This is a genomic window from Vreelandella sulfidaeris Esulfide1 (genome assembly GCF_054072535.1).
Map to the genome: position 1 here is coordinate 2,347,402 of NZ_CM133364.1, position 114,405 is coordinate 2,461,806.

Here is a 114,405-nt window from a genome sequence, read left to right on the forward strand (position 1 = left end):
GTGTTTGCGTTTGTGGCGTTAAGCTCTTGGGCAGTAGGCACTAGTGTGGGTCCGCTTTCGGGGATCAACCTTTCCCTGCAGGGGCGCTACGGGGTAAGCGGTTATCGCATGATGAAAAATAACCTGCTGTATGCGGCGATGATGAGCCTGCTTTCGCTGGGGGCGATCGCAGGCGTCAGTTTACTAATGTCCTAGTGAATCAGGTCTCAATGATTTTACTGGGGAAGCGGTAGAAGTAACGATGGCCGCACTGATGGCAGGGTTCTAAACGCGCCACGGTGGGTAGCATCACCTGGGCATCACAATGGGTACACGCCATTAAGCCCGGCGCGGCCATTTCACCTTCGCAATAGTCGGCGCGGGCGGCTTCCAGGTCGTCCTCAAAACGCTCCCGATCGACGATGCTGCGATCGGCAACTGAAAGCAGCGACTCCGCCACTCGGCGAGAAAGCCCGTCGATATCAATCCCCAGCCAGCTGGCAACCTGCTTGCCGGTATCTGCCATGTAGTAGCGCATATCTTTCAGGTCGCGCTCAACCCAGGCGCGTAGCAGGGCTAGTTCGTCCTTGGTGTACTCTTCAAGCTCCGACTCAAATTCGACCGCGTCGTCCAAATCCTTCTGCAAGTTTTCCCAGGTTAGCTCGTTGGCGCCCCCCTGCATCCGCTCTAGCAAGCGTTCGTAGCCTTCGCGTAGGCGATTATCATTTTGCTGTTCACTCATCGTGCCTCTCCTTTTGTCGACGCGTACAGTTACCTATCATCGGCTTACCGTTCAAGGATACACCCGCATAGGATACAATCGACCTCACTTATCTGACAGATGTCATCTCACATTCACTTTGCGCCCCTTTTGGGCGAATACGCCAAGGCATTAATAAACCGATGGACGCACACTACAGCCCTCGTGATATCGAACGCGACGCCCAGCAGTACTGGGACAAACATCAGTGCTTTAAAGCCGTAGAGGACGCGAACCGCGAGAAGTATTACTGCCTCTCCATGTTCCCCTACCCCAGCGGTAAGCTACATATGGGCCATGTGCGTAATTATACTATCGGGGACGTGGTGTCGCGTTATCAACGTATGCAGGGCAAAAATGTCATGCAGCCCATGGGCTGGGATGCCTTTGGTATGCCCGCTGAAAACGCCGCTATTCAGAACCAGGTGCCGCCCGCCAAGTGGACCTATCAAAACATCGACTACATGCGTAATCAGTTGAAGGCGCTGGGCTTTGCCTACGACTGGAGCCGCGAGTTCGCCACCTGTGATACCAGCTACTACCGCTGGGAGCAGTGGTTCTTCACCAAGCTGGTCGAGAAAGGCTTGGTGTATAAGAAGATGTCGACGGTCAACTGGGACCCGGTGGACCAAACCGTTCTCGCCAATGAGCAGGTTATCGAAGGCCGCGGCTGGCGTTCCGGTGCGTTGGTTGAGCGCAAAGAGATCCCACTGTGGTTCTTGAAGATTACCGATTACGCCGATGAACTGCTGGCTGATTTGGATAAAGTGGAGTGGCCGGAACAGGTCAAAACCATGCAGCGCAACTGGATTGGCAAATCCCGCGGCGTTGAACTCACTTTTGATATCAAGGCAAAAGACGGCAGTGTCTGCGACCCGTTAGCAGTTTATACCACTCGCCCGGATACACTGCTAGGCGTGACCTATGTCGCGGTTGCCGCAGGCCACCCGCTGGCCAAGCAGGCGGCTGAGCAGAACAGCGAGCTGGCGGCCTTTTGCGATGAGTGCGCCAAAGGCGGCACCTCTGAAGCAGAGATGGCCACCAAAGAGAAAAAAGGCATGCTCACCGGCCATAGGGCGGTTCACCCGCTGACGGGCGATGAAGTGCCGGTTTACGTGGCAAATTTCGTGCTCATGGAGTTTGGTACCGGTGCCGTCATGGCGGTACCCGGCCACGACCAGCGCGACTGGGAGTTCGCCACCAAGTACGACATCGCGATCAAACCGGTCATCGCCGATGAAAGCGGCCAACCCGCCGACGTTTCTGAAGCGGCTTATGCCGAATACGGCACGGTAGTGAATTCCGGTGAATTTGATGGCTTAGGTTTTGAACAAGCCTTTGATGCCATCGCCGCCAAACTGGCTGAACTTGGTCGTGGCGAAGTCAAAACCAACTACCGCCTACGTGACTGGGGTGTTGCCCGCCAGCGCTATTGGGGCGCACCGATTCCGGTCAAATACGGCCCGGAAGGTCAAACCGTACCGCTGACCGATGACGAGTTGCCGGTCTCACTACCGATGGAAGTCACCGTCGATGCCTCGGGCTCGCCGCTGAAAAAGATGCCGGCGTTCTCTGATCTGGGCGATGGCTGGACCCGTGAAACGGACACCTTCGACACCTTTATGGAGTCGTCCTGGTATTACGCGCGCTTCTGCTGTGCCGATAATACTGACGCCATGCTGGACGAGCGCGCCAACTACTGGCTGCCGGTGGATCTTTATATTGGCGGTATCGAGCACGCCATTCTGCACCTGCTTTACGCCCGCTTCTTCCACAAGCTGATGCGCGACTTTGGCTTGGTGGATTCCGACGAGCCCTTCCAGCAGTTACTGACCCAAGGCATGGTCATCGCGGAAACCTTCTACCGCCCTACCGATAACGGCGGCAAGCAGTGGTTCAACCCTGCCGATGCGGAAGTGAAGCGCGACGAGAAGGGTCGCCCGCTCAGCGCCATTCTGATGAGTGACGGCGAGCCGGTCGAGATGGGCGGCATCGAGAAGATGTCCAAGTCGAAAAACAACGGCGTTGACCCGCAGTCGATGATCGACAAGTTCGGTGCCGATACCGTGCGCCTGTTTATGATGTTCGCCGCACCGCCCGAACAGTCATTAGAGTGGTCCGACTCCGGCGTTGAAGGTGCCCACCGCTTCTTGAAGCGCCTGTGGCGTCAGGTGAATGAGCACTTGGCAACGGGCACGCCCGGCACGCTGGACGTCAATGCACTCAACGACGATCAAAAGGCACTACGCCGCAAAACCCATGAGACCATTAAGAAAGCCAGCGATGACATCGGTCGTCGTACTACCTTTAATACGGCGATTGCCGCGGTAATGGAGCTCTCTAACGCTATCGGTAAGTTCGACGATAGCTCTGAACGTGGTTTGGCAGTGAGCCGCGAGGCGCTGGAAGCCTGCGTACTGTTGCTCTCACCGATTACACCGCACCTGTGCCATAGCCTCTGGGAAGCGCTTGGTCACTCTGGCCCTGCCATCGAAGCGACCTGGCCGGTGGTGGATGAATCCGCCCTTACCCGCGATAGCATCGAGCTGGTGGTACAAGTTAACGGTAAACTGCGCGCACGCCTTGAGGTATCCGCAAACGCTGATAAGGCAGCAATCGAAAAGCTCGCCATGGAACACGAAAATGTTCAGCGCTATATTGAAGGTAACACCGTACGTAAAGTGATCGTGGTACCCGGCAAATTGGTCAACATCGTGGTGAGCGGATGAATCGACGCACATTTCTAACCGCTAGCATTGCCGCCTCGTCGGCAATGTTGCTCAGCGCCTGTGGGTTTCAACTGCGCGGCAGTAGACCACTGCCGTCGATGCCTGCACTTACCTTAGAAGGCGATACCAATAGCGCGGTTGCTCTGCAGGTTGCTTCACGTCTTCAACAGTTAGGCACCGAGGTAACAGCGGGCGCACCATGGCGCGTAACGTTGGGCACGCCGGTGTTAACCGAACGGCGTTTGGGCGGTGATGGCAGGGCAAGCCGCGAGCACGAACTAACGCTTAGTATAAGGTTCTCGGTACAGGAACGGGCAAACAATGCCTATCACATCAATAACGAAGCGCTTTCAACAAGCACGCGGATTCGCGTTAGCGAAGATGATCTACTCAACCGCGAAACATTGATGAGGGAAGCCGAACAGACACTTACTCAGCAACTGTCTCAGCAAATCATTGATCGCCTTGCGTACGTTGAGGGCATGCAGTGAAGGTATTTGCTGATCAGCTACCCGCTGCGTTAGCAAAAAAGCTTCCACGCGTGGTGATTGTGGCGGGCGACGAACCTTTACAGCATCGCGATGCCTGCGATGCCGTGAGAGCCGCTGCCCGCCAAGCAGGTGTTGAAGAACGCGAGGTGCTGGATGTAGAGCCCAACTTTGCTTGGGGTCGCTTGATGGAAATGTCCAGCAACCTTTCCTTATTTGCGACTAGCAAGCTGCTGGAATTGCGACTAGGCAATCACAAGCTAGGCCAGGAAGGCAGCAAAGCGTTAGCGCAGTACGCTGAAACCCTGGATAACAGCGAAGACGTTTTGCTTATCAGTATGGGCAAGCTAGATGCCAAACAGCAAAAGAGCGCTTGGTTCAAAACATTGGATAAGCACGGGCTGTTCGTTCCGGTGTGGCCAGTGGATATCTCCCGCTTGGGTTATTGGCTGCGAGACCGCGCCACACTACACGGCTTACAAATTGATTTGGATGCGGCCCGCCTGTTGGGTGAGCGCACCGAAGGCAATCTTCTGGCTGCCGATCAGGAGTTGCAAAAGCTGGCGTTAATTCATCCTCAAGGCACACGTTTGAATGTCGACGGCATCGCCCAGGGAGTAGAGGACAGCACACGCTTTGATGTTTTCAATCTGGCCGATGCCTGCTTGAAAGGCGAAACCAGCCGCGCCTCACGCATAGTGAATGGGTTACGCAGCGAAGGCGTCGAGGCGCCCATTGTGCTGTGGGCGCTAAGCCGAGAGCTGCGCACCCTGCTCTCGCTTCATCAACACCTTGATCAGGGGCAAAGCTTTGAACACGCCTGCAAGAGCCAAAAACCGATGATTTTTGACAAGCGACGCCCGGCCTATCAAAAAGCAATTGGCCGCTTGCCAATGAAGCGTCTACATAAATTACTGTTAATGGCACAGCGGCTTGATTTAGCCGTTAAAGGGGCGGCGCCAGTGCCGCTATGGCCCGGCCTGCATGATTTGGCGATGACCATGGCCGGAGGCCGTGGGTTACTTTCGGAGTCCGCGTGGACCTATCGTATTAGTGCTAACAATTAGCGCATTAGTGCAAATAATTAGCACTTTGCACATTAGACTTAAAAAACAACCCATTTGTTTCTATACTCCAGATTCATGCCAGTATTGTGCGTGTAACTATAGATCAAGCCAAAAACGCTTGTCTTACCTCGACTAGTCTATAAGGAAGAAGACGATGAAAACATTGCGTGCCTACCTCTCTACCCTGCTGATTGCGGCGCTCGTGATTACCAGTTTGCCCGTTGCAGCGGCTCCCGCTGCGCCTCAGTCAATGGATTTAGTCTCTACCCAATCTGTTTTGTCAGCTGATCGTGCCGGCGCTGACCGTGAGCGCATTAACGAGATACTGGCCCGCGCCGATGTGCAGGATCAACTGCTAAAACAGGGTGTTGACCTGGACGAAGTCGAGGCCCGCGTTGCGGCGTTGAGCGATGCAGAAGCACAGCAAATGGCCGAGCAACTTGAACAGCTGCCTGCCGGTGCTGGCGTTGTCGGTGCGTTGTTCGCCGTTTTCATTATTTTGCTGGTAACCGATATCCTCGGCCTGACCGACGTTTATCCGTTTACTCGCTAATATAGGCTGCTCATGACCTATCTGTTTGCTAACGCCCGCTTTGCGGGCGTTTTTATTATGCTGCTACTGCTTAGCGGCTGCGCACGCAATCCGGTACTGCTACAAAGTAGCTACCAAACACTACCTCCCCAGGCAGAAATAAACAGCGTGCCTTTCTATGCACAAACGGAGTTTCAGTGCGGTCCTGCTACGCTTGCGATGGTTCTTAATCATCAGGATGTCGAGACAGACATTGAGCAACTGATCCCACAAGTATTCTTGCCTGAGCGCGATGGCAGCGTACAGCCAGAAATGCTTGCGACGGTGCGACGTTATGATCAACTCGCTTACCCCATTCGCGGAACCATGGATACCCTATTAGGCCACTTAGCAGCGGGTGACCCAGTGGTAGTGATGCAGAATTTATCGCTGCCGATTTACCCTATGTGGCACTACGCCGTCGCCATTGGCTACGACCTGCCCAATGAGACATTAATTCTACGCAGTGGCGAAATTGAGCGTCATACGATGCCGTTTAGCCGCTTCGATGCGACCTGGGCCCGCACGGAGCGGTGGGGTTTTGTGGTGGCCGAACCGGGCACTCTACCCCTGGGTATAACCGCCCGTAACGCATTGGAAGCGATTAGCGCCTACGAGGAAACCCATGGGCCGAAAGCAGCGCTTTCAAGCTGGCAAGCGTTTGTAGCGCGCTACCCAGCCAATGCAATGGGGCAATTCGCATTAGGCAACGCGCTTTATGCCAACCAACAGCCCGACGAGGCTCGTAATGCCTTTAAGCGGGCAACAGAACTAGATGAGACGATGGGTGCGGCATGGTTAAATCTAGGGCTTATACTGCTTCAGCAAGATGCACCTGATGCCGCACGAGAGGCTTTGGCACAAGCTGCCTCGCTTGAAGGAGCTTGGCAGGATAAAGCACGCTTAGCCCTAGAAGGGATAGATAAGCATTAGAAATCAGTAATTTAAAATATACATTAATAATAACGAGCAAAAGTATGGTCCTGTAATTAGTAAAGTTGTCGGATGGCATACATTGCAAGTGAGTGCTTAAGTTGCATAAGGATAATATCTTCAAGCTGTTCGTTGGACTACCTGACCATTACCGGGAGAGGTGTCATGCAGAACTGCCTTTTGCTATGGAAGCACTCATATGATGATCATCTTTATTCACCAGATGTATCTACGTGTCCACAGGAATTAGTAGCGAGGGGCACTATCCCCTTCATCTCGCTGATTAAATTGTGATGATACATCGCCCTCTCCGCCAGTCCCGAGGACGTTTAGCGATCATTTTTGCCATCATCCTCTGTTTGATGTCGGCAGTTATGGGCAGCTACGTTTACAGCGCTTGCCAAAAAGCCAGTGCCGACTACACCAAACTGGTGAGTGACATTATATTGGCTCAGCAAGCAACGCCACAGCTGCGAACCGCACTGGAAGAAGCAAGCCACCAACCTAGCAACGAGCCTATTGAATATATTGATTACTTTGTTTCAGTGTCTAAACAGCATCTCAATAACATACAAACAACTATTGAACGCCATCGTTATCTCACCTCAAATGTCCAATACCTTACTCATCATTTCATTGAGCTTGATAGCCGCCTATCGATATTAAATCAGCAGGCCCTAGAGGCGCAGCAACGCCCAGAGCTTATTGAGCCGTTGCTGCGTGATGCTATGGAGATCAGTGGTTCCCAGGCGTGGTTTTATAACCAGCTGCTTGAAGAAATCCACGCTATTTCCCTACAACAACGCTTGGTAATGCAGCGGCTCTCTATCGCCGTTAGTGTGCTCCTGGTATTAATGGTTAGCGCAGCTATTACGCTATGCTTGGCGGTTATTCATCTTCACCGTCAGCGCAACTTAATGTATCAGCTGATGCTAACGGATGAATTAACGGGGTTATATAACCGGCGCCATTTGGTGGAAGTAGCATTCGCAGCGCTGACCCAAGCGCAGCGGGATAAAGCACCGCTGAGCCTGCTATTGCTCGACCTTGATCACTTCAAGCAAATCAACGACAAATATGGGCACCCTAGCGGCGATGAGGTGCTACGCCAAGTCAGTATAAAACTACGTCAGCTAAGTCGCCCATCCGATACATTAGCGAGAATTGGCGGAGAAGAATTTTGTTTACTGATGCCGAATACTTCCACCCATGATGCGCTCCAGGTGGCGGATCGGCTGCGCCGAGAGATAGAGGCAAATAAACTAAGCGACCTAGATCCGCACGACAACCCGACCATCAGCATTGGAGTGACGACGGGTAATGGAGGTACGCTTACGTTTGAACAACTGTATTCCTTTGCCGATAAAGCGCTTTATCAAGCCAAAGCGCTGGGGCGCAACCGGGTAGAAAGCCTGTTACCCCCCCTCACTTCCTCATCAGAGAACACCGATAAAGCATATATACAATCACTCATTAGCTAAGCCGGTGTCTATTTTATTGTTCTCGAATGAAAGCCAATGTCAAAAAACACGGTTTAAACCATTTTGTGCAGCCACTCGGTACGCCTCAGCCATGGTGGGGTAATTGAAGGTGGTGTTTACAAAGTAATTAAGTGTATTAGCTTCGCCTTTCTGCTGCATGATAGCTTGGCCGATATGCAAAATCTCAGACGCTTGGTCGCCAAAACAGTGAATGCCCAGTATTTCTAGGGTGTCCTGGTGGAAAAGGATTTTAAGCATGCCGACGGTATCACCGGTTATCTGCGCCCGGGCGGTATCTTTGAAAAAGGCTTTGCCTACTTCATAAGGTACTTTTGCTTCCGTCAGTTCACGCTCATTTGGGCCGAAGGAGCTGATCTCAGGGATCGTATAAATTCCTGTGGGCACATCGCTGACAAATCGGTACTCTTTTTCGAGTAGCTCATTACACGAGTTCAAGCCTTGATCGTAAGCTGCGCTTGCCAAACTCGGCCAGCCGATAACATCGCCTGCCGCATAGACATGGGGCACTTCGGTACGGTAATGCTCATCAACGCTTAGCTGGCCCCGACCATTTGCCTTCAAGCCAATGTTTTCGAGCCCCAGGCTGTCAGTATTGCCCGTGCGCCCGTTGGCCCACAGAAAGGCGTCAGCGCGAATTTTCTTGCCTGATTTTAGACGCACGACAACGCCTGATTCATCCCCCTCGACACTTTCATACTCTTCGTTATGACGAACCAACACACCGTGCTTGCGCAGGTGGTACGAGAGCGCATCGCTAATCTCGTCGTCCAAGAAGGACAGCAAACTGTCACGGTTATTAATTAGATCGACTTTGACACCTAATCCCGAGAAGATCGAAGCGTACTCACAGCCAATGACGCCAGCCCCGAAAATGACTAGGGTGCGCGGAGTGTGCGAGAGGCTTAATATCGTGTCTGAGCAATAAATGCGCGGATGTCGAAAGTTAATATCAGCCGGACGATAGGGGCGTGAACCAGTGGCAATCACAATTTTCTTAGCCACCAGTTCTTCCATGCCTTCTTGGCGGTCTCGCACCAGCAACGTATGTTCATCTTTAAAGCGAGCAACGCCATGAAATAGGTCGATGCGGTTACGAGCATAAAACGTCGTACGCATCTCTACCTGCTTGTCGATAGTGCCGCGTGAACGCTCCATCACTTTAGGAAAAGAAAACCAGCGTGGCTCACCAATATCGCGAAACATACGGTTGGTATTGAACGCCATGATCTGCTTGACCTGATGGCGTAAAGCTTTGGAAGGAATGGTACCCCAGTGGGTACAGTTGCCACCTACCTGAGCCTGCTTTTCAATAATGGCCACTCGCTTGCCATGCTTTGCAGCGTTAATGGCGGCACTTTCACCCGCAGGGCCCGTACCGATCACCACGACATCGTAATTGTGAACCGCCATACTCTCTGCATCTCCTTCCTAATATAGTTAAACAGTTTATGCTTAAACCATTATGGCTAAACCAATCCCCACCATGTCTTTCCAGCCAAGCACTTGCATGATTTCATAAACGTCAGAAGGCGCAGTTCAACCGAACATGCGCCTTCGTAGTTATGAATGTGGCGTGTTAGCGACGAGTGGCATCGTAGCCTAAATCGGCACCGCGGCTTTCATCACTGCGTCGACGAACGCTGCCGCGCTTACGGTTCTCTTCTTCGCAAACCTCATCTTTACCGCCGCAAATATCACAGCCGTCTTTCATGCCTATTTGGTTCAAACCGCCACACGAACCAGCAATAGGTTTACGGCCCATTATCACACCCACGGCCATTACGCCCATAATGAGTGCCATAAAACCGAATACCAGTAGCCAAATCGCCATATCAACCTCCCAGCAATACACTGTTTAGCGTTACTCTCTTTATCTTACCTTCAGACAACTCTATGCCTACAACATTCAGTCCGATACGTGCCGCACGATTTCCTTACTTAAGCTATTGTAACCCATGACGATACTCTTATCAGCGCTACAGATAGGTCATTAATGAGGCCTATTGCACAACGCTCCTTCAAACATGCTTATAAACAAACAGGGCTGACCCAAAGGCCAGCCCTGCTGATAGACGATCGATACAAAGCCGATTGTTTATCCGCCGAAATCATCCAACAGGATATTTTCCGGCTCAACCCCCATATCAAGCAACAGCTTGATAACTGAGGCGTTCATCATAGGCGGCCCACACATGTAGTACTCACAATCTTCAGGCGCCGGATGGTCCTTAAGATAGTTTTCGTACAGCACGTTATGGATAAAGCCTGTCGGCCCTTCCCAGTTATCTTCAGGCTGAGGATCAGAAAGCGCCAAGTGCCACTCAAAGTTGGGGAACTCTTCGGCTAACTGGTCGTACTCTTCGTTATAGAACGTTTCACGCCAAGAACGTGCACCGTACCAGAAGGTGATTTTGCGATCAGACTTCAAGCGCTTCAACTGATCGAAGATATGGCTACGCATCGGCGCCATACCTGCACCACCACCGATAAAGATCATTTCAGCGTCAGTATCACGGGCAAAGAACTCACCGAACGGGCCCATAACCGTCACCTTATCGCCTTCTTTCAAGCTAAAGACGTAAGTCGACATCAAGCCTGGCGGATGGTCAGTGCCAGGAGGCGGCGTCGCGATACGGATATTGAACTTGAGAATACCCTTTTCATCGGGGTAGTTCGCCATAGAGTAAGCACGAATCACTTCCTCATTGTTCTTGTGGGAAATTTTGAACATATCGAATTTTTCCCAATCACCCCGGTACTCCTCTTCAATATCGAAGTCTGAGAACTTGACATCGTAAGGGGGTGCTACAAGCTGCACATAGCCACCGGCACGGAAGGCAACTTCTTCGCCTTCAGGCAGTTTCAGGTTCAGCTCTTTGATGAAGGTGGCAACATTGGGATTAGCAATCACCTCACATTCCCACTTCTTCACCCCGAACACTTCTTCAGGCACTTCTACTTTCATGTCCTGCTTCACAGGTACCTGACAAGAGAGGCGCCAACCCTCTTTCTTCTCACGCATGGTGAAGTGCGACTCTTCCGTTGGCAGGATTGAGCCACCACCCTCTTCTACCCGGCACTTACACTGGGCACAAGAACCACCGCCACCACATGCGGAGGAGAGGAAAATACCGTTAGCAGCAAGCGTATTTAGCAGCTTACCGCCAGCCTGGGTCTTCAAAGTATGTTCGGGGTCGTTGTTGACCTCAATGGTCACATCCCCGCTACTCACAAGCTTACTGCGCGCTGCCAGAATGATCGCCGTTAAGCTAATAACGATGACCGTGAACATGACAACACCGAGCAAGATGACTGCTGTATCAACCATGTCGGTTTCCTATTGCTGAAGGTTTCCTGTTACCCAGCGCTGCGTTTAGCAGCGCTGGGAAAAACCGGCTCCGATTAAAGCTGAATGCCTGAGAAGGACATAAAGCCCAACGACATTAGCCCCACGGTGATGAAAGTAATGCCCAGTCCTTGAAGGCCAGCTGGCACATCGCTGTACTTCAGCCTTTCACGAATACCTGCCAGCGCGGCAATTGCCAGCGCCCAGCCGGTACCCGCACCAAAGCCATAGACAACGGCCTCACCGAAGTTATAGCTACGCTCTACCATGAACAGTACGCCACCCAGGATGGCGCAGTTAACGGTAATAAGCGGCAGGAATACCCCCAGCGCGTTATAGAGCGACGGCACATACTTATCAAGGAACATCTCCATGATTTGTACCAGCGCCGCAATAACGCCAATGTATGAGAGCAGGCCAAGGAAAGACAGATCTATATTTTCAGCACCACTAATACCGGTCCAGGTCAGTGCACCTTCCTGAAGCAAGTAGGTGAATACCAAGTTATTTACCGGCACGGTAACGGTTAATACAACGATAACCGCAATACCCAAACCTATCGCTGACGATACTTTTTTGGACACTGCCAAGAAAGTACACATCCCCAAAAAGAAGGCCAGTGCCATGTTTTCAACAAATACCGAGGCAACAAAAAGACTCAGATAATGTTCCATGTTACACGGCCTCCTTGGGCTGGGTATTTTCCTTCATTTTGAACTCATTATCTTCAACCTGCTCAGGGTTAACGGAACGTAGCACCCAGATGAGCAGACCAATAATGAAGAACGCAGAAGGTGGCAGTAACAGCAAGCCGTTGGGGACGTACCAACCACCATCTTGAATGGGCTGAAGGATAGTAAAACCAAACACGCTACCTGAGCCAAGCAATTCACGTACGAAACCGACCACCATGAGAACGAAGCCATAGCCTAAGCCATTGCCGACACCATCCAAAAACGACATGCCAGGCGTGTTAGACATCGCAAAGCCTTCTGCACGTCCCATAACGATACAGTTGGTAATGATCAAACCCACAAATACGGAAAGCTGTTTAGACATTTCGTATGCGTACGCTTTCAGAATCTGATCTACCACGATAACCAGTGAGGCAATAATGGTCATCTGTACGATGATACGAATCGAAGAAGGAATGTGATTTCTGATCAACGATACGAATAGATTAGAAAATGCCGTTACGAAGATAACCGCCAGTGCCATAACGAGCGATACGCTCATGCTGGTGGTTACCGCAAGCGCCGAACAGATCCCCAATATTTGCAGCGCAATGGGGTTGTTCTGGAAAATCGGCGCCGTTAAAACGCCTTTTGCATTTACGTCCGCCATGATTAGGCCCCCTCAACGTCTTCGAAGTTGGTATCGGTCTCTTCGGCGTCTTCCGGCTCAGTACCACTACGGAATCTTGCCAAATAGGGACCGAAAGCCTCTTCGCTTAACCAGAACTGCAGCATGTTGGTTACGCCGTTACTGGTTAGCGTCGCGCCAGATAGCGCATCTACTTCGTATTCGTCGCTAGCACCGCCTTTGGTCAGGTGAATCTCCGGTGAGAGGTCACCCTCTTCATCGTAAATTTTCTTCCCTTCCCACTGAGCCTGCCAGCGCGGATTGTTAACTTCAGCACCCAGACCTGGCGTTTCGCTGTGCTCATAGTAGGTGATACTGACAATAGTATTGCCATCACCTTCTACTGCCAGGAAGCCACGCATGAGTCCCCAAAGACCTTGGCCCCGAATAGGTAGCACGATCTGTTCCGGGTCATCTTCATTGCCAATCAAATACACTGTGGCATAGTTTTCAACCCGTGACAGTCCCGCAATGTCCTGATCACCCGATAATGTACGACCCGAGGCTGGGTCACTCGCAGCCTCAAAACTGTCATAAGTATCGGGATCAAACTCTTCGGAGTACTCACCGGTATCCAGATCAACGACCCGAGCGGTAATTTCCTCGTTAAATACCTCTTCAACATCCATGCCCGGCTCATACAGCTTGGCAACGTTCAAGATATTGGTTTTACGGTCGAGCTCCTGATTAAGCTGCTGCATTGGTCGCAAAGCGACTGCTGCAGTCGAGACAATGACGGAGCACACAATACACAATGCAAACGCCACAATCAGGACTTTCTTGATGGAGTTATTACCTTGTGCCATTAGGCGGTCTCCTCGGCCGGAACGCCGGTACGCTTCACGCGACGCTTGATATTGGCCTGGACGAAGAAATGGTCAATCAGCGGTGCAAACAGGTTAGCGAAGAGAATCGCCAGCATGATGCCTTCCGGGAAAGCCGGGTTTACAACGCGAATCAAGACAGTCATTACACCAATCAGCGCACCAAATAGCAGCCGCCCCTGATTGGTCATTGAGGCTGACACCGGGTCGGTCGCCATGAACACCATACCGAAGGCAAAACCACCAATGACCAAGTGCCAATACCATGGCATGGCAAACATCGGGTTGGTGTCAGAACCTACCAGGTTAAACAGTGCACTGGTCGCCACCATCCCCAGGAAGACGCCGAGCACGATTCGCCATGAAGCAATACGTGTCCACAACAGTACCGCTAAACCGATCAAGATCGCCAGGGTTGAGACTTCACCGACAGAGCCGGGAACAAAGCCAAGGAAAGCATCCCACCAACTATAGGTACTCGTCATTTCTGCCATACTTTCTTGGAAAGCAAGCGAGAGAGGAGTAGCCCCGGTATAGCCATCCGCTGCAACCCATACGGCATCGCCCGATATTTGCGCGGGGTAAGCGAAGTACAGAAAAGCACGTCCGGTCAGCGCAGGGTTCAGGAAGTTCTTACCCGTGCCACCGAAGATTTCTTTACCAATGACAACACCGAAGGTAATACCTAAAGCAACTTGCCAAAGCGGAATCGTCGCGGGCAGTATTAACGCGAACAGTACCGATGTGACGAAAAAGCCTTCATTAACTTCGTGGCCGCGCTTGATGGCAAACAGTACTTCCCAGAAACCACCCACTACAAACGTTACCAAATAGATAGGTAAGAAGTAGGTAGCCCCTAAGACAAAGTTCGCCCACAAGCTGCTGGGATCGTGCCCAGACGCCAATGTCATCAAAATTGCTTCGCGCCAACCGCCCATAGACGCGTATCCCGCGTCGATAGCCGTGTTAGCTTGCCAGCCAGCATTCCACATGCCAAAGAACATGGCCGGGAAAGTACACAACCATACCGTGATCATGATGCGTTTAAGATCAATACCATCACGCACATGAGCAGTGGTTTTAGCAACGCTCGGCGGCGTGTAAAAAATGGTATCGACCGCTTCAAATAACGGATAGAACTTTTCGTACTTTCCGCCTTTGTGGAAGTGCGGCTCGATATTTTGGAGTGTCTGTTGAATACCCATCATCAGGCCTCTTTCTCGATCATGGTGAGATTGTCACGCAGGATGGGGCCATATTCGTATTTGCCTGGGCAAACATACGTGCATAGCGCCAGATCCTCTTCGTCCAGCTCCAAACACCCAAGCTGCATGGCAACCTCAATGTCACCCACGATCAGCGAACGCAGTAGCTGAGTTGGCATAATATCCAACGGCATCACCGTTTCATAAGAACCAACGGGCACCATGGCGCGCTCTGAGCCATTGGTTGATGTGGTTGGTGCGTAGTTACGCAAGCCCTTGAATCTGGAAAGGTAAATACCCAGAACCGAATGTCGATCTGCGCCCAACGACAGCCAGCCCATTAAGATGCGCTTATTACCTTCTTCAATCAGACTAACTTGATTGTTAAAACGCCCCAGGTAGGTAAGCTTGCCTTCGGCAGTAAAGCCAGAGAACACAGAACCAGAAATCACGCGAGTGTCATCGGGTTTGATGACTTCTTCTGCCAGGAGTTCCTCTGTGCTAGCACCGACACGCGTTCGCACCAGGCGAGGATTTTCAGCACGCGGCCCCCCAATGGCGACCACACGGCTCATATCCAGCTTACCTTCTACAAAGAACTTACCGAACGCGATAACGTCCTGATAGCCGATGTGCCACACCTTTCTATGCAGTGCGACAGGAGAAAGGAAGTGGATATGAGTGCCCACTAGACCGGCAGGATGCGGCCCAGCAAAGCTTTCTGCCTTGACGCCGTCAACATCGCCACCTGGAATTGAGGCATTTTCACCCGTGCATAAGAAGACGTTGCCCTCGGTCAGGCGCGCTAACACCTTGAGGCCGTCCTCGAATGCCTGCGACTGTTCATTAATGATCAGTTCAGGATCAGGGCTAAGTGGATGGGTATCCATAGCAGTTACAAAAATATCGGCCGGGGTGCTGTCAATGGCCGGAGTACGCGAAAAGGGACGGGTACGTAGCGCCGTCCAGAGTCCCGACTCCACCAGTTGGTCAACAACGACCTGACGTTCAAGCTGCGCTAAGGCATTACGATCATGAGCAGCGAATTCAACCGCTTCCTCAGTTTCGTCGACTTTGATCACGACAGATAGTAAACGACGTTTTTCGCCACGGTTTATTGCAAGCACTTCACCGGCAGCGGGCGCTGTATAGCGCACACCATCAATTTTCTTATCGGTGAAGAGCAATTGGCCTAGTTTGACCTTATCCCCTTCCCGGACCTCCATTGTTGGCTTCATGCCAACATAGTCGGTACCCAGGATTGCCACGTGGCGCACAGGCCGCGCATCTTCAATACGCTGCTCGGGCGCTCCCGCGATGGGGAGATCCAGGCCTTTTTTGACTTCGATCATAGTCTCGCCCAGTTGTTGGATCGGATATACGAAGGTAAGGGGTTCGAATGCTTATTTTCTGCTCAGCGAATGCTTATTTTCTGCTCAGATTGTTACCAGTCCGGCCCAAGTAGCACTTGAACCACCCCGAAAAATCCATCGTATTATAAAGACAAGCGCGTCCAATGACCACATCCCTTAAGATCGCAAAAGGTGCTATATACTTTGGCTAAAAGGCTTTACAAAAATCAAAAAAGCGCCACCCGAAGGTGACGCTGCATCATAATTTAGCCTGACAGCCCGCCTACGAGCTAAGCGAGCACCATTATTTAACGCGGCAGCTTTAAAAACCGCACATTAGACATCTGCTGTAAAATTCTCACGACTTGGCAGCTATAGCCAAATTCGTTGTCGTACCACATGTAAACAACAGCATGATGACCGTTGGCGATGGTGGCTTTGGCATCAACAATACCGGCATGACGGTTACCCACGAAGTCCGACGAAACCACCTCGGCGGAGTCGACAAAGTCAATTTGCTTCTGGTAAGCAGAATCAATCGACATCCGGCGCAGGTAGTCATTTAGCGCAGCGGCATCGGTGGTTTTATCCAGGGTCAGGTTAAGAATGGCCATGGAAACATTCGGGATGGGCACACGAATCGCGTTACCGGTCAGCTTTCCCTCAAGCTCAGGCAGTGCCTTTGAGACGGCTTTAGCGGCACCCGTCTCGGTCAACACCATATTCAGAGCTGCACTACGACCACGACGATCGCCTTTATGGTAGTTATCGATAAGGTTCTGGTCATTAGTGTACGCATGCACGGTTTCCACGTGACCATTTACCACGCCATACTCATCATTCAGCACTTTCAGTACAGGCACGATAGCGTTGGTGGTACACGAAGCAGCCGACACGATAAGGTCGTCATCACCAATGGACTCATGGTTAATGCCATAGACAATATTTTTAATATCGCCTTTACCTGGGGCTGTCAGCAGCGCCTTGGCAGCACCCTTGCACTGCAGATGTTGCCCTAGGCCTGCATCATCGCGCCAAATACCGGTGTTATCGACAATCACCGCGTTATGAATACCGTACTCGGTGTAATCAATCTCGCTGGGTGAATCTGCGTAGATGACCTGAATGACATTGCCATTCACTATTAAAGAACGCGCCTCTGCATCGACCATGATAGTGCCGTCAAACGGACCATGGACGGAATCACGGCGCAGCAGGCTAGCGCGTTTCTCAAGGTCTTTTGCTACATCGCCGCGGCCACGAACGACGATAGCGCGTAAACGCAGCAGATTACCGCCACCGGCTTTCTCAACCATCACCCGCGCCAGCAAACGACCGATACGGCCAAAACCGTAGAGCACGACATCTTGCGGCTCGCCGGTACTGGCGCCAGGCTGGTAGCCGTCAATGATTTCGCCCAGCTCTTTACGCAGGAAGGCGTCAACATCGCCGCCACCCTGGCGCTTAAACATTACCCCTAACTTGCCCACATCCACGTGCGCAGGCCCAAGGTTTAGCGCAACCATACTTTTGAGAATTGGGTAAGTATCCTCAACGGAGAGTTCGGTTCCCTCCAGTTTGCGCACGAAGCGGTGATCTTTAAGAATCCGGATAACTGACCGTTTGATCAGCGAACGTCCAAACATGGTGGCAACGACATTGTTCTGACGATAGAGCTGCCCAACTAACGGGATCATTTGCTCCGCCAAGGCTTCGTTGCCCTGCCATTCTTGAAAAACGTTTTCGAGCGCTTGCTGACTCACGTGCGGCCTCATCAGGTAGTGGAAACAGGAAGTGGGAACGGGGTCGTAGACAAATCAATTGATGCTTATTATCCGGGGCAAGCGCAGTGGTCGCAATGAATGGATAGTCGCACAACATGTAGGGGTATTACAGAATCGTCGATCTCACTACAAAAAAGAACGATTCTAAAAGATTCAGCCGCTACCTTAAGCCGCGGCACTCTAACTGAAACGGGTGATCGTGTATGATCTGTTTTCCGTTTCAGCGCAAAACGATATCTTGCTTATGCCGACATTCTCTTTGCTCGAACCGCCCCAGCCTCAAGGGACACGCGACACACTTTACTGGACAGCGCCGCCGGGCAGTGCGACTGCGCTGGCACTTTCCCGCGTTGCGGCTCATGCTCCCATCTTGGTGATCACCCCCAGTACAGCCAGTGCACAGCGCCTGGAACAAGATCTCTACTTTTATAGCGATGTGCCGGTTTTACCCTTTCCCGACTGGGAAACACTGCCTTACGATAGCTTCTCCCCCCACCAGGATATTGTTTCAGCAAGGCTACGCACGCTGCGTCAACTACAAGATGGCGTTCGCGGTATTGTTCTGGTCCCCATCAATACGCTGATGCAACGATTACCACCGGTTGAATATATTGCTGGCCGGGTAATGACGCTAAAAACCGGCGAGCGTTTAAATCGGGAAGCATTTCGTGAATCACTTTCCAGGGCGGGCTACCGCGCCGTTGAAACAGTATACGAACCCGGCGAATACGCCATGCGTGGCGCGCTGATCGACCTGTTTGCGATGGGTATGGATGAGCCGATTCGCATCGACCTGTTTGATGATGAAATTGACACGCTGCGCCATTTCGATCCAGGCAGTCAGCGCTCGACAGATAAACTGGATGCATTGGAACTACTGCCTGCCCACGAATACTCGCTGAGCCGCAGCGCTATCGCCTGTTTTCGTGAGCAGTTTGAAACCCTGTTTGATGTCGATCCGCGCCAGTGCCCACTTTACAACGATGCGCTAAAAGGCATTCCATCGCCGGGCCTCGAACATTACTTACCGTTGTTTTTTGATCAAACCGCCTCGCTGTTTGATCACCTGACCGATGATACCCGGGTGGCACTCCTGCCGGGCGTTTTTGATGCGGCCGAGCAGCACTGGCGGTCAATTGATGCCCGCTACGTTAATTTAGGCGTTGATCCAACCCGCCCCCTCCTGCCTCCGCATCGGGCATTTTTTCCTGTTAATGATGTATTTTCGGCAATTAAGGCCCGGCCGCGTATAGAGCTGACCGACGATAGCGAACAGCGCCACGCCCAACATCCCGAAGCTTTGCCGCTTCCCACGCTATCTATCAATGCCCGCGCCAAACAACCGTTAGGCGAACTAGCTGCGTTTCTGAAATCTCACGACCAGACCCGCATGCTTTTTGTGGCGGAGTCCAGAGGGCGCCGCGAAGCGCTGGAAGAAATATTAGCGCCTCTTGGGCTTCCCCTGCCCCACGTTAATAGCTTTCACGATTTTCTAGCCAGCAAGCATACTTATGCAATTACTGAAGGCTTGGTTGACAGCGGCCTATGGCTGAACAACCCCAGCGTTGCGGTGATTAGCGAAACGGAGCTGTTTGGCGATGTGGTACGCCAAAGCCGACGGCGCGAAAAAGCTACCGATGATAACGAGCTTGCGGTTCGTCACCTATCAGAACTGCGCGAAGGCGCCCCGGTCGTTCACCAGGCCCATGGTGTGGGGCGCTATTTGGGCTTGGAAACGCTAGAGGCAGGCGGCCAGGCGAGTGAGTTTCTGGCGCTCTCTTACGCCGATGGCGCCAAACTTTATGTGCCCGTTGATAGCCTGCACCTCATTTCTCGCTACAGCGGTGCCGATGACGAACTGGCGCCGCTACACAAGCTTGGTTCGGATCAATGGGAAAAAGCCCGCCGCAAAGCTGCGGAGAAGATCCGCGATACGGCTGCTGAACTACTAGATGTCTACGCCCGCAGGGAAGCCCAGCAAGGCGTTGTCTACGAAGCGCCAGGCGATGAATATGTTCGTTTTGCGAGCAACTTCCCGTTTGAAGAGACCGCCGATCAGCACGCAGCGATTGAGGCTGTTATAAGCGACATGACATCGCCACAGCCAATGGATCGCGTTGTTTGCGGCGACGTGGGCTTCGGCAAAACCGAAGTCGCCATGCGGGCGGCTTTCCTGGCCGTGCAATCCGGTCGCCAAGTGGTAGTACTGGTACCCACAACGCTATTGGCACGCCAGCATTTTGAGAACTTTCGCGACCGTTTTGCCGATACCGCCGTCAACATTGGTTTGATCTCACGCTTTACCAGCGGAAAAGACGCCAACCAAACACTGGAGAGCATCAAAAGCGGCCAAACTGATATCGTTATTGGCACCCATAAACTGCTCTCCAAGAGCGTTGAGCTACCCAAGATGGGCTTACTAATCATTGATGAAGAGCACCGTTTTGGCGTGGCGCAAAAAGAGAAGCTTAAAACACTGCGCGCTGAAGTCGATATTTTGACATTAACGGCAACGCCCATACCGCGCACACTGAATATGGCCATGAGCGGTATCCGCGACCTTTCCATTATCGCAACGCCCCCCGCTCGCCGCCTATCAGTCAAAACCTTCGTCCAGCAGCACGACACCAGCATTATTAAAGAAGCATTACTGCGTGAAATCCTACGCGGTGGCCAGGTCTATGTGCTGCATAACGAGGTTAAAACGATTGAGAACAGTGCGGAAAAGATTCGAGAATTAATTCCCGAAGCCCGGGTGGCGGTAGCCCATGGCCAGCTCCCTGAGCGCAGCCTGGAACGGATCATGTCAGACTTCTACCACCGTCGCTTTAATGTGCTGGTGTGCTCAACCATTATTGAAACCGGTATTGACGTACCTAGCGCCAATACGATCATTATTGAACGCGCCGATAAGTTTGGCCTGGCACAGCTGCACCAATTACGGGGTCGCGTAGGCCGCAGCCACCATCAGGCTTACGCTTACCTATTAACGCCACCTCCCAAAGCCATGACGCGAGATGCTATCAAACGCCTGGAAGCGATCAGCGCCTCAGATGATTTAGGCGCTGGCTTCACCCTGGCCAGCCACGATATGGAAATCCGCGGGGCTGGCGAGCTGTTGGGTGATGAGCAGAGCGGCCAGATGGAAACCATCGGTTACACACTCTACATGGAGATGCTGGATCGTGCTGTGAAAGCCATACGTGCTGGTAAAACACCGAATATCGATGCGCCTTTCAATACCGGCGTGGAAATTAGCCTTAACCTGCCGGCACTGATTCCGAATGATTATATTCACGATGTGCAACAACGGCTCGTCATGTATAAGCGGATTGCCAATACGCAAAGCGATAGTGAGCTTAAAGAGCTACAGGTTGAGCTGATTGACCGGTTTGGATTGCTACCCGCACCGCTAAAAAATCTAATTCGCCAAACCAAGCTTCGCCATCGTGCTGAGCAATTAGGTATCAGCAAGATTGAGGCTGGAGAGACCCGAGGGCGGGTGCTGTTTGATGGCAGCACCCAAGTCGATCCTTTAACGCTAGTCACCCTCATTCAGACCTCGCCTAAGCATTACCGTTTAGACGGTTCTGACACGTTAAGATTTGAATTGCCTATGGAAAGTGTCGACAAGCGCTTCCAGCAGCTCGAAAACTTACTCAGCACGCTTAATCAAAAAGTAGCGGCGGCGTGAACCTTGGGGCAAACTTGCCACTAGCCATGCCTTATTGGTTCACAACGCGCATCAGCAGTGATTAACACATTAGGAACGACCATGAATATACGCGATACTTTTACCCTTTGGGGCCCTACCAGCTTGGCAGTTTTATTAGCCGCAAGCTTGGCGAGCCCCGCTTTTGCGCAACCGACTGAAGAGAAAGCCGATAGCCAGGCACAGGAAATCAGCATCGACGCCGTCGACAGCGCCGCTCAGGTGGCTGATCAGAATGAACTGCCCCGTGGCCATTTCCGCCTTCCTGAAAGCGGTGACGTGATTGGGAAGCGTTATACCGTCGTTGTCGAAGACCCCGAGCAAACACTGATTGATATCGCCCGTCGACATAATATTGGCTATGAAGAGATCCGCATGGCCAACCCCGATGTCAGCCTATGGGTACCCGGCGTAGGTACCGAAGTAGTGATCCCCGCTCAGTACATATTGCCGCCTGCCCCGCGCGAAGGCGTTGTTGTGAACCTTTCGGAACTACGTCTTTACTACTACCCCGCTGACAAGCCGGGCATTGTCGAAACCTATCCGGTAAGCGTAGGCCGGGATGAATTTGCAACGCCTGTTGGCATTACCCGCACCACTGTCAAAGTTAAAGACCCCGCCTGGTCACCGCCCTCTTCTATGCGTCGCGAGGCAGCCGAACGCGGCGAACCGGCACCTTCTGTCGTACCGCCCGGACCAGACAACCCCTTGGGTGAGCACGCGATTTTGCTGGCCATGCCGAGCTACTTGATCCATGGCACCAATCGCCCTGACGGCGTTGGGATGCGAGTAAGCCGCGGCTGCATTCGTATGTACCCGGAAGACATTGAATCACTTTATGAGCGTTTACCGAGTGGCACTCAAGTTAATCTGATAGACGCGCCATTCAAAGCAGGCTGGGCAGCCGATGGCACGCTGTTCGTGCAGTCATTTCCTCAACTGGAAGAAAACGCGGAAGGCTTTGAGCCACTGCTCATCGCTATTGAGCGGGTCAATGAGCTTACTGACGAAGATATTGAAATCGACGCCGAACAGATACAGCGCGCCGTCGAAACGCCGGACGGCCAATTTGTTGCACTTTATGGGCCGCAAGCTGTCGAGCCAGAACCCGAGCCTGTTGAACTGATTGATGAGATTGAACTCAGCAAGTCATCCACTACTAATGAAGACGCATAAAAAACAGCTGCAACAAAAAACCCCGCCAAGGCGGGGTTTTTTGCGTAGCTAGCGGCAAAAACTGCTTGCCCAGCGTTTTAATTTGCTAACGCCATACTAACTACACCTTCATCCAGCAGCTACCAAGATAGTCTAGCGACATTCTCGATAGCCCAAGCAGAATTACTTCTGCATGGAACGCTGGAACTGACGGCTCATTTCTTCACGGTTCTGCTCAGACATCTGCAGAGCAGCCTGCGCATCGCGCTGGGCTTGGTTAGCAGTGTTCAAAGCTTGTGAAGCCATGCTGCGTGCTTCTGCTGCGTCAGCCTGTGCAGATTCTGCAGTCATGCGAACTTCTTCCAGTGCGCCGGTAGAAGCACAGCCTGCTAGGATTGCCAGTGAAGCGGCAGCAGCAGTCATTTTCAGAGTAGTTTTCAAAGTCATAATGTTCTCCTTGAGTCGTCCTTGGGTACTACGTTTAGGGTATGACAAAAGCAAGACTAAAAGCTTAGCTTAAATTTGTCTACCTGCGGTGCAGGTTCTTTACAATGACTTGTGCCATAAAGCACGCAAGCCAAACGCCGTTTTATAATAGACCACAGCGGTTGTCTATAGCCACTTGTTTAAAACCTCGAACTTCCTTCAACGGCAATAGCTTAACGGATCACTACCCGGGTGCCAACACCCACCAAATCCGTTAAGCGATCAATTTGCTCGTTAGTAACGGCAACACACCCTTGGGTCCAATGAAAGCGCCCATGGATATCGGGATCGGCACTACCCAGACCGTGGATACCAATCGCCCCACCTAGGGCCGTGTCTTGCGGCGGATATCCGTTACGACGGTAGTAGTCGAAGTAATTTTCATAATCTGCTTGGGAATAAATTCCCTTTTCTAACGCCATTCGTGCATGGGGCGGTGTTGGAAAATCAATGCCCATGAAGGTGCGCCACTGGCTTTGATAATTAAAACGATTGATACGAAACTCGCCCTTTGGGGTCACGTTATCACCACGAACCCGCTGGGTCTTCGCCCCAGAACGCCCTAGTGAAATAGGCATAAAACGCTCAATCAGCGCACTTCCACGAAATACGCTAAGCGTTGCCTCTTTATCATCAACCAATACCCAAAGCTCGTTACTATGGCGCGGTAAATGGGCGCGAGTAAGCATTGTTTCGATAAGATCAGAAGGGCCAGCTTGGCTAGGTGCATTAACAGCTGCGCTGGCAACTGCAGGCCAGCTCAGCGCCATGGCTAAAAAACGACGGCGATTTACAGGAATCATGGTATTTCTCGAAACAAATTGGCCGTTACAAGTCCGATTAGGCGCATCTGGTGGCTGTTATACCCTATTCCCATACCGGCTGTTAGTGATTTCGTCATCTCTCGCATTAAATGCCTTGCAACTCTTCCATACTGGCCATCATATGGCGTATTTCTGAATTATGTCCTTCGGCTAGCGAATCAAAGAACTCCGCTTCGGGTTTAATTCTCGACCGTAAAGCACGATGCTCATACATCGCTTGTAAGCGCTCATGAGCGATGGTGGCAGTTTTCATCGCATCTTCGAGGGAACCTATAACAGTTTCCTCTGCCATTCGATCCAATTCGGGCGGTTCAGGAAATTCACTTGACTCATCGAACCACGTTTCTAATAGCTTCGAATGGTCTGTACCGTCGTTAAACAGGTCTTCAAGCCCCGTTTTCATTTGCAATTCGCGACTAGCCAAGTAATCCAAACCCATTTTTAAGCGTTCATTATCTGCCTTATCAGCGGCCTCACCGTACTGACGCGCCATCCGCGCGTGAAAACCTGCCGCCCATTCGACTAAATCTTTAATTTGGTTATAGCGCATCATGATCTCCTTTTCGTGGTGCTTACTTGACTATTGAGCAGTAAGTCTCTTACCACTCCAGGCTGGTTTCGCGCAAAGCTTCTATTTCTCGCTTGGCATCCTGAAGCTTACCCAATAATTGTTGACGTAAACTCGCTTGACCACCCACTGTAATCATAGCGGGATTATGCGATGCGCGCCGCGCCGCACCTTCATCACTATGCAGGCGCTCAAGCTGGCCAGCCAGCCAATTCAACCAACTCTCTGGCTCAGCCTTTAAGTCACGCAAGCGCTGTAGCTCTGCCAAGGCCGGGCCATCACTTGCCAACAACACATTCCAGCGGTGTTCTGACAAGCGCGCATGTTCGGTGACTTCGCGCAAAAGCGACTCTAATGCCAGCTCAAAGAGAGCCAGAGCACCTTCCTCCAACGCCATCTGACGTGATGGAGTATGCTCATCTTCTCCCACTGAGGAAGTGGCTAGTAGCTCCGCCTGATAGAGCAATTGGTTGGTTCGAGATCGTGCATTCACTTGCGCTTATCCTCCACGTGCCATTTACCGGCTTCAAACATGGCTTTCCAACCGGTAGCTTTACCCTCTTCATCTGTCATCACGTACTGCTCTTTGCTCTTACGTGAATAACGGATTTGAGCGGGTCGGCCATCTGGATCTTCACTGGGCGCTTTGAGAATAAAATGATATTTCTCAGGCAGCTCATCAGCATGCGCTTTCAGTTCTTTCACTAACGGCGGCCGCGTTTCGCGATTTTTAGGAAATTTGCTCGCTGCCAAAAATAAGCCGCTTGCCCCATCGCGCAGTACGTAATGGTCGTCCACTTTTTGACAGGCCAACTCCGGCATAGGAATGGGGTCCATTTTCGGCGGAGCCACTTCACCGCTCCTCAACAATTTGCGTGTGTTTTTACACTCGCTATTGGTGCACCCAAAATACTTGCCAAAGCGACCTGATTTCAACTGCATTTCAGAGCCGCACTTATCGCATTCAATCACCGGGCCATCGTAGCCCTTAATCTTGAATTTGCCGCTTTCCACTTCGTAGCCGTCACAATCGGGGCTGTTACCACAAATATGCAGCTTGCGAGTTTCATCAATCAGGTAGTTGTCCATCGCTGTACCACACTTTGGGCAACGACGCTTGGCCCGCAGTGCATCGGTTTCAGCTTCTTCACCCGCATCTTCGGCTACCGACTCTTCACCGGGAATCAAGTCAATGGTGGTTTTGCAACGCTCCTTGGGCGGCAAATTATAGCCACTACAGCCCAAGAACACGCCTGTAGAAGCTGTGCGAATTTGCATATGGCGGCCACACTTTGGGCAATCGATATTGGTGGGCACCGGCTGGTTGGGACGCATGCCATCGTCGCTTTCAGCCTTAGCAAGCTCGTCACGGAACTCACCATAGAAAGCATCTAGCAAGGCCTGCCAGTTACGCTCACCTTCTGCGACTTCATCCAGACTATCTTCCATACGAGCGGTGAACGAAAAGTCCATTAAATCAGGGAAGGACTCCTTCAACCGCTCAGTAACGATGTCGCCCAGTTTCTCCGCATAAAAACGACGATTTTCTAACTTCACATAGCCGCGATCCTGGATCGTGGAGATGATTGATGCATAGGTGGAGGGGCGACCAATCCCCTGTTTTTCAAGTTCTTTAACCAGGCTTGCTTCAGTGTAACGCGGTGCGGGCTTAGTAAAGTGCTGTTGAGGATCGAGCGCCTCCAGCGCCATGGAAGTGCCTTGAGGCAAATCAGGCAAGCTCTGATCTTCATTTTTACCGCTGGGTTTCATCACCCGGGTATAACCATCGAATTTCAACACGCGGCCTTTCGCGCGCAGCTCATAACCATCGACCTCAACGGTGAGCGTACTAGACAAATACTCCGCGGGCGTCATCTGACAAGCCACAAACTGACGCCAGATCAGCTCATAAAGGCGTTCTGCATCGCGTTCCATACCGGCCAGATCCGACGCTTTACGCTCAACGCTAGACGGACGAATGGCTTCGTGAGCCTCTTGGGCGCTCTCTTTGCTACTGTAACGATTAGGCGCTTCTGGCAGATAGCGCTTACCGAACTCATCACCAATGTAACTACGCACGCTTTCTACTGCATCTTTCGAGAGATTGGTAGAGTCGGTACGCATATAGGTGATGTAGCCCGCCTCATAAAGGCGCTGGGCCATGGTCATGGTTTTCTTGACAGAAAAGCCTAACCGGCCACTTGCCGCTTGCTGCAGCGTCGAGGTGATAAAGGGTGCCGTGGGCTTTGAACTGGTGGGCTTATCTTCCCGCGAGGTAATCGCCAGCTTGGCTTTTCTAAGCTGTTCAATACGCGCCAGAGTGTCTTTTTCAGAGGTAGGCTTAAAGGCCTTGCCATCCTGACGAACCAGGGCAAAACGCACTAGCTCCCCTTCTGGTGAGGCTAAATCTGCGTGCACATCCCAAAACTCCTCGGGGATAAAGGCACGAATTTCACGCTCACGCTCGACAATCAGCCGAACCGCGACTGACTGCACACGGCCCGCTGACAGCCCACGCGCTACTTTCGCCCACAAAAGAGGCGAGAGCATAAAGCCCACGACACGATCCAGGAAGCGTCGCGCCTGCTGTGCTTCTACACGGGGTATATTCAGCGCGCCAGGCGCCTTGAACGCATCCTGAATAGCGTTTTTGGTGATTTCATTAAACACCACGCGCTTGTAGCGGCTGTCGTCACCACCGATAGTCTCGCGCAGGTGCCAGGCAATGGCTTCCCCTTCGCGGTCCAAATCCGTTGCGAGATAGACAGCGTCGGCTTTCTCAGCCAACTTTTGTAGCTCGGCCACGACCTTTTCTTTTCCGGGCAGCACCTCATAGCGAGCTTCCCAGCCGTTATCGGGGTCAATCCCCATCCGCCGAATTAGCTGATCTTGGCTTTTACGCTTTTTATATTCTGCTTTCTCTTCCGCCGACATCTTGCGTGTCGCTGCGGCCTGGCGCGCGCGCTCCTTAGGGTCGGAGGCTGCCTTACCTGAGCCGCTGGTCGGCAGGTCACGAATGTGACCCACGCTCGACTTGACGATGAAATCGTTGCCGAGATATTTATTAATCGTCTTCGCTTTAGCTGGCGACTCGACGATGACCAGTGACTTGCCCATAGTGCTCCACTTTCCTAATGCACGGACTGTCTGCGCGTGCTCTGAATTCGGTGCCGTATCGCTGGGATGAACCAGCCTATAAAAAGATACGGATGAAAAAATGCGCCTACCCTACCCCAGCCTTTGGCTAAGCGCTAGTAGCAACCAAGTAGCAGAGAGATTCCCTATATTTCAGATAAAGAGTAGCTAGACACTAGACTGCCACCAGCATTACAGCAACCCAAAAAGTACTAAGACAAACAAAACGCCCCCACCAAATAGGCAGGGGCGCTGTGAGCTAAAGCATTGTTTTAGCGGTCACGCGGTGTCTTTCGACGCTCAGCAGCACGCTTGGGCTTAGTAGTTGATTTAGATGATTCAGAGCCCGATTTGCTCGTGTTAGCCGGTGTCGGCTTTGGTTCTTCTGCCGCTGCCGTTGCTTCTTCCTTGGCGTCTTTGGGTTTAGCAATCGCCTCGGCTTTTCTGGGCCTTGCCTTGTTAAATAGTGCTTTAATTTGAGCAAAGCGCTCCGCAGCATGCTCTGAAAGCTCACCACTGGCGGCGAATACATGCTCAAGATGGCTAATATAGCCGTCAATATCGTCGTTGCTTTTTCCAGCCAGCAAATTAGGCAGTGAACTCAGCGCTGCTTCACGATCCAATTTTAAGATAAAGAACTGCTCACGCACTAAGCGCTTAAACTCACTTAGCTCAATGCCTGGCTCAAGCTCAGCACGCGAGGCGCGCAGACGTTTGAAGTTACGCTCATCTGTCGCCGGGGCACCGCCCATTACATAAATGAGCGAACGCATGACCGCTTCATGGGCACTGCCATGAGCGATTTTTTCACGTAACGCTTCTTGACGCTGCTCAACAAAGCGACGATGTTCAGGTTCAGCCCCCGGACGACGACGGTGCACATGTGCATCTCCGTAAAGGCCTACGGCGGCTTGTAATAGCGGCTGGCCGTAGATATCCAAGAACATTTTTTCGGTACTGCTATCGCGCAGATCACGCATCGCATTGAGGCTAGCGACCAATTGGTCTGACCCCATGTTTTCAAACGCTTTAAACAGATTGTCCTGTGACACCGGATGGCGATTTTTGCGCACTGCATCCGCCATGACCGGTAACGGAACGGAAAGGGGGTTGCGATCAGAGAGCAATTTGTAACCCAGGCGGATCGGGTGCATGCGACGAATCAAGCGAGCCGCTTCGGGAGTCATTGTGGCTTTTAGCCAGGGCTGTATAAACAACCGATACATGCCTAGATTAATTTCTGAAATACGGGCCACGGTAGCAAAACGACGATCATCCTCGGGCTTGTGCTTGACGGCGCTATCCAGCTCAGTGAAATCACGTGACATGAATTCAAGCAGGTAGTCACGCTCGTAAAGCTCTGGGTCTTCGCCTTCTTCGGCAGGCGTTATCGCCGTTTCGTATAAGCCTGGCGGTAACACATCAATGTAATCCATGTTCGCGGTGAACTCGGTATGTTCTTTACGCGAAACACTTCCCGATACAAAAATACCTAAATGGCCAGTCGTATCGTGCTGGCAATAGACGATGGTCTGATCATGAGCAATGATATCGTCTACGTCTTCGTATAAATCACGGATCCAACCCAACGCTTGAGGCGGTGGCGTAATGTCATCACCACGCGAGCAGAACACCACTACTGGGGAACGTACATTGCGAAGATCAATTCGACGCCCATCACTGGTCACCAGTTGTGCGGTAGAGAGACGATTGCCAATGAATAAGTTATCGACAATATATTGAATCTCTTCACCACCTAGTACTACGTGACCGCCCCACCAGCGCTCGAACTCAAGGTAGCGGCCCGCTTCTGTGTCGATATTGTCATAAAGGTGATACTGCTTTTTCCAATACGTATTGGCTGGGTTAAGACGCTCAAAGTTCTGAACCAACCAGGCACCATCAAACAGGCCATTACCAATATCCGTAGTGAGCGCGGTAACCCAGCTTCCTCCCGTCATACCGCCGGTATAACGCATCGGCGCTTTGCCGTGCTCTCCGGCCCAGTAAGAGAGCGGTGCACCGGCAATCAGAATAGGACCAAACACTTCAGGCTCTAGGGCTGCGGCCATCATTAGTTGCCAACCCGCCTGGCAATTGCCCACCACCATCGGCTTTTCGGTGGTCTCGGGATGTAGCTCAATGACGTGACGCAGAAACGCTATTTCCGACTCAACCACATCCTCTACCGTTTGGCCCGGCTCAGGAAATGGCAAAAAGCCAATGAAGTAGCAGGGGTGCCCTGCTTTAAGAGCCACACCCAACTCGCTGTCAGGCTTAAATCCACCAATCCCTGGCCCATGCCCCGCACGCGGATCGACTACCACAAAAGGGCGTTTTTGAAGATCAATTTCAGTCCCTTCGTGAGGTAGCACGCGTAGTAACTCGTAGTTGGTTGGCCGCGGTAGCGTTCGTCCATCCACCAGCACTTCGGTATTAAACCCCAACACATTGGGCTTGGTTTGCTCCATATGTTCAAGGTACTGGTTGCCACGCTCGCGCATAACGTCCCAGTACAAAACACTTCTCTCTACACTATCGCGCCAGTAACCAAACGCCGCGCGACCAAACCCGAAGGGATCGAAAAAAGAAGCGAGCGCTTCACTACCTGGTACGCTTGTGGAACCATTTTGTTGCTCCAGCCATTCACCAGCAAAAGCGCTAGCAGGAAACATACTATTGGCGAGTGGGTTGGCAAGAAAATTCATAGGTTCTCCCATTGGGTTGATGCACCGGCCTCAAACCCGAAAAACAATGATTCAGCAAAATGATGCTGCAATGCAATATAGTTTAGGCCACTACGCGCATGGCGTCGATCTTTAACCCTGAAAATTACAAAATATACAATTAATAGAATCCGTTTTAAGCAGTGTTAAAAATTCGGTGATAGCATGCGTTGCCCTGGCGATGACGCCTGATGTTGTTATTTCTCCTATCGCCAGTAAATAGTGCTCACCACGAGGTTGCTATGTCGTCCCCTAACCTGCTTAATCGCCTCACATTTCGGCAACTACAGGTTTTCCAGGCGGTGCACCGTCAACGCTCATACTCACGCGCAGCTGAGCAATTGGGGCTTACCCAACCAGCGGTAAGTGCACAGATACGCCAACTTGAGCTGGCGCTCGGGCAGCCATTGTTTAGATACGCAGGCAAAACGCTCCATACACTCCCTGCTGCCGACACCCTCGCCCACTCGACAAGGGAAATTTTTGGGCAACTGTCACGCCTGCAAATGAACCTATCCGATATTAACGGCAAAATGAGCGGCGAACTTAATATCGCAGCGGTATCCTCGGCCCAATATGTAGTGCCTTACCTGCTCGCCCGTTTCCGTGCGCATTATCCAGATGTACACGTTCGACTGAAGGTATGTAACCGTAGCCAGGCACTTGAAAGATTGTCTGAACAGCAAGACGATCTTGTCATTATGGCAATGGTCCCTGAAGACGACCGCTTAGTGGTAATGCCGATCCTTGATAACGAACTAATCGCTGTTGTCTGGCCGGAGCACCCGCTGCTCTCAATGCCCGAACCCTCGCTGGCAGACTTCGCCCGTCACTATGTCCTTATGCGTGAGCCCGGTTCTGGAGTACGTAACGCCTTTGAGCAAATGGCTGCCAATCAGCAGGTCGCGTTATCCCACTGTATTGAACTAGGGACCAATGAGGCGATTAAAGGCGGTGTAATGGCGCACTTAGGTGTTGCGGTACTACCACGCTTGGCGGTACAGCTTGAACTTGAACAAGGGTTACTTTTTGAGCTGGGTTTGCCTGACTTCCCTATCCACCGTTCATGGTGCACGGTATACACCCGCGAACGGCTTCCTACGCCGGTTGCTGAACTCTTCCTGAGTTTTATCCGTGAGCATTTACCCGACTACCGCCGCCATTTTCAAGCGCCTTCCAGCCCGCTACCCAGCCACGGTGTCGCCTGCCTACCCATGCTTTTACCCTAGGGTGCTGCGATGTCCCACGGTGTGTCCCGTTGACAGCGAGATATGTTATATTAGTCATTATCAGCACGATAAAATATTGGTCGTACCACCTATCAGTCGGCAGGCCTTATAGGGGTTTCCGCCCGCTTACGAACCCGGCCTACCGCACAAAAGAGAGGCTCTGTCCCTATGAGCAATAACCCCTCGCAGCGCGTGTCTAGTGGTGAAAAATACCGTAACGAACATGGCACGGCGGCGATCAAGGATGGCATGAAGCAGCGCAAAGCGCAGGCAGAAGCCCCTTCACTTGAACGCAAGCCCAAATGGCTGCGAGCCCAGATCCCCGGGGGGAAGCGCTTTGAGGCGGTCAAGAAAAACGTCGCTACCCACCGACTAAGCACCGTTTGCGCAGAATCCCATTGCCCCAATATGGGCGAATGCTGGAGCAACGGCACAGCAACGATCATGCTGATGGGCTCGGTATGTACCCGCGCCTGTCGTTTCTGCGCGGTGGACACCGGCAACCCTAAGGGCTGGCTAGATCATGAAGAGCCTGAAAACACCGCTAAATCGGTGGAATTAATGGGGCTTCGCTACATTGTGCTCACCTCGGTAGATCGTGACGATCTCGATGATGGTGGCGCAACGCACTACGCTAACTGCATTCGCGCCATTAAAGCCCGCACGCCGGGAGTCGTCGTTGAGGCTCTAACGCCCGACTTTGATGGTGAACTCACAGCTATTGAGCGTGTTGTCGATTCTGGCCTGGAAGTATTTGCCCAAAATGTGGAAACTGTCGAGCGTCTAACAGGCCGTGTTCGTGACCGGCGGGCAGGTTATCGCAAAACACTTGATGTGCTTGCCCATGCGAAACGTTACCGTCCTGATATCATCACCAAAACCAGCCTGATGCTGGGATTGGGTGAAACGGATGAAGAGATCCTCCAAACGTTTGATGATCTTCGTGAAATTGGTGTGGATATTGTGACACTTGGGCAGTATCTGCGCCCGACCAAAAATCACTTGGCGGTAGAGCGCTGGGTGACACCGGAAGAGTTCGATCGCTATCGGGTCATTGGCTTGGGCAAAGGCTTTATGGAAGTACCTTCTGGCCCACTAGTGCGTTCCAGTTACCGCGCTGACCGTGTATTCGAGAAAAACAACTTGGGCCTAGCCTCACCGGCAGCTATTCCAGGACAGGAACAAGCTGTAGATCCAAACCTTATTCCCGCGTTGAACGTCGGCTAAAAAATTTATCGGCAGATGGCTTGCCGCTATTAAGATAAGAAAAATTTGTGCTCTATGAGAGCTCAATTAAATCTTTATAATGGCGAGCTATCAATACTGACCAAGTCGCGTTTTAGCTGTATGGCTAACGCCTCAGCCAATTGCCGCCCTACCCCATGACCGCTTGATAGAGACACGAAATCGGCCAGCCTTGCTATAGGCATACCGGCATAGCCGCAAGGGTTAATGCGAGAAAAAGGCGCCAAGTCACCATCGACATTTAACGCCACCCCATGAAAGCTCGCACCACGCCGTACGCGTAGTCCAAGGGAGGCAATTTTCGCTTCACCTGACGCTGTTGTAACGTAGACACCAGGTGCATCAGGACGCGCACGAGCGCTAACGCCATAATTGCTTAAAACATCAATCACCGCATTCTCAAGCGCAGTGACCAAATCACGCACACCAATTTTACCTCGCCGCACGTCCAGCAATGGGTACAGCACGACTTGACCAGGTCCGTGATAAGTAACCTGCCCGCCCCGATCGGTGTGTACGACCGGAATATCACCAGGCAGCAGTAAATGTTCTGGCTTGCCAGCCTGCCCTTGGGTAAACACCGGTTCATGCTCTACCAACCAGAATTGATCCGGCGTTTGCGCATCGCGCGTGTCGGTCAGAGCGCGCATCGCCTCCCAAACCGGCAAATACCCTTGGCGCCCCAAATCATGCAGCCTAATTGGCGTGGTGTCGTCCACGATTACACCACCATATGAACACGACCGGTGGCCTTGAGGTCATCAAAGAGCGCTTTAATATGCTGCTCTCCGGTCGCCCTAATCACCACACGAACCGACTGGAAACGTCCTTTTCGGCTATCTACCACTTGCATTGTCGTGGCGTCAAAGTCAGGCGCGTGGCGGACAATCACCTGACACACACAGGCCGGAAAGTCCTCGGCGGCATCACCGACGACTTTTAACGAATAATCACAGGGAAAGGTGATTTTAGGGGGTTCTTGAGCCGCTGGTTGGCGTAAATCGCGCAGTCCCTGAGGAGTACCTTTTTTCATAGCAAACCCATCGTTACGGATACAAAATCGCCGGTCTCGTTTTACGCAAAGCTTAATCGGTAAAGCGACTAATCAGACCACTAAAGAAACGCTGCACCTGATCAAACAGACGCTTGAAGAGACCGCCCTCTTCAATGCTTTCCAATGCCACTAGACGACGCTCACCGACCACTTCTTCACCTAAGTGAACTTCCAGCGTGCCGACTTCATCGCCAATAGCAATCGGCGCCTGTAGGTCTGAGTTAAGGTTAAGACGAGCGCGCAACTCTTCATTGCGGTTGCGTGGCAGTGTCATAAAGACCTCTTCGTCCACACCAACTCGCAGCTCGTTAATATCACCCCCCCAAACCCGCGGCGTTGCCAATACGGCACCCCGTTCATACAGTTTCATCGTCTCGAAAAAACGGAAACCATAGCTGAGTAGCTTTTGAGTTTCCTGAGCGCGTGCCTCGTCAGAATTAGTGCCCATTACGACGGAAATCAAACGCATATCATCGCGCTTAGCCGACGATACCAAGCAGAAACCCGCTTCTGTTGTCCAGCCCGTTTTCAGACCATCTACTGAGGGGTCACGCCACAGCAGGCGGTTACGGTTAGGTTGATCAATGCCGCCGTAGGAAAAAGTACGCTGTGAGTATATCTCGTAGTGATCGGGGTAATCATTAATGATGTGCTGGGAGAGACGCGCCATGTCATGGGCTGTCGAGTAATGATTCTCGCCCGGCAAGCCGGTGGCGTTCTGGAAGTTAGTATTATTCATGCCCAAACGCGTTGCATGTTGATTCATGAGATCTGCAAACGGCGCTTCACCACCCGCCAAATGCTCTGCCATGGCGACACTGGCATCGTTACCAGAAACAATAATGATACCGTGGAGCAGATCATCTACCGAGACTTGATCACCCACCTCAATAAACATTTTTGAGCCGCCTGTACGCCATGCGTTCTCACTAATGTTGATCATATCGGTCAAATTGATCGTCCCGCGATCCAGCTCGCGCTCAACCAAATAGGCGGTCATCAGCTTGGTCAGGCTCGCAGGCGGAAGACGCTCATCTGAATTATGCTCTGCCAAAATTCGCCCGCTGTTAGCATCCATGAGTATCCAAGAACTCGCCGCTAACTGGGGAGGAGAAGGAATAATTGTCTGCGGCTGCGGAATGACCTGAGCAGAGGCAGGTACGGCAACCGTCGCCATTGCAGCAAAAAGGCACAGGCGCGCAGAGCGACCAATGGATGTAAACACGTTCATAACGTCAGTCTCACTTACTTGAAAGCTTACTTGCAAAGCTTATTTTAAAAACAAGGTGGCGCATAAAACGCGCCACAAGGAATAAATAGGGGAGGGATTATCGCACAACAAAGACCTGGGGGAACCCTGCTTGACGCAGTGTTTCGCGAGCCTGGGACTCTTGTCCCGGCGTAATGGGCCCCACTTGAACGCGATACACGTCAGCGTCACTCGTAATGCGCACTGCGTGTGGCTGCTCAGTTTGCAAACGCTGCTGTAACTGCTGGGCACCTTCTGGATTGCCTAATGCCGCAATCTGGAGATAAACCGCGTCGCCTACCTTATCCTGGTTGGGCGACTGCGATGGTTGTGAAGCAGGCGCTTGCGTATCCTGCGCTTGCCCAGCAAGTGCGGGAGAAGCATTTGGCGCATCACTGGAAGCTTCAGGTGCCCTTTCAGGTACGCTTGCCTGCACGGTGTCGTTACCGCCCTTGCCGCGCTCAGCCAACCACTGCTCGGGATTCATCGCTTCGACTTTGACGGAGCCAGTACCATTATCGAGGAACCCAAGCCTTGCCGCAGCTGCGTAGGAGAGGTCGATTTCACGATCACTATGGAAGGGACCACGATCGTTTACCCTGACAATCACCGACCGCCCATTATCAAGACTAGTAATCCGCGCGAAGGTAGGCAACGGTAGCGAACGATGCGCCGCCGACATTTTATACATGTCGTAGATCTCACCGTTAGACGTTGCGTAGCCATGAAATTTTTCGCCATACCAAGAGGCTGTACCGCGCTTCTCATAGCCTGTTGCATCAGGCAGCACGTGATAGGTTTTACCCCACACTTCATAGCTTGAACGATTGCCTGCTCGAGATGGTTGCTCAATGCGCGGTTCCGCGTCAGGCACTTTGGTAACATCCGGCGGCTCAACTGGATAGGCATCACCACTCATGGCATAGCGACCACCGCTGGTGCCCGCCTCAGAAGCGGGAGCCGATTGGCTGGCAGCACTGGGCGCATCCACTCGCTGAGTTTCGTGACTGGCACAGCCGCTGACCAGCGAAAGCAAGGCGAGCAAGCCACCTGCCCGCCGGGACACTGTGACCGGGGAGCTTTTCAACCACAGCTTCGCAAAACGGGGCTTCGCAAAACAGGGCTTTGCAAAACGGGGCTTCGAAAAACGGGACTTGGAAAGTTTGCTATTCATGTCTCGTCCTTGTTCAGCTCGGCAATCGCTTCTACCAACTCAGCTATGGCCATTGCATAAAGGTGGCTGTGGTTGTAGCGGGTGATCACGTAAAAATTGTACTCACCAAACCGGTATTGGGTCTGTCCATCGGCGTATTCAAGCGCTAACGGTACGACCAATAAATTATCATCGAGCTGCTTGCGCGGCTCAAACCCGTGCGCCTCAAGCTCAGCAACACTCACCTCAGGCGGTGACGTTTGGTTAAACGAGAGTTCTTGCATTAGCTCTATCGGCAATACAGCAGGGCCACTGGCTTGATGGTAAATATCAGCGCCCGGCTGCCAGCGGTGTTCGGCAAAATAATTGGCGACACTGCCAATAGCATCGACCGGATTTTCCCAAAGATCGCGGCGCCCATCGTCATCAAAATCCACGGCATAAGCTTGATAACTGGTGGGTATAAATTGCGGATACCCCATGGCGCCCGCATAAGAACCGCGTAACTCAGTGGGATCAACTTGCTGCTCGTAGGCTATCTGTAAAAATGCCGCTAACTCACCACGAAAAAAAGTGCCTCTGGCCGGATGATGAAAAGCCAGCGTGGCTAGCGAATCCAATACACGGTGCTGACCTTTATGCCGACCATAATAAGTTTCTACGCCAATAATGGCGGTAATAACTTCCGCGGGCACACCATAAGTGGCTTCGGCTCGCGCCAGGGCATCAGCATGCTCATCGATAAACTCAACGCCTTCTTCAATGCGCTGCTGGGTTAGGAAAATCGCGCGGTACTCATGCCACTTTAGACGCCGCTCAGCAGCCCCTTCCATAGCATCTAGCACACTCTGGGTATAATTCGCCTGCCCCAAGGCTTCTTCTAACCACGCTTGTGGCAGCCCTTCTTCCATCAGCTCTTTCATCAACGCTTGGCTTTCAGCATTCTGCTGGGGCGCAAAGTGCTGGGAAGCGGCGTGTTGATTACCCTGAGAAGTCTCACCGGCCAATACCATTGGCGCTACCCAGCACATCAACGTTGCTAGCATAAAGCTGCTCGTCTTTCCTTGAACCTTGCTCATTGGCTCTCCACTGGCGAACTATAAATTCCAGAACTATTAATTCCAGAACTCTAAATTCCAGAACTATCCACACTCAAACCATCCATTCCGGAATTATTCATTCCGGATGCTTACATTTATGAGCAGCTCACGCGTCGAACTGGCCAAATTTCAACTAGCGGGATAGCAACCGACGATGGGCATGTATGGACATGAGAATACCGAAACCCGCTAATAAGGTCACGCTGGAGGTGCCACCAAAACTAACCAACGGCAACGGCACTCCCACCACAGGCAGAATGCCACTCACCATCCCCATGTTGACAAACACGTAGATAAAAAATGTTAAAATAATACTACCCGCGACTAAACGCCCAAACGTATCTTGAGCAGTACTTGCCATCCATAAGCCACGGCTCACTATTAACAGGTACAGAAAGAGCAGCGCCAGCATTCCCACCAAACCAAACTCTTCGCCCAAGACAGCAATAATGAAATCCGTATGCCGCTCCGGCAGGAACTCTAATTGGGACTGGGTACCTTGCAGCCAACCTTTCCCCCATAGCCCACCACTGCCAATGGCCGTGGTGGATTGAATAATGTTCCAACCCGATCCAAGCGGGTCGCTTTCAGGGTTTAAAAACGTCAACACCCGCTGACGCTGGTAATTGTGCATATTCATCCAGAGCACGGGCACACCCGCAGCTCCCAGTGCCGCAATGAAGCCGATCAAACGCCACGATAAACCCGCTAGCAGAACCACAATTAGGGCAGCACTGGCTACCAGCAATGAGGTTCCCAAATCAGGCTGGATAGCCGTAAGGACGACAGGTAAGCCGATAATGACGCCGCATACCAGTATATCGCGCAGCCGTGGCGGCAGCTCACAGCGGTTAAGATAGGCTGCAACCATTAACGGGGCTGCCAGCTTCATCATTTCCGAGGGTTGAAAGCGTATCACGCCGGGAATCACTAACCAGCGTTTGGCCCCCATGCCCACATCACCCACCACATCAACGGCAATCAGCATGGCAACGCCGACGCCATAGGCCAGCGGAGCGAAACGTAAAAAAGTAGAGGGTGAAAATTGGGCGATAATCACCATCCCTACCAATGCGATGCAAAAACGCACGCTTTGAGCAATGACGGCGTCCATGGATTGCCCTGAAGCGCTGTAAAGAACGATCAAACCGCTACTCATCAATAGTAGAAGCAAGCCAAGCAGCCAGGGGTCGAGATGGATTCTTTCCCAGATACTTTTACGCCGGGCGATTCCGCTTTCGGGCGGGCGTACAGGATAACCACGCATCGAACGAGTTATATACTGCCAAGGCATGGTTTAGTTACCCTCCACATTGGCATTATCTTCCTCAAGCACTTCACGCACTTCCTCTGCATCGGGGGCGTCATCTTTCAGCAGCCAAGCATCGGTCATGGCACGCGCCAAGTGGGCAGCATGGGTACTGCCGCCCCCCGCGTTCTCGACAATGACGGATACGGCAATTTGAGGGTCATCTAACGGCGCAAAGGCCATAAATAAAGCATGATCGCGTAGGCGCTCCGCCAACTCGTCAGCGTTGTAACGCTGATCCTGGCCCAATGAAAATACTTGTGCGGTGCCTGATTTGCCACCCATCCGATATTCAAGGCCCACGCCAGTTCTACGGGCAGTGCCTTCACTACCGCTGATTACTTTCTCCATACCGCTGAACACCCTATCCCACCAGTTATCGTTGGCTAGCTGAATATCATCCAGCGTATCCGGCAGGTCTTGTGGCACGGGGGTATCGCCAATCTGACGGGCCAACCTGGGTTTCACCCAATGGCCGCGATTCGCCAACGTTGCGGTGGCACTAGCAAGCTGAAGAGGTGTCACTTGCCAATACCCCTGTCCAATACCCACTGAAAGCGTTTCGCCAGGGTACCACGGCTGGTTAAAGCGCCCGCGTTTCCAATCGCGAGAAGGCATCAAAGCGTTGCTCTCGCCTTGCACGTCATGGGCCACGCGCTGGCCAAAACCAAAATTGCTCATCCGGTCGTGTAAATTATCAATGCCTAAATCATGCGCCAAGGTGTAATAGTAAGTGTTATTGGAAACGGCGAGAGAGCGTTCCATATCGACACGACCATGCCCCCAACGCAACCAGTTGCGGTATCGGCGGGAGTCGTTAGGAAGTTGATAATAACCAGGGTCATTAATCGTGCTGTCAGGCGTGATCACCCCTTCGACCAAACCGGCCAGGGCCAGAAAAGGCTTAATCGTAGAACCAGGGGGATAGTGGCCGCGAATAGCACGATTAAAGAGTGGAAGGTCAAGGTCTTCCTGCAACCCACGATAAGAAGCAACGTCAATCCCGGTGACAAACTGGTTACTATCGAACCCAGGTGTCGACACCATGGCAAGGATCTCACCTGTTTCAGGCACAATCGCGACAATAGAGCCCCTACGGTCATCAAGTAACTCGTAGGCCAACATCTGGAGCGACTTATCCAACGTTAGCGTCAAGTTCTCCCCTGGCACAGGATCGGTACGATCAAGCTCACGCAGTACCCGGCCACGGGCATTAGTTTCTACTTTACGCAAGCCTGCCTGACCGTGCAGCTCCTCTTCATAAAACCGCTCAATCCCCGTTTTACCGATAAAGTGGGTACCTGCATAGCGTCCCGCATCCAGCTCTTCCAACTCTTCGGCATTGATACGACCAACATAGCCCAAAGCGTGTGCCATTATTTCTGCATCGGGATAAAAACGCAGTGGCTGAGCTTCTATCTCAACACCAGGCAAGCGATGGCGATTAACCGCCAGACGGGCAATCTGGTCTTCGCTTAAGTCACTGGTCAGCAGAGCAGGCTGAAAGGGGCGCTGGCGTTGGCGTGATCGAACATTGAACGCCTCAATCTCTTCTTCAGGCAGTTCAAGCAGCTCTACCAGTAGTGCCAACGTTTCATCCAGGTTATCGACACGTTCACGGACGAGTGTCAGATTGTAAGTTGGGCGGTTTTCAGCCAACAGCACGCCGTTACGGTCATAGATTAACCCACGGTTAGGGGGTAGCGGCTCAACACGAACCCGGTTATTTTCGGAGCGCGTGCTATACATATCATGTTGGACGATTTGTAAATAAACGAGGCGCCCCATCAACAGACTGGCGAGCGTTAACACGACTAAAACGGCGAGCAGCGCTCTAACACGAAAAATACGCAATTCTTGTTCAGAGTTTTTTAGCGTATTGGGGCGCTTGAGCATGGCAACGATGACTCTCAAATCAAACAATCAAATCAAATAAAGGGCGCGACAGGCCACAAACAGTGATTGCTCACCATTTAGCCATTAGCGGTGATAAGGATGACCTACCAGTAGTGTCCAGGCGCGGTAGAGCTGCTCAGCCAGCATAATTCGTACTAGCGGATGAGGCAGCGTCAGCGGTGAAATCGACCATGTTATATTGGCCATCGCCGAAAGCGAAGGTTCAAGCCCATCGGGCCCGCCTACAAGCAACACGACCTCTCGCCCAGCCATTCGCCAAGCGTCAGCTTCCTCAGCCAGCTGCTCCGTTGTCCATGGCTTGCCTTTGACTTCCAACGCCACCACATATTCGTCGCCACGCAGCTTATCGCGAATACGCTGCGCCTCTTGGGCGCGCGCTTTTGCGATATCTGCATTTTTACCCCGCTGGCCGAGCGCAATTTCTTCTATCTCAAGGTTGAAATCTCTCGGCAGCCGCTTGCGGTAAGTTTCGATGCCCTCCTCAACCCAAGATGGCATTTTGCTTCCCACCGCTAACAGCCGGATCCTCATGACATGCTGGCTCGCTCTTGAAAGCGCTCAAGCGACTCGCCGATAGCACCCGAATCACTCGGCAGATCGACCCATAGTCGCTCTAAGTCGTAGAGAGTCCGGGCCTCAGGCATCATGATGTGCACCACCACATCACCTAGGTCAACCAGCACCCAATCAGCGTTATCGCCACCCTCAACGCCTAAAGGCCCAAGCCCTGCGGCTTTAGCTTTTTCTACTACGTTTTGTGCCAGCGCGGCCACATGACGTGTCGAAGTGCCGCTGGCAATCAGCATGAGGTCGGTAACCTCAGTTAATTTGGCAACATCCAATTGGGTAATGTCACGTGCTTTCAGTTCTTCTAGCGCGTCAACCGCTAAATTTTTCAATGTATCGATGTGCATGACTCCTAAAGACAACCTCATTGGGTAATCGGTCAATAAAGCCGGCCATTGTAACGGCTTCTTTGATGACTGCCAGCGCTAATCGCGCTGTTGATAGAGTCTACCTTGCTCAATGGCCTCTTCGACGGGGGCTGGCACCAAATAGCGCACACTTTTCTTCTCTACCAAACACTGACGAATGTAGGTTGCAGAAATCGTCATTAGCGATGGCAGTTGCAGCGGCAAATAGCCCCCACAGGGCCGCTGCATCAATGTTTCTACACTATCGACTCTACGATGCTCCACCAGTTCCATTAACGATTCAGGTAGCGGATCGTTGTAGCCAGGCCTGGCAATCACTACCAGATGAGCGAGTTCAAACAGGCGCTCAGGCTGGTGCCATTGCGTTAGGCGTAGGAAGGCATCAAAGCCAATAACCATCACTAGGCGGGACTGGCAACCGTATTCAGCCCGCAATTCGGCAAGCGTATCGGCGCTATACGAGGGGCCGTCACGCTTCAGTTCACGATCATCTGCGAACAGCCCAGGCGTGTCGCCAATACCCGCTTTTAAAAGCGCTAATCGTTGTTGTGCTGAGACCTGAGGTTGGCCGCGTAATGGGGGCTGTTGAGCGGGAATCATATGCAGTCGATCTAACGACAGCGCTTCATGTACTTCTAGCGCACTGCGCAAATGGCCTAGATGTACCGGGTCAAAAGTGCCGCCTAACATACCGATACGTTGCCCTGAATGACTCATACCACCACCTTATTCGCGCACCTGGCCATCACCAAACACGACATACTTTTGAGTGGTTAGTCCCTCAAGCCCTACAGGCCCACGGGCGTGAAGCTTGTCGGTTGAAATCCCAATTTCTGCGCCTAGCCCGTACTCAAAACCATCTGCAAAACGGGTAGATGCATTAACGATCACGGAGCTGGAGTCGACTTCCGCCATGAAGCGCCGCGCCAATGAGTAATCCTGGGTAACAATCGCATCCGTATGATGAGAGCCATATTGTTCGATATGGGCAATGGCTTCATCGACACCCTCGACCACTTTGATCGCCAGCACAGGCGCTAAATACTCAGCATACCAATCCGCCTCTACCGCTGCCGTCACCTGGGGCAGGAGTGCTTGAGTGCGCTGACAGCCACGCAATTCCACATTATGTACGGCATACGCGCGAGCCAGTTCAGGTAACAGTAGATCCGCAATCGGTGCGTCGATCAGCAGTGTTTCCATTGTATTACAGGTACCGTAACGATGCGTTTTTGCATTGACGGCGATGGCTAACGCTTTGGCAGGGTCGGCGGTAGTATCGATATAAACATGGCAAACACCATCAAGGTGTTTAATGACCGGCACCCGTGCGTCACGCGATATACGCTCTATCAGGGACTTACCACCCCGCGGAATAATGACATCAACATATTCAGGCATACTGATCAATTCCCCCACCGCCGCTCGGTCGGTGGTGGCCACCACTTGGACACTACCGGCAGGCAGCCCCACATCGGCAAGCCCCGCTTGAATACAGCTGCTAATGGCTGCGTTTGATGCACTGGCTTCCGACCCGCCGCGTAAAATACAGGCGTTGCCCGATTTCAAACACAGACTGGCAGCTTCCAATGTCACATTCGGACGCGACTCATAAATAATGCCGATCACGCCCAGTGGCACACGCATTTTACCTACTTGAATACCGCTAGGCCGGTAGCGCATATCGCCAATCTCGCCCACGGGGTCCGGCAAGCCGGCTACCTGCTGCAAGCCTTCAATCATTGCGTCCACACGTGCATCGCTGAGAGCTAAACGGTCGAGCAATGCACTGTCCAACCCATTCTCGCGACCACGTTGTAAGTCTTCGTCGTTGGCGTCCAGTATGCGCGCCCGCGCTTCTGCCAAACGCTGCGCAATGGCCAACAGTGTACGGTTTTTCAATCCTGTATCTGCTCGGCGCAGTTCGCTGGCGGCGCGACGTGCCGCCTGTCCCAATGCCTGCATATAGGCGGGCACATTACCGGCTGATAAGTGCTGATGGGCTTCGTCTTGGAACGGTGTCGAAACACTCATGCTGTCTCCGTGCGTCGTCGCGCATACTAAGGTTAGGGTGTTCAATGTTTAAGGTGTTCAATCATTACGTTTTAAAGGCATTCCAACTATACGATGCCCTGCCAATTAAGCTTTGGCGGCGGCCCTCTGCGATTGGCAAGCACTCAAGTACAGCCGTTTACATGTTTATACTTAAGTTATGTCATTTCAACGTTATACTATGGGCGATTAAGGCGCTAACGTGTGCTGTGTACGTTTGTCATCCTACACGCACCCACTTGCTCGGATACATCTGGTTATTCAGGACGAATAGTAAGTCACCATGCAAAGCAAGTACAAAATCCGCCTACTACGTGCCAACCTGTTAGCCGCTGCCGTTGCCTTGGCATTATGGACCCCCGCCACGCCCCCTGCGGCGGCTTTCGTGTTATGGCTTTCAGTCGGGTGGCTATTCATTACTGCGTTAATGCTCGATTTTAGCCACCGCCGTTCTCGGGGGTTGCCATGGCAGATGGTGCCCGGCGTGCTACTGCTAAGCTTAATTGCTGCCGCGCCAGAACGACACGGTATTTTAATTTGGGCGTGGGCCGCGTTGATGATGTTGCCACAAAGTAGCTGGGTGGCCGCCTTTAATCTCAGCGCAGCGCTGATTAGCTCGGTAATGATAGCGCCGCTATTGGACGGTTCTGAATTTATTCTACTGATTTGTGCACTGCTGATACTTGGCTTACTCGCTTTATCCAGCGCACAGCAGCTGATCGATATGAACGGTTCCATTCGTCATCGCTTACGATTAATTCCTGGTCTTAATCTATGGGCCGCTGAGCAACTGGTTCGCGATATCTCTCGTGAACAAACGCGCTGTGAGCGTGAAGGTGTTCATGCGGAAGTATTTATTCTGCATGTAAAACGCCATCAGCTTTGGCCAACGGCTCAGAAGTTGTGCGAACTAACCTATGACTTCGAAAACGTTTACCGCTTAGATAGCACAACGCTGGCCACACTAATGCTTTCACGCTCACCCAAAGAAGCCGCACAACGACGCAACCAACTGCTCGCCGATTTACCTGACAATATTCACAGTGAGCATCTTGAATTAATCAATATCGATCCAGCAACGCTCTCGGTTTTTGAGATGAGTAAACTACCGACTGAGCAGGTGCAGGAGACTATATGACCGAGCACCATATTTCCAAGCGATTGATGACGCTCGCCTATAGCGGCAGTATTTTACTGATGGCGGGCTATTCGTTGTGGCTTTATGCCATGGGAGACTATAGCGACCTGCTAATCCCCGCCTTTATGACGTTACTGCTAATGTCGGCTCTGCTAATGCACATCGGGCCTGGGCTTAAAAGCTGCCTGCCACGTATTGTTCTGCTGTGTTGCACCTACTTAGTGGTGCTTAGCACCTTCCATTACCAGGAACAGGTTTCGCCGATTTGGCTAGGCCTGCCGATTACTGCCGCTTTTCTACTATTGCCGCTGTGGGCTGCACTGTTGATTAATATCACTGCAGGGCCATTGTGGTGGTTGTTCTCTTCAGTCGCCTCTGCCCCACCGGCTTTTATTGTTGGCTATGTTGCCTTTACGCTGCTGCTCGCTCTTCCACGCTGGGAACATGCTCGACGTCGTGCGCTATTGCGCGCTACCGATCCCAATGACAGTGACTGTAACGCCTATCATATTGATACGCTAAAAGAGCGCTTACAGAGCGAGTTTCAACGCGCGGCCATGCTTAATCAGCAACTCGCGTTACTGGTATTACACTTACCACAGCTGGACATGGCGGGAGAACAGTTTGGACATCGTGCACAAACCGCGCTGCTAGGGGCGTTGTGCAGCGAAGTGAACAGCCGGTGTCGTGATCATGACGTACTTGGTCGTGCGGATAACGCCACTTTTTGGCTTGTTCTGCCGGATACGAGTGAAAGTGGAGCGCTACTGGTACGCGAGCGACTACAGCGAGCACTCTCACGGTGTGTACTGGTAGAAACCGGTCAACTAGAAGCGCGTATTGCAGCCTGCTTGCCCAACCGAACGGAGTGCTTTGACCACTACGTTAAGCGTCTTGAAGCACGTGGCGCTACGCTCGCCAACGTTTAGCCTACCAGTACGAACACTTTCACCTTTTGCCGGAGAAGGCAGTGCCGCTAGCCGATACGCTCCTCTCGTTAACCCCCTCACCCCCGCTCTTACTTTGCTTGGTGCTGGTAATTTCATTAGTGGAATCACTTGCCTTGGTGGGATTACTAGTGCCCGGTGTGGTGTTAATCACCACGGCGGCCTCTTTGGCAGGACATCAAGACATCGCTTTGGCGTGGTTGCTCGGTGCAGCGTTTATAGGCGCCATTTTAGGCGATGGCATCAGCTTTTCACTGGGCTTTAAACATCGCGAGCAGGTCACTCAGCGGTGGCCACTGTCACAGCATCCAGAATGGCTGGGGCGAGGAGCGCGTTTCTTCGAGCGCTATGGCATATGGTCGGTTTTTGTCGGCCGTTTTGTGGGTCCCGTGCGGCCGATCATCCCATTAGTAGCAGGTATGATGCGGATGCCACCGCGCACTTTCATTTGGGCCAACATCACCTCAGCGGCGCTTTGGGCGCCTGCATACACACTGCCTGGCTACTTATTAGGCCGCACCTGGCAGCACCATTTGAATTTACCGCCCGGCCTAGAGACAGCTTTACTCTTGCTCGCCGCCATTATTATCCTGCTCGCCGTTATTTTTTCCTGGGGCCGACATCAAGCGACACGGCATGGCCGACTTTACCGAATGATAGCTGGCAGTATTCGCCGTTTGCCGCTGCTACGCAGGTCCTGGCTAGCCATGAGTCAAACTGGCGATGTTCCATTAGCCTCCCTGCTGCTTCTGGTGTTAGCCCTGGGCAGCTTGTCTGGCTGGACACTGCTGGTCATCGCTCACGATACGCCACTGGAACTTGACCTGTTTGTTCAACGCCTGGTTATAAGTCTACAGAGTGATTTTTCTTACATAGTCGGTAATGTTTTTGCACAAATCGGAGACACCCTCGGCATTATCGCTATAACGCTGCCTTGGGCAGCATGGATGCTAATAGGTAAGCGATGGGATGCACTCTTGCACTGGTGTGGTGCCTTTGCTGGCGTAGCAGTGCTAAACATTTTAGGCAAAGCACTATTTGGGCGTGCCCGCCCCGACACCCCCGACTACCTTACGGGATCGTTCTCCTACCCTAGCGCCCATACTTCAACCGCTGTCGTACTATTTGGCCTAGCAGCAGCCTTTATTGCGGCCGAAATGCCCCGCCAAAAGCGTTTTTGGGCCTATTGGATGGCGCTAGCGCTTGCACTCCCTATGGCTTTATCACGGCTAGTAGTTGGCGTGCACTGGTTTAGCGACTTAGTGGGTGGCGCGTTATTAGGCTTGATCGTTTGCGCGCTCACTTTTTTGCACTGGCAACAACAACCACGGCCACCATTACGCCCCTGTCCATGGCTTCTGCTAAGCATTACGTCATTAGTGTTAATTAGCGCTCGCGTGGGTTTTCTGCCACCCGTTTAGAGCTAGATTTCCGCTTTATTAGCCGAAGGCAAGCCAAAGGCCGACGCCTATCATTAGCGTTCCTGCGATGCGGTTAAGCAAGCGCACATTGCCACTCTTGCCAAGTGCATTGCGTAACGTTTTACCGCCGGTGGCATACACCAACATACTGGCGAACTCGATAGTTAAAATCACCGCGATTAGCAGGCTGAGCTGCCCTGGTAAGGGACGGTTGCCGTCCAAAAAAGGCGGCAGTAGTACCATGAAGAACGCCCACCCTTTGGGGTTGGCGACAGCGGTCACAAAACCCTGCATGGCAAGTTGCAGTCGGCTAGCCGGTGGGCCAGCATCCAGTTCGCTAGGAATTGCCATGCGCCCACGGGAGCGCCACATCATAATGCCTAAATAGCCCAAGTAAGCGCCACCCACCCATTTAAACAACACAAACAGCTCTGGCTGTCGCAGCATCAATGCAGCCACCCCCGCGCCAGCGGCTGCCGCCACTAAGCCAACGCCCAGCAGCTCACCCATCATCATCCACAGCGTACGTTTAACGCCTTGGGTCATACCCAGCACCATGGCAAGCGTCATACACATACCGGGTGTCAGCGAAACAAATAGAAACGTTGGCACAAAAACCGATAGCGTGGCCCACGACATCATAGATCACTCATCCTTATCTCCGACCTCTCCCCAGCGAGGCATCAGCGAGTGCTCGATTCCTAACTGGTTGAGGATGCGCGCCACAATAAAATCAATCAGGTCTTCAATACTTTGCGGGCAGTGATAAAACCCTGGGGCTGCCGGCAAGATGACTACGCCCAAGCGGCTCAATGTCAGCATGTGCTCCAAGTGAATCGGCGAAAACGGGCTTTCTCGCGGCACCAGTACCAACGTTCGCCGCTCTTTAATCGCCACGTCCGCCGCTCGCTCAATCAAATTATTGCTGGCCCCTGTGGCCACGGCTGAGAGTGTTCCTGTTGAGCAGGGGCACACCACCATAGCCGATGGCGCACCAGAGCCTGACGCTACCGGCGCCATCCAGTCCTCACGCCCGAAGCAACGTATTTGCCCCGGTTGCGCACCGCTACGCTCGCTTAACGCCTGCGCTAAACGCTGGGGCTGTGCGGGCAATTCGCACTCTGTTTCAGTGGCAATTACCATGTGCGCGGCTTTTGAAACCATTACCCATACTTCGTGACCTGTCGCTACCAACACATCAATCAAGCGCAGCCCGTACTGCGCGCCAGATGCACCGGTAAGGGCGACGGTAATAGGCTTTTTAAACACCCGTTCAGTTTGATTGGTCACACTCGCCCCTCGTCAGCGTCGGTTTTTTGGGCAGCCGTTAAAGCGGCAAGCAAGCGCTCATGAACACCCTCAAAACTGCCGTTAGACATCACCACGATACGGTCTAATGGTGACGCTTGAGTGACCACTGCCGATACCAACGTATCAATATCGCTATACAGCTGAGCATGCGCCCCTTGTGTGGCGACGAGTTCTTCCATTGACCAATCTAACCCTACCGGCTGAAACCAAAAGACACCGTCAGCGTCAGCTACACTTTCGATCAGGCGTTCTCGTAATGCGCCTAAGCGCATGGTATTGGAGCGCGGCTCGATGACGGCTAACAGGCGCCCTTTGGTGGTGGCCGCACGTAGCCCTTTAAGCGTGGCCGCTATGGCCGTGGGGTGATGGGCGAAGTCGTCAATTACCTGGATGCCGTTAACCTCACCACGCACTTCCTGGCGCCTCCTAGGGGTTTCAAAACGCGCCAGCGCCGCACAGCCACGCGCTAGATCAACCCCACACAAATGCGCCGCCGCCAGCGCTGCCAAGGCATTGCGTGCGTTATATTCACCCGTCAGCGTCCACTCAACGACGCCATCTTCTTCCTGAGCGCTACCCTGGCCATCGCCACCGCCATAAATCACCTGAAAGCGGCTCGCGTCGGCACGCTCTAGTATAAACCGCCATTCGCTCGCGGCTTGGTCACCAAAATGCGCCACCGGTGTCCAGGCGCCTTGACCGAGCACTCGCTCAAGGGCGGGCTGCTCATCGGCCACTAACAGATGGCCTTGGCTTGGCACGGTACGCACCAAATGGTGGAACTGGCGCTCAATAGCATCGAGATCGGGGAAAATGTCGGCATGATCAAACTCAAGGTTATTGAGTATGGCGATATGTGGGCGATAGTGTACAAACTTGGAACGCTTATCGAAAAAGGCCGTGTCGTATTCGTCGGCTTCCACCACAAACGGCGCATCATGCGCACCCAAACGTGCCGACACACCAAAATTACGGGGTACACCGCCGATTAAAAAGCCAGGCGCTAAACCAGCACTTTCCAATAGCCAAGCCAATATGCTCGCCGTTGTCGTCTTCCCATGGGTACCCGCCACGGCAATGACACGCCGCCCAGGCAGCACGTGTTCCGCCAGCCACTGTGCACCCGAGGTATAAGGCAGACCGCTATTGAGCAGCGCCTCAACCTCTTGATTGCCTCGTGACATAGCGTTACCAACTATCACAAGGTCTGGCACCCGGTCCGGCGCTGGCAAAAGATGCTGTGCGCGGTAACCTTCCATCAAGGTAATGCCTGCCTCAGCAAGTTGAGTGCTCATGGGCGGATAAACATGCTGATCAGAGCCACTTACCTGATGCCCCAACTCACGCGCCAGCAGCGCCAGGCTCCCCATGAAGGTGCCGCAGATACCGATAATGTGCAGATGCATGGCTCTCGCCCCGTTAATCGCCAGTAAACTAAATCATGAAAAAGCCAAAAAAATGGCGTAAAAATAGTCAAATAGCCTAGCATGCTGACTCGATTTGCTCATCTACTCATCGCTACTAACCGCAATTAGTATCGGCGGAGCGCCCATCAAGTGACAAATCCGCTCAGTTGTTGCAGGATGCGACCACCGTTTATCAAGGTTAGCCATTATTCTCTTCTCACTCGTCACGCTGTTGTAAGCCTAAACCTCAGCGAAAGGAGCCTTCCGATGCGCATTTTAATTCGCTACTTTTTTCGTGGCCTTCGCGTGGTGCTTGCCCCGTTTATGCTGATTTCAGAAAAGCTCTCCACGCCTAAGTCGGTTGAGCGCTCACCTGAAGAGCAAGCGAAGATTGATGAAACATGCCAGCGATTGGCTCTGTATCAATTTCGTACCTGCCCCTTTTGTATCAAGGTACGTAAAGAAATTGCACGACTGGGTTTGAGCATTGAGTTGCGCGATGTCCAGCTCGACCCCGAGCATAAGCAAGCCCTATTGGAAGGCGGTGGAAAAGTCAAAGTACCCTGTCTGAAAATTATCCACGACGACGGGCGGGAAGAGTGGATGTATGAATCTGATACGATTAATGCTTGGCTACACAAGCAATTTGACTAAGCAATGCCAGTAGGGCGCAACACGCGCATACCTTAACCGAGGTCGGCAGAAGCCGGCCGCGGGGATTAGAACTCTATTTTTTGTGCCTTTACATCAAACGTCACATCTATTTCGATACCCTCCTCCCGGCTCGGCGGCTCCCCTAATTCGATTTGCAGCGCCATCACTCCTTGTATCCTGCCAACTACGTGCACCCATTGGTTGGTACGTTCATAGTCCGTCAACGTTACGACTACGTCCCCTCCTTCAGACGTATAAAGCGGCGGAGCCATCGATGTACCCAGGGGATGAATAACAACCGTATTGATCAACTGCTCTTCGCGCATGGTCAGGCTAACCGAGAGGGCTTCCTGGGCTTCCCAAACCTCTTCATCAACAAACCCAGTGATATCAATATCGATGTCGTCGCCCCGCTCAATGAACGACGCATTTGAATCATTGCCATAGCTTAAAATAAACCACTCGCGTGGCTCACCATCCAGCGACCCAGATAATCCAGGAAGCACTTTTTCAGGCGCTGTTTGCTCAATGGCGAAACCGCTGATAGGCCACCATAGAGTTATCGCCAATATTCCAATTTTCTTCCACATAGAGTTATTCCATTAAGTTTTAAGGCATTTTTAACTACTACTTTCGTCTAAAACCAAGTCAACAGCATGCCGTTATTAGCGTGATCATTTATCAGACGAATGATGCCTGTCATTATTTCGATTGTATGACGCGATAGCTACTCTCTATGTTATTAGCTTATGTTGTACTAACAGCTTGGTTGTAGAAACAGACTAGTGGTGAAAACAAACTAGTTATAAGAATAGCTTACGAGCTGACCGTGTCTGTTTTACTGACGTTTTCTTGGTTTTACGAATGTTTTGAACCAAGAAAACAGTGGTAAAACGAACAATAAACAACTATCCAAGGGAACGAATATGACGTTCAAGAAGACCCTACTGGCTTCCGTTATCGGCGCAGTGGTTGCGGGTACGACCTTATTACCAATGACCGCAAGTGCTGAAACACTCCGCATTGGTTACTCTGCTGACCCTGAAACCCTCGACCTACATGAGCAGCTTTCTGGTGGCGTGCTGCGCTTCTCCCACCTGGCGTTTGATCCGCTGGTGCGCTGGACAAAAGACTTTCAGTTCGAGCCGCGCTTAGCCACCGAATGGGAACAAGTCGACGAAACCACCATGCGCATGACACTGCGTGAAGGCGTGACTTTCCACTCCGGTAACGAATTCACCGCCAAAGATGTGGTTTGGACCATTGAACGCCTGAAAGAGAGCCCTGACTACCGCGCCATCTTTGAGCCGGTGGCCAGCGCCGAAGCCGTTGACGACTACACCGTTGAGATCGTCACGACTGAGCCCTATCCACTGCTGCTCAACCTCGCTACCTATATCTTCCCCCTGGATAGCGAGTTCTATACCGGTGAAACCGAAGACGGCAAAGATAAAGCTGAAATCGTCAAAGCGGGTAACTCCTTCGCTTCACGCAATGTTTCCGGCACAGGCCCGTTCGTTGTCACCGACCGTCGCCAGGGCGTGCGTGTCGATTTCGAGCGCTTTGAAGATTACTGGGATACCGAAACCGAAGGCAATGTTTCCGAGATCGTATTAACGCCGATTGCCGAAAACGCTTCTCGCGTTGCAGCGCTGCTTTCTGGTGGCGTTGACTTCATTGATGCCGTGCCGCCTAACGATTTAGACCGTGTCCGTGAAGCAGACGGTGTCAATCTGATTGAGATTGACGGTACGCGTATTATTGGCTTCCAGATGAACGAAGAGCGCGTCGAAGCCTTCCAGGACCCCCGCGTTCGTCAAGCCGTCGACTTAGCCATTAACCAGGAAGGCATTGCCGACCGTTTAATGCGTGGCTTCGCTAACCCAGCGGGTCAGTTCTCACCCGAAGGCTACTCTGGTCATAACCCAGACTTAACGCCACGCTATGATGTTGAACGCGCGAAAGAACTAATGGCAGAAGCCGGTTACGAAGATGGCTTCACCGTTGAAATGATCGCGCCCAACAACCGCTATGTGAACGATGCGCAAATCGCTCAAGCGGTGGCGAACATGCTGGCGCAAATTAATATCGACGTTGAATTGCGTACCATGCCGCTGGCCCAGTACTGGCCTGAATACGATACGCGCGAGTCCGATATGGCGATGATCGGTTGGCACGCCGATACCGAAGACAGCGCCAACTTCTTCCAGTACCTCTCCTTCTGCATCGATGAAGAAACCGGCGCTGGTCAGTACAACTACGGCAGCTACTGCAACGAAGAAATTGATGCCCTGGTCACTGAAGCAGACAGCGAAACGGATCTGGAAAAACGCAACGAAATGCTGCGTGAAGCCGAAGCCATGCTGTACGAAGATGTCGGTTTCATCATGCTGCACTGGCAGAACCTTGCCTATGCCGCAGCGGATGGCGTTGACGTTGAGCCGGTGGTCAATGCGATCGACTTCCCCTACCTGGGCGACTTGGTCATTGACACCAGCGACGAGTAATCCTCTCCATCGTATGTTGATGGCATACCGTTAAACGAATCACTGCAGTACTTACTGCATGGATGCTTCGCTCCCTAAGCACTTAGGGGGCGAAGTCTTTTGTTTGGCGGTAAACGGCTAAATGAGTGCTATAGAACAAGCTCTACTCCCTTTGATGAACCCTTCATACAGGTGGCGTACGCCATGATTGCCTTTTTAATCAAGCGGCTGATGCACGCGATTTTGGTGATGTTTGTCATCAGCGTGCTGGCCTTCGCCATCCAGGATAACCTGGGTGACCCCGTGCAGCAGATGGTCGGCCAGTCAGTGCCGGAAAGCGAGCGTGAAGAAATACGTGAGCGCCTAGGTCTGAATGATCCCTTCCTGGTGCAATACGCGCGCTTTGCTAAAAATGCCGTTCAAGGCGATTTTGGCTACTCTTATTTTTATCGTGAACCGGCCTTAGAAGTCATTGCTCGCCACTTACCCGCCACGCTGGAACTGGTGTTTGCCGCCACGCTGATTATTGTGATTTTTTCAGTGCCAATCGGTGTATACAGCGCGATTAAACCACGCTCACCGATTTCACGATTGTTTATGGGCGTCTCCATTATTGGTATTTCGATTCCGGTATTCTTGACCGCCATCGTGCTTATTCAAATTTTTGCGATAGGCGTTACGGTTACGCTATTCCCCGAAAGTACCGGCTGGGGCGCGTGGCTTAATGATTTCTTCTCGACGGAAGGCAATATGCCCTCCTTTGGCCGCGGTAATGACTTAGTCAATGTAGCCGGTGAGTGGGATACCAATCTTGCGACCTGGAGTGGCTTACAGCATCTCGTGCTACCGGCTATCTCGTTGGCCTCGATTATGCTTCCGCTGTTTATTCGCTTGATTCGTGCCGAAATGATGGAAGTCCTGCAGTCAGAATATGTGAAATACGCACGTGCCAAAGGTATCTCAATGCGCCGTGTCTATTTCGTTCATGCGCTTAAAAACACCATGCTACCGGTGATTACCGTGGGTGGTGTGCAGATCGGCACCATGGTGGCCTATACCATTTTAACCGAGACCGTTTTCCAATGGCCGGGCATGGGCTTGATGTTTTTGGATGCCATCAATCGTGCTGACATTCCGCTAATCGTGACTTACTTAATGATCGTCGGCGTGATCTTTGTCGTCACCAACACCATCGTAGATCTCATCTACGGCATGGTGAACCCCACCGTTAAACTGACTGGGAAGCCCGCATGAGCACCTCAACTAACTCCTCCCCAGCGAGCGCCACACCCAGCCGCTGGGAGCGCCTGCGCGATTCCTACATGTGGTACAGCTTCAAGCGTGACCGCACCGCCCAGCTCTGCTTGGCCGTGTTTATCTGTATGGTCATCGCCGCGTTTGCCTCCCCGCTGCTGGCGCCAACCAACCCCTACGACCTGGCCCAAATCGATATCATGGCGTCAGAGCTGCCACCTTTCTGGATTGATGGTGCCGATGAGCGTTACGCATTAGGCACCGACGCCCAAGGGCGGGATCTGTGGTCAATCGTGTTATATGGCACGCGCGTTTCATTGCTGATCGGCTTTGGCGCGGTTATTTTGCAGGCACTGCTAGGGGTCACTTTTGGCCTGATGGCGGGCTATCTCGGCGGTCGTATCGATACTATTTTGATGCGCTTGGCGGATATACAACTCTCCTTTTCGACCCTCATGGTCGCTATCGTGGTAGGCGCCTTGGTTAAGGCCACCATGGGCAGCGCCTTTTATAGCCAATACGCGGTTATGATGCTGATCCTGATTATCGGCTTGGCCGAATGGCCGCAGTACGCGCGTACGGTGCGCGCTTCTGTACTGGCTGAGAAGAATAAAGAGTACGTAGACGCCGCCCGCGTGATGGGGCTGCGCAGCAAACGGATTATGTTCCGCCATGTGCTGCCTAACACCATGTCGCCGATCTTCGTTATCTCGACCGTACAGATTGCCAACGCCATTATTTCTGAAGCGGCACTGTCATTTCTGGGGCTTGGGATGCCCGAAACGCATCCCTCATTGGGCTCACTGATTAAGTCTGGCTTTGACTATATCCAGTCTGGCTCCTGGTGGATCACCTTGATTCCGGGTGCAGTGCTGGTCGTGCTGGTGCTGTCGATCAATCTACTTGGCGATTGGCTGCGTGATGTCATGAACCCACGACTCTACAAAGGCTGAGGACACCATGGCACTACTTGAAGTCAACAATCTCGATGTCCGCTTCGCGCTGCGCCAAGGCGAAGTCCACGCCCTGCGGGACATTACTTTTACCCTTGAGCGTGGTGAACGCCTGGGGATTGTCGGAGAATCTGGCGCGGGTAAGTCGGTCGCGGCGTTCTCGCTCCTCAACTTGATATCCAAGCCGGGCTTTATTGCGGGCGGTACGGTTAACTTTGATGGCCAAGTGCTTAACCGCATGTCTGAGCGCGGCCTGCGCAAAGTGCGTGGCAATCGCATTTCGATGATCTTCCAAGATCCGATGATGACACTCAACCCAGTGCTTTCTATTGGCGAGCAAATGGTTGAGTGCTTAAAAGCGCACCGGCGTATCTCTTCTAAAGAGGCCCGCGCGATTGCGTTAGACAAGCTGCGTCAGGTGCAGATTCCCTCACCGGATACGCGCTTGGATCAGTATCCCCATGAGCTTTCAGGCGGTATGCGCCAGCGCATTATCATCGCAATAGCCCTGCTTCTCGACCCGGACATTATCATTGCTGACGAGCCTACCACAGCGCTCGACGTGACTATCCAGGCCGAGATCATGGCGCTGCTGCTTGAACTCTGCGAGCAGCACAATGTGGGGCTTATTCTGATCACCCATGACCTAGGCGTGGTAAGCCAGGTCACTCAGCGTATGCTGGTTATGTATGCGGGCCGGGTGATTGAGCAAGGCCCCACCCGGGAAATTATTAATGACCCGCAACATCCTTATACTCAAGGGCTAATCAACGCCCTACCGCAGATGGCCACGCCCGGCGAAAAGCTCAATCAGATTCGCGGCAGCATGCCTTCGCTCTCAAACCTGCCTAGCGGCTGCGCGTTTCATCCGCGCTGCGATTTTATCAATCGTGCCGATGGTCAGCCCCGCCCTGCCTGCACGCAGCAAGTGCCTGGCTTTGTCGAATCCGGTAACTGCCGTGTGGCATGTCATATGGTGGCTGAAATGCTTGAAGATCGCCGTTTGAAGGAGGAAACCTCATGAACGCCCCCGCTGAGGCCATGACGGACAACCGTATTCCGACCCATACTCCCCGTCAGAACGAAGAGAGCGCTGATTCACTGCTGCAGATTCGCGATCTGAAAAAACGCTTTTCTCTCTCGGGCGATTTTCTCGACCAGCTGCGCTTTAAAGGTGGCAAGCTGGTTCGTCACCAAGAGCACGTCCACGCCATTAACGGCGTTAACCTGGACATCAAACGCGGCGAAGCACTGTGTGTGGTAGGCGAGTCGGGTTGCGGCAAGTCCACTGTAGCGCGAACGGTAATGGGGCTCTTGACGCCGTCAGAAGGTGAAATTCGCTACGACGGCAATCGTATTGATAACTTAAGTTCGCGACAGTTGCTGCCTTATCGTAAGCGAATGCAGATGATCTTTCAGAACCCTTATGCGTCGCTCAACCCGCGCATGACCATACAGCAGACCCTGGAAGAGCCGCTTCGCCTGCACCATCCCAACTGGAAACGGCCGCAGATTCTCGACAAAGTTGAAGAGGTAATGCGTTCGGTAGGCATCGACCCCGACTGGGGTAAGCGCTTTGGCCACGAGTTTTCCGGTGGTCAGCGCCAGCGTATCGCTATTGCCCGGGCATTGGCTGTTGACCCTGAGTTTATCGTTGCCGATGAACCTATCTCCGCGCTCGACGTCTCGATTCAAGCCCAGGTGCTCAACCTGCTGATGGAAGCTCAGCAAGAGCGCAACCTGACCTATCTGTTCATTACCCACGACCTCGCCGTAGTGGAGCACTTTGGCACCCGAGTGGCGGTCATGTACTTAGGCACGGTATGCGAAATTGCTACCACGGCCACATTGTTTGAAAAGCCGCGCCACCCTTACACCCAAGCATTGCTTTCGGCGATTCCACGCTTAAAGGATGATCGCCCACAGCATATTCGTCTTACTGGCGAGGTGCCGACGCCGGTTAACCTGCCAAGCGGTTGCGTATTTCATGGCCGCTGCCCATACGCTAATGCACGCTGTAAGCAAGAAATCCCCCTATTACAGACACAAGATGACGGCACGCGTGTAGCGTGTCACGCTGTTGAGGAGGGGCGTTTATGAGGCGGGCGCTTTTCACAACACAGCGGAAAACGACGCTGAGGGGTAAAGCATGGAAATACGCTGGCTAGAAGACTTTATCGCCCTGGCCAGGACACGCCATTTCTCGCGTGCAGCAGATGACCAAAACGTCACTCAGCCTACCTTCTCCCGGCGGATCAAGCTATTGGAGGAGGAAATGGGGGTGACGTTAATTAATCGTCAAACGCTGCCACTCTCGCTAACCCCCGCCGGGGAGGAGTTTTTAACCCTGTGTGAACAGGTGACCGAGCGAGTGCGGCTGACCCGTGACCGTGTTCGAGAAATTAATGCCGGCCAGCTGCGGCGTATTATGGTGGCTGCGCCGCAAAGTCTTTTGCCTCACTTTTTGCCCGAGTGGCTCGCATCTACCGGTTGGCAAGAGCGTGTACATCCCTACCTGCGGGCCACTGGCTGGGTGGCCAACGACTATTTTCAAGCCCTGGCACGGGCCGAGTGTGACCTTGCTATTTGCTACTGGCCTATAGGGCGCTGCGATCTGGATATCGATACCAGTGCCTGCACCTACCGTGTAATCGGACACGAAAGACTGATTCCCGTGACCGGGTTAACTGCCGCTGGGGAACCCTGTGCTTTGCTGCCAGGGTCACGCCATCAACCGGCGCCTTGGCTTGCCTACCCCAAGCGCGGGCTACTTGGGTCTGCGGTTAAGGCTCACTTAGCCAGATTACCCGAGAGCACGTATCTAACGGCTCAAAGCGAAAACCTCTACGCGGCGGGTATTAAAGAGCTGGTGCTTCTTGGTTACGGTATGAGTTGGCTGCCTGAGCGCAACGTCGCTGCTGAACTTGCCCAGGGGACATTAGTAAGAGCGGGTGATAGCCGCTGGGATGTACCCATGGAACTCCGTCTATATCGTCACCAAAGCCATCATCACGCGGAACTTGACGGATTCTGGAGTGAGCTCGCTCCGCCACGTGCCTGACCGGATACTTAAGCCTCAGTTATTAATCAAAATTAGCCCGTACTTAAGAAAGGACACCTGTGCATGCCAACCACCCTTTTTAGCCTGCAGCGCGATCATGTAGCACACCTACAGCGCGCTTATGCAGAGATTTTGAATGACCACGGGTTTGATAGTCTGGCTATTTACAGTGGTAATGCCAGCGAATACTTCGCTGACGACCATGCGCCTCCTTTTCAGACCTATGGGCATTTTATGCACTGGGTAGGCTTAGCCGATGTGCAGCATAGCTGGCTGATAATTCAGCCGGAAAAACGCCCCCAACTGTTCTTATATGCGCCCGCCGATTTTTGGCATTTACCCACACATCTGCCGGAAGAACCTTGGGTATCAGAGTTCGATGTGCATTTTTGCAATGAAAAGACCATACCCGCCATGGTCGGCAATGCCGCCGTTATTGGCGATATCGGGCAACTCGCTGCCAGTACACAGCAAGCATTGAAGGCACAATGTCAGCCTGAGCATATTGTTAGGGTCCTTGATGAGTTACGGCTGTTTAAAACACCTTATGAGATTGCCTGTATCCGTGAAGCCAACCGTTTATCAATAGCGGGACACCAAGCAGCGCAAGCCGCTTTTATTGGCGCCTCCGGTGAGTTAGATATTCAACTGGCGTACTTAGCGGCTAGTCGTCAGCGCGAGTCAAACGTACCTTATCAAAATATTATTGGCTTAAACGACCATGCAGGCGTACTGCATTACCAACATTACGACCTCAACGCCCCTAAACAGCGTTACAGCCTGCTAGTGGATGCGGGTCGTCGCTTCCGCGGATACTGCGCCGATATTACCCGTACTTACGCTGGCCCCGATGCCCCCGCTGTGTTTGGCGAACTGGTCTCGGCAATGCACGATTTAAAAGAGGAACTGGTCAGAGGCATAGCTCCAGGGGGTAGCTTTATCGCCCTGCACGAGCAAATGCATCGCCACCTTGGTGAGATATTAGTGGCCCACGATATGTATAAAGGCACCGCCGAGCAAGCCGTTGCTGAAGGCGTTACACGGGCTTTTTGCCCTCATGGATTAGGTCATTCGTTGGGTCTTCAAGTGCACGATGTCGCCGGCCTGCGTCACCCCGATGGTTCACCAGCGCCTGCACCCGAACACCATCCAGCGCTACGCCTTACACGTACGCTGCGCCCTGGCATGGTAGTAACCATTGAACCGGGACTTTACTTTATAGACATGCTACTCGCCCCGCTGCGTAACTCCTCATCGCCTATTAACTGGGCGCTAGTTGATCTGCTCTCGCCTTGCGGTGGCATTCGTATCGAAGATAACGTGGTGGTGACAGAAAGCGGTTTCAGTAACTTAACGCCTTAAGCGCTCGCTAACCGTCTTATAAAGCCATTACCAAGCTTTAAAATGAACAACGCCCGGCACACAAGGCCGGGCGTTGGATAACCGCTAAACGTATCAGCAACAAATTAGAAGCGGTAAGTAACACCGCCGCCAATGGTGACGGGTTCCATATCAACTTCACCACCACCGCTAATATCAGCGCTTACGTCAGCGTAGCTTGCGTAACCATTGAGCATGACGTTGTCAGTCACGGCCAGATCAACACCTACTTGACCAATTGCACCGTAGCTTTCATCAACGCTCAAACCGCTCGGCTCGCTGGAGAAATGTGTGTAATTAAGACCAGCACCGACGTAAGGCTGCACGCGTGAATCCAAGCCGCCCAACGGGTAGTAGTTAACCAGTAGATTAACCGGTAAACGATCAATGCTACCTTCACCTGAACCGTCTACGCTCAAGTCGTGCTCGAATTCTTCGGAGCTGTTGAGTTCGGCACCGACCTTATCTGTAAATAGATAGCCCACGCCATAGGTTAATCCGCGCGCTTCATCAACACTTAATGAATCACCGTCTACATTGCCGTTACCTGAACCCGTGTCCGTTTGGGCAACGCCACCACGAACAAATACGTCGCCAGCGTTATAAGCGAGAGCCGCTTGACTTGCCAGTGCAAAACCAGCAGTGATTACAGTGGCAGAAATCAGTTTCATATTACTCATCAGGGTCATCCTCTCCTAGGCAGCGCTAGTTCCTTGCGCTTGGGATTACGGTACTACTCTACAACTTTCCTATACAGTATATAGTATAAGAACAGTGTTTCCAAATATCCTGTGAAATATTAATATAAGTAATTTGGCGCTGTTAGCTTTTTATTTATTTTTAATGAACATAAAAAAAGGTCCCCCGAAGGGGACCTAGGTGGAGCACGCCAGCTCACTCGGTTTATCGCTAATAGAGGTTAGCGATTTAGATGAAGAAGGGAGAGAAGCGTTACGTCTTTCTGTCAACACTAGCCTTAACTTCTCTATTCACTCATCCTTTGCCATATATATTGCGATTCATGTGCCAATACTTATAATTACAATATGAAACAACAAATTAAGTATATACAGATCGAAAAATCTCGCCCTGAGATGAACGGCAGCAAGCTAAGCGCACCAAAGCTGCGCATTTTCAGGCCGCTTTGCCTCATAACGAGTCAGCACGAATAGAATGTGGTCTCCTCATAGAGGCCGATGTATTGCGTTTGAAACTTAATAGCGTCATCTTCTAGTCATATTAAGACTATTGCTTCGCCAATGGATCTAGATTCAACTGCTAAGGAAGGTAGCCAATGCAAGAAGCCAAGACTATTTACGTTACCGGTGGCGCGCAGGGAATTGGCCTAGGTATTGCCCACCACCTGCTGATCGCCGGACACCGTGTGGTAATCACGGACATTGATGAAGAAGCGCTTAGCGCAGCAAAAGCTCGGCTGCCTTACAGCGAATACTTATTAGCGCTGGTCGCGGACGCAGGTAATGAACAACAGGTATCGAAAAGCATTACCCAGGCGGTGAGTCATTTTGGTCAACTGGATGGCTTAGTGCATAACGCAGGTATTGCCGACCCGTTTCACGGGCCGATGGAGAACCTGGAGCTCGCGGCCTGGCAAGCGTATTTAAATACCAACCTCACCGGCGCATTTCTATGTGCTAAATACGCAGCGAAGCACCTACGCAAACAGCAAGGCAGCATGGTACTTATGGCGTCTTCACGCGCCTTTCAGTCTGAACCTGATACCGAGGCCTACGCCGCCAGTAAAGGCGGCATTATCGCCCTGACACACGCGTTAGCGATTAGCCTTGGACCCGACATTCGCGTGAATGCGATTAGCCCGGGCTGGATAGAAGTGGGCGACTGGCAAAAGCCAGCACGCCAGCAGCCCGTTGAACACCGCTCCATTGATCGCGAGCAGCACCCAGCCGGGCGCGTGGGCACACCTAACGATATTGCATCCCTCACCCACTATCTTCTCTCTAAGGAAGCTAGTTTCATTACCGGCCAGAACTTTGTGGTTGATGGTGGCATGACCCGCAAAATGATCTATGCCGAGTGATAGCTGCATTAGATAGCGCCTCCATTGCCCATGTTGGGCACCCTCACGTACACTTGTTTGAATCCGTTTATCCATTTATAAACCCGCTTCCGACAAGCCGAGGCTCTCCCATGGCGTTTGAATCCACTTCTTCTTATATCGCAACCGATGCGCTTAAACAGGCAGTGAACGCGGCTGTGGTGCTCGAACGGCCGCTATTGATCAAAGGCGAGCCGGGCACCGGCAAAACCCTGCTGGCCGAAGAGCTGGCTGAATCTCTCAATACTCAGTTGATTACCTGGCATATCAAATCCAGCACCAAGGCGGCCCAGGGTTTATACGAGTACGATGCCGTCAGCCGCCTGCGTGACTCCCAGCTAGGCGTTGAAGGTGTAGAAAATGTCGCCAACTACATCAAGCCCGGCAAGCTGTGGGAAGCCTTTACCGCCAATCAACGGGTGGTGCTACTGATCGACGAGATCGACAAGGCCGATATCGAATTCCCCAACGATTTGCTACAAGAGCTGGATCGTATGGAGTTTCACGTTTACGAAACCGGCGAAACCATCCGCGCCGAGCAGCGCCCGATTATCATCATCACCTCAAACAACGAAAAAGAGCTGCCGGATGCGTTCCTACGCCGCTGCTTTTTCCACTACATTGAGTTCCCCGACCGCGAGACCATGCAGGCGATTGTCGATGTTCACTTTCCGGATATCGCCCCCCGGCTTGTCAGCGAAGCCTTAGAGGTATTTTTCGATCTGCGTAAAGCACCCGGACTTAAGAAAAAGCCGTCCACGTCTGAACTCGTCGACTGGCTCAAGCTAATGATGGCTGACGATATTGCCCAAGAAGCACTCTACAACCGCGACCCGGCCAAAGCGCTGCCGCCCATGGCGGGCGCACTGGTTAAAAACGAGCAGGACACCCAACTGCTTGAGCGTCTGGCGTTTATGATCCGTCGTCAGAAAGGCACAGGCCGCTAAGCCATGTTTATTGGCCTATTTGAAACATTAAAGCGTGCGGGAGTTCCGGTATCACTACGCGAACTGCTGGACCTTCACGCCGTGGTGGAGCGCGGTGTGGTGTTCGCCGACATGGAAGCCTTCTATCAAGTGGCCCGCACGGTGATGGTCAAAGACGAGCGCCATTTTGACCGCTTTGATCGTGCCTTCGCCGCCTGGTTCAAAGGCCTGGAGGACATGGATGCCGCTATTGAGGCGCTGATTCCCGATGACTGGCTACGCCGGGAGTTTGAGAAGCAGCTAACGGATGAAGAGAAAGCCAAAATCGAATCCCTGGGCGGCCTCGAAGAACTCATTGAGACGTTCAAAAAACGCCTGGAGGAGCAAAAAGAGCGCCACGCGGGTGGCAATAAATGGATCGGCACCGGCGGAACCAGCCCTTTTGGCGCCTACGGCTACAATCCAGAAGGTATCCGTATTGGCCAGGATGGCTCGCGCCACCGCCGCGCCACCAAGGTCTGGGACGAGCGACGCTTCCGCGATTACGATGATTCTCTGGAATTAGGCACGCGCAATATCAAAATGGCGCTGCGCCGCCTGCGCAAGTTTGCCCGCCAAGGGGCGTTAGAGGAGTTTGACGTTGATAGCACTATCCGCGAAACCGCCAAGGACGCCGGGCTACTCAACGTGCAGATGCGCCCAGAGCGCCATAACGCGGTGAAGGTGCTGCTGTTTTTGGATGTGGGCGGCTCGATGGATGACCATATCCGCGTCTGCGAAGAGCTGTTCTCTGCCGCCCGCTCAGAGTTTAAGCACCTGGAGCACTACTACTTCCATAATTGCCTTTACGAAGGGGTTTGGCGCAATAACCTACGCCGGGGTAATGAGCGCATCCCCACCATGGACGTGCTGCACACCTACGGTGCGGATTACCAGGTGGTGATTGTTGGCGATGCCGCTATGTCGCCTTACGAAGTCACCCACCCCGGCGGCAGCGTAGAGCACTTTAACGACGAAGCGGGCGGCGTGTGGCTTAAGCGTCTATGCGAGACGTTTCCCCGTCTGGCGTGGCTTAACCCGATGCCGCCCCGGGCCTGGGAGTACACCTACTCGACCCAACTGATCCGCGAGATCATCGATGACCGCATGTACCCCATGACCATGGAGGGACTGGAAACCGCCATGCGCGAACTGGCAAAGAAGTAAGCTGAACTTAACGGATCATGCGCGATAGCACATCGTGGTGGGTCAGTTGGCGATGTAGGATGGCCATCACGATGTGCCCGGCGATCAATGCCAATAGTGTCCAACCCAGTTCACCATGCAATAAACCACCCAGATCCGTCATCCAGGTAATTTCCTCTCCTTCAAAACCTGTCATTAAATTAATGCCAAAGACGTCAAGCGAACGACCTGAACCATACTGGCGAATAAGCGCAATGGTGGGTACAGCGATCATTAAGCCGTAGAGCGCAAAGTGTCCCAGCTTCGCCATCACGCTCAATGAAGGCGGGCGGCGCGACACATTGGCTAATGCCCACATAGCACGCAGCACGGCTAACGTAAGCAGCAACACGCCTATAGGGTAGTGAGTACCCCAAAAAAAATCTTCAAAAGGGGTATCTGGGAACAGCCAGTGCGCCGTCGCGCTGGTAAATTGCCACGCAAACAGCAGCGCCATCCCCCAGTGCAGCAAACGGCTTATCGCTCCGTAGCGAATAGGGGTATCCATAACAGTTAACGACATACATTTTCCCTTAACATAATTAACAAATGTTAGGTCTAGTTTACCCAGTCAAACGAGCAACATCATGACAACAACGTGCAAAATGGTTGTCAGAAATGGAACGCAACGTTTTACAGAAGTATTAGAGGACCTGCGGGAAATCGTTTAAGCCTTTTATAAATGCCTGTTTGGCCGACTCAAAACTCTTAGGGTCGTGTTTGAAACGGCGTAGGATGAGATCTTTATCCAGCGCCAGAGTAGGTGCCAGTTCATTAATATTTTTAGCGGGATGTCGTGCTCCTAAGCCAATTCGCTTTCCGTCCGCCCCACCAAACCAACGCTTAATGCCGCTTTTTTGGTAAAATGCTTCTTGCTCAGCGTTATTGACTTCGACACGCAACGGCGCCTTTAAGGTAAGTTCACTAATCAAGCGCTGCTGGGCATCGGCCTGGTTAAGTGCGCAGGCATGCGTAACGGTCATGCCCTCGCCCTCTTCGTCCAGCACTAGCAGCGCCAATGCTTGAGGCTTACCGTTGCCATCAACGGCAGCAAATAGACGCGCGGCTTCTTGCGGGAAAAATACACTGCAGGTGCCGGTGAACACGACCAGCGGCGTTAGACCCGCTTCTTGTCCGTATACTTCAGCGCATAATCGCGCCAGACAAGCATTGCGCTGGGCCTCTGCGTTAACGTGTACGACCTTCATTTGAATTATCTCGCCGACTGAAAAGCCGCAAGCCTAGAGCAATCACAGCGGTTTTGACAGAGCATTGTACAACACGATAAGCCTCTTCATTTACACTGTTACTGAACACAGCTCTGAAGTACCTGTCGGAAGTAACTGTAAATGTGACCATTGACTTAGAAGGAGCTAGCATGCCCACCTTTACCAATGACCCTACCATGCCGACACCCAGTTTTCCCGGCAGCCATATAGTCGTCGATGATCACTATGTGTTTATTTCTGGGCTAACTGTCGCCGATCTCTCTAACGGCCATGCTGCACGTGGAAACGTTAAAGAAGAGACCCGCCTTGTAATGCGCGCCCTATCCCGCATGCTTGAGCTGGAAGGTGGCAGCGTCGCGGATATAGTGCGAGTGGATATCCATCTGACTGATTTACACGCTATCCAAGACATGGATAGCGTATATGCCGAATACTTTGAACCCGGCCGATACCCCGCCCGTACCTGCACAGAATCACCCAATCTCAGCGGCGGTAGCAGTATTGAAATTACCGTGATGGCGAAACGCCAACACCTATCAGAGCAATAACAGCCTCAATATCTACATGGGCTTCCAGCATATCCGCCAGGCGATCAAGTTCACGCTCTCGGTGAGCTTGGTAATCGCTTTGCTCGCCGTCAGCGAGGCCCAGTTGCTTTAACAGCGCGTGGCAGGCATCGGGGTGATCAAATAAGCCATGGAGATAGGTACCAAAGATTTGTCCATCCTCACTGATCGCCCCCTCTGGTCGGCCTTCTATATTAAATAGCGGTGAACTAAGCGCTGCCCCTTCGCTTACGCCGTTATGGATTTCATAGCCGGTAACGGTAGCGCCCTCCGCCACCGTTGAACCAATCACATTGCGCAGCTGCTTACCTGCCACCATGCGGGTGGTAAGGGGTAAAAGCCCTAAACCCGCTACTTTTTCATGTTTTCCCTCCAGGCCGTCAGGGTCATCTACCCATTCGCCCAGCATTTGAAAACCACCGCAAATACCCAGCACTTTGCCGCCATAACGCAAGTGACGCTGGATTGCCTTATCCCAGCCCTGGCGTTTCAGCCATTCAAGATCGCTAGCGGTACTTTTACTGCCGGGCAGCATAATCACATCGGCGGCAGGAATTGGCTGGTCGGCCCGGATAAACGTCATCGCGACCTGGGGATGTAACCTCAAGGGGTCAAAGTCGGTATGGTTACTGATGCGCGGTAGCGCGGGAACGATCACGTTAAGCGTCTGGCTGGCTTTTTCGCCTTGGATTAAACCAATGCTGTCTTCTGCATCGAGTACCAGCCCCTGCAGATAAGGCAATGTTCCAAACACTGGTTTTCCAGTGCGTTCCTCCAACCACTCGAGCCCAGGTTTTAGCAGTGCTATATCACCCCGAAAGCGATTGATAATAAAGCCCTTGGTGCGCGCCTGTTCGCTCTCGCTCAATAGCGCCAGCGTACCCACCAATTGGGCGAATACTCCGCCACGGTCAATATCACCCACCAGTAATACCGGGCAATCTACCGCTTCGGCAAAGCCCATATTGGCGATATCGCCTTTACGCAAATTGATTTCGGCCGGGCTGCCCGCCCCTTCGGCGATAACCACATCAAAGCGGCTTTCTAACGCTTGCCACGCGGCCATTACGCTCTCTTTAGCGGTGCGTTTAAAAGCGTGGTAATCCAGAGCATCCATATGGCCATGAACTTTGCCGCGTAAAATCACCTGGGCGCCACGATCGGTTTCCGGCTTTAGCAATACCGGATTCATATCGCTGTGGGGTGCTAAATAGCAGGCTTGTGCTTGTAAGGCCGTAGAGCGGCCAATCTCGCCGCCGTCCTGAGTCACTGCGCTATTAAGCGCCATGTTCTGGGGTTTAAACGGCGCCACTGATATCCCACGCCTTGCCAACGCGCGGCAAAGGGCTGCCACCACGGTGCTTTTACCCGCATCCGAGGTGGTGCCTTGAATCATCAGTGTGGCCATAGAGAGGTCTCGCCCAGTTGAACAAGAGCAAGACTTTAGCGGGAGGCGCTAAGGGGCGCAATGTGTTCAGTCTCCGCTCAAGCACCCTAATTCCTTTAATAATCAAAAATACTTTTTATCGCCATCAATTCGTCATATGCCATCTCTAGGCTGATACCTAACAAATGAGATCGATCTCATTGCATTAATAACAGGTATCCCCATGGCAGATTTACTCAGTGTGGCCAAACTCGCCGGGGTGTCTAGGGCAACTGCGGCGCGAGCTTTTTCAAGTCCCGATTTGGTACGCCCCGCTACCCGGCAAAAGGTGTTTAACGCTGCCCAGCAGCTTGCGTTTAGGCCAAATAAAATCGCCCAACAGCTTCGCTCTCAAGCGACGCAGATGATCGGCGTGATGGTGCCCAGTCTCGATAACCCAGTGTTTGCCGAACAGCTACAAGCCATGGAAGTAGCAGCACGTGCGTCTGGTTACTCACTAATCGTTACCACCAGCGAATACTCGCCCAGCCGCGAGGGTGACATTGTTGAGGAGATGCTGCGCCAGCGCGTGGACGGCTTGGTGCTTACCGTGGCAGAAGCCGATAACAGCGCCGTGCTGGACAAGCTGCGTTTAGAAAATACACCGTGCTTACTGGTCTACAACCCACCCGGCAACAGCAGCTTTCCCTCCATCGGCGTCGATAACCGTGCCGCCAGTGCTGATGCCACCCGCCATTTAATCACCCTGGGCCATGAACGGATTGGTATGGTCGCTGGCCCGCTATTGCAATCAGACCGTGCCCAACAGCGTTTTGACGGTTACTGCCACGCTATGCGCGAGGCAGGCCTGATCGCCCGTCCGCTCGTTGAGATGGCCCGCCATACCCAAGCTGACCTCGCAAGCCTAATACCTGCACTGCAAGGCCCAGACGCTCTCAGCGCAGTTATCTGTACCAATGACCTGCTCGCTATCAGCCTGATTGGCGAACTGCAACGCGCAGGATTTAGCGTGCCTGGCGATCTTTCTGTAATGGGTTTTGACGGCATTGCATTAGGCAAACACCTCTACCCGTCGCTATGCACCATTGAGCAACCACGCGCCGACATTGGGCGCACCGCGGTGCACACCTTGCTAGCCATGATTCGGGGAGAAGAATGCACACCTACTCCCCTGCCCCACGCATTGCGTCAGGGCGAAAGTGTCGGAATCCCGACATCCCGTAAGTCCACGTTAAGCACTTCCTAGAGGAACACGGTATGAGTCTTAATCGCATGAACCTTAAGCATCTTTATCAAGCGTTACTGGCCACGGCGGTTATCAGTGCGTCAGGGGTCGCTACTGCCCAATCAAGCGACAACGCGATCTGCTACAACTGCCCGCCAGAGTGGGCGGATTGGGGTACTCAGCTGCGTTTGATCGAACAGGAGACCGGCATTCGCGTGCCCCAAGACAACAAAAATTCCGGACAATCCCTAGCACAATTAGTTGCTGAAGAAAGTAGTCCGGTGGCTGATGTCGTTTACTACGGAGTGACCTTCGGCATTCAAGCCATGGAAGAGGACGTAGTGACGCCCTACCAGCCTGCCCATTGGGACGAGATACCCGAAGGCCTGAAAGACCCCGAAGGTAACTGGTTTGCCATCCACTCCGGCACCCTCGGTTTTATGGTCAACGTCGACGCCTTGGATGGCGCGCCGGTGCCCACTTCCTGGGAAGACCTGCTCAAGCCTGAGTATCGCGGCATGGTGGGTTACCTTGACCCGGCCAGTGCCTTTGTCGGCTATGTCGGTGCCGTGGCGGTCAACCTAGCCATGGGTGGCGATCTTAACGACTTCACCCCAGCGATCGACTACTTCAATCAGCTCGCCGAAAACGACCCGATTGTGCCCAAGCAAACCAGCTACGCGCGAGTTCTTTCCGGCGAGATACCCATCCTGCTCGATTACGACTTCAACGCTTACCGCGCCCGCCACAGCGATGGTGCCAACGTTGAGTTTGTGATTCCCGAAGAGGGTAGCGTGGTGGTGCCTTATGTTATGAGCTTGGTGAAAGATGGCCCTAACCCCGAAAACGGCCAGCAAGTGCTTGATTTTGTGCTCTCTGACCAAGGCCAAGCGGTATGGGCTGATGCTTACCTACGCCCTGTGCGCGCCAGCGCCATCTCCCCTGAAGCGCGCGAAGTCTTTCTGCCCGATAGCGAGTATGCCCGCGCCGAAGCTCTCGACTACACCGCTATGGCGGCTGCTCAACGTAGCTTCTCTGAGCGTTATCTGTCGGAGGTTCGTTAATCATGACAGCGGCATCCAAGCAGCCCTCCGGGGCTGCTTCTTTCGTCAATAGTCGTCAGATCATGGTGGGGCCCGCGCGTCGAAAAAGCCTTATCGCAATGTTTACTTTACTGCCTGCCCTGGTGATTTTCTGCGCCTTTTGGCTACTGCCTTTTTCGCGTCTGATCATGATGGGCGCCGAGGCTGACCCAAGCAGCGGTATTAGCGCGTATTTAACTATTCTCACCCATCGTCAGTACTTAATTAGTCTAGCGACCACCGTTGGTCTCTCGCTGGTAGTGTCACTGGTAGCCGTTGCCATTGCGGGCATTGCTGGATTTTTTCTCGCCCGTCAGCGATTTTTTGGCAAATCCATACTAGTGGCTATCCTCACTTTTCCGCTGGCTTTTCCAGGCGTGGTGGTGGGCTTTCTGGTCATCATGCTGGGAGGGCGTCAAGGCGCCTTGGCGCAGACTAGCCTGTGGCTGTTTGGCGAGCGCTGGATGTTCGCCTACTCACTGGCCGGGCTATTTATTGGTTACCTCTACTTCTCCATCCCTCGTGTCATTACCACGGTGATGGCTGCCTGCGACAACCTGGATCAAAGTCTTGAAGAAGCCGCCCGCTCGTTAGGCGCTAACACCTGGCAGGTCACCAAAGACGTTATCGTGCCTGGCATTGCGCCCGCGCTGCTCTCAACCGGTGCTATCTGCTTTGCGACCAGCATGGGCGCCTTTGGTACGGCGTTTACCCTGGGCACGCGGTTAAGCATTCTGCCGCTCAATATCTACGGTGAATTCACCAACTACGCCAATTTTGCCATGGCCGCCGCGCTTTCGGTGGTGCTGGGCGTGATTACGTGGATGGCATTGAGCCTTGCCCGCAGGCTGGCAGGCGGCAACCTGGGAGCCTCCGTATGAAATCGCGTCTACGCTTTACGTTGCAATTGGGCTTCACCCTGCTGGTGTGCCTGTTCATGATCGTGCCTGTCGCAATGTCAGTCATGGCGGGGCTAACCGAGAACTACTTTGTTGGCCTGCAGAGTGGCTTAACGCTGCGCTGGGTGAATGAGGTGTGGCAGCTCTACGCCGATACCATCTGGCTCTCCATTAAACTGGCGCTGGCCTGCTTACTAATCACGACCCTGATTGGCGTACCCGCCGCCTATGGCCTGCTGCGCAGCCGCCGCCGCTGGGCCAACGCGATCGAAGAACTCCTGCTGCTACCGGTTGCCGTGCCTGGGCTGGCCACCGCGCTTGCCCTACTGCTCGTCTATGGCAGCTACCGTGAATTTCGCGGCAGCTGGCTATTTATTTTGATTGGCCATGTGCTGTTTACCTTGCCCTTTATGGTGCGCGCGGTGCTCTCCGTGATGCAGACCGCCAAGCTTCCCCAACTGGAAGAAGCCGCCGCCAGCTTAGGCGCCAGTTTCAGGCAACGCTTTTTCGGGGTGGTCATCCCCAACTGTATGAGCGGTATTTTGGCGGGGGCGCTGATGGTGGTCACCCTATCGATCGGTGAATTCAACATTACCTGGATGCTGCACACCCCCTTGACCAAGACGCTCCCGGTCGGCTTGGCCGACAGCTACGCCTCCATGCGCCTGGAAGTTGGGTCGGCTTACACGCTGATATTTCTGGTCATGGTCGTGCCCTTGCTGGTGGCGATTCAGTGGGCGGGCCGACTCACCGAGCAGCGCCACTAAGTTTTATTATTTGAGAATCCGTTATGAGTTCATCTGTCAGTATTACGCTAAACCAATGCAGCCGCACCTTTGCTGGTGGCAACACGGCGCTCCAGCCGCTTGACTTGCAGGTTAATGCCGGTGAAACCCTGGTACTGCTGGGCCCTTCCGGCTGCGGCAAAACCACCACTCTGCGCATTATTAGCGGTCTGGAAAGCCCCGACCAAGGCGGACAAGTGCTGTTTGGGGAGCGTGATATCACTGCGCTGCCGATTGAGAAGCGCGACGTGGGAATGGTGTTTCAAAACTACGCGCTCTTCCCCAACATGAGCGTTGCCGACAATATTGCCTATGGCCTGAAAATACAGCGTTTGCCACGTGCCGAGATTGCCCAAAGGCTTGACGAAGTCATGCATATGGTTGACTTACAAGGCTTTGGCGAGCGGAGAATCGACGCCCTCTCCGGTGGCCAAAAGCAGCGCGTGGCGCTTGCCCGTGCGATTGCTGTTCGCCCCAAGGTGCTGCTGTTTGATGAGCCATTGGCAGCTCTCGACGCCAAACTTCGTGATCGCCTGAGAATTGAAATTGGCCAGCTACTGCGAAAGCTTGGCACCACGGCGGTTTACGTCACCCACGATCAAGATGAGGCGATGGCCTTGGGTGACCGCATCGCGGTAATGCAAGCCGGGCGCATTGCGCAGCTAGGCACACCGCAGGAGATTTACCACCAACCGGCCAACGCCTTTGTGGCGGACTTTATTGGTGCGGTTAATTGCCTGGAAGTGATCGGTACACGAGCTGATGGTGGGCTAATAATGCATGGGGGCGAACTCATCGCTAATCATTTGCAGGGAGTCACTACGGTTTACTGCCGACCAGAAGATATCCAGGTAGTACCGCTAAGCCAAGCCGATATAAAAGGCAAAGTGGTACAGAGCATTTTCCTAGGGCAGACCCAACGCCTGATGGTAGACACTGGCGGCGCTTCGCCACTCAAGATTGAAGCACCCTCCCGCCAGCGTTGGCCAAATGGTACCGCGATTGGTTTGGCACTCCCTTCTAGCGTGCTTTTTCATCCAGATAAGCCCACTGCCCCTGTTAATGCCAAGGAGATGGCCAATGGCTGATCAAGGTTTAAACATTAAGAAAGCCCCTCATGCCCAGCAATGCCTTATCGCCCAGATTAGCGATCCGCATATCAAGGCGGGCGGTAAACTCTCTTACCGGCAGGTAGATACCGCCAGTGCCCTGCGCCAAGCAATCAGCACGCTCAATCAGCTAGCGCCGCGCCCCGACCTGGTACTGATTAGCGGTGACTTGGTTGATTTTGGCCACCCTAGCGAGTACGCCACCTTTAAGCAGATCCTGGCTGAGTTAACGCTGCCCGTGTACTTGATCCCTGGCAATCATGATAACCGCGAACATCTGCGCGCTGCCTTTACCGAGCACCGTTATCTATTTCAGCACCGCGACTATTTACAATGGGTCGTGGATGACTATCCGGTACGCATTGTAGGGCTCGACTCATCGGTGCCGGGTAAACCCTACGGGGAGCTAAGCGATGAAAGCCTGCAGTGGCTAGACACTAAGCTGGCAGAGCAACCCGAAAAACCGACGCTGGTCATGGTGCATCACCACCCGTTTGTTAGTGGCATCGACCATATGGATCGCCAGCCGCTCAAGCGACCAGACGCGCTAGCCGACGCCATTGGCAAACATGCCCAGGTCGAGCGTGTGCTCTGCGGGCATCTACACCGGAGCATTCAGGCCCGCTTTGCCAACACCTTGGCGATTAGCTGCCCCGGGGTTTCCCATCAGGTGAGTTTGGATCTCACGCCAAACGGCCCCTCCAGCTTTCAGTTAGAGCCTCCTGGTTACTTGCTGCATCAGTGGTCGGCGGCTAACGGCATGGTGACTCACCAGGGATTTATCAAGCGCTATCCTGGCCCTTTTCCGTTTTTTGACGCCAACGGGTTAATTGACTAAGGCACGCTTGATAAACCACCAACTCATCAGCGGAAAACAGCACAAGGTTACGTTGGAAAGCAATCGGTCACGCTACAAAGAGAGCTCAGCCTCAGATGTTGTAGTATCCAATTGCGCCAACTCCCAAGCTTGCACCATTTGCTTTTTAGCTATTCCCCAACGGTAGCCGCCTAGCGCACCACTTTGTTGAATCACCCGATGGCAGGGAATCCAAAGAGCAATCGGGTTGGCGCCGACGGCGTTGCCTACCGCTCGGGAGGAGTTAGGCGCTCCCAGTGCCTGAGCAATATGTGTATAGCTAACCCATTGCCCCTCGGGAATCGTCAGTAATGCCCGCCAAACCGCCACTTGAAAGTTAGTGCCTGTCACGTGCAATGACAAAGACGCTGGCGACTCTTCTGACTTGGCAAAAATCGCCTCCACCGCGTAGCGCGTAGCAACGGGGTTATGGTGGAACGTACTGCGCGGCCACTCCTTGGCAAGTCGTGCCAGCAAATCGTCGGCACTGGTAGCATCGACAAAGCCCATGCGGCAGATCCCGCGAGGCGTTATGGCCACAAAAATATGACCAAGGGGCGTTTCATGCACGCCATAAGTAATCTCAACGCCCTCGCCCTGGCGCTTATATTCACCCGGGGTGACAGCCTCTAGCTGAACAAAGTGATCATAAAGCCGCGAGCCACCGCTAAGCCCCAGGGAATGAGCAATATCCAACAGCGAAGTGGAAGATTGCATCAGCCGCTTGCCCCGCTCTAACGTGAGCGCCTGTAAAAAGCGCTTGGGACTAATCCCTACATAACGGCAAAACAGTCGTTGGAAGTGAAAAGCGCTCAGATGAACGTGAGCAGACACCGTTTCCAAGTTAGGCTGCGTCGCTGCATGAGCTACCATATAAGCCATGGCTTTTTCGATACGCGCATAATCGTTCATTTTTGCCTCACTGAGCGCCCTGTTATAGGTTTTCTAAGTGCTTATGCTGATAGCCTAAGGGATCGAGGCGCGCTTGCCGACCCGAATCTTGCTCAATCACTAGCGAATAATCACTCACTGTTTTAGCGTTAGGATGACGGTGATGTACAAAAGACACATTGCCTATTTCCCGCTAGAGTGAAGTTCCGCCTCAATAGAGGGTATCCGATAAGCCCATGCAAGATTTGATCAACGACATTGCGACAGCCATGGCAAAAGCAGAGGAGCGCGGCAAGGTCGCAAACTATATTCCCGAGCTTGGCCATGTTGACCCACAGCAGTTTGCTATTTCGCTCGCCACCGTGGATGGCAACGTTTACTCGGCAGGTTGTGCTACCACGCCCTTCTCGATTCAGAGTATCTCTAAAGTATTTACGCTGACCATTGCATTGGGGCAAGTGGGTGATTCGCTGTGGTCAAAAGTAGGCCGCGAGCCCTCAGGTGATCCCTTCAACTCCATCGTGCAGCTTGAACACGAAAGCGGTAAACCGCGTAACCCGTTTATCAATGCCGGGGCCATTGCGGTGGTCGATGCGATCATGATGGGCCACGAGCCCAAAGAGACCCTGGGCGAGATTCTTAGCTTTGTACGCTATATCGCCGATGACGACAGCATTTACTTTGATCATGCGGTGGCCGCTTCCGAAATGGCCCACCGCGACCGCAATGCGTCACTCGCGCATTTCATGAAAGCGTTTGGCCATCTTCGCCACGATGTCGATAAGGTTCTGGGTACCTACTTCCATCAATGCGCCATCGCCATGAGCTGCGAACAACTCGCCCATGCAGGTTTGTTCCTGGCCTCAGATGGCGTGAACGAACCCAGCGGCATTCGCGTAGTGGCGCCCCAGCGGGCACGGCGCATTAACTCATTAATGATGATGTGTGGACACTACGATGCGTCCGGTGAGTTTGCCTTTCGCGTTGGCTTGCCCGGCAAAAGTGGCGTAGGCGGCGGCATACTCGCCATCGCGCCAGGCCATGGTTCCGTTGCTGTTTGGTCCCCGGGATTGGACGCCTACGGCAACAGCCTGCTAGGCACCCAGGCGCTCGAAATGTTTGTGCAACGTACGGGCTGGTCAGTGTTTGGGCATTAAAGTACGCATCTCCGTCGACTTAACCTAAGCTGGACAATAGTAGGTTGGTCCCACAGTATAGCTAGCCAGATACGGACATTTTACAATGCCATTATTAGTCAGGAGGACACCATGGCCAATGATATGAGTAACCCCGATCACCGTGATGCGATTAAAATCTTCGCGCGCCTGGGGTACGCCTCTCGAGGCATCGTCTATCTCTTAGTTGGCGGTCTCGCCGCACTGGCGGCGTTTGGTCAAGGTGGCCAAACAGAAGGCAGTCGCGGTGCTTTAGAGAGGGTGCTCGCTGCCCCCTTCGGGAAAATATTATTAGGCCTCATTGCATTGGGCTTGGTTTGCTATGCCCTGTGGCGCACGATACAAGCGATCAAAGACGCCGACCACCACGGCACTGACGCTAAGGGCATTGCCATTCGTACTGGCTTAATGGTGAGCGCTGTTACGCATACCCTATTAGCTTTTTTTGCGGCAACCCTCATCTTCCAATTTGGCGGCTCTTCTGGGGGCTCGGGTGGGGGCTCACAGGGAATGGCTAGCTGGCTGATGCAACAGCCTTTCGGCCGCTGGCTGGTAGGCGCAGTCGGAATAATCTTGATCGGCGTTGGCATCTCTCATGTGTTCAAAGGCTTCAAGGCCAAATTTCATAAACACTTCGCTATGCCAACGCAAACGCAGAAATGGGCTTACCCAATCTGCCGTTTTGGTTTGGTGACTCGCGGGATTGTATTTGCCATCGTAGGTTGCTTCTTTATTATTGCCGCTTACCAATTCAATCCTAGTGAGGCAGGTGGTACGGCTGAAGTATTTACCGCGCTGCGTAGCCAAGTATACGGTCAATGGCTACTAGCCATTGTCGCTATAGGTCTGTTTGCGTTTGGCCTCTACAGCCTATTAGCAGCTGTCTACCGCCGCATTAATGCCAGCATGTAGTCACTTGACATGGCTAATGCGACTAACCGCACAAAGCAGTGGTTTGAGCGCCTCAACGGCTCAAAGAATATGCTGTGGCTACTCGGTACGCTCTCTTTTCTTGAAACAATAATTCTGCCCATACCGCTTGAGCTAGTACTCATCCCGCTAATGGCCGCCAATAAACACCGTATCTGGCTATTAGCGACGGTCACTACCGTAGGCTGCCTTATTGCTTCGCTGGTCGGCTATAGCGTCGGCCTGCTGCTTTTTCAGACGATAGGCGTATGGTTTATCGACTTTATGGGGATGCAGGAGAGTTATCAGGCGTTCCAAACGTTTTTTGACCAGTATGGTTTTATCGCCATTCTTTCCATTGGCATTTTACCTATCCCCTTTCAGGTCGCGATGATTACCGCTGGGCTCTCTGGTTATCCGGTTCTGCTCTTTGCGCTCGCAGCGTTAATTGCCCGCGGACTGCGTTATTTCGGCCTGGCTTGGCTCGTTCATCGCTTTGGTAGCCAGGTACTTCTGTTATGGAAGCAACAAGCCCTGGTGACCAGTTTAGTGGCGGGGATAGTAGTACTGGTACTGGCGCTGGGAATGCAGGCCTTGGCAGGGCTGGTTATGTAGCGAAAGCTAAACCAGCCCACTGCCAGCGAGCAAACCAACTGGCTTATGCATCGTCTTGCTTCGTACCCGGCGCTGACGCCATATGTTTAGCCTTCATATCCTTGAATGCCTCCATGATGTCCATCGGTAACGGGAAGACAATCGTGGAGGCGTTCTTATTGCTCATGTCACTCATGGTTTGCAGGTAACGCAGCTGCAATGCCGCCGAATTTTCCTGCATTACATTGGCCGCCTCAACCAGTTTTTTTGACGCCTGAAGCTCGCCTTCGGCATGAATGACCTTGGCGCGACGCTCACGCTCCGCTTCGGCTTGGCGCGCAATGGCGCGGATCATGCTTTCATCCAAATCCACATGCTTGATTTCAACATTGGCCACCTTGATACCCCATGCTTCGGTTTGGGTATCGATGATTTCCTGGATATCGTCGTTGAGTTTATCGCGTTCCGATAGCATCTCATCGAGATCATGTTTCCCCAGCACGGAGCGCAGCGTGGTCTGCGCCAGTTGGCTGGTCGCCTGAGTGAAATTCTCGACTTGAATAATCGCCTTTTCAGGGTCGACAACGCGGAAATAGAGCACGGCGTTAACCTTAACAGTGACGTTATCTTGAGAGATGACATCCTGCTCAGGAACATCCATGGTGATCACGCGCAGATCCACCACTTCCATCTTCTGAATGGCGGGGATCACAATGACCAACCCAGGCCCCTTTACCTTCTGATAGCGGCCCAGAAAGAACACTACGCCGCGCTTGTATTCTGGCAGGATGCGAATAGAGGCAGCGATCAACATCACCACCAGCACGACAGGAACTAAATACGAAATAATCATAAGGCACCTCGTTTTGCAGATGGTTAGTTATGTAAAAAATTCATAACAGCATTAAGCGCTAACGGGGCGTCACATAGACCGTCAAGCCTTCGAGACGCACCACCTCAAGCTCATCACCCCGTTTAACGGGCGTATCGCTCACCGCATTCCACCGCTCACCGTGCAACCGCACATGGCCAGTCATATCAAAATCATCCAGCGCAATAGCGCTTGCGCCAATTAACTGCTCCACACCGGTGTGTGCAGGGCGACGGCGCAGAGTTGTAAAGCGCATTAATGTCCAAAGCATTAACCCTCCGGATACCAGCGCCACCCCGCCAATGAGTGGTAACGAAATGGCCAGGTATTCGGCATCCATTAGCATCACCGACCCCAATACAAAGGCGATGATGCCTCCCGCCCCCAACACGCCAAAGCTGGGCATTAGCGCTTCTCCTACCATCAACGCCAATCCCACTACGATTAACGCTAGCCCAGCGTAGTTAATCGGCAATACCTGAAATGCAAATAGCGCCAGCAGCAGACAAATCACTCCGATAGTGCCAGGAAACAAGCTGCCGGGGCTGGCAAGTTCGAAAATCAGCCCGTAAAAGCCAATGATCATCAAGAAGTAAGCGATGTTGGGATTCGTAATTAACGATAATAGCTGGGTACGCCAATCCGGGTCGTAGCGTTCAATGGCAAGATCCGCCGTTGACAGCGTGTAATCACCTTGCTCCATGACCACCGTCATGCCGTCAATCTGGGCGAGCAAATCGTCAATATCTCTTGCCACCACATCAATGACGTTTCGTTCCAGCGCCTCGTTAGCCGTGAGGTTTACCGCATCACGAACGGCTTCTTCAGCCCAATCGGCGTTGCGGCCATGGCGTTCAGCTAAGCTCCGAATAAAGCTCACTGCGTCTTCCAGCACCTTGCGCTCCATGGCGCTGCCGCCGTCTTCATCCCCGTCTTCAACGCCTTCACCTTCTTCATCAGCGCCGCCAGTCAGCCCGCCACCGCCCATTTGCACCGGCGTAGCAGAGCCTAAATGAGTAGAGGGCGCCATGGCTGCTACATGGCTGCCATAAAGCAAGTAGGTGCCTGCGCTAGCTGCGCGCGCCCCGCTGGGGGAAACGTACATCACCACCGGGAGGTCAGAATTAAGCATTTCTCGGATCATGTCGCGTGTGGTATCGACCAGCCCGCCAGGGGTATCGATTTCAACAATCACTACCTCGCTATCCTGCTCACGTGCATTATTTAACCCACGCTCAAAATAATCCTTGGTGGCGGGACCAATAGCACCTTCAATGTTGAGCACCAAAGCGTTAGGCGAGGGGGTTTGCGCCATGGCCTGCCACGTAAGCGACACTACCGCCATTAGCAAGCCGACAAGTAAAAGCCACAGCCAGTGTGATTTATGAGAAAGGGGCTGCATAGTCACATCTCCCGCTTAGCGCCTTGAAACGATTACATAGCGCTAGGTAGAGTGTCGCCTTGCTTTGGTTACTCGTGCTGCTTCAGAGTTTAAGCAGGCAATAGGCACATAAGGTACCTATTCAACGTAGCACCCACAGTGAGCTTCGTCATGAACGAGTTGGTGAGAGGATTTTGAGTGAAAAAGAGCCTATTTCAATGAGGCTACTTTAAAGGATAGAGGAACGTGCGATGACATTGGAGGGTTGCTTAGTTCACATAATAGCCACTTACCTTCCAAATGCCCTCTTCTAAGTGAGGCGTAATGGTTTCAGTGATCAGCGGCTTATTTTCAAAACGCGTCTGGAACGTAAACACCGCATAATCGCCGGCAGGCGCACCCGGCATAGAGGTTTGACGAATCGCGCGCACACGCCGCCTGGACTCAACAGCCCCGAAATCACGGCGAGCAGCGCTGATGGTGCGGGCCAACATATGTGACGACAGCGGCACCTGCAGCAGTGTAGAAGAGTTTTCCCACGCCTGATCGAACTCCCCACTGTCGATGGCTTTTAACCACTCCAACGCCGCCGCCTCTGCCGCATCAGTATGCGGATAAGCATAGGTCGACATAAAGAGGAGCAAGGTAGCAATGATAAACGTCAGTGTTTTTGGCATAGCGAGCTCTTTGGCAACCAGGATTATTCGTGCGTCTTAAGTAATTATCGGAAGCCCGCGTAATTTCTTTAACAATAATCCTACTCGAATGGCGATAGACGGTAGAAAGGCCGCCCAGTGTCGGTCTTCGCTTCTCAAAACACACCCACTCGTTTACCATGCGCCACCCAACCGATTCAGCTTTCACCATTAGGCGACTATGTCCGTCAACGCCCTCTATACCGACCTTTCTGGCTACTACGATTTGATGTGTTTGGATATCGACTATCAAGCACAAAGTAACGCCATTCGTCGGTTGCATCAGATTTTTGGTAACGGCGGCACCGCTCACCTGGATCTCGCCTGTGGCACTGGCCCCCACGTGCGTCATTTTATTGATTCTGGCTATGCCAGCAGCGGGCTGGACATCAACCAGCCGATGCTGGATATCGCCGCCAAGCGCTGCCCAGAAGCCCTGTTCACCCTGCAAGATATGAGTACGTTCGACGTTAGTGAACCGCTGGATTTAATTACCTGCTTTTTATACTCAATCCACTACAACGATGGCATCGAAAAGCTAACAACATGCATTGCTAGAGCCCATCGCGCACTAGCAACCGATGGTGTTTTCTGTTTTAACGCGGTCGATAAAGATAAAATCGATAATGGCTTATCTGTTAAACACACCGCCCGACAAGAAAGCGATTTATTCACCTTCCGCTCGGGGTGGCACTATAGCGGCCAGGGAGAGAGACAGTCGTTGAGGTTGAGTATTGAAAAAGCCAACGCGGACGCCACCCAGGTATGGAACGACGAACACCCCATGGTAGCGGTGAGCTTTGCAGAACTAACCGCCCTACTGACGCCTTACTTCGAGGTGCATGTGTTTGAACATAACTACGAGACAATCATTCCCTGGGATAACGTCTCAGGCAACGCTATTTTCGTTTGCGTTAAACGTTAAAGCCTACCAAAGCATCAGCGCTGACTTTCTATTCTCTCCAACTCAAGCCTCTGAGCTTGAATCATTAGGGCTGGGCCGTAATTGCAGCTGGATGCCAAGTAAGAAATTTCGCAGCACCTGATCTTTGCACTCTCGATAATTCTTATGGCTGGGCTTGCGGAAAAACGCACTTAATTCATGGTTACTTAGATTGAAGCCAGCCAGCTCAAAAGCAGCCAAAATATCGTCAGCTTTTAAATTCAGCGCAATGCGCAGCTTCTGGAACACCATATTGTTGTTCAACTGCGACTCTGGCACGGGCTGCGGCCCTTCGCGCTTACCACGCTTAAAGCTAATAAAACCGTTCAAAAATGCCGCCAGCTCTCTGTTCTTCATGGTGACAAAAGCGTCGTCTTCATCCTTTTTCAGCCAAGCAGTGACCTGCTGCTGAGTCACGCTGACCTCCGCCAAGGCGAAGATATCCACGATGGTGCTGTCTTTTAAATCAAAGGTGTAACGAATGCGGCGAAAAATATCATTATTGGTCAAAATAGTGTTCCTAGTCTTAGGCAAACCCAGCACAATCAAGCGTAATGTGCATCTACGTCTTTCGAGAAAATAATTAAGGTCAGCAGCTAAACTATCCTGCTGTCAGCTTCTCAAGCAGCTCGTCAATTTCTTCTTTAAGCTCACTATCTTCAATCTTATTAGCGGTGATTTGGGCGTTTTTAAGATTGCTGATCGCCGCGTCAGTCTGGCCCAGCTCAACTTGCAGTTTTGCCATGGAAAACGCGATCGATGACATGTGATCTTTCGAATTAATCGCGACGGCTTTCTCAAAAGCTTTTTCGTAGACAGCCAATGCCTCATCTAGCTCTTCAGTAAAATCAGCCAACGTTTCCCACTGCTCGGGGTGATCTTTATCGGTGTTTTCGTTCTCGGTACAGACCGCTTCCAACTGCGCATAGAGCGCATCGAAAGCCTCTCTATCCTCTTTATCAGCAGCCTTCATGAGTTTTTCAGCGAGTTCGTAAACCGCCTTGTATATTTTGGTATTAATCATGAACGACTACCTTTTCTCTATTTAAAAACAGTAACAAGTAAACAAGCTTGCTGAAAATTAATGCATTTAACAAAGCCACACTACCAGGGACGGTGACATTATACCCCTTGGGGATGGCTCCACGGGCGAACATTTTTCGGTTTTTGGATAGGAGGTTAATGAGATTTAATTGGAGCGGTTTTTCGCTGCAATGCTTGGTTAAACGACTCCAAACTATCAGGGCCTCCAACCAACCGAACACAGCAATCTGACTCTTGCGCCCATGAGGCCGATGAAGACACATGGAGATGAACAGCCACTTGAGATGCAGTCGCTTCATCAAGTAAACCTGCAGGAACCCATATCAAATCAGTATCTCTCAGTTTATTAGGCACCGGGCTACCGCATACCGAGCAAAAGTCACTTCGATAGCCTGTTGGCTTTTGAAAAGAGCGGATGTGGGACTGGCCAAACAACCAACGAAAGTTTTGTTCTTCTACAAACGTGGCAGCGTTAGCAGTAGACCCGGTCGCTTTGCGACACAAGGAACAATGGCATTGATAGATGTTTGGTAGCTCACCCTCAATTTCAAACGCCACCTCTCCGCAAAGACATTCACCTTTCATCGAACGTTCCTTTGGTACGTAATGTAAGCGTCCAACAAACAAACGCTGTACCGCTATGCATGGTTAACAGTAATGCTCCATGATGAATTCGGAGTGACCAGTTTGTTCATCAATTTGCTCAGTTAATGAAATGAATCCATGTTTCTTATAAAAATTGATACTGGGCGCATTCTGGCTGTAAACACTGAGCTGCAAACACGACCGTCTGCTCTTGGCATCATCAATCAACGCTGACCCTATTCCTTGCCCCTGCAGGCTTGGCGACACAAAAACGGCTGCCAGCGTATTTCCATAGAGGCAATAAAACCCTGCTATCTGCTCATCAACTTCACATACAAACGTCTCCGAGGCAGGAATGTACATATCACGCATTTCGCTAACTTTTGACTGCCAAAATTCTGATCCAACAAAAGAGTGAGCTTTAATCGATGCTGAAAGCCAGATATCCAAAATTTGTTCAATATCTGCCTCCCGGTAGTTACGAATCATCTAGATGTTCCTAATGATGTTCAACGGAGCCAAAGGCGTTAATGAAAAGCTGCCTAGCCAAGGGATAGGCTTGCACCTGTACCAGGGCTAGACAGCTTCATAAAATAAGGCAGCAAGGCTTTACCTTCCTTAGGATAAATCTGTTTTTTCCCTAGGAATAATTAGCCTCCTTCACTTCCAATAGATTTTTGCTTTCTAATCCTACGGTAGGTTCCAGGAATTTTAACAGATTATTAGAAGAATATTTCAAGGTGCATAAAATCGAAATCGATCACGGCTCAGCCCCCCGGAGGGAGCTGAACTGCTTATACGTGGTTTGCCATATCACTCCCCATGGCCTTCATCGCGTACCCGCCAGTGCGGGAATACGGCGCGGTAAAAATCCAGCATGGCATCCATATCATCAACGACCAAATTAACGTGTTCCAAGTACATAAGTGTCTCCTTGCGTTAAGTGAGATCGCAGGCTAAACCCTCATCATTAATTGACGCTATACTGCACCACTTTTTATTTTCGACGCCCCTTACGACAATCTGTCAGAGCCCCTTATGCCCTTTGCAAAACTAGGATTATCCAGTCCTCTCGTTCAAGCGATTACCGAACTAGGTTACCAAACGCCAACGCCCATTCAGGAACAAGCGATTCCTGCCATTCTTTCGGGTAACGACTTAATCGCCACCGCACAAACAGGCACAGGCAAAACCGCTGCCTTTGTTCTGCCTCTGCTAGAGCGATTCAGCAACGCGGGAACGTTACGCGGCAAACGCATACGTGCGCTGATTCTCGTGCCGACCCGTGAGTTAGCGGTTCAAGTCGAAGCCAATGTGGCCCAATACGCTAAACACACGCACCTAACCTCTATGGCGATGTATGGCGGTGTGGATACCGAAGCGCAAAAAGAGCGCCTCATCAAAGGGGTAGATATTTTGGTCGCCACGCCGGGCAGATTGCTTGATTTGGCGCATCAGCGTGCGCTGCATTTTGATGAACTAAAAGTCATGGTGCTGGACGAAGCGGATAGAATGGTCGACATGGGGTTTGCCGACGATATCCATAAGATCATTGAGCGCCTACCTGCAAACCGTCAGAACCTACTGTTTTCGGCCACCATCACAGACGACGTACGGGCGCTGGCCTACGATTTTTCGGATCGTCAGATGACCGATCTGGCGGCTGAGATATCCATTTCTCCCAACGTCCGCGCCGCCGCTAATGTCAAACAATGGCTCATCACCGTCGACAAAGACACTAAGTCCGCCTTGTTGAGCCACTTAATCAACGAGCAACAGTGGGATCAGGCGCTCATTTTTACCGAGAAAAAACACAATGCAGCCAAGCTGGTTGCTCAACTGGAAAAACGCGGCATCACAGCGGACTCTATCCATGGCGATAGAAGCCAAGCCATGCGCGAAAAGATTCTGGCTCAGTTCAAATCTGGCGAGCTAAAGTACTTGGTCGCCACGGGAGTTGCCGCGCGTGGTTTGGATATTGATGAATTGAGTCGTGTGGTGAATTACGATTTACCTTTTCAGCCAGAAGAGTACATCCACCGCATTGGCCGAACCGGCCGCGCGGGCGCCTCAGGTGAAGCCATCTCTTTAGTCGACATGAGTGACTTTAAAAATCTTTGCGCTATTGAAAGACGCTTAAAAAGCATTATTGAGCGCAAAGAGATTGCTGGCTTTCCAGTTCGAAAAGCAGTACCTGAATCAAACTTGAATTTCAGTAAAAAGTAATCGTTAAAACTTACCCAAGAAGCTCACCTTTTAAAAGGGTGGGCTTCTTTATTATCGATATTTCACGAATCCGGTAAAAACGCATCTAATAGCTCGGCATTAGTGGGATATTTATCCAATAACGCAAGCAACTTCTGCGCGCCTTCTACTGGCTTAAGACTTGTCAACGCTCTGCGCAATGTCCTAACTTTTTCAATATCTTTTTCATCAATTAACAGTTCTTCTCGACGGGTACTGCTTTTGGCTATATCTATCGCGGGGAAAATCCGCTGATTGGCCACATCCCGCGATAGCACGAGTTCCATATTACCGGTGCCCTTGAACTCCTCGAAAATCACCTGATCCATACGGCTTCCCGTATCCACCAGCACGGTGGCCAGAATGGTGAGCGATCCGCCGTTTTCGATCTTTCTCGCGGCGCCAAAAAGTTTTCGGGGTATTTCCATCGCTCGGGAATCCAGCCCACCCGACATAGTGCGACCATTACCTCGCTGCTCGGCATTATGAACGCGCGAGAGTCTCGTCAAAGAATCGATCACAATCATCACATTATGACCTTCGCCTGCTTGCTTACGCGCCGTCTCAAGAAGCTTATCGGCCATATTCACATGGTGCGTGTAGCTTTCGTCTGAAGACGATGCATGTACTTCGGCCGACACACTGCGCTTAAAATCGGTCACTTCTTCAGGGCGCTCATCAATCAGCAAGGCATACAGCTTTATTTCCGGATGAGCCTCAGCCACGGCCTGACAGATATGTTTTAACATCGTCGTTTTACCAGAGCCTGGCGGCGCCACAATCAACCCACGTTGCCCCATCCCAATGGGCGTAATCAAATCCATCGCTCGCACAGTACGCTCTTGAGAGCCAGGCTCTAAATAAATGCGGGGGGAAGGATGAACAGCGACCCCATTTAAAAAACGTTTTTCGGGATCATTAGGGAATTGATCTTCCATTTTGTAGGCTGGCTGGGCGTCTACCTGCCTTTTTGTTTTCAAACCTAGTGTTTTTCTGGTCATAATATTGATGAATAGCCTGGGTTGGTAAAACACTGAATTTGTAGAATAGCTGTATCATAGACAGCCGACTGATCGCGCCGTTGCGATACTTGAGATGGAAGACAAACAAGTCTTGCTTGAGCTTAACCAGGTAATGTACGGCTTGCTCAAAGGTGCCTGGCTGGAGCTGATCTTGGTAGTTGATCACCACTATGGCGTGTTTGATCGTAATTATAAGCCTTGAAGTGCGGCATGCTGATCATTGTTCGTCTGTTCTCTCGATCCTACCAAAACTTAGGGGTCAGCGGTTTTTTCTACAGGCTCAACGCCCTGGCTTTGCGGCGTGCCGGAGCGCCAGCGTAGGTGCGTCCGCCAACAGCCACTGGTTAGCTTTGGTTGATAGATGGTTTTGCAACGAGGTTCCACGAGTGAACATCGGGTTCACATTGCATCATCTTGACATCTTTCCTCCCCCAGGACTGAAGCACACCTTTCAACTCTTCACCGGTAACAGAGCCGCCTTTGGTAACATTTCTATATAAATGTCGCCCCAAGTAAATTTCTCTAAGCGAGTTCTCCGGCAAATCAAAGCAGTATAGAGGTCGACCAAAGACAGTCACCTTATTCCATTCACGATAGCGACCACCACCCGTGTGATAACCAAAGGGGATATTTTCTATACTTTTTACAACACGGACCTCTTCTTCGTATGCCCACTCGAGAGACTTATACAGAAAAGCTCTCTTCATTAGATTGAAGGCATTCGAGTCAAAACGAAGGCTACCACCAATATTCATTAGCTCATGCTCGCCAATCACGGGTAGATCGTTGTGCGGCTTCGTAGCTGAGTAAATCATCTCTCCATACTGGCTTGGAATCACATTGCTTTGCGGGTCTGAAAAGCCGGCCGAATCACTATCAAACCCAAGAACTACCCCTTGGTGAGAGTCTCCATAATGCGACCACATAAGCGCGTTCAACGGCTGACGAGTCAACGATAAGACACCGTATTTTCTCGAGAAACGGTTTCTACAAGCACCCGTGGCGGTTTTCGCGCTTATAGACTCATCGCTATCCTTAAAGCCAAAGGCTGTACACTCAAAAGGGTCGTTCAAATCTTCAAGGCAAGAAAATCCTAGTGATAGGGTATCGATTACCTTTCGCGCGGCACCGAAGGACATGTACTTGTATAGAATCATGAACCTCCCTCAAAAGAAGCTAACACTTGGCTTTGCGGCGTGCCGGAGCGCAGCGTAGGCGCGTCCGACAATAGCCACTGGTTATGTATCCAAAAGGTAGTTGTATTGAGCTGGCAACAATGCAAATTCACCCCAACTCAACCCCTCAATGCAAAGACCGATTCCGCTTGTCCCAACTTCTCCCCACATAAGCACATATCGTTCCCGGGTCTTGTCATTAATACCTTTACTACTGGAAATCCCATGCTCTTCCTTGAGATAGAAGTCGCGCACACTGGGTGCTCCAGCTAACTCTGTCATTCGAGTATTGTGATCAGCGGGGTCTTTGACGGGAGTGAAGGATCTAATAATTTTCCCGAAGTATAGCCGAGGGGTGCTATCTTCCTCGATGACCTGCCGAACATCTTTCAACAAATCGATTAACCTGACTGCATTTTGTCGACCTGGCAGGAAATAATATTTGTATAAATTCTCATCAAAGTTCCTGCATATTCCAGCAACCGTAGTGATCTTACTAGGCAAGGAAAATGACTCACCAGCGTGGCGCGCTATTGGCACCTCGGATACAGGACCATCTATGTCCTCCACAGGGGTTTCGTCATAAACTCCAGTGGGATCTTGTTGACTTTGAGGTTTTTCTTGCAAGAAACCAGAGACAATGACCAAATTTTCGTCATCAATAGCCTTTTGAGCCTCTTCATAAGTGTCAAATTTTTTCCCTTCAGAGCGCTTTACTCGGAGATCGCACTTGACATGTTTATACGTCCGCAAATGGCCAAAGTAGGCATCGCGCCCATTTGAAAAGTAGTCAGCTTCCTTCGGCACCCGAATCAAATTTGTGAAGCAACCAGGGCAAAATATCTGGCCCTCCATGTCCTGCGTATATTCAGAAGGTAGAATCTTTTCGCCAGTTCGCTTCAAATCAGACTGACTACCATTCTCATACGACCAACCCTCTAATTTATATGCAAATTTAATCCTTTGTTTTGGCTCGTGCTTTGCCATTCACTCCCCCTTTAGAAGGACACAAGGTCTATATAACGCCGATCAGCACGCGCGGCTTTGGAATGGAGGCGAAGCCGCAATGTAAAAGCCGTCGCCGTGACTGGCATGGTTATGTTCCTCTGTCACGATGCTCCGCCGCCTCCACCATCTGTGCAAATTCAGACTGAAAAAATTCTTCGGTTACGCCGTATTTCTCCCAGAGTGGCAGATACAGGCCAGTCAGAATCTCATCTGCTTTTTTAAATTCTGAGAGGATAGTCTGGAGCTCCTTTTGCATCTCTTGGCGCCCCACTTCAGAGATAAAATCCTCAGCCCGTTCTCGAAAATAGCGATGAATGAGCATGTTTCTGAGATCCAGCGTCGTTCCCAGAAATTCTGCATCTTCATCCGACAAATTCAGGTTTGATTTAGCGACCTTGAGAAGTTGCCCAAAAGTCCTCCGACCGAGAGAGTCATACAAATCCAAACACAGTTCTTGTGAGATGAGATTTACTTCAGGTAGTCGGAGCACCACCGCCAAGTTCAAAGCCGCTTCCTCAAGAACTTGAGCGTAGTATGCCGCCAGCCCAAAAAATGCGAATGGCTCTTTTTCACAACAATTGTCGATTTCAGGAATCTCAGGCACTGATCGACCACCCTAGAACATAACAGTGAATCTACACCCGGCTGCATATCCTCAATGAATGTGCAGACGCGTTTATTGACATTAACAAGCCAACAGCATTCTCATAACTTATTGTTTTACAATGCATTAACTTGATCACTTTGCAGCATATACAAAATTCGCGTACCAGCTCGTTTTGCTCAGTTCAATCATACTCTATTCATAAAATCGGCTTAGGTCACGTGCCGGGAAGTTAAAATTTTGACGGTGTGGTGTTGATGGAGTGCAAATTGGAGGAAAGGAACTCTGCACAAGTGATTGTTTTTGTTTGCTTATTTAATTCTGACCGCCCAATGAATTGGGCTCCTACGCGCCCCCTCACCGCGGGCTTGGAGGCACGGTGGTTGCTGTTTGCGCAATGAATTGCGCTCAGATCACCGTGCACTTCGCTGGGTGGACGTATTAGGCTTTGAGGACGTAACGCAGGGTTTCAACCACTTGGTCGGTGGTGGTGCACCAGGCGTTCGCACCGGCATCCACTTCTTTCAGCGGGTGAACGATGTCTTCGCTGTGCAGTGTGATGTAGGGCTTGGCGAGTGCTGCGCAGTAGCCTGCGTCAAAGGCGGCGTTCCACTGTTTGTACTGGTCGCCAAAGCGTACAACGACCAGATCCGCTTGCTCGATCATCGTGCGGGTGCGGATGGCGTTGACCTTGGAGGACTGATGGTCGCGCCAGAAGCCATTTTCCGGTTTGCCCAGGTGGTCGCCGGCAGCGTCAGAGGCGGCGTGATCGGTGACCGGTGCGGTAAACACGATATCCAGGCCCGCGGCCTCGGCGCCGCGTTGGATTTCTTCGCGCCAATCGGTGTGGATCTCGCCGGATAGGTAAACGTAAAAGCTCATGGCTAAACCTCAAAGATAAGATTGTCAGTAGCGACATTTTATGGAAAAACATTCCATATTCATACCGGCGTTATAGTAGAGGCTGCTTTGCCAGCAGATAAATGTCCATTATCCAGCCGTGGGTGTCGCGTAACTCCGCCCGGCGTTGGATGATCTGGTCGCCGACGTCGCTTAGCCAGCCGTTGATCAGGCACTGTTTATCCATGCCCAGGTAGGCGCCCCACCAGATGTAGATGTCATCTTGCGGCAGCGTGGTAAAGGCCCCGCCGCTATCCAGCATTACGGCGACGGTGGCGGCATCGCTTGGCCAGCCGCGTTCGCGTAGGCGGCGACCAGTGGTGATGTGCACCGGCTCGGCGAGGGCGTTGAGGGGGATTTTATGCTCAGCGGTGAGCACTTGCAGGCTGGTGATGCCTGGCACTACCTCTACATCAACCTGCTTACCCGCCGCGCTTAGGCGCTGGGTAATGCGCAGGCTGCTGTCGTAAAGCGAAGGGTCGCCCCACACCAGCATGCCTACCCGCCCACCGTTGGGAAGATGTTTATCGATTAGCTGCGCCCAGACGCTGGCGATGGCTGCGTGCCAGTCGTCCACCGCGCCCAGGTAGTCATGACGGCCATCACGGCTAGGCAGATCGAACTCGACGATCTTGGTGGTCACCGGCGCTTCCAGCAGCCGTTCGCAAAGCAAGCGGCGCAGGTCGATTAAATCCGACTTGGCCTCGCCTTTGCGGGGTAGCAGGATCAGGTCGGCGTTATTGAGGGCGCGCACGGCGGCCAAGGTGACGTGATCAAGGTTGCCGGTGCCGATGCCTATTAGCGAGAGCGTGATCATGATTCGCTCTCTTGGTCTTGGCTTGCCGTGGCAAAAGGCGAATCCGCCGACTGGGGGCGAAAGCGGCGATCGTAGCCCACGGCGTAGAGGCTGCTCTCCTGGAAGTCGTCGCTTTCGAGCACCGGCCCCACCAGAATTAGCGCAGTGCGCTGCATGGTGTTATCGATCAACGCTTCTATAGTGGCGAGCCGCCCGCGCACTACCCGCTCATCGGGCCAGCTTGCCCGCCACACAATCGCGACCGGGCACTGCTCGCCGTAGTAAGGCGTCAGGCTTTCGACCACTTGGGAAAGATTATGGATGGAAAGATGAATGGCCAGCGTGGCGCCGGTGTGGGCAAAGTTTGCCAGCGTTTCATCGCTGGGCATGGCGCTGGCCCGACCGGGTGTGCGGGTGAGCACTACCGACTGGGCGACACCGGGTAGCGTCAGCTCCTGACCCAAGGTGGCCGAGGCTGCCGCGAAGGCTGGCACGCCGGGGGTAATGCTATAGGGGATAGCCAGCTCGCGCAGGCGGCGCAGCTGCTCGCCCATGGCCGACCACACCGATAGATCCCCCGAATGCAGCCGGGCGACATCCTGGCCTTCGGCGTGGGCGCGGCTGATCTCCTGCATGATGTCATCCAGCGATAGCGGCGCGGTGTTAATCACCCGCGCTCCCGCCGGGCAGTGTTCGAGGATTTGTTCCGGCACTAATGAGCCCGCATACAGGCACACCGGGCAGGCGGCGATCAGGTCGCGCCCGCGCAGGGTAAGCAGATCCGGTGCGCCGGGGCCTGCGCCAATGAAGTGTACGGTCATTCTGTGGTTCCTTCTGGTACTTCTGACAACGCCAGGGCGGCGGTGGCCTTGCGATCTGCTGAAATTATCCTTGGCCCTAGCAGCGTTGCCCCTGTGCCTGCCGCCAGTAGCGCCACGGCCTCGGACACGCTGCCCGTGCCGCGCGCCTGCAAACTTTGTGCGGAGTGAGTAAGCGTTGTCACCGTCGGTAGCTCGGCGTCGGCTACTGTGATGACTTCGATGTTGCGCAGTCGTCCTAGCTCTTCGACTAGTGGCAGCATCGAGTGAGCCGCCGCCAGCTTATCGATAGCCCCGTACTGGTCGATCAGTTGATCCAGTGCCTGGGCGAGGGATTCGAGCGTGGCTTCACTGCGAAAACCAAATCCAGCTATCCTCAATCCCCGTGCTGTCATCGAACGCCCCGCCACTGAACAATCGGATAGCTGGCCTTCCAACCCCGCCGAGTGCCGATGGGGGCTGCATTGGCAAGCTCAAGCCGCATCAGTTCGCCACCTGCCTTGTGCTGCCAGTGCGCCAGCAGCGCTTCGGATTCAAGTGTCACCGCATTGGCGACGACGCGCCCCCCTTCGGGCAGGCGCTGCCATAAATCTTCCAAAAGCGCTTGGGATAGCCCGCCGCCAATAAATACCGCATCCGGGAGCGACGTATCGTTCAGTGCGTCCGGCGCGCTGCCCTCTTTTACCTCAAGCCAATCAACGCCCAGGTTCTCTGCGTTGCTGCGCGCTCGTGCTGCCCGTTCTGCGTTTTGCTCAAAGCCTACCGCCTGATTATCCGGGTGAGCGAGCAGCCACTCAATGGCAACAGAACCTGAACCGGTGCCGATATCCCATAGCCGCTCGCCGGGCATGGGGGCCAGTGCCGCCAGGGTGATGGCGCGAATGGTCTGTTTGGTGATCTGGCCGTCGTGGTCAAAGAAGCGATCCGGTAGGCCGGGCGTCAGCGGCAAGGCGGGCCCGCTACCGGCGACTTCCAGCCCTACCGCCACCGGATGGGCGATATTCTGGGGTAAGCTGGCATCGACACGACAATGGCGAATGCGCTCGTTATCGCCGCCCAGGGCTTCCAGCACCGTTAGCTGGGAATCCGCAAAGCCGAATCGGTTGACCAGAGCGGCGAGTTCAGCCACTGCCGCGCCGTCTCTGACCAGCACCAGCAACCGCCTACCGGCATGCAGGTAAGGCCGAATGCGGGTCAGCGGTTTGGCGTGAAGGCCCAGGCAGGTGCAGCGCTCTAGCGGCCAGCCCAACCGGGAGACCGCCAAGCTAAAGGTGGAAGGCGCTGGCAGCGCTAGCCATTCGCTTGCGCTGAGATGCTGCGCCAGGGTGCTGCCCGCCCCAAACCAGAACGGGTCGTTTGAGACCAGCATGACCACCCGGCGGCCGCGCTGATTGAGCAGTTCAGGAATGCCATCGACAAAGGGTACCGGCCACTCAATCACCTCGGCGTTTAGGGGCGGCAAAAGGCGCAGGTGGCGCCGTGCGCCGAATACTACCTCGGCAGTTTCCAATGCGGCGCGGCTTGCCGCCGTTAGCGCCTGTGTGCCACCCTCCCCCCAGCCTAAAAGGGTCAGCCAGGGAGCCTGACCCACTGGAGCGTGAGAAATTTCAACCATGATGAAGATCCTAATTCTCGGGGGAACCTCGGAGGCCAGCGCCCTGGCCAGTGCGGTTGCCAAACGCGGGCTTCCCGCCATTTTCAGCTATGCGGGTCGTGTTGCCACGCCTAAACCCCAGCCGCTGCCGACCCGCATTGGCGGTTTCGGCGGCGTTAGCGGCCTTGCTGCCTTTGTGGCCCAGGAGCGCATCACCCATATCGTCGATGCCACCCATCCCTTTGCCGCTCAGATGAGCACGAACGTATTAGCCGCCGCAGCGCAGTGCGGCGTAAAGGCCATTGCCCTTACCCGGCCTGCCTGGCGACCCGTTGACGGCGACCAGTGGCAAAGCGTGGCAAATATCGATGAGGCGGTTAGCGCCCTGGCGGGCCCACCCCAGCGTGTGCTGCTCGCCATTGGCCGCATGCACCTTGCTGCCTTTGCCACCCAACCTCAGCACCATTACGTGCTGCGTCTGGTTGACCGGCCTACCAGCCCGTTACCACTGCCAGATGTCAGCAGCGTGATTGATAGAGGCCCCTTTACGCTGGAAGGCGATCTCGCCCTGCTGGAAAATCAGCGCATCCAGCGCATCGTGTGTAAAAACTCTGGCGGCGATGGTGCAGCGTCCAAACTCACCGCTGCTCGCATGCTCGGCTTACCCATTGTGATGATCGAGCGGCCAGCGCTGCCACCTCGCCACGAAGTTCATTGCATCGATGACGTCTTTAACTGGCTCGATAGCCCCTCTTAATCTTCAGTACGCTTAATCAGCCGAGCGCGGCGTATAAACCAGCGGTACCCCTGCTCGCTCTATCATGCGCGTCTGCTGGGAACCGACGATCACCAGGGTGCGCATATCGGCCATGTCCGGCGTCGCCTCGCCGAGGGTGGTGACGCGAATCGACTCTTCCGGCGTGGACACCGCCCGGGCAAAGATGATCAGCCTATCCGGCCCGCAGGCTTCCCGCAGTACCTCTAGCGTACGCTCAAAGCCTACCGGGCGCGCCTTGGAGCGCGGGTTGTAAAACGCCATGGCAAAGTCGGCTTCAGCAGCCATGCGCAGGCGCTTTTCAATCAGCGCCCAGGGCTTGAGGTTGTCGGAAAGATTAATGCAGCAGAAGTCGTGCCCCAGTGGCGCGCCGACGCTTGCGCTGGCGGCTAGCATGGCGGAAATACCCGGCAGCACCTGAATATCAAGCATGCGCCACTGAGCATCGCCTGCTTCCAGGGCCTCAAACACCGCAGCAGCCATGGCGAATACGCCGGGGTCGCCGGAAGACACTATCACTACCCGGTGGCCCTCAAGCGCCAGCTGTAGCGCCTGCTCCGCCCGGCGGATCTCTTCGCGGTTGTCCGAGCCGTGACGCACCAAGCCAGCCCGTGGCGCGACCCGGTTAACGTAGGGTACATAGCCCACTACGTCGGTGGCTTCCTGCAGTGCGGCCGTTACCTCGGGGGTGATCATGGCCTCGGAGCCCGGCCCTAGACCGACGATTTTCAGCCAGCCGCTCATGGCCGCCTCCCGTGGCCATGGATCAGCACAATCGAGAAGTACGGCACGCTCTCGCCAACGTCCGCCAGCGGCAATACGCGTTGTTGCGACATGGCGGCGTACTCGATCAGCCACGCTTCGCCTTCGCGGCCAGCGTGAACCAGCGCCCGACGCAGCTTGGCCAGGTTGCGGCCAATCTTCATCACTACCAGCGCGTCGGTCTGGGCGATGCGCTCGGCCAACGCGTCTTCGGGTAGCGTGGCCATCAGCACGGTCAGGATGTCATCGCCCCAGGTAATCGGCTGGTCGGTGGCCGTCCACGCCGCCGACATGCCGGTAATCCCCGGCACCACCGAGACGGGCACGCGATTTAGCAGCCGCGTATAGAGGTGCATGAAGGAGCCGTAGAAGAACGGGTCGCCTTCACACAGCACCACCACATCGCACCCGGCCTCTGCCATCTCGATCAGCTGGGCCACGCTGCGTTCATAGAAAGCCGCCAGCAGCTCATTGTAGCGCGGGTCGTCGAAGGGAATTTCCGTAGTGACCGGGTATTCCATAGGCAGCTCGATTGCGCCGGGGGGGATCATGCCCTCCACGATGGTGCGCGCATGGCCACAGCGGCCCTTTTTACGGAAATAGGCCACGTGGGTCGCCCCGCGTATCAGGCGGTCGGCGCGCACGCTCATTAAGTCTTGGCTGCCGGGGCCCAGCCCAACGCCGTATACCGTTCCCTGGGTCATTCGATGCGATCCGCCATGGCGTTGATGGCCGCTACCGTCACGGCGCTGCCGCCCAAACGCCCGCGGACGATACAGCTGGGCAGTGTCGGGTTAGCCAACAGCGCTTCCTTGGATTCCGCCGCGCCGACAAAGCCTACCGGGCAGCCGATAATCGCCGCCGGGCGCGGGCACGCTGGGTCTTCAAGCATATTGAGCAGATGAAACAGCGCGGTGGGCGCGTTACCAATGGCGACCACGGCGCCTTCCAGGTGCGGCCGCCACAGTTCCAGCGCCGCCGCCGAGCGGGTGTTGGCCATTTCCTGGGCGAGGCCGGGCGTTCGCTCATCGTTGAGGGTGCAGATGACTTGGTTATCCGCGGGCAGCCGCTTGCGGGTGATGCCTTCCGAGACCATGCGGGCATCGCAGAGAATCGGTGCGCCCTGCTCCAATGCGGCACGGGCCTTATTGACCACGTCATTTTGAAAATGAATATGCGCGGCCAATTCCACCAGCCCGGCGGCGTGAATCATGCGCACCGCCACGGTCTCTTCTTCCACTGAAAAGCGACCAAGCTCGGCTTCACTGCGAATAATCGCAAACGACTCCCGGTAAATCGCCGGGCCACTGGTTTCGTACTTATAGGGCACCCAAACTCTCCAAATAACGTATCACTTCAGATTCACTCAGCCCGGTGGCCTGCGGCGTGCTATCGGCGCGGCCATTGATTATCACGTCAAAGCGACCATCGCGGCCGGTAAGACACAGCGCTGCCGGTCGTTGGTTTGCGCAGCCTTTAGCGCAGCCGGATATATGCACGGTTCCTTCCACCCAGCCGCTTAGCTTCTCGGCAAGCGGGTGGGTGGCGACACTCGCCTGTTCGCAATAGGGCGCGCCGGGGCAGGCGTCCATCGCTAGCCGCGGGTCGCTATTATGGTGGATCAAGCCATCAACCCCGGGTAGTGTATCGCAATCCTTCAACAACAGCCGCCGCCAGGGGGTGACCTGCACGACGCGGGCACTTGTTTGGGAGACAGCCTCGCGAAGCGTTTCAGCCGCCAACCGGCCAAAGGGAAGACCCACCACCATGCCCTCGCGATGTTCGCCCAGCGCCAGCTTCTCGCCGGGGGACGCTGGGGCGGTATCGGCAGGTGCCCAATCGGGCAGCGGTGCTGTGTGCCGCCGCATACGGCCTGACGCCCGGCCGCCACTGTCTACAAACCAGTGGGTCAGGCGTATCAGCTGCTCGACGGCGGCATCGGTACCGCTAACCGCCGTGCCTAGCGCGTAGCCATCGGCGCGTACCAGTAGGCCGCCTTCCGTTGAGCGCTCGATACGAAAATCGGCGGCGCTGTCGCCAAGCACCGGTACTTTTCCCGCGTCAATAGCAATGCCGACCTTGCCAGGCATGGCGGCTAATTCGCTACCCCGCGCTTGCAACAAGCGGGCAATGGTAGGGGTGTCATCGCCGTTTTGCCAGGCGGGCGCCAGCATCAGCTGTGGCTGGCGTTCTACTTCTGGGTCGTCGCTCACCAGTTGATTTTCGACCAGAAACGCCATCAGCGGCGGCCAGCTTTCGTCGGTTACTCCACGCAGCTGCAGATTGGCCCGGCTAGTCAGCTCGATCAAACCGCTGCCGTAGGTCTCGGCGGCGTCGCAAAGTGCCATTATCTGTTGGCGCGATAGTTGGCCCAGCGGCGGGCGCACGCGCACAAGCCAACCGTCGCCGGTGGCCATGGGCCGCCACGCGCCGGGGCACCAGCCTTTAATGCGCGGGCTGGGCGACATGACCACTGGTCTCTTTGGCTTCGTCCATTTCCAGCAGCAGATCCTGAAGCGCCTGGCCGTTCTCACCGGGGGCTTGCCACATGCCTCGCTGGGCGGCTTCGAGTAAGCGCTCGGCCATCTCTTCCAGGGCGGCCGGGTTGTGCTCACGCAGGAACTGCTGATTGGCGGCGTCGAGTACCAGAGCATCGCTCACCTGGGCGTACTGGTAGTCGGCAATCAGGTCGGTGGTGGCGTCGTAGGCAAACAGGTAGTCCACCGTGGCGGCCATCTCAAAGGCGCCTTTGTAGCCGTGCTCTCGCATGGCGTTAATCCACTTGGGGTTCAGCACCCGCGAGCGAATCACCTTGGCCAGCTCTTCCTTAAGCGTGCGGATCTTGGGCATCGCGGGGTTGGCGTGGTCGGCGTGGTAAATCTCCGGCGCCTTGCCGCTCAGCGATCGGGTGGCGTTGGCCATGCCGCCCTGAAAGGCGTAATAGCTGTTGGAATCGAGGATATCGTGCTCGCGGTTATCCTGGTTTTGCATCACTGCATCCAGCCCCTGGAGCTGCTGCTCGAACGCGGCGCGCGCGGCAGTGCCGGAGGCCTTGAACTGACCGTAGGCGTAGGCGCCTGTCTTCATATAGGCCTCGGCCAAATCGTCGGCGCTGTCCCAGGTGCGGTTTTCAATCAGCCGGTTGAGGCCCGCGCCGTATTCGCCGGGCTTGCTGCCAAATATTCTATAGCTCGCCTCCTGGGCGGCCATCTCCGGGCTTAACCCTTGGTCTTCCAGTTCCTGCTGGCGGGAAAGCACCGCCTCGCGGATGGTGTTGCTGTTGCCCGGCTCTTCATAGCGCGCCACCGCCTGCACGGCGGCGTCAAACAGGCGAATCACGTTGGGGAAGGCGTCGCGGAAGAACCCGGAGACCCGCAGCGTGACATCGACCCGTGGCCGATTGAGCAGCATCGAGGGAATGACTTCAAAGTCGCTCACCCGTTGAGAACCCAGCGACCAGATGGGCCGCACGCCCATTAGCGCAAAGGCTTGGGCAATATCATCGCCGCCGGTGCGCATAGTGGCGGTACCCCAGATGGATAGCCCCAGCCGCCGCGGGTAGTCGCCGTGATCCTGCAGGTAGCGTTCGACAAACGCCTGGGCGGATTTTTCGCCCAGCGTCCAGGCGGCGGGCGATGGAATCGAGCGGTTATCCACGCTGAAAAAGTTGCGCCCGGTGGGTAGCGTATCCAACCGCCCACGGCTGGGGGCGCCGCTGGGCCCGGCGGGCACGAAGATGCCTTCAAGGCCGTCGAGCAGCGACTGAATCTCCATCTTCACGCCGCGCTGCATGGTGACCCATAGCTGGTCGCGGGCGTAGCGCAGCTGCGCTGCCGTATCGGGGTAATCCTGGGCCAGATCATCCAGGCAGCCGTCTGCCAAGACGTAGTCGGCCACCCAGCGCTCGGCCAGCAGTTCCAGGCGCTCGCGGGCATCCGCCCCGGTGCGCCAGGGGGTATCGAGCTGCTGGCTTAGAATGGCCGGTTCAGTCCCCTGCCAGGGCTCGTTGCCCGCGGCTAACGGGTCAAAATCCAAGCCTAAATCGCTGGCCAAGTTGTGCAGCAGGCCGCGGCTGGCCACCGATTCGCCCCGGGGTAGCCGCAACAGCGCCACCAAGGTGCCCGCCCGCTTTTCTTCCGGCGGCAGCGTGCCGAGTATGTGCAGGCCGTGACGGATCTGTGATTCCTTGATGTCGCACAGAAAGGTATCCAGCGCGTTGAGAATCTCGGCCTCACACTCACCGCTCGCCACGTGGGCCAGTTCCTGTTCAATGCCTGTATCACGCAGGTGGGCGAGGATCTGACTGCGAATCAGCGCTTCCCGGCGGGGATCCATATCCAGCGCTTGATAATATTCGTCGGTGAGCGCTTCAAGCTCGGCCATAGCGCCGTAGAGTTCAGCCCGGGCCAGCGGCGGCATCAGGTGGTCGATGATCACCGCATGACTGCGGCGCTTGGCCTGGGCGCCCTCGCCGGGGTCGTTGACGATAAACGGATAAAAGTGCGGCAGCGGCCCCAGGGCAATATCCGGCCAGCAGTCGGCGCTCAAGGCGATGCTTTTGCCCGGCAGCCACTCCAGGTTGCCGTGTTTACCGACGTGGATGACCGCATCGACCTGGTAGTGCGCGCGCAGCCAAAAATAAAACGCCAAGTAGCTGTGCGGCGGCGCCAGCTCCATATCATGGTAGGACTGAGTGAGATCGTCGATAAAATCGCGTTCCGGCTGGATACCCACAAAGGTCTCACCCAGTCGAATACCGGCGATCATCAACCGACCCTGGCGGCATTTGGGGTCTTCGTGAGGCGCGCCCCAGCGCGTCCATACGGTTTCCTGAAGCGCGGTGGGCAGGGTTTGAAACCAGGCCAGGTAATCGTCCACGCTGATGCTCTGCCAGCAGGCGCGCTGGTCGAGACTGCCGTGATCGTTGGTCACCGCGTCCTGAAGCTGGCGGATCAAGTCATCGCCGTTTTCCGGCAGTTCGCTGAGCGGGTAACCCGCCTCTTTCAGGGCGCTGAGAATCTGCAGCGTCGATGCAGGCGTATCCAGCCCGACCCCGTTACCAATGCGGCCATCGCGATTGGGGTAGTTGGCCATGATCAGCGCAACACGCTTCTGTCCGTTGGGGGTCAGCCGCAACGAACAAATGCGCCGCGCCAGCTCGGCCACAAAGGCGGCCCGCTCCGGGTGGATCACGTGGTGGGTCACCGCCAGTTGGCAGCGCGGATTGTAGTGGGCTTCGGCTTTAAAACCCACCGCCCGGGTGATGATGCGGCCATCCATCTCGGGAAGTACCACTTGCATCGCCACATCGCGACTATGCAGCCCGGCGGCCATGCCCTGCCAGTCTTCGCTAGTGCTGCTGGCAAGAATCGCCTGGAGCACCACGGGTCGGCCTACAAAAAGATTGTCAGGTAGCTCTTCCCCCTGGGCATTCAGCCCGTCGGCGTTGCGATTGACCGCAAAGCTGGTGGTATTGATCACCAGCATCGCGCCGGTCTGCTCAATCAGGTGATTAATAAAATCAATACACGGCCCTTCTTTCAGGGACGCCACGGCCACCGCCAAGGGCTCAAGCCCCTGGTCTTTAAGCGCCGCCAGCAAGCCGTCGGGTACGGCGGTATTCGCCCCCTGCAAATGGCTGCGATAAAACAGTAGCAGGCACACTGGCCGCCCTGGCACCTGGCGATTACGCCACTCGCTTAGGCTGGATGCCTGCTGCTCCTGGGATGCATAAATCACCGCTGGCGGAATGACCTTGGGCTCCTGCCAGTCGCCCAACGGCCTATCCATATACTCATTAGCGACAAAGCGTAGCAGCTGCTCGGCGTTATCGGTGCCGCCCTCTCGCAGGTAGCGCCATACGCGGTAAGCGTCATCAAAGGGGATGGTGGAGTCTTCCAGCAGCGCATCATCCGGGGCGTCGCAGCCCGGCACCAGAATCAGCTGGCGGCCGGGTTTCGCCGCCGCCCAGGCGAGCAGGCGTTCATGACCATAGGGCCAATAGGCTTTGCCGCCCAACAGCGAGACAATCACCAGCTGAGCTTTTTCCAGCACCCGATCTTCGTAGAGATCGTAGGCGGCCGGTTTTACCAAGTTCATCCAGTTGGCCAGCCGCACCGAGGGGTACGCCTCGCCCAGACGATCAACCGCCTGGGCCAGCGCCGACAGATTGCTATCGGCGGCGGAGAGTATCACGACCTCGGCGGGGCTCTGTTGCAGGTCGATGATGCCTTCATCATCGACAAAGCCTCCGGGCTTGGCGGCAAATAAGTGCATTAGGTAACCGTTTGAACCTCTGCTTCAGCCAGCGCGTCACGCAGCGCTGCGCTATCCAGGTGTTTGCCAATAATCACTAATTGGGTTTGGCGGAGTTCGTCCTGAGCCCATAGCCGGTCGAAGTAGCCTTCCAGTCGCTCGCCCACCGCCTGGATGACCCGACGCATGGGTTTGCCCGGAATCGCTGCAAAGCCTTTGGCGCGGTAGATCTCGTGGCTTTTCAGCAGCTGCTGGAGCTTGTCGGCCAGAACATCGCCATCGACTTCGCCCAGGGTGATCACGCAGGAATCAAAATTATCGTGGGCGTGGTCGTGGTGAGCGCCTTCGGCGTGGTGCTTGTCGTGGTGATTGGTAATGCTATCGATGTTTTTTTCGCTTGCTGCGCCGATGCCCATCAGCGCTTCCAGCTGGGTGGTGTCGGTGGTCAGGGTCTGATCGATAAACAGCGTTTTCACCGAGGCACTCACCCGCGCCTGAATCACCGCTTCCACCTTAGCGCGCTCTTCCGGGCTGAGCAGGTCGGCCTTGCTGACCAGCACCAGATCCGCCGCGCTGAGCTGGTCATCGAGCAGCTCGCGCAGGCTGGGGTCGTGATCCAGGCTCTCGTCGGCGAGGCGCTGGGCGGCCACCTTATCTACGTCGCTGGCATAGCGCCCGGCGGCTACCGCAGGGCCGTCGATCACGGTAATAATCGCATCCACGGTGCAGTGCTGGCGGACGTCGGGCCAGTTGAACGCCTGCACCAGCGGCTTGGGCAGCGCTAGGCCGCTGGTTTCGATCAGGATATGGTCGATATCGTCACGGCGGGCGACCAGCTTTTTCATGACCGGCAGAAACTCCTCTTCCACCGTGCAGCAGATACAGCCGTTGGCCAGCTCATAGATGCTGCCGTCTTCCCCGTCTAGCTGCCCGCCTTCGCTACCCTCTTCACACCCCAGCGCACAGCTGCGCAGCAGGCTGGAGTCGATATCCTGCTCGCCGAACTCATTGACGATCACGGCGATCCGCTTGCCGGTCACCTGACGCAGAATATTGGCCAGCAGCGTGGTTTTGCCGCTGCCCAGAAAACCGGTCACGACCGTGGCAGGAATCTTATTCAGTTGTACGTTATTGGGCTGCATGGGTAAATGCCTCGCTGTGTTGCGGTTCGCAGTACGCCGGGCTGGCAGAAAAGAGCCTTGCCACAGCGTCAGGATTATTTGGGAAAAACAGATGTAAATAGGTCGCCGTCAGACGCTTTTGACGGTAAATCGCCTCCCCCGGTGCGGGGTGCCGCTGGCGGCGGCCGTGGCCAATCGGCTCGGGGGTGCCGTCCGCCATGGAGCGGTGGTGCGCGTGACCGCGAACCGGGCCTTCCGGCAGCTCGGCAGTTTGCATCCCCTGGCAGCCACGGCGCCCGCGCATAGCTCCCTGCCCGGGCAGCAGGCCCAGCATGGTGTGGGTAATATCGTCGTAGTCGGTCAGGCTTTCCAGGCAGTACAGCAGCCCACCACACTCGGCCAGAATGGGCTTGTCGGCGCTATAGAACGCCTCAATGGCGGAACGCATGGCGCCGTTATCCGCCAGCGTTTGAGCGTGAAGCTCCGGGTAGCCACCGGGCAGCCAGAGGGCGTTGCATTCTGGCAGGCGACTATCCCTTAGCGGCGAAAAGAAGCGCAGCGTGGCGCCCATCTGCTCCAGCAGATCGAGGTTGGCCTGATAGACGAAGCTAAAGGCGGCGTCCCGGGCCACGCCAATGGTGTGGCCTTTGAGCAACGGATTAACGGCCGCAAGCTGTTCCTGGGGGGCGGTAAAGGTCACCGGTGAAAGCGCCGCGAGCGCGTCCAGCAGCCCGGCGGCTTCCAGCGCTTTGGCGCCAGCCTCGAAGCGAGCTTCCAGATCCTCACGAATTTCCGCCGCCTGCACGAGGCCCAGGTGGCGCTCGGGGAGCGACAGCGCGGGGTCGCGCGGCATGGCGGCCAGCAGAGGAATCGTCGGCGGTAGCGCGCCTTCGATCAGCTCGCGGTGGCGCTGCGAGCCGCAGGCATTGGCGATTAATCCAGCGATATGGATATCGTCGCGAAAGCTGGCAAGCCCCGAAACCAGCGCCGCGGCGGTTTGCGCCATGCCTTTTACATCCATGACGATCGCCATGGGAATATCGAACAGGGCCGCCAGATCGGCGCTTGAGGGTTCGCCGTCGAACAGCCCCATGGCGCCTTCCACCAGGATCAAGTCCGCTTCACAGGCGGCGTCATAAAAGCGCTGGCGGCAGTAGGCTTCGCCGGCCATCCATAGATCCAACTGATCCACCGGCTGGCCGGAGGCCTGGGCGAGTATCTGCGGATCCAGGTAGTCCGGGCCGGTCTTGAACACCCGCACCACCTTGCCTTGGTTGCGCAGCAGGCGCGCCAGGCCCGCCGTGACGGTGGTTTTGCCCTGGCCTGAAGCTGGGGCGGCGATAAACAGCGCGGGGCAGCGAGCGGTTGGCGTCGTCATTAGTATTCGATCCCCGCCTGGGCTTTGACGCCGCCGCGAAAGGCGTGGCGCTCGTCCTGAACAACGCTGATGGTATCGGCGATTTCCTGCAGCGGCGTGGCCATGGTGCGCCCGGTAATGATGATGTTCTGGTGTGCCGGGCGGCGCTTAAGCGCTTCCACCACCGGCTCGGGGTCGAGATAGCCGTACTTGAACATGTAGCTCATCTCGTCCAGCACGATCATATGATAAGTGGGGTTCTCCAGCAGCCCTTTGGCGACTTCCCAGGCGGCCTCGGCGGCTTCGATGTCCCGCTCGCGGTTCTGGGTTTCCCAGGAAAAGCCGTGGCCCATGATGTGCCAGTCGAGCTTGGGATGATCGCGAAAGAACAGGTACTCGCCGGTTTCACGGCGACCTTTGATGAACTGGATCACCGCGCACTGCTGGCCGTGCCCCAGTGAGCGCGCCATAGTGCCAAAAGCCGAACTGCTTTTACCCTTGCCGTTGCCTTTGAGCAGAATCAGCACGCCGCGCTCTTCCGTCGCCTTGCTGATGCGCTCGTCGACCACGCCTTTTTTACGCTGCATCCGATCTAAATGGCTTGCGTCGCTCATGAGAGGTTCCCAGGTTGATGTGCAGAGACTGTAGGCGCCATAGAGGGTTTACCAAACGAGGCTGGCCAGTAACGCGCGCCCAGCTGCTGGGCGATGCGTGCGCCCTGCCCGCGTTTGACTTTCGACTGTTCGGTATCGATCAGCAGGCAGTCCTCCAGCGGGGCGAGATCGTCAACGGTTTCCCGGGTGCGGCCATCGGTGATCAGATAAGTCCGCACCTTCAGGCCGGGCTCGCGGCGCTGCCACTGGCGGATCAGCCTTTTGGCTTCAATAATCGCCTCCCGCAGCGGAGTGCCGCCACCGCCGTTGGCCGCCTCAAGCGTGTCCCGCGCGTCTTTGGGGGCCCGGCGGCGTGAGAGTATCGGCACGACACCGCCATTGCCAAACCCCAGCACCGCCACCTGCTCCCGCGCGGCGTAAGCTTGGCTGACCAGTGATTCGACCAGCCCCTTTGCCTGGCCTAACAGCCGTTGCCCCAGGGTGGAACCGGAGGTGTCCAGCAGCACCAGGTGTGCCGTTGCCTGCCCGGCGCGGGACTTGCGCATCTTTAACTGCCGCCAGGGCCACTGGCCGCGATTGGCGATCAGCGTTGCGAACCCGTCGAGTCGCGAGGTCTCTACCTGGGAGCGGCCACGGCCTTTTGTTTGGCCGCTGCCCGACGTCGCTGGCGAGTCGGCGCTGCTGGCCGCCCGGTTTGAAGTCTTGCTCGAAGGCGCATCCGGCCAGGGCGACGCGGTGGAACTGATCACCTGCTGAGCTTGGGGCGGCATGGCGCCCCACTGGCCTGACCCGCCGCGCTGAGGGTCTGACGGGCCAGCGCTGTTTTGATGCTCCTCGCCGCCACCCGACGACCGATGAGGCGGCGTGGAAGGTGGCGGGCTTGAGGAACCCCCGCTTTGCTCAGGGGGCTGGGCGTCTGAACCAATGTCCGCTGAACGCGTCCGCCGGTGAGCCAGCACCCAGGGCTCAACCATATCGATATCTGCCTGGCTAACGCTCGCCGCGCCTCGCCAGGCCGCATGGGCCTGGGCCGCCCGGTGCCAGGTAACGTCCGCCCGAAGCCCTTCAACGCCCGCGGCTTCGCAGCGCTGGGCAATCGTCGCGTAAACCCAGCTTTCGGTCGTCACCGTTGCCAGCGCCTGCTGGGCGTCTTCCAACTGCTGCATCAGCGCGGCCTGCTCATTCGCAAACTGCGCTTTATAGGCCTCGGGGTCGCGGTCAAAGGCATCGCGCTGCTGGACGATGGCAATGCGCTCTTCGATGCTCATGGGACCCGCCTGCTCGAGGCAGAGACCGAAACGGTCGAGCAGTTGAGGGCGCAGTTCGCCTTCGTCCGGGTTCATGGTGCCGATCAGGCTGAACTGCGCCGGGTGGGAGTGGCTGATGCCATCGCGCTCGACCACATTAACGCCGCTGGCGGCAACGTCCAGCAGCAGATCCACCAGCATATCCGGCAGCAGATTGACCTCATCCACGTACAGCACCCCGCCGTGAGCCTTGGCGAGCAAGCCGACATGAAAGGTGGCTTCGCGATCGGCCAGCACCTTGTTCAGATCCAGGCTGCCCACCAGGCGGTCTTCGCTGGCGCCGAGGGGCAAGGTGACAAACGGGGGTTTTCTGCCGTTGCTATCCTTGGGCAAAACGGCGGCCAGCGCCCGCGCCAAGGTGGATTTCGCGCTCCCCCTGGGGCCGCTGATCAACACACCGCCAATGCGCGGATTAATGGCGTTCAGCAGCAAGGCGGTTTTCAGCGGTTCTTGACCGACCACCGCTGCAAACGGAAACTCAGTCACCTGCATCTCCCGTGCTGGGCAAGCCTGCCCACCGGCCAATCTTGGTTGGCCGGTGCGAAGACCACCGGTCTTGAGTCTGATTCATGATAGTTGGCTGGTAGATGATAAAACCATTCATGGAGACGTGGGCAAATATGAGGGAGCAGTATAGAGGAAGGCAGGGCGGCGAAGCCAGCTTGCCACCCAGCCCGCAGCCAAGAGACAGCCCGGATGAGCATAAGGTAAGATACGGCTAGATTTTGACAAGCAGCAAATATAATATGTTATAACATTACATATTGAGAGCGCTCACGGGCGTCACCCGATTCGTTGACGGAAGCCAGACATGAAGACCGCACCTTACCTGCTGATCGCGGCATCGCTACTGCCCGCCGCTCAGGCGACTGCCGATGCCACCGATTACCCTTTGAGCTTGACCAACTGCGGCATGGAAATAGACATAGCGGTGGCACCCGAGCGGACGGTGACGGTGGGTCAATCAGCCACGGAGATCCTCTATTCGCTGGGACTCACTGACCGAGTGAACGGTACCTCGGTCTGGTTCAACCCGGTCTTGACGCCGTTTGCTGAGGCCAACGAAGAGATCGAACGAATCGCTGACGACGACCCGAGCTTCGAGGCCGTGGTCAATAAGCGCCCCGACCTGGTGGCGGTACAATACGAGTGGCACGTGGGCCCTACCGGTAGCGTGGCCAGCCGGGATCAGTTTCACGAACTGGGTATCAACACTTACATCATGCCCGCCGATTGCGACACCAAGGATAACTCGACCGGCGGCGATGGCACCCGCACCGCCGCCTTCTCGACGGATTCCATCTATAAAGGGATCACCGAGTTAGCCGAGATCTATGACGTCCAAGACGCTGGCGAGGCGCTGGTAGCGGAGCTGAACGACCGCGAACAGCGCGCTATCGAACTGGCGAACAGCCTTGAGTTGACTGAGGATCTATCCGCGGCCTTCTGGTTTTCGTCGACGGATCTGGGCGTCAGTCCCTTCGTGGCCGGCCGGCTGGGCGCACCGGGCTATATGATGGAGAAACTCGGTATTCGCAATGTCATTGAGTCAGATGAAGAGTGGCCAACCATCGGTTGGGAGAGTATCGCCCGTGCCGACCCGGATGTGCTGGTGATCGCCCGTATGGATCGTCGCCGTTTTCCCGCTGACGACATTGAAGCAAAGCGTGAGTATTTACGCAGCGACCCGGTCACCCGGGAAATGAGCGCGGTCAAGAACAACCGCATCGTGGAGATGGACGCCCATGCAATGAGCGCCACCATGCGCACTATTTACGGCCTTGAGTCACTGGCCGAGGCGCTATCAACCATGTCGTTTAACGAATGAGCATCGCCCTGACACGCCCCACCGCCAGTCGACTGGGATTGCGCTGGCTATGGGTAACGCCACTAGTGCTGGTAACAGCGCTGATCGCGGGTACCGCCATCGGGGAGACGCCGATTCCGGTGGACACCATTCTGAAAGTGCTCGCCAATCAACTGTTGGGCGCCGATTACGCAGTTGACCGCATCGACGCGGGCATTATCTGGAATTATCGTCTCAGCCGCGCCGTGGTCGCCGCCTGTTGCGGCACCAGTCTGGCCCTGGCGGGGGTCGTACTGCAGGCGCTGTTGCGCAACCCCCTGGCCGATCCCTACTTGATGGGCATTTCCGCCGGGGCCTCTACGGGTGCCGTTGCGGTGGCAGTGGCAGGCTTAGGTGCCGGTGCGCTTTCGCTCTCCCTGGGTGCCTTTGTGGGCGCCCTGCTCGCCTTCGGTATTGTGGTGATGCTCGCCCATGCGGCCAACAGCGGTGTAGGTGGCGGCCGCGGCGTTCAGGCCGCGGGGGCGATTATTCTGGCGGGCATTGCAGGCTCGCAGCTGTTCAATGCGCTGACTGCTTTTATCATCACCAAGTCAGCGAGCGCCGAGCAGGCGCGGGGCATCATGTTCTGGCTGATGGGCAATCTTTCCGGAGTGCGCTGGGCCGACGTGTCCCTGGCGGTGCCTGCGGCGCTGTTCGGGCTGCTGGTTTGCCTGTGGCACCGGCGCTCCCTGGATGCATTTACCTTCGGCGTCGACAGCGCCGCGTCCATGGGTATCGCGGTACGTCCGGTGCGCGGCATGCTGATTATCGCCATGGCGCTGGTTACAGCCGTGATGGTGTCTATCGTGGGGGCCATCGGCTTTGTCGGCCTGGTGATCCCCCACGCAATGCGTTTTATCGTGGGGAGCCGTCACACTAGGCTGGTGCCGGCTACGGCGCTGGCTGGCGCGGTGTTCCTGATCGGCTCGGATATTCTTTCCCGGGTGCTGGTATCCGGGCAAGTACTCCCCATCGGGGTGATTACCTCGCTGATCGGCGCGCCCGCGTTTGCGCTGATCCTGGTTCGCGGCAAGAGGTCCTGATGCGCTTATCGGCTGAACAGCTTGCCTGGTCGGTTCACGGCACGTCACTGCTGACTGACGTCAATCTCACCGTCGAACCCGGCCAGACCTTTGGCCTGGTGGGGCCGAACGGCTCGGGGAAAACCTCCCTGCTGCGCCTGCTGGCAGGTTTGAACAAACCCAAGGCAGGCCGGGTGCTGATTGATCACCAGCCGATGCACACGCTCAAGCAACGGGCGATTGCCCAGTCTATCGCCCTGGTGGAACAGCAGGCCGACACCACCGACCGTATTACCGTGCGCCAGGTGGTCTCGTTGGGCCGCACGCCCTTCCTTTCCGCGCTACGCCCCTGGTCGAAGGAGGACGACGCCATCGTGATCCAGGCGCTGCGCGACGTCGATATGGTGCACATGACGGACCGCCTTTGGCATACCCTGTCGGGCGGCGAGCGCCAGCGCGTGCATATTGCCAGGGCGCTGGCACAACAGCCTAAAATTCTGCTGCTGGATGAACCCACCAACCATCTGGATATTCGCCACCAGCTGTCGATCCTTGAACTGGTCCGGCAACTGCCCATCACGGTGATGATCTCGCTGCACGATCTTAATCACGCCATGGAGTGTGACCGCATCGGCGTGATGGACGGCGGCCGCCTGATCGACAGCGGCCTCCCCCAGGAGGTGCTCACCGCCGCCAGGCTCCGGCAGACCTTTGGGGTGCACGCCCATGTGGTCGACGACCCGGTGGATGGCAAGCAGATCATGCGTTTTCGCAATTCAGTTTAAGCTACTTCTATTGAGCTAAAACCTGTTCTTAGACCAAGTACTGTTTTAATAACTAGACCGCACGCGGTGGACAAGACTTTTCTTTGCTAAGGTGGAATGGTTTGTTCCATTAAGTGAGGAGTCTGCATGCGTATATTGTTCACCGGCGGTAGCGGCAAGGCTGGCCGTCATGCCACTGCTTATCTTCGCGATCAGGGGCACCGCGTCACCAATCTGGATTGGGTAACATCTGACGTGCCCGGCATCACCACCCTGAAAACCGACCTGACCGATGCAGGCCAGGTGTTCAATGCGTGCCATGCTTACGCCGGGTTTGACGAACTGGAGCCAGGCACTGGCGTGCCGCGTTACGATGCGATTGTCCACTTCGCGGCCATTCCAGCTATTTTGCATAGGCCAGACAACGAGACCTACCGCATCAATACGCTAAGCACCTACAACGTGCTGGATGCCGCCACCAAGCTGGGCATTCCTAAGGTGATCTTCGCTTCCAGCGAGACCACCTACGGCGTCTGTTTCGCCGATGGCGAGAGGAAACCGGACTACCTTCCCATCGATGAAGAGCACCCCACCGTGCCAGAAGATAGCTACGCCATGAGCAAAGTGGTCAATGAGGTGACCGCACGCTCCTTCCAGGCGCGTTCGGGTATCGACATCTACGGCCTGCGCATCAACAACGTTATCGAGCCTCACGAGTACCGCCAGGATTTCCCGGCCTACCTGGATGACCCCGCCCTGCGTCGCCGCAACATTTTCGCCTACATCGACGCCCGCGACCTGGGCCAGATGGTCGATTGTTGCCTGAAAACGGATGGCCTCGGTTACCAGGTATTCAACGTCGCCAATCACGACCTCTCAGTAGGCTTGACCAACGCCCAAGTGATCGAGCGCTTCTACGCAGGCGTACCGATCAAGCGCGATATGGGCGAATTCGAAACCTTCTACAGTATCGAAAAGGCCCGCCGGTTGGTCGGTTTCGAACCTCGCCATACGTGGCGGGACGAACTGGCGTTATAAGCTAGGCCTTAATCGGCACAAACACCGGCGCGCCATTCACCTCCACCACCGCTAGTTTTTGGCGGTATAGGCTTTCCAGCGCGCTGGGCACCAGCATGGTTTCCCTTGGGCCCCAGCAAGCCTCACCGTTGGGGTACATCAACAGCACGTGATCGCACCAGCGGGCAGCCAGGTTCAGGTCGTGCAAGCACATCATGACGGCATGTCCTTCGGCGGCCTGCTCCGCCATTAGCGCCATCACGGCACTCTGATGATGAAGATCCAGGTGGTTGGTTGGCTCGTCGGCCAGCCATACGTCGGGCGCCTGGGTCAGCAGAGTGGCAATCGCCACCCGCTGGCGCTCGCCGCCTGAAAGCGTGCTGACCAGCCGCTCACTTAGATGCGCCACATCCAGGCGTTCAAGGGCAGCCTCTGCGCGGGCATAGTCATCAGCACCCTCCATTTGCCAGGGCGAAAGATAAGGGTGACGACCAATCAGCGCGGTTTCCAACACCGCGGCGGGAAAGCCGTCCTGACGGTCTTGAAACACCAACCCCAGGCGCTGGGCCACATGGCGGCGACGCAGCTTGCCAAGCGGCTTACCCATCAGCCTTACCTCGCCTGAGCGTGGGGTTTGCAGCCCTGCCAGGGTGTGTATCAGTGTGGTTTTACCCGCCCCGTTGGGGCCCAACACGCCCCAACTCTGCCCAGGCTCAAGGGTCAGATTGAGCGGCGTTCCGCCTTCGCGGCCAGGCACATCGATAATAAGGTCGTGCGTCGAAAGAGTGCCCATCAGCGGCTCCGGTAAAGCAGGAACAGGAAGGTGGGCACGCCCAGCAGCGCGGTGATGACCCCAACGGGCAACTGTTCTGGGGCGATCATGGTGCGCGCCAGGGTATCGGCCAGCACTAACAGCGTGCCGCCCGCCAGTGCGCAGGCGGGCAGTATCAGCCGCAGATCATTGCCTAACAGTAAACGCAGCATATGCGGCACCACTAAACCGACAAAACCAATGCTGCCAGCGGTAGTGACCGCCGCCGCTGTCAGCAAGCTGGCGGTAACATAAATGCACCACTCCAACGGCCGAACCGCCACGCCCAGGGCGGCGGCCTGCTGTGGGCCACGGGCCAATACATTGAGGCTACGCCCCAGCGGAATCAGCACTGCGCAGGTCATGACTAACAGCAGCAGCGGCGGCCACGGTGTACGCGCGTAGGAGAGATCGCCCATTAGCCAGTAGAGCATGCCCGGCAAGCGCTCGGCGGGACTCAACGCCAGCATTAAAGTAATCACTGCGCCCCACCCCGATGCGACTACCACACCGGTGAGCAGCAGCCGCGAAGGCGTCCACCCGCCGCTGCCGTGAGCCAAGCCAAAAACCAGAAAGGTTGAGAGTAGCGCGCCACCAAAGGCCGAGCCCGAAATCGCCAGCCCACCTAAGCCACCGAGCATAGCGGCCAGTGCGCCAATTGAGGCACCGCCAGAAAGCCCCAGCACATAGGGGTCTGCCAAGGGGTTGCGTAGCAGCACCTGCATTAGCGCGCCCGCTATCGCCAACAAACCACCCACGGCAAACGCCGAGAGCGCCCGAGGCAAGCGCAGCTCCATCACCATGGTGCGCGCCAGGGCATCGCCTTTGCCTTGGGTCACTTCCCAAATCTGCGCAGGGGAAATCTGCGCGCTACCAACGCCCAGGGCGATGACCAAGGCACCCAGTGCGGCCAGTAGCAGTAAGCCAAGCGGCAACCCCAGGCGCGCCAGCATCAAGCGCCCCGGCGTTTTTGGCGGGCGGCATCCAACTTCTCACAAAGGACACGCGTGCCCTCCATCAGTCGCGGTGTTGGCCGCTGTATCAACGAGGGTGGCACAAAGAATAGATTGTCTTTCGCCACCGCCGTCAAGTTGGGGTATTGCTCCCAGTGGGTCAGCCAGTGGCGGTTCTCTTCGCCCATACCACCGGCCACAATGGCCTCAGGGTTGGCGACCAGCACGGCTTCATCATCAATGCGCGGCACCAGGCGCGGCTGTTCGCCAAATACGTTGTCACCGCCACAAATCTCAATCACCTGACCGATTAGGTGTTCGTTATTCACGCTCATAAGCGGCGCATCCCACACCTGATAGAAGGTGGTTACCGGCTCGCGGTCTCGATAGCGCTCTTCGAGCGCGTCCATGGTCGTGTGAAAATTATCGGCTACCGCTTGCCCGTCCGTTTCCGTGCCCGCCAGTCGCGCTAAACGCTCGATGGCACTGGCCACACCTTCTATGTCGCGGGGTTCGATATAGAATACTGGCATGCCCAAGGATTCCAGGGTTTCAAGTTGCTCTGCCGGATTCCCCGTCACCCAACCAATCACCAAATCGGGCGCCAGCCCCACTAGCTTTTCCAAATCAATGCGGGTGTGGCTGCCCACCGAGGCAACTTGCCTGGCTTCCGGTGGATAGTCGCTATAAGAGACAACGGCAACCACTTGAGCCCCTGCACCCGCCGCGTAGGTCAGCTCCGTTGCACCCGGCGAGAGCGTGGCAATCCGCTGAGCAGCATTGTGAAGGCATACTTCACGGTCACGATCATCCACTGCGCAGCGAGCAGGGTCATCGGCATTTGCCGAAGTCAACATAAGCAGTAGCGTGAGGCCCAAGGCCCCACGTGCTAACACACTTTTTTTATTGGCCAAAGTGAACACTCAAGAATCCTGCTCGGCCTGCGTTGATATAGTCACTCGACGTTTCATACTCTTTATCAAAGGCATTTTCTAGCGTAACACGAGCGTTCCAAAGTGGCGCGAACTGCCAGCCTGCGCGCAAATTAACCAGCCCATAACCATTCAAACGTTGAGTATTGGCGGCATTATCGTAGCGATGATTTTGAGCAATTAATGAGCCACCCAGCGACCAATCGCCAAGCGCACGGTCAGCATCCAAGCGTACACTTTGTGTGGCGCGGCGGGCTAACCGATCGCCGGTATCCTGGTCTTCTGGGTCTAGGTAGGTAAACGCGGCTTGCAGAGTCCAGCCGCTGATTTCGACACCACTGGAAAGCTCGGCACCGCGAATGCGCGCGTTATTAACGTTTTGCGGCGCCCATAACCCGCTTGGCGTCGGTGCCCACGCAATCAGATCATCGTAGTCGTTTTGGAAGGCGGCCCAGTCCCAGAACCACTGGTTATATTGGCCGCGAACGCCTACCTCAACAGTTTCAGACTTTTCTGGATTGAGTTCAGGATTGCCCGAATTCGGCCAATAAAGGTCATTAAAACTTGGCGCTTTAAAGGCGGTGCCTATACTAGCGCGCAGCGTATGATAATTATCCAGGTCGTAACCCAACGCCAAACTACCGGTGACTTCATCGCCATAGGCTTCGTTGTCGTCGTAACGCAGGCTTGCTTGAATGGCGAACGGAGAGAAGTCGAGCAGACCTTGCGTAAACACAGCGGTGTTATCGCGACTGGTGACAGCAAAATCATTGGTACTTGAAACGCGGTCTTCGCTGATTTCAGCGCCAGCGATCAATTCATGAGCGCCAAACTGAAAGTTGTTCTGCCAACGCGCGGTTTGGGTGCGGGTGTCAATCACTGAACTGCCGAAATTATCAACCGTATCCAGCTCATCACGGGCCTCGCTAAGCGTTAGACGACTGCGCCAAGTATCGGTAACCGGTAACTCACCGTAAATACCCGCCACCTGCTGGACGAAGTCATTCTCTCCGCCATCATATTCATTGTTACCACGAGCGCGCAGCGCCAGCACACCCACCTCAGCGCCACTTTCAAAGGTATGCGCAACACGGGCCAGCGCAGAAGTGTTGTCGTAGCCTTTGTCTTCACCACCCCGACGAATGGGCTGGCCGTCGGTATTGAAATGACTACCGGCAAAGCTGTAGCGCGTGCCTCCTTCACGTCCCGAAATGCCTGCGCTTAACCGCTGGGTATTAAATGAGCCACCGCCGACTGAGATTCTGGGTTGCGGGCCCTCTTCATCACCATCAGGCGTAAACAGTTGAATAACACCGCCGACCGCATCTGCACCGTAAAGGCTACCCCTTGGGCCGCGAACGATTTCCGCGCGATCAAACATACGTGGGTCTAAATACTGAAAAGCGGCACCGCCCGCCGTGGCGGATCGTAGCCGAATACCATCGATCATGAGCACGGAGGCATCGCTGGGCGCACCACGCAGATAAACACTGCTGCTTTTGCCAAAGCTGCCGTTGCTAGTGATATCAACGCCCGGCTGGCCGCGCAGAAGATCCGTCAGGCTGGTGGGGTCTTGACGACGAAAAGTAGCCTCATCCAATACGCTAACGGAAGAGAGACTTTCATTGGCGGTACGAGGGGCCAACGCAGCAGTAACGACGACAGGGTCTAGCGCGGCTAATTCGGTCGTCGCTTCAGCATATTGGGCCTGGGCAGAAAAGGAGATGGCTAGCGGTAACGCAGCCATGACAAACGCCACCCGTTTGGCGGTAGTGTGGAAACGGTGGTTCATGTGAGATCCCTTGCTCGTCGTGCTCACCCGCACAACGCAGTTTTTTTGACCGAGCGCAGGGCACAACAAGGGCGTCACCGTAGCATTGCGCTATGGTTCACTGCCCTGAGAGCGCCCACCGCGTCTCGGCATGTATCGGTTCGCTTGAACCGTTACTCTCGGGCCGGTCTCCGGGCTGACGAGCGAAAGGCGTCTCTACAAGTAGAGCCATCCTTATCCGAACGACCACCTTCCCGTGCATGAGCACAGTGGCGTTTTAGCCGTTCTTATCTCGATCACCGTTGCGGGGGCAGCGTTGGAATCACGCGAGGCGTTCACCAACTTCCCGTTTCACTAGCGGCTTTTCAACCGCCAGCACCTGAGAGTGGGCGTAAGCTAGCAACTTGCCTGAGGGAGGTCAATTGAAGTGCGGCGCTAAGCCGCTCAGTATAAAATTTTAGCGGCTACTTAACCGCCATCACCAACCCATGGCGGACATACCACACATGGCTGGCCTGGGTAGTGGCGTCTTGGGCGAACCAGCCGTTGAGATCGCGCAAGCGACGCTGTTCTGGCTGCATGGGCACAATCCCGCGACCGACTTCAGTGGCAATAATGATTAACGCCGCGTTTAGCTTATCGGCACGCTGGCAGAGCGTTGCCATATCGCGCTGCCACTGCTGGCGCAGGGCATCGTTGTCGTCACGCTCAAGGGCAGCGCC

The 114,405-nt window shown here is 54.3% G+C and carries 110 protein-coding genes and 1 riboswitch (2 of these 111 cut by a window edge); of the genes, 43 read left to right on the forward strand and 67 right to left on the reverse strand.

Annotated elements, in window-relative coordinates:
- On the forward strand, positions 1-195 hold the end of the coding sequence (locus ACW44H_RS10990) for a hypothetical protein (protein WP_457504494.1). The gene continues 1,119 nt to the left of window position 1, outside the view; 195 of the gene's 1,314 nt are visible here — the last part of the coding sequence; its start codon lies beyond the left edge, outside the window; it ends in the stop codon at positions 193-195.
- A 4-nt stretch (positions 196-199) separates the two neighbouring features.
- On the opposite strand, the gene ACW44H_RS10995 is transcribed toward ACW44H_RS10990, so the two are convergent.
- The gene (locus ACW44H_RS10995) at positions 200-721 is read right to left on the reverse strand and encodes a zinc ribbon-containing protein (RefSeq protein ID WP_113269622.1); all 522 of its coding nucleotides are present in this window, start codon (positions 719-721) and stop codon (positions 200-202) included.
- A 161-nt stretch (positions 722-882) separates the two neighbouring features.
- Here ACW44H_RS10995 and leuS point away from each other — a divergent pair, with 161 nt between their 5' ends.
- The 6 genes from leuS to ACW44H_RS11025 all read left to right on the forward strand — a co-directional run bounded on the left by leuS (position 883) and on the right by ACW44H_RS11025 (position 8,008).
- Positions 883-3,468, forward strand: coding sequence for a leucine--tRNA ligase (leuS, locus tag ACW44H_RS11000; RefSeq protein WP_457504496.1), 2,586 nt, complete (start codon positions 883-885; stop codon positions 3,466-3,468).
- On the forward strand, positions 3,465-3,959 hold the full coding sequence (locus ACW44H_RS11005) for an LPS-assembly lipoprotein LptE (RefSeq protein WP_457504497.1): 495 nt from the start codon (positions 3,465-3,467) through the stop codon (positions 3,957-3,959). Before leuS ends, ACW44H_RS11005 begins: the two co-directional genes overlap by 4 nt.
- On the forward strand, positions 3,956-5,023 hold the full coding sequence (gene holA, locus ACW44H_RS11010; protein WP_113269619.1) for a DNA polymerase III subunit delta: 1,068 nt from the start codon (positions 3,956-3,958) through the stop codon (positions 5,021-5,023). Before ACW44H_RS11005 ends, holA begins: the two co-directional genes overlap by 4 nt.
- A gap of 154 nt (positions 5,024-5,177) precedes the next feature.
- Positions 5,178-5,576, forward strand: coding sequence for a PA2779 family protein (locus ACW44H_RS11015; protein WP_113269618.1), 399 nt, complete (start codon positions 5,178-5,180; stop codon positions 5,574-5,576).
- A gap of 12 nt (positions 5,577-5,588) precedes the next feature.
- Entirely contained in the window at positions 5,589-6,527 is a 939-nt protein-coding gene (locus tag ACW44H_RS11020) for a PA2778 family cysteine peptidase (RefSeq protein WP_457504498.1), read from the forward strand.
- A gap of 293 nt (positions 6,528-6,820) precedes the next feature.
- Positions 6,821-8,008 (forward strand): GGDEF domain-containing protein, encoded by a 1,188-nt coding sequence (locus ACW44H_RS11025; RefSeq protein WP_457509007.1) that lies wholly within the window; start codon positions 6,821-6,823, stop codon positions 8,006-8,008.
- 39 nt (positions 8,009-8,047) lie between these two features.
- Here ACW44H_RS11025 and sthA read toward each other — a convergent pair whose 3' ends face one another.
- The 9 genes from sthA to ACW44H_RS11070 form a co-directional block, all read right to left on the reverse strand.
- Positions 8,048-9,439 carry a Si-specific NAD(P)(+) transhydrogenase gene (gene sthA, locus ACW44H_RS11030; RefSeq protein ID WP_113269615.1) on the reverse strand — a complete coding sequence of 464 codons (1,392 nt, stop codon included), beginning with the start codon at positions 9,437-9,439 and terminating at the stop codon, positions 8,048-8,050.
- A gap of 166 nt (positions 9,440-9,605) precedes the next feature.
- The gene (nqrM, locus tag ACW44H_RS11035; protein ID WP_113269614.1) at positions 9,606-9,860 is read right to left on the reverse strand and encodes a (Na+)-NQR maturation NqrM; all 255 of its coding nucleotides are present in this window, start codon (positions 9,858-9,860) and stop codon (positions 9,606-9,608) included.
- A gap of 264 nt (positions 9,861-10,124) precedes the next feature.
- Positions 10,125-11,357: an NADH:ubiquinone reductase (Na(+)-transporting) subunit F gene (gene nqrF, locus ACW44H_RS11040; protein WP_113269613.1), complete on the reverse strand. Its 1,233-nt coding sequence runs from the start codon at positions 11,355-11,357 to the stop codon at positions 10,125-10,127.
- A 74-nt stretch (positions 11,358-11,431) separates the two neighbouring features.
- Positions 11,432-12,049: an NADH:ubiquinone reductase (Na(+)-transporting) subunit E gene (gene nqrE, locus ACW44H_RS11045; protein WP_113269612.1), complete on the reverse strand. Its 618-nt coding sequence runs from the start codon at positions 12,047-12,049 to the stop codon at positions 11,432-11,434.
- 1 nt (position 12,050) lies between these two features.
- Positions 12,051-12,719, reverse strand: coding sequence for an NADH:ubiquinone reductase (Na(+)-transporting) subunit D (locus ACW44H_RS11050; RefSeq protein WP_113269611.1), 669 nt, complete (start codon positions 12,717-12,719; stop codon positions 12,051-12,053).
- A gap of 2 nt (positions 12,720-12,721) precedes the next feature.
- The gene (locus ACW44H_RS11055) at positions 12,722-13,543 is read right to left on the reverse strand and encodes a Na(+)-translocating NADH-quinone reductase subunit C (protein ID WP_457504499.1); all 822 of its coding nucleotides are present in this window, start codon (positions 13,541-13,543) and stop codon (positions 12,722-12,724) included.
- Positions 13,543-14,769: an NADH:ubiquinone reductase (Na(+)-transporting) subunit B gene (locus ACW44H_RS11060; protein WP_113269609.1), complete on the reverse strand. Its 1,227-nt coding sequence runs from the start codon at positions 14,767-14,769 to the stop codon at positions 13,543-13,545. The genes ACW44H_RS11055 and ACW44H_RS11060 overlap by 1 nt, the downstream gene beginning before the upstream one ends.
- A complete protein-coding gene (locus tag ACW44H_RS11065; protein ID WP_457504501.1) occupies positions 14,769-16,118 on the reverse strand; it encodes a Na(+)-translocating NADH-quinone reductase subunit A in 1,350 nt (449 codons plus the stop codon). The genes ACW44H_RS11060 and ACW44H_RS11065 overlap by 1 nt, the downstream gene beginning before the upstream one ends.
- A 308-nt stretch (positions 16,119-16,426) precedes the next feature.
- On the reverse strand, positions 16,427-17,881 hold the full coding sequence (locus ACW44H_RS11070) for a glyceraldehyde-3-phosphate dehydrogenase (protein ID WP_457504503.1): 1,455 nt from the start codon (positions 17,879-17,881) through the stop codon (positions 16,427-16,429).
- A 265-nt stretch (positions 17,882-18,146) separates the two neighbouring features.
- On the opposite strand from ACW44H_RS11070, the gene mfd reads away from it, so the two are divergent.
- Both mfd and ACW44H_RS11080 read left to right on the forward strand, forming a co-directional pair.
- The gene (gene mfd / locus ACW44H_RS11075) at positions 18,147-21,596 is read left to right on the forward strand and encodes a transcription-repair coupling factor (RefSeq protein WP_457504505.1); all 3,450 of its coding nucleotides are present in this window, start codon (positions 18,147-18,149) and stop codon (positions 21,594-21,596) included.
- Between the two features lie 81 nt (positions 21,597-21,677).
- Positions 21,678-22,790 carry a L,D-transpeptidase family protein gene (locus ACW44H_RS11080; protein WP_113269605.1) on the forward strand — a complete coding sequence of 371 codons (1,113 nt, stop codon included), beginning with the start codon at positions 21,678-21,680 and terminating at the stop codon, positions 22,788-22,790.
- Between the two features lie 162 nt (positions 22,791-22,952).
- Here ACW44H_RS11080 and ACW44H_RS11085 read toward each other — a convergent pair whose 3' ends face one another.
- The 6 genes from ACW44H_RS11085 to ACW44H_RS11110 form a co-directional block, all read right to left on the reverse strand.
- Positions 22,953-23,216: an Lpp/OprI family alanine-zipper lipoprotein gene (locus ACW44H_RS11085; protein WP_113269604.1), complete on the reverse strand. Its 264-nt coding sequence runs from the start codon at positions 23,214-23,216 to the stop codon at positions 22,953-22,955.
- A gap of 212 nt (positions 23,217-23,428) precedes the next feature.
- The gene (locus ACW44H_RS11090) at positions 23,429-24,058 is read right to left on the reverse strand and encodes a L,D-transpeptidase family protein (protein WP_113269603.1); all 630 of its coding nucleotides are present in this window, start codon (positions 24,056-24,058) and stop codon (positions 23,429-23,431) included.
- 106 nt (positions 24,059-24,164) lie between these two features.
- Complete coding sequence (locus ACW44H_RS11095; RefSeq protein WP_457504508.1) at positions 24,165-24,632, reverse strand: 2-hydroxyacyl-CoA dehydratase; 468 nt, start codon at positions 24,630-24,632, stop codon at positions 24,165-24,167.
- 46 nt (positions 24,633-24,678) lie between these two features.
- Entirely contained in the window at positions 24,679-25,140 is a 462-nt protein-coding gene (locus tag ACW44H_RS11100) for a DUF6586 family protein (RefSeq protein ID WP_457504509.1), read from the reverse strand.
- Positions 25,137-27,764 (reverse strand): type I DNA topoisomerase, encoded by a 2,628-nt coding sequence (gene topA, locus ACW44H_RS11105; RefSeq protein WP_113269600.1) that lies wholly within the window; start codon positions 27,762-27,764, stop codon positions 25,137-25,139. Before topA ends, ACW44H_RS11100 begins: the two co-directional genes overlap by 4 nt.
- 290 nt (positions 27,765-28,054) lie before the next feature.
- On the reverse strand, positions 28,055-30,490 hold the full coding sequence (locus ACW44H_RS11110) for a DUF3141 domain-containing protein (protein WP_457504510.1): 2,436 nt from the start codon (positions 30,488-30,490) through the stop codon (positions 28,055-28,057).
- Between the two features lie 260 nt (positions 30,491-30,750).
- Here ACW44H_RS11110 and ACW44H_RS11115 point away from each other — a divergent pair, with 260 nt between their 5' ends.
- Both ACW44H_RS11115 and lipA read left to right on the forward strand, forming a co-directional pair.
- Positions 30,751-31,737 carry a LysR family transcriptional regulator gene (locus ACW44H_RS11115; protein WP_457504512.1) on the forward strand — a complete coding sequence of 329 codons (987 nt, stop codon included), beginning with the start codon at positions 30,751-30,753 and terminating at the stop codon, positions 31,735-31,737.
- A gap of 168 nt (positions 31,738-31,905) precedes the next feature.
- Positions 31,906-32,964 (forward strand): lipoyl synthase, encoded by a 1,059-nt coding sequence (gene lipA, locus ACW44H_RS11120; protein WP_457504513.1) that lies wholly within the window; start codon positions 31,906-31,908, stop codon positions 32,962-32,964.
- A gap of 74 nt (positions 32,965-33,038) precedes the next feature.
- Here lipA and lipB read toward each other — a convergent pair whose 3' ends face one another.
- The 11 genes from lipB to ACW44H_RS11175 form a co-directional block, all read right to left on the reverse strand.
- A complete protein-coding gene (lipB, locus tag ACW44H_RS11125; RefSeq protein ID WP_457504515.1) occupies positions 33,039-33,701 on the reverse strand; it encodes a lipoyl(octanoyl) transferase LipB in 663 nt (220 codons plus the stop codon).
- A 2-nt stretch (positions 33,702-33,703) separates the two neighbouring features.
- Positions 33,704-34,015 (reverse strand): HP0495 family protein, encoded by a 312-nt coding sequence (locus ACW44H_RS11130; protein WP_113269596.1) that lies wholly within the window; start codon positions 34,013-34,015, stop codon positions 33,704-33,706.
- Positions 34,016-34,067: 52 nt separating this feature from the next.
- Positions 34,068-35,267, reverse strand: a complete 1,200-nt coding sequence (locus ACW44H_RS11135) for a D-alanyl-D-alanine carboxypeptidase family protein (RefSeq protein WP_457504517.1) — start codon at positions 35,265-35,267, stop codon at positions 34,068-34,070.
- 97 nt (positions 35,268-35,364) lie between these two features.
- Entirely contained in the window at positions 35,365-36,459 is a 1,095-nt protein-coding gene (locus ACW44H_RS11140; protein ID WP_457504519.1) for a septal ring lytic transglycosylase RlpA family protein, read from the reverse strand.
- Positions 36,456-37,517: a lytic murein transglycosylase B gene (mltB, locus tag ACW44H_RS11145; protein WP_457504521.1), complete on the reverse strand. Its 1,062-nt coding sequence runs from the start codon at positions 37,515-37,517 to the stop codon at positions 36,456-36,458. Before mltB ends, ACW44H_RS11140 begins: the two co-directional genes overlap by 4 nt.
- 154 nt (positions 37,518-37,671) lie before the next feature.
- A complete protein-coding gene (gene rodA / locus ACW44H_RS11150) occupies positions 37,672-38,832 on the reverse strand; it encodes a rod shape-determining protein RodA (protein WP_457504522.1) in 1,161 nt (386 codons plus the stop codon).
- Between the two features lie 3 nt (positions 38,833-38,835).
- On the reverse strand, positions 38,836-40,743 hold the full coding sequence (gene mrdA / locus ACW44H_RS11155; RefSeq protein ID WP_113269591.1) for a penicillin-binding protein 2: 1,908 nt from the start codon (positions 40,741-40,743) through the stop codon (positions 38,836-38,838).
- 84 nt (positions 40,744-40,827) lie between these two features.
- Positions 40,828-41,295, reverse strand: coding sequence for a 23S rRNA (pseudouridine(1915)-N(3))-methyltransferase RlmH (rlmH, locus tag ACW44H_RS11160; RefSeq protein WP_457504524.1), 468 nt, complete (start codon positions 41,293-41,295; stop codon positions 40,828-40,830).
- Positions 41,292-41,678, reverse strand: a complete 387-nt coding sequence (gene rsfS / locus ACW44H_RS11165; protein ID WP_457504525.1) for a ribosome silencing factor — start codon at positions 41,676-41,678, stop codon at positions 41,292-41,294. Before rsfS ends, rlmH begins: the two co-directional genes overlap by 4 nt.
- Positions 41,679-41,756: 78 nt before the next feature.
- Positions 41,757-42,416, reverse strand: a complete 660-nt coding sequence (nadD, locus tag ACW44H_RS11170; protein ID WP_457504526.1) for a nicotinate-nucleotide adenylyltransferase — start codon at positions 42,414-42,416, stop codon at positions 41,757-41,759.
- A gap of 9 nt (positions 42,417-42,425) precedes the next feature.
- A complete protein-coding gene (locus tag ACW44H_RS11175) occupies positions 42,426-43,733 on the reverse strand; it encodes a glutamate-5-semialdehyde dehydrogenase (RefSeq protein WP_457504527.1) in 1,308 nt (435 codons plus the stop codon).
- Between the two features lie 301 nt (positions 43,734-44,034).
- Here ACW44H_RS11175 and ACW44H_RS11180 point away from each other — a divergent pair, with 301 nt between their 5' ends.
- From ACW44H_RS11180 to ACW44H_RS11190, 3 genes are read left to right on the forward strand one after another with little or no spacing between them, the layout of a single operon-like run.
- The gene (locus tag ACW44H_RS11180) at positions 44,035-44,889 is read left to right on the forward strand and encodes a hypothetical protein (RefSeq protein ID WP_457504529.1); all 855 of its coding nucleotides are present in this window, start codon (positions 44,035-44,037) and stop codon (positions 44,887-44,889) included.
- Positions 44,886-45,818 carry a GGDEF domain-containing protein gene (locus tag ACW44H_RS11185; RefSeq protein ID WP_447045551.1) on the forward strand — a complete coding sequence of 311 codons (933 nt, stop codon included), beginning with the start codon at positions 44,886-44,888 and terminating at the stop codon, positions 45,816-45,818. The genes ACW44H_RS11180 and ACW44H_RS11185 overlap by 4 nt, the downstream gene beginning before the upstream one ends.
- Before the next feature lie 41 nt (positions 45,819-45,859).
- The gene (locus ACW44H_RS11190) at positions 45,860-47,257 is read left to right on the forward strand and encodes a bifunctional DedA family/phosphatase PAP2 family protein (RefSeq protein WP_457504531.1); all 1,398 of its coding nucleotides are present in this window, start codon (positions 45,860-45,862) and stop codon (positions 47,255-47,257) included.
- An 18-nt stretch (positions 47,258-47,275) separates the two neighbouring features.
- On the opposite strand, the gene ACW44H_RS11195 is transcribed toward ACW44H_RS11190, so the two are convergent.
- The 3 genes from ACW44H_RS11195 to mpl are packed head-to-tail and all read right to left on the reverse strand — an operon-like array spanning position 47,276 to position 49,974.
- Entirely contained in the window at positions 47,276-47,899 is a 624-nt protein-coding gene (locus tag ACW44H_RS11195) for a LysE family translocator (RefSeq protein WP_457504532.1), read from the reverse strand.
- Between the two features lie 3 nt (positions 47,900-47,902).
- Positions 47,903-48,547 carry a flavin prenyltransferase UbiX gene (locus tag ACW44H_RS11200; protein ID WP_457504534.1) on the reverse strand — a complete coding sequence of 215 codons (645 nt, stop codon included), beginning with the start codon at positions 48,545-48,547 and terminating at the stop codon, positions 47,903-47,905.
- Positions 48,544-49,974, reverse strand: coding sequence for a UDP-N-acetylmuramate:L-alanyl-gamma-D-glutamyl-meso-diaminopimelate ligase (mpl, locus tag ACW44H_RS11205; RefSeq protein WP_457504535.1), 1,431 nt, complete (start codon positions 49,972-49,974; stop codon positions 48,544-48,546). Before mpl ends, ACW44H_RS11200 begins: the two co-directional genes overlap by 4 nt.
- Before the next feature lie 267 nt (positions 49,975-50,241).
- Here mpl and ACW44H_RS11210 point away from each other — a divergent pair, with 267 nt between their 5' ends.
- Positions 50,242-50,628, forward strand: coding sequence for a glutaredoxin family protein (locus tag ACW44H_RS11210; RefSeq protein WP_457504537.1), 387 nt, complete (start codon positions 50,242-50,244; stop codon positions 50,626-50,628).
- Between the two features lie 65 nt (positions 50,629-50,693).
- On the opposite strand, the gene ACW44H_RS11215 is transcribed toward ACW44H_RS11210, so the two are convergent.
- Positions 50,694-51,218: a hypothetical protein gene (locus tag ACW44H_RS11215; RefSeq protein ID WP_457504539.1), complete on the reverse strand. Its 525-nt coding sequence runs from the start codon at positions 51,216-51,218 to the stop codon at positions 50,694-50,696.
- Positions 51,219-51,554: 336 nt separating this feature from the next.
- Here ACW44H_RS11215 and ACW44H_RS11220 point away from each other — a divergent pair, with 336 nt between their 5' ends.
- The 7 genes from ACW44H_RS11220 (at position 51,555) to pepQ (ending at position 59,744) form a co-directional block, all read left to right on the forward strand.
- The gene (locus tag ACW44H_RS11220) at positions 51,555-53,135 is read left to right on the forward strand and encodes an ABC transporter substrate-binding protein (RefSeq protein WP_457504540.1); all 1,581 of its coding nucleotides are present in this window, start codon (positions 51,555-51,557) and stop codon (positions 53,133-53,135) included.
- Positions 53,136-53,318: 183 nt separating this feature from the next.
- Positions 53,319-54,368, forward strand: a complete 1,050-nt coding sequence (locus tag ACW44H_RS11225) for an ABC transporter permease (protein ID WP_457504541.1) — start codon at positions 53,319-53,321, stop codon at positions 54,366-54,368.
- Positions 54,365-55,321 carry an ABC transporter permease gene (locus ACW44H_RS11230; protein WP_457504543.1) on the forward strand — a complete coding sequence of 319 codons (957 nt, stop codon included), beginning with the start codon at positions 54,365-54,367 and terminating at the stop codon, positions 55,319-55,321. The genes ACW44H_RS11225 and ACW44H_RS11230 overlap by 4 nt, the downstream gene beginning before the upstream one ends.
- A 7-nt stretch (positions 55,322-55,328) precedes the next feature.
- Entirely contained in the window at positions 55,329-56,345 is a 1,017-nt protein-coding gene (locus ACW44H_RS11235) for an ABC transporter ATP-binding protein (RefSeq protein WP_113269576.1), read from the forward strand.
- Between the two features lie 17 nt (positions 56,346-56,362).
- Positions 56,363-57,421, forward strand: a complete 1,059-nt coding sequence (locus ACW44H_RS11240) for an ABC transporter ATP-binding protein (protein ID WP_457509009.1) — start codon at positions 56,363-56,365, stop codon at positions 57,419-57,421.
- A gap of 49 nt (positions 57,422-57,470) precedes the next feature.
- Positions 57,471-58,382 carry a LysR family transcriptional regulator gene (locus ACW44H_RS11245; protein WP_457504545.1) on the forward strand — a complete coding sequence of 304 codons (912 nt, stop codon included), beginning with the start codon at positions 57,471-57,473 and terminating at the stop codon, positions 58,380-58,382.
- A gap of 63 nt (positions 58,383-58,445) precedes the next feature.
- The gene (pepQ, locus tag ACW44H_RS11250; protein ID WP_457504546.1) at positions 58,446-59,744 is read left to right on the forward strand and encodes a Xaa-Pro dipeptidase; all 1,299 of its coding nucleotides are present in this window, start codon (positions 58,446-58,448) and stop codon (positions 59,742-59,744) included.
- A 104-nt stretch (positions 59,745-59,848) separates the two neighbouring features.
- Here the strand turns inward: pepQ and ACW44H_RS11255 are convergent, their stop codons facing one another.
- On the reverse strand, positions 59,849-60,442 hold the full coding sequence (locus ACW44H_RS11255; protein ID WP_457504548.1) for an OmpW/AlkL family protein: 594 nt from the start codon (positions 60,440-60,442) through the stop codon (positions 59,849-59,851).
- A 614-nt stretch (positions 60,443-61,056) separates the two neighbouring features.
- Here ACW44H_RS11255 and ACW44H_RS11260 point away from each other — a divergent pair.
- The 3 genes from ACW44H_RS11260 (at position 61,057) to ACW44H_RS11270 (ending at position 63,971) form a co-directional block, all read left to right on the forward strand.
- Entirely contained in the window at positions 61,057-61,821 is a 765-nt protein-coding gene (locus ACW44H_RS11260) for an SDR family oxidoreductase (protein ID WP_457504550.1), read from the forward strand.
- 110 nt (positions 61,822-61,931) lie between these two features.
- Entirely contained in the window at positions 61,932-62,786 is an 855-nt protein-coding gene (locus ACW44H_RS11265) for an AAA family ATPase (RefSeq protein ID WP_457504551.1), read from the forward strand.
- A gap of 3 nt (positions 62,787-62,789) precedes the next feature.
- A complete protein-coding gene (locus tag ACW44H_RS11270; RefSeq protein ID WP_113269570.1) occupies positions 62,790-63,971 on the forward strand; it encodes a vWA domain-containing protein in 1,182 nt (393 codons plus the stop codon).
- Between the two features lie 7 nt (positions 63,972-63,978).
- Here the strand turns inward: ACW44H_RS11270 and ACW44H_RS11275 are convergent, their stop codons facing one another.
- A complete protein-coding gene (locus ACW44H_RS11275) occupies positions 63,979-64,512 on the reverse strand; it encodes a cytochrome b (RefSeq protein WP_457504553.1) in 534 nt (177 codons plus the stop codon).
- Between the two features lie 121 nt (positions 64,513-64,633).
- Positions 64,634-65,197, reverse strand: coding sequence for a hypothetical protein (locus ACW44H_RS11280; RefSeq protein WP_457504555.1), 564 nt, complete (start codon positions 65,195-65,197; stop codon positions 64,634-64,636).
- Between the two features lie 170 nt (positions 65,198-65,367).
- On the opposite strand from ACW44H_RS11280, the gene ACW44H_RS11285 reads away from it, so the two are divergent.
- Positions 65,368-65,766 carry a RidA family protein gene (locus tag ACW44H_RS11285; protein WP_447045570.1) on the forward strand — a complete coding sequence of 133 codons (399 nt, stop codon included), beginning with the start codon at positions 65,368-65,370 and terminating at the stop codon, positions 65,764-65,766.
- Here ACW44H_RS11285 and ACW44H_RS11290 read toward each other — a convergent pair.
- Positions 65,726-67,192: a cobyric acid synthase gene (locus ACW44H_RS11290; protein WP_457504556.1), complete on the reverse strand. Its 1,467-nt coding sequence runs from the start codon at positions 67,190-67,192 to the stop codon at positions 65,726-65,728. The two genes, ACW44H_RS11285 and ACW44H_RS11290, sit on opposite strands and share 41 nt — an antisense overlap.
- 202 nt (positions 67,193-67,394) lie before the next feature.
- On the opposite strand from ACW44H_RS11290, the gene ACW44H_RS11295 reads away from it, so the two are divergent.
- From ACW44H_RS11295 to ACW44H_RS11320, 6 genes are read left to right on the forward strand one after another with little or no spacing between them, the layout of a single operon-like run.
- Complete coding sequence (locus ACW44H_RS11295; RefSeq protein ID WP_457504557.1) at positions 67,395-68,417, forward strand: substrate-binding domain-containing protein; 1,023 nt, start codon at positions 67,395-67,397, stop codon at positions 68,415-68,417.
- An 11-nt stretch (positions 68,418-68,428) separates the two neighbouring features.
- Positions 68,429-69,460, forward strand: a complete 1,032-nt coding sequence (locus tag ACW44H_RS11300) for an ABC transporter substrate-binding protein (RefSeq protein WP_457504559.1) — start codon at positions 68,429-68,431, stop codon at positions 69,458-69,460.
- Between the two features lie 2 nt (positions 69,461-69,462).
- The gene (locus ACW44H_RS11305) at positions 69,463-70,359 is read left to right on the forward strand and encodes an ABC transporter permease (RefSeq protein ID WP_457504561.1); all 897 of its coding nucleotides are present in this window, start codon (positions 69,463-69,465) and stop codon (positions 70,357-70,359) included.
- A complete protein-coding gene (locus ACW44H_RS11310) occupies positions 70,356-71,144 on the forward strand; it encodes an ABC transporter permease (RefSeq protein ID WP_457504562.1) in 789 nt (262 codons plus the stop codon). Before ACW44H_RS11305 ends, ACW44H_RS11310 begins: the two co-directional genes overlap by 4 nt.
- A 23-nt stretch (positions 71,145-71,167) precedes the next feature.
- The gene (locus ACW44H_RS11315) at positions 71,168-72,250 is read left to right on the forward strand and encodes an ABC transporter ATP-binding protein (RefSeq protein WP_457504564.1); all 1,083 of its coding nucleotides are present in this window, start codon (positions 71,168-71,170) and stop codon (positions 72,248-72,250) included.
- The gene (locus tag ACW44H_RS11320) at positions 72,243-73,109 is read left to right on the forward strand and encodes a phosphodiesterase (RefSeq protein ID WP_457504565.1); all 867 of its coding nucleotides are present in this window, start codon (positions 72,243-72,245) and stop codon (positions 73,107-73,109) included. The genes ACW44H_RS11315 and ACW44H_RS11320 overlap by 8 nt, the downstream gene beginning before the upstream one ends.
- A gap of 72 nt (positions 73,110-73,181) precedes the next feature.
- On the opposite strand, the gene ACW44H_RS11325 is transcribed toward ACW44H_RS11320, so the two are convergent.
- Positions 73,182-74,039 (reverse strand): bifunctional transcriptional activator/DNA repair enzyme AdaA, encoded by an 858-nt coding sequence (locus ACW44H_RS11325; RefSeq protein ID WP_457504566.1) that lies wholly within the window; start codon positions 74,037-74,039, stop codon positions 73,182-73,184.
- Between the two features lie 215 nt (positions 74,040-74,254).
- Here ACW44H_RS11325 and ACW44H_RS11330 point away from each other — a divergent pair, with 215 nt between their 5' ends.
- The 3 genes from ACW44H_RS11330 (at position 74,255) to ACW44H_RS11340 (ending at position 76,717) form a co-directional block, all read left to right on the forward strand.
- On the forward strand, positions 74,255-75,175 hold the full coding sequence (locus tag ACW44H_RS11330; RefSeq protein WP_457504567.1) for a glutaminase: 921 nt from the start codon (positions 74,255-74,257) through the stop codon (positions 75,173-75,175).
- Positions 75,176-75,286: 111 nt separating this feature from the next.
- Complete coding sequence (locus tag ACW44H_RS11335; RefSeq protein ID WP_457504569.1) at positions 75,287-76,105, forward strand: DUF1206 domain-containing protein; 819 nt, start codon at positions 75,287-75,289, stop codon at positions 76,103-76,105.
- Between the two features lie 9 nt (positions 76,106-76,114).
- Entirely contained in the window at positions 76,115-76,717 is a 603-nt protein-coding gene (locus ACW44H_RS11340; RefSeq protein WP_457504570.1) for a YqaA family protein, read from the forward strand.
- 43 nt (positions 76,718-76,760) lie between these two features.
- Here ACW44H_RS11340 and ACW44H_RS11345 read toward each other — a convergent pair whose 3' ends face one another.
- The 3 genes from ACW44H_RS11345 to ACW44H_RS11355 all read right to left on the reverse strand — a co-directional run bounded on the left by ACW44H_RS11345 (position 76,761) and on the right by ACW44H_RS11355 (position 79,625).
- The gene (locus ACW44H_RS11345) at positions 76,761-77,549 is read right to left on the reverse strand and encodes a slipin family protein (RefSeq protein WP_447045578.1); all 789 of its coding nucleotides are present in this window, start codon (positions 77,547-77,549) and stop codon (positions 76,761-76,763) included.
- A gap of 58 nt (positions 77,550-77,607) precedes the next feature.
- Complete coding sequence (locus tag ACW44H_RS11350; RefSeq protein ID WP_457504571.1) at positions 77,608-78,969, reverse strand: NfeD family protein; 1,362 nt, start codon at positions 78,967-78,969, stop codon at positions 77,608-77,610.
- Positions 78,970-79,217: 248 nt separating this feature from the next.
- Positions 79,218-79,625, reverse strand: a complete 408-nt coding sequence (locus tag ACW44H_RS11355; RefSeq protein WP_457504572.1) for a DUF4019 domain-containing protein — start codon at positions 79,623-79,625, stop codon at positions 79,218-79,220.
- 199 nt (positions 79,626-79,824) lie between these two features.
- Between ACW44H_RS11355 and ACW44H_RS11360 the strand changes: the two genes are divergently transcribed.
- A complete protein-coding gene (locus tag ACW44H_RS11360) occupies positions 79,825-80,568 on the forward strand; it encodes a class I SAM-dependent DNA methyltransferase (RefSeq protein ID WP_457504573.1) in 744 nt (247 codons plus the stop codon).
- Positions 80,569-80,610: 42 nt separating this feature from the next.
- Here ACW44H_RS11360 and ACW44H_RS11365 read toward each other — a convergent pair whose 3' ends face one another.
- The 5 genes from ACW44H_RS11365 to ACW44H_RS11385 all read right to left on the reverse strand — a co-directional run bounded on the left by ACW44H_RS11365 (position 80,611) and on the right by ACW44H_RS11385 (position 83,139).
- The gene (locus ACW44H_RS11365; protein ID WP_457509011.1) at positions 80,611-81,096 is read right to left on the reverse strand and encodes a DUF1456 family protein; all 486 of its coding nucleotides are present in this window, start codon (positions 81,094-81,096) and stop codon (positions 80,611-80,613) included.
- A gap of 91 nt (positions 81,097-81,187) precedes the next feature.
- Positions 81,188-81,610, reverse strand: coding sequence for a tetratricopeptide repeat protein (locus tag ACW44H_RS11370; protein WP_457504574.1), 423 nt, complete (start codon positions 81,608-81,610; stop codon positions 81,188-81,190).
- A gap of 155 nt (positions 81,611-81,765) precedes the next feature.
- Positions 81,766-82,215 (reverse strand): GFA family protein, encoded by a 450-nt coding sequence (locus ACW44H_RS11375; protein ID WP_457504575.1) that lies wholly within the window; start codon positions 82,213-82,215, stop codon positions 81,766-81,768.
- Between the two features lie 63 nt (positions 82,216-82,278).
- A complete protein-coding gene (locus tag ACW44H_RS11380; RefSeq protein ID WP_113269549.1) occupies positions 82,279-82,704 on the reverse strand; it encodes an N-acetyltransferase in 426 nt (141 codons plus the stop codon).
- Positions 82,705-83,028: 324 nt separating this feature from the next.
- The gene (locus ACW44H_RS11385; RefSeq protein WP_457504576.1) at positions 83,029-83,139 is read right to left on the reverse strand and encodes a VOC family protein; all 111 of its coding nucleotides are present in this window, start codon (positions 83,137-83,139) and stop codon (positions 83,029-83,031) included.
- 114 nt (positions 83,140-83,253) lie between these two features.
- Here ACW44H_RS11385 and ACW44H_RS11390 point away from each other — a divergent pair, with 114 nt between their 5' ends.
- Positions 83,254-84,441: a DEAD/DEAH box helicase gene (locus tag ACW44H_RS11390; RefSeq protein WP_457504578.1), complete on the forward strand. Its 1,188-nt coding sequence runs from the start codon at positions 83,254-83,256 to the stop codon at positions 84,439-84,441.
- A gap of 62 nt (positions 84,442-84,503) precedes the next feature.
- Here the strand turns inward: ACW44H_RS11390 and rho are convergent, their stop codons facing one another.
- Positions 84,504-85,460, reverse strand: a complete 957-nt coding sequence (gene rho / locus ACW44H_RS11395) for a transcription termination factor Rho (protein ID WP_457509013.1) — start codon at positions 85,458-85,460, stop codon at positions 84,504-84,506.
- Positions 85,461-85,554: 94 nt separating this feature from the next.
- Between rho and ACW44H_RS11400 the strand changes: the two genes are divergently transcribed.
- On the forward strand, positions 85,555-85,683 hold the full coding sequence (locus ACW44H_RS11400) for a hypothetical protein (protein ID WP_457504580.1): 129 nt from the start codon (positions 85,555-85,557) through the stop codon (positions 85,681-85,683).
- Positions 85,684-85,825: 142 nt separating this feature from the next.
- Here the strand turns inward: ACW44H_RS11400 and ACW44H_RS11405 are convergent, their stop codons facing one another.
- The 8 genes from ACW44H_RS11405 to cbiE all read right to left on the reverse strand — a co-directional run bounded on the left by ACW44H_RS11405 (position 85,826) and on the right by cbiE (position 92,397).
- A complete protein-coding gene (locus ACW44H_RS11405; protein ID WP_457504581.1) occupies positions 85,826-86,638 on the reverse strand; it encodes a DUF2971 domain-containing protein in 813 nt (270 codons plus the stop codon).
- Between the two features lie 81 nt (positions 86,639-86,719).
- Positions 86,720-87,643 carry a hypothetical protein gene (locus ACW44H_RS11410; RefSeq protein WP_457504583.1) on the reverse strand — a complete coding sequence of 308 codons (924 nt, stop codon included), beginning with the start codon at positions 87,641-87,643 and terminating at the stop codon, positions 86,720-86,722.
- Between the two features lie 109 nt (positions 87,644-87,752).
- Complete coding sequence (locus tag ACW44H_RS11415) at positions 87,753-88,268, reverse strand: hypothetical protein (RefSeq protein ID WP_457504585.1); 516 nt, start codon at positions 88,266-88,268, stop codon at positions 87,753-87,755.
- Positions 88,269-88,709: 441 nt separating this feature from the next.
- Complete coding sequence (locus ACW44H_RS11420) at positions 88,710-89,150, reverse strand: YtoQ family protein (protein ID WP_039859147.1); 441 nt, start codon at positions 89,148-89,150, stop codon at positions 88,710-88,712.
- A 70-nt stretch (positions 89,151-89,220) separates the two neighbouring features.
- Positions 89,221-89,985: a precorrin-6A synthase (deacetylating) gene (gene cobF, locus ACW44H_RS11425; protein WP_457504587.1), complete on the reverse strand. Its 765-nt coding sequence runs from the start codon at positions 89,983-89,985 to the stop codon at positions 89,221-89,223.
- Complete coding sequence (gene cobM, locus ACW44H_RS11430) at positions 89,982-90,785, reverse strand: precorrin-4 C(11)-methyltransferase (protein WP_457504589.1); 804 nt, start codon at positions 90,783-90,785, stop codon at positions 89,982-89,984. Before cobM ends, cobF begins: the two co-directional genes overlap by 4 nt.
- Positions 90,782-91,177: a cobalamin biosynthesis protein gene (locus ACW44H_RS11435; protein WP_457504591.1), complete on the reverse strand. Its 396-nt coding sequence runs from the start codon at positions 91,175-91,177 to the stop codon at positions 90,782-90,784. Before ACW44H_RS11435 ends, cobM begins: the two co-directional genes overlap by 4 nt.
- Positions 91,174-92,397, reverse strand: a complete 1,224-nt coding sequence (cbiE, locus tag ACW44H_RS11440; RefSeq protein ID WP_457504593.1) for a precorrin-6y C5,15-methyltransferase (decarboxylating) subunit CbiE — start codon at positions 92,395-92,397, stop codon at positions 91,174-91,176. Before cbiE ends, ACW44H_RS11435 begins: the two co-directional genes overlap by 4 nt.
- Here cbiE and ACW44H_RS11445 point away from each other — a divergent pair.
- On the forward strand, positions 92,396-93,133 hold the full coding sequence (locus tag ACW44H_RS11445) for a cobalt-precorrin-6A reductase (protein WP_457504594.1): 738 nt from the start codon (positions 92,396-92,398) through the stop codon (positions 93,131-93,133). The two genes, cbiE and ACW44H_RS11445, sit on opposite strands and share 2 nt — an antisense overlap.
- Before the next feature lie 12 nt (positions 93,134-93,145).
- Here the strand turns inward: ACW44H_RS11445 and cobJ are convergent, their stop codons facing one another.
- From cobJ to ACW44H_RS11490, 9 genes are read right to left on the reverse strand one after another with little or no spacing between them, the layout of a single operon-like run.
- Positions 93,146-93,895: a precorrin-3B C(17)-methyltransferase gene (gene cobJ / locus ACW44H_RS11450; RefSeq protein WP_457509015.1), complete on the reverse strand. Its 750-nt coding sequence runs from the start codon at positions 93,893-93,895 to the stop codon at positions 93,146-93,148.
- Positions 93,892-94,617 (reverse strand): precorrin-2 C(20)-methyltransferase, encoded by a 726-nt coding sequence (gene cobI, locus ACW44H_RS11455; RefSeq protein ID WP_113269536.1) that lies wholly within the window; start codon positions 94,615-94,617, stop codon positions 93,892-93,894. The genes cobJ and cobI overlap by 4 nt, the downstream gene beginning before the upstream one ends.
- On the reverse strand, positions 94,614-95,243 hold the full coding sequence (locus tag ACW44H_RS11460) for a precorrin-8X methylmutase (RefSeq protein WP_457504596.1): 630 nt from the start codon (positions 95,241-95,243) through the stop codon (positions 94,614-94,616). The genes cobI and ACW44H_RS11460 overlap by 4 nt, the downstream gene beginning before the upstream one ends.
- Entirely contained in the window at positions 95,233-96,381 is a 1,149-nt protein-coding gene (locus ACW44H_RS11465) for a cobalamin biosynthesis protein CobG (RefSeq protein WP_457504598.1), read from the reverse strand. The genes ACW44H_RS11460 and ACW44H_RS11465 overlap by 11 nt, the downstream gene beginning before the upstream one ends.
- Positions 96,359-100,189, reverse strand: coding sequence for a cobaltochelatase subunit CobN (gene cobN / locus ACW44H_RS11470; RefSeq protein ID WP_457504600.1), 3,831 nt, complete (start codon positions 100,187-100,189; stop codon positions 96,359-96,361). The genes ACW44H_RS11465 and cobN overlap by 23 nt, the downstream gene beginning before the upstream one ends.
- A complete protein-coding gene (cobW, locus tag ACW44H_RS11475; RefSeq protein ID WP_457504602.1) occupies positions 100,189-101,310 on the reverse strand; it encodes a cobalamin biosynthesis protein CobW in 1,122 nt (373 codons plus the stop codon). The genes cobN and cobW overlap by 1 nt, the downstream gene beginning before the upstream one ends.
- Positions 101,297-102,667 (reverse strand): cobyrinate a,c-diamide synthase, encoded by a 1,371-nt coding sequence (locus ACW44H_RS11480; RefSeq protein ID WP_457504604.1) that lies wholly within the window; start codon positions 102,665-102,667, stop codon positions 101,297-101,299. Before ACW44H_RS11480 ends, cobW begins: the two co-directional genes overlap by 14 nt.
- Positions 102,667-103,260, reverse strand: coding sequence for a cob(I)yrinic acid a,c-diamide adenosyltransferase (cobO, locus tag ACW44H_RS11485; RefSeq protein ID WP_457504606.1), 594 nt, complete (start codon positions 103,258-103,260; stop codon positions 102,667-102,669). Before cobO ends, ACW44H_RS11480 begins: the two co-directional genes overlap by 1 nt.
- The gene (locus ACW44H_RS11490) at positions 103,257-105,059 is read right to left on the reverse strand and encodes an AAA family ATPase (RefSeq protein WP_457504608.1); all 1,803 of its coding nucleotides are present in this window, start codon (positions 105,057-105,059) and stop codon (positions 103,257-103,259) included. The genes cobO and ACW44H_RS11490 overlap by 4 nt, the downstream gene beginning before the upstream one ends.
- Positions 105,060-105,378: 319 nt before the next feature.
- On the opposite strand from ACW44H_RS11490, the gene ACW44H_RS11495 reads away from it, so the two are divergent.
- The 4 genes from ACW44H_RS11495 to ACW44H_RS11510 all read left to right on the forward strand — a co-directional run bounded on the left by ACW44H_RS11495 (position 105,379) and on the right by ACW44H_RS11510 (position 109,237).
- Positions 105,379-106,395 (forward strand): ABC transporter substrate-binding protein, encoded by a 1,017-nt coding sequence (locus tag ACW44H_RS11495; RefSeq protein WP_457504610.1) that lies wholly within the window; start codon positions 105,379-105,381, stop codon positions 106,393-106,395.
- Positions 106,392-107,456 carry a FecCD family ABC transporter permease gene (locus tag ACW44H_RS11500; RefSeq protein WP_457504611.1) on the forward strand — a complete coding sequence of 355 codons (1,065 nt, stop codon included), beginning with the start codon at positions 106,392-106,394 and terminating at the stop codon, positions 107,454-107,456. The genes ACW44H_RS11495 and ACW44H_RS11500 overlap by 4 nt, the downstream gene beginning before the upstream one ends.
- Positions 107,456-108,220 carry an ABC transporter ATP-binding protein gene (locus tag ACW44H_RS11505; protein WP_457504612.1) on the forward strand — a complete coding sequence of 255 codons (765 nt, stop codon included), beginning with the start codon at positions 107,456-107,458 and terminating at the stop codon, positions 108,218-108,220. The genes ACW44H_RS11500 and ACW44H_RS11505 overlap by 1 nt, the downstream gene beginning before the upstream one ends.
- 126 nt (positions 108,221-108,346) lie before the next feature.
- Positions 108,347-109,237: an NAD-dependent epimerase/dehydratase family protein gene (locus tag ACW44H_RS11510; RefSeq protein WP_457504614.1), complete on the forward strand. Its 891-nt coding sequence runs from the start codon at positions 108,347-108,349 to the stop codon at positions 109,235-109,237.
- 1 nt (position 109,238) lies between these two features.
- Here the strand turns inward: ACW44H_RS11510 and ACW44H_RS11515 are convergent, their stop codons facing one another.
- From ACW44H_RS11515 to ACW44H_RS11535, 5 genes are all read right to left on the reverse strand, one after another.
- Positions 109,239-110,009: an ABC transporter ATP-binding protein gene (locus tag ACW44H_RS11515; RefSeq protein WP_457504616.1), complete on the reverse strand. Its 771-nt coding sequence runs from the start codon at positions 110,007-110,009 to the stop codon at positions 109,239-109,241.
- Complete coding sequence (locus ACW44H_RS11520) at positions 110,009-110,980, reverse strand: FecCD family ABC transporter permease (protein ID WP_457504617.1); 972 nt, start codon at positions 110,978-110,980, stop codon at positions 110,009-110,011. The genes ACW44H_RS11515 and ACW44H_RS11520 overlap by 1 nt, the downstream gene beginning before the upstream one ends.
- Positions 110,980-111,837: a cobalamin-binding protein gene (locus tag ACW44H_RS11525; protein WP_457504619.1), complete on the reverse strand. Its 858-nt coding sequence runs from the start codon at positions 111,835-111,837 to the stop codon at positions 110,980-110,982. Before ACW44H_RS11525 ends, ACW44H_RS11520 begins: the two co-directional genes overlap by 1 nt.
- Positions 111,838-111,883: 46 nt before the next feature.
- Complete coding sequence (locus ACW44H_RS11530) at positions 111,884-113,704, reverse strand: TonB-dependent receptor domain-containing protein (protein WP_457504620.1); 1,821 nt, start codon at positions 113,702-113,704, stop codon at positions 111,884-111,886.
- Between the two features lie 144 nt (positions 113,705-113,848).
- A riboswitch (cobalamin riboswitch) is annotated at positions 113,849-114,081 on the reverse strand.
- Between the two features lie 66 nt (positions 114,082-114,147).
- Positions 114,148-114,405 carry the 3' portion of a bifunctional adenosylcobinamide kinase/adenosylcobinamide-phosphate guanylyltransferase gene (locus ACW44H_RS11535; RefSeq protein ID WP_457504621.1) on the reverse strand. Its footprint extends 168 nt past the window's final position, so only the last 258 of its 426 coding nucleotides appear in the window; the start codon falls outside the window, past its right edge; the stop codon is at positions 114,148-114,150.

Bases quoted from the DNA above. Each gene is read 5' to 3' on its own strand.
- ACW44H_RS10995 (WP_113269622.1), bottom strand. From the start codon at position 721: ATGAGTGAACAGCAAAATGATAATCGCCTACGCGAAGGCTACGAACGC.
- leuS (WP_457504496.1), top strand. From the start codon at position 883: ATGGACGCACACTACAGCCCTCGTGATATCGAACGCGACGCCCAGCAG.
- ACW44H_RS11005 (WP_457504497.1), top strand. From the start codon at position 3,465: ATGAATCGACGCACATTTCTAACCGCTAGCATTGCCGCCTCGTCGGCA.
- ACW44H_RS11015 (WP_113269618.1), top strand. From the start codon at position 5,178: ATGAAAACATTGCGTGCCTACCTCTCTACCCTGCTGATTGCGGCGCTC.
- ACW44H_RS11020 (WP_457504498.1), top strand. From the start codon at position 5,589: ATGACCTATCTGTTTGCTAACGCCCGCTTTGCGGGCGTTTTTATTATG.
- ACW44H_RS11025 (WP_457509007.1), top strand. From the start codon at position 6,821: ATGATACATCGCCCTCTCCGCCAGTCCCGAGGACGTTTAGCGATCATT.
- sthA (WP_113269615.1), bottom strand. From the start codon at position 9,439: ATGGCGGTTCACAATTACGATGTCGTGGTGATCGGTACGGGCCCTGCG.
- nqrM (WP_113269614.1), bottom strand. From the start codon at position 9,860: ATGGCGATTTGGCTACTGGTATTCGGTTTTATGGCACTCATTATGGGC.
- nqrF (WP_113269613.1), bottom strand. From the start codon at position 11,357: ATGGTTGATACAGCAGTCATCTTGCTCGGTGTTGTCATGTTCACGGTC.
- nqrE (WP_113269612.1), bottom strand. From the start codon at position 12,049: ATGGAACATTATCTGAGTCTTTTTGTTGCCTCGGTATTTGTTGAAAAC.
- ACW44H_RS11050 (WP_113269611.1), bottom strand. From the start codon at position 12,719: ATGGCGGACGTAAATGCAAAAGGCGTTTTAACGGCGCCGATTTTCCAG.
- ACW44H_RS11055 (WP_457504499.1), bottom strand. From the start codon at position 13,543: ATGGCACAAGGTAATAACTCCATCAAGAAAGTCCTGATTGTGGCGTTT.
- ACW44H_RS11060 (WP_113269609.1), bottom strand. From the start codon at position 14,769: ATGATGGGTATTCAACAGACACTCCAAAATATCGAGCCGCACTTCCAC.
- ACW44H_RS11065 (WP_457504501.1), bottom strand. From the start codon at position 16,118: ATGATCGAAGTCAAAAAAGGCCTGGATCTCCCCATCGCGGGAGCGCCC.
- mfd (WP_457504505.1), top strand. From the start codon at position 18,147: ATGCCGACATTCTCTTTGCTCGAACCGCCCCAGCCTCAAGGGACACGC.
- ACW44H_RS11080 (WP_113269605.1), top strand. From the start codon at position 21,678: ATGAATATACGCGATACTTTTACCCTTTGGGGCCCTACCAGCTTGGCA.
- ACW44H_RS11085 (WP_113269604.1), bottom strand. From the start codon at position 23,216: ATGACTTTGAAAACTACTCTGAAAATGACTGCTGCTGCCGCTTCACTG.
- ACW44H_RS11090 (WP_113269603.1), bottom strand. From the start codon at position 24,058: ATGATTCCTGTAAATCGCCGTCGTTTTTTAGCCATGGCGCTGAGCTGG.
- ACW44H_RS11095 (WP_457504508.1), bottom strand. From the start codon at position 24,632: ATGATGCGCTATAACCAAATTAAAGATTTAGTCGAATGGGCGGCAGGT.
- topA (WP_113269600.1), bottom strand. From the start codon at position 27,764: ATGGGCAAGTCACTGGTCATCGTCGAGTCGCCAGCTAAAGCGAAGACG.
- ACW44H_RS11110 (WP_457504510.1), bottom strand. From the start codon at position 30,490: ATGAATTTTCTTGCCAACCCACTCGCCAATAGTATGTTTCCTGCTAGC.
- ACW44H_RS11115 (WP_457504512.1), top strand. From the start codon at position 30,751: ATGTCGTCCCCTAACCTGCTTAATCGCCTCACATTTCGGCAACTACAG.
- lipA (WP_457504513.1), top strand. From the start codon at position 31,906: ATGAGCAATAACCCCTCGCAGCGCGTGTCTAGTGGTGAAAAATACCGT.
- ACW44H_RS11130 (WP_113269596.1), bottom strand. From the start codon at position 34,015: ATGAAAAAAGGTACTCCTCAGGGACTGCGCGATTTACGCCAACCAGCG.
- ACW44H_RS11135 (WP_457504517.1), bottom strand. From the start codon at position 35,267: ATGAACGTGTTTACATCCATTGGTCGCTCTGCGCGCCTGTGCCTTTTT.
- ACW44H_RS11140 (WP_457504519.1), bottom strand. From the start codon at position 36,459: ATGAATAGCAAACTTTCCAAGTCCCGTTTTTCGAAGCCCCGTTTTGCA.
- mltB (WP_457504521.1), bottom strand. From the start codon at position 37,517: ATGAGCAAGGTTCAAGGAAAGACGAGCAGCTTTATGCTAGCAACGTTG.
- rodA (WP_457504522.1), bottom strand. From the start codon at position 38,832: ATGCCTTGGCAGTATATAACTCGTTCGATGCGTGGTTATCCTGTACGC.
- mrdA (WP_113269591.1), bottom strand. From the start codon at position 40,743: ATGCTCAAGCGCCCCAATACGCTAAAAAACTCTGAACAAGAATTGCGT.
- rlmH (WP_457504524.1), bottom strand. From the start codon at position 41,295: ATGAGGATCCGGCTGTTAGCGGTGGGAAGCAAAATGCCATCTTGGGTT.
- rsfS (WP_457504525.1), bottom strand. From the start codon at position 41,678: ATGCACATCGATACATTGAAAAATTTAGCGGTTGACGCGCTAGAAGAA.
- nadD (WP_457504526.1), bottom strand. From the start codon at position 42,416: ATGAGTCATTCAGGGCAACGTATCGGTATGTTAGGCGGCACTTTTGAC.
- ACW44H_RS11175 (WP_457504527.1), bottom strand. From the start codon at position 43,733: ATGAGTGTTTCGACACCGTTCCAAGACGAAGCCCATCAGCACTTATCA.
- ACW44H_RS11180 (WP_457504529.1), top strand. From the start codon at position 44,035: ATGCAAAGCAAGTACAAAATCCGCCTACTACGTGCCAACCTGTTAGCC.
- ACW44H_RS11185 (WP_447045551.1), top strand. From the start codon at position 44,886: ATGACCGAGCACCATATTTCCAAGCGATTGATGACGCTCGCCTATAGC.
- ACW44H_RS11195 (WP_457504532.1), bottom strand. From the start codon at position 47,899: ATGATGTCGTGGGCCACGCTATCGGTTTTTGTGCCAACGTTTCTATTT.
- mpl (WP_457504535.1), bottom strand. From the start codon at position 49,974: ATGCATCTGCACATTATCGGTATCTGCGGCACCTTCATGGGGAGCCTG.
- ACW44H_RS11210 (WP_457504537.1), top strand. From the start codon at position 50,242: ATGCGCATTTTAATTCGCTACTTTTTTCGTGGCCTTCGCGTGGTGCTT.
- ACW44H_RS11215 (WP_457504539.1), bottom strand. From the start codon at position 51,218: ATGTGGAAGAAAATTGGAATATTGGCGATAACTCTATGGTGGCCTATC.
- ACW44H_RS11220 (WP_457504540.1), top strand. From the start codon at position 51,555: ATGACGTTCAAGAAGACCCTACTGGCTTCCGTTATCGGCGCAGTGGTT.
- ACW44H_RS11225 (WP_457504541.1), top strand. From the start codon at position 53,319: ATGATTGCCTTTTTAATCAAGCGGCTGATGCACGCGATTTTGGTGATG.
- ACW44H_RS11230 (WP_457504543.1), top strand. From the start codon at position 54,365: ATGAGCACCTCAACTAACTCCTCCCCAGCGAGCGCCACACCCAGCCGC.
- ACW44H_RS11235 (WP_113269576.1), top strand. From the start codon at position 55,329: ATGGCACTACTTGAAGTCAACAATCTCGATGTCCGCTTCGCGCTGCGC.
- ACW44H_RS11240 (WP_457509009.1), top strand. From the start codon at position 56,363: ATGACGGACAACCGTATTCCGACCCATACTCCCCGTCAGAACGAAGAG.
- ACW44H_RS11245 (WP_457504545.1), top strand. From the start codon at position 57,471: ATGGAAATACGCTGGCTAGAAGACTTTATCGCCCTGGCCAGGACACGC.
- pepQ (WP_457504546.1), top strand. From the start codon at position 58,446: ATGCCAACCACCCTTTTTAGCCTGCAGCGCGATCATGTAGCACACCTA.
- ACW44H_RS11255 (WP_457504548.1), bottom strand. From the start codon at position 60,442: ATGAGTAATATGAAACTGATTTCTGCCACTGTAATCACTGCTGGTTTT.
- ACW44H_RS11260 (WP_457504550.1), top strand. From the start codon at position 61,057: ATGCAAGAAGCCAAGACTATTTACGTTACCGGTGGCGCGCAGGGAATT.
- ACW44H_RS11265 (WP_457504551.1), top strand. From the start codon at position 61,932: ATGGCGTTTGAATCCACTTCTTCTTATATCGCAACCGATGCGCTTAAA.
- ACW44H_RS11270 (WP_113269570.1), top strand. From the start codon at position 62,790: ATGTTTATTGGCCTATTTGAAACATTAAAGCGTGCGGGAGTTCCGGTA.
- ACW44H_RS11275 (WP_457504553.1), bottom strand. From the start codon at position 64,512: ATGTCGTTAACTGTTATGGATACCCCTATTCGCTACGGAGCGATAAGC.
- ACW44H_RS11280 (WP_457504555.1), bottom strand. From the start codon at position 65,197: ATGAAGGTCGTACACGTTAACGCAGAGGCCCAGCGCAATGCTTGTCTG.
- ACW44H_RS11285 (WP_447045570.1), top strand. From the start codon at position 65,368: ATGCCCACCTTTACCAATGACCCTACCATGCCGACACCCAGTTTTCCC.
- ACW44H_RS11290 (WP_457504556.1), bottom strand. From the start codon at position 67,192: ATGGCCACACTGATGATTCAAGGCACCACCTCGGATGCGGGTAAAAGC.
- ACW44H_RS11295 (WP_457504557.1), top strand. From the start codon at position 67,395: ATGGCAGATTTACTCAGTGTGGCCAAACTCGCCGGGGTGTCTAGGGCA.
- ACW44H_RS11300 (WP_457504559.1), top strand. From the start codon at position 68,429: ATGAGTCTTAATCGCATGAACCTTAAGCATCTTTATCAAGCGTTACTG.
- ACW44H_RS11305 (WP_457504561.1), top strand. From the start codon at position 69,463: ATGACAGCGGCATCCAAGCAGCCCTCCGGGGCTGCTTCTTTCGTCAAT.
- ACW44H_RS11310 (WP_457504562.1), top strand. From the start codon at position 70,356: ATGAAATCGCGTCTACGCTTTACGTTGCAATTGGGCTTCACCCTGCTG.
- ACW44H_RS11315 (WP_457504564.1), top strand. From the start codon at position 71,168: ATGAGTTCATCTGTCAGTATTACGCTAAACCAATGCAGCCGCACCTTT.
- ACW44H_RS11320 (WP_457504565.1), top strand. From the start codon at position 72,243: ATGGCTGATCAAGGTTTAAACATTAAGAAAGCCCCTCATGCCCAGCAA.
- ACW44H_RS11325 (WP_457504566.1), bottom strand. From the start codon at position 74,039: ATGAACGATTATGCGCGTATCGAAAAAGCCATGGCTTATATGGTAGCT.
- ACW44H_RS11330 (WP_457504567.1), top strand. From the start codon at position 74,255: ATGCAAGATTTGATCAACGACATTGCGACAGCCATGGCAAAAGCAGAG.
- ACW44H_RS11335 (WP_457504569.1), top strand. From the start codon at position 75,287: ATGGCCAATGATATGAGTAACCCCGATCACCGTGATGCGATTAAAATC.
- ACW44H_RS11340 (WP_457504570.1), top strand. From the start codon at position 76,115: ATGGCTAATGCGACTAACCGCACAAAGCAGTGGTTTGAGCGCCTCAAC.
- ACW44H_RS11345 (WP_447045578.1), bottom strand. From the start codon at position 77,549: ATGATTATTTCGTATTTAGTTCCTGTCGTGCTGGTGGTGATGTTGATC.
- ACW44H_RS11350 (WP_457504571.1), bottom strand. From the start codon at position 78,969: ATGCAGCCCCTTTCTCATAAATCACACTGGCTGTGGCTTTTACTTGTC.
- ACW44H_RS11355 (WP_457504572.1), bottom strand. From the start codon at position 79,625: ATGCCAAAAACACTGACGTTTATCATTGCTACCTTGCTCCTCTTTATG.
- ACW44H_RS11360 (WP_457504573.1), top strand. From the start codon at position 79,825: ATGTCCGTCAACGCCCTCTATACCGACCTTTCTGGCTACTACGATTTG.
- ACW44H_RS11370 (WP_457504574.1), bottom strand. From the start codon at position 81,610: ATGATTAATACCAAAATATACAAGGCGGTTTACGAACTCGCTGAAAAA.
- ACW44H_RS11375 (WP_457504575.1), bottom strand. From the start codon at position 82,215: ATGAAAGGTGAATGTCTTTGCGGAGAGGTGGCGTTTGAAATTGAGGGT.
- ACW44H_RS11380 (WP_113269549.1), bottom strand. From the start codon at position 82,704: ATGATTCGTAACTACCGGGAGGCAGATATTGAACAAATTTTGGATATC.
- ACW44H_RS11385 (WP_457504576.1), bottom strand. From the start codon at position 83,139: ATGTACTTGGAACACGTTAATTTGGTCGTTGATGATATGGATGCCATG.
- ACW44H_RS11390 (WP_457504578.1), top strand. From the start codon at position 83,254: ATGCCCTTTGCAAAACTAGGATTATCCAGTCCTCTCGTTCAAGCGATT.
- rho (WP_457509013.1), bottom strand. From the start codon at position 85,460: ATGACCAGAAAAACACTAGGTTTGAAAACAAAAAGGCAGGTAGACGCC.
- ACW44H_RS11400 (WP_457504580.1), top strand. From the start codon at position 85,555: ATGGAAGACAAACAAGTCTTGCTTGAGCTTAACCAGGTAATGTACGGC.
- ACW44H_RS11405 (WP_457504581.1), bottom strand. From the start codon at position 86,638: ATGATTCTATACAAGTACATGTCCTTCGGTGCCGCGCGAAAGGTAATC.
- ACW44H_RS11410 (WP_457504583.1), bottom strand. From the start codon at position 87,643: ATGGCAAAGCACGAGCCAAAACAAAGGATTAAATTTGCATATAAATTA.
- ACW44H_RS11420 (WP_039859147.1), bottom strand. From the start codon at position 89,150: ATGAGCTTTTACGTTTACCTATCCGGCGAGATCCACACCGATTGGCGC.
- cobF (WP_457504587.1), bottom strand. From the start codon at position 89,985: ATGATCACGCTCTCGCTAATAGGCATCGGCACCGGCAACCTTGATCAC.
- cobM (WP_457504589.1), bottom strand. From the start codon at position 90,785: ATGACCGTACACTTCATTGGCGCAGGCCCCGGCGCACCGGATCTGCTT.
- ACW44H_RS11435 (WP_457504591.1), bottom strand. From the start codon at position 91,177: ATGACAGCACGGGGATTGAGGATAGCTGGATTTGGTTTTCGCAGTGAA.
- ACW44H_RS11445 (WP_457504594.1), top strand. From the start codon at position 92,396: ATGATGAAGATCCTAATTCTCGGGGGAACCTCGGAGGCCAGCGCCCTG.
- cbiE (WP_457504593.1), bottom strand. From the start codon at position 92,397: ATGGTTGAAATTTCTCACGCTCCAGTGGGTCAGGCTCCCTGGCTGACC.
- cobJ (WP_457509015.1), bottom strand. From the start codon at position 93,895: ATGAGCGGCTGGCTGAAAATCGTCGGTCTAGGGCCGGGCTCCGAGGCC.
- cobI (WP_113269536.1), bottom strand. From the start codon at position 94,617: ATGACCCAGGGAACGGTATACGGCGTTGGGCTGGGCCCCGGCAGCCAA.
- ACW44H_RS11465 (WP_457504598.1), bottom strand. From the start codon at position 96,381: ATGTCGCCCAGCCCGCGCATTAAAGGCTGGTGCCCCGGCGCGTGGCGG.
- cobN (WP_457504600.1), bottom strand. From the start codon at position 100,189: ATGCACTTATTTGCCGCCAAGCCCGGAGGCTTTGTCGATGATGAAGGC.
- cobW (WP_457504602.1), bottom strand. From the start codon at position 101,310: ATGCAGCCCAATAACGTACAACTGAATAAGATTCCTGCCACGGTCGTG.
- ACW44H_RS11480 (WP_457504604.1), bottom strand. From the start codon at position 102,667: ATGACGACGCCAACCGCTCGCTGCCCCGCGCTGTTTATCGCCGCCCCA.
- cobO (WP_457504606.1), bottom strand. From the start codon at position 103,260: ATGAGCGACGCAAGCCATTTAGATCGGATGCAGCGTAAAAAAGGCGTG.
- ACW44H_RS11490 (WP_457504608.1), bottom strand. From the start codon at position 105,059: ATGCAGGTGACTGAGTTTCCGTTTGCAGCGGTGGTCGGTCAAGAACCG.
- ACW44H_RS11495 (WP_457504610.1), top strand. From the start codon at position 105,379: ATGAAGACCGCACCTTACCTGCTGATCGCGGCATCGCTACTGCCCGCC.
- ACW44H_RS11500 (WP_457504611.1), top strand. From the start codon at position 106,392: ATGAGCATCGCCCTGACACGCCCCACCGCCAGTCGACTGGGATTGCGC.
- ACW44H_RS11505 (WP_457504612.1), top strand. From the start codon at position 107,456: ATGCGCTTATCGGCTGAACAGCTTGCCTGGTCGGTTCACGGCACGTCA.
- ACW44H_RS11510 (WP_457504614.1), top strand. From the start codon at position 108,347: ATGCGTATATTGTTCACCGGCGGTAGCGGCAAGGCTGGCCGTCATGCC.
- ACW44H_RS11515 (WP_457504616.1), bottom strand. From the start codon at position 110,009: ATGGGCACTCTTTCGACGCACGACCTTATTATCGATGTGCCTGGCCGC.
- ACW44H_RS11520 (WP_457504617.1), bottom strand. From the start codon at position 110,980: ATGCTGGCGCGCCTGGGGTTGCCGCTTGGCTTACTGCTACTGGCCGCA.
- ACW44H_RS11525 (WP_457504619.1), bottom strand. From the start codon at position 111,837: ATGTTGACTTCGGCAAATGCCGATGACCCTGCTCGCTGCGCAGTGGAT.
- ACW44H_RS11530 (WP_457504620.1), bottom strand. From the start codon at position 113,704: ATGAACCACCGTTTCCACACTACCGCCAAACGGGTGGCGTTTGTCATG.